This is a genomic window from Streptomyces sp. NPDC053069 (assembly GCF_044546895.1).
Lineage (GTDB): Bacteria > Actinomycetota > Actinomycetes > Streptomycetales > Streptomycetaceae > Streptomyces.
This window is the reverse complement of sequence record NZ_JBITZN010000002.1, coordinates 274175-386311: the sequence shown is the minus strand read 5'-3', so window position 1 is coordinate 386311 and position 112137 is coordinate 274175. Positions and strand designations below refer to the sequence as shown.

Here is a 112137-nt window from a genome sequence, read left to right as displayed (position 1 = left end):
TGGCATCCATGCTGGCGGCGGGGACCGGGTGCCGGGCAGTGTCGGGGGTCCTCGGTGCCCGATGACAGATGTCATGCGGAACGGGTGACGGACAGGGCGAAGGGGGGCGCCCGGCGGACGCCCCCCGTGTACGCCGGACTAACTGGGGTTCGTGTCGATGACCGCGACCCGGTTGGTCTTGCTGATCAGGGCCTGGCGGAGGGCGACGTAGACCTCCTGCGGGGTGACGGGGGTCTTCTTGCCGTTGCCGCGGGTGATGAGGACGCCGTCGAAGGCCTTGCCGTACAGCTGCTTCAGGGCGGCCAGGTCGGGCTTGTCGACCAGCTTGCCGTCCGACGTGGGCACCACCCTGAGGAACTTCCAGAGCGATTTCTCCGGGCTCATCAGCACCACGTGCCCGGCGCCCGCCGACACGGTCACCCGGCCCGACATCGCCGGCTGCGCGAACTCCTTCATCTCCCGGTCGACCTCGGCCTTGGACACCGTCGGCTGCTTGGTGGTCGTCGGGACGGTGACCGCGGTCGCCGTGTCCGTCTCCACCATCGTGCGGTAGGCCTGCTCGACCGCCTTGGTCGACTGGACCGCGTCGATGGCCTTGCCCGCCTTGCCGTAGACGGCGACGGCCGCGCCGGGCTTGAAGTCGATGCCGCCCTCGGTGACCGAGCCGGAACCGCCGCCCGTCTGCTGCAGGGCCGCCTGCAGCTTCTCCTCGTCCACCGGCATCTCCGGGTCGATCACCCGCTTCTGCCCGAAGAGCGAGCCGATGACGTGGACCGGGTTGTAGTCGCTGGTCGCGGCCTTGCTCACGGTGGCCTGGAAGTCGAACTGGAGACCGGCGTTCTCCGGGGTGATGCTGACCGTGTTGCCGCCGACGGAGAGCTTCAGCGGCTTTTTCACCCGGTTGCCGAAGGCGTCGTCGAGCTTCTTGACGGCGTCGTCACGGGTGCCGCCGCCGATGTCCACGCCGAGGACCGTGGTGCCCTTGGGGACGTCGGTGTGGTTCATCAGCAGTCCGGCGCCGTAGGCACCGCCCGCGACGACGACCACGCCGGCGCCCAGCAGCACCAGCTTGCTGCGGCCCTTCTTCTTCGGCTTGGCCTGCGCCTTGGGCGCGGGGGACGGCTCCGGCCGGGCCGGGCCGTCGGGCCGCGCGCCGCCGAACGGGGAGCCGGCGGCGCCGGGGACGACCGGGATGCCGCTGGTGACGGTGTGTCCGGAGACGTTGTCGACCGGGCGGTAGCCGGGCGTGCCCGGCTCGGGGGCCGGCTTCTGCGGGGTGAGGATCGCGGTGTCGTCGCTGAGCCCGCCGGACTGACCGGGACCGGAGAGGCCGCCGGGCTGTCCGCCGGGGCCGGCGTGCGGACCGCTCGGACCACCAGGACCGCCGGGGCCCGCGGGACCTTCGAGGTCGGCCAGGTCGGCGAGGGCGCTGCGGGGGGCCCGGGTGCTCCGGTCGCCGGGGCCACCGTAGCCGCCTCCCGTGCCGGGCGCACCGGCGGAACGGGGACCGTCGTCGAAGGGTTCGCCGCCGGCTCGGCCGCCGGCCGACGGGGCGAGGGGGCCGTCACCGGTGACCGGGCCGCTGGTGGGGCCGGCCGGGCCCTGCGGGCCGCCGGGACCGCCCTGGCCACGCGGGCCGTTGAAGCCGCTGGGACCGCCGGGGCCGTTGGGTCCGCTCGCGCCCGCCGTACCGCCGAAGCCGTCGTGACCGCCCGCACCGCCCGCGCCGGTACCGCCGAAGGTGTCCTGGCCGCCGTTCTCCGAGAAGTAGGGCAGGTCGTCGCGGCGCGGTTCGCCGCCGGACGCGCCGGGGCGGGAGCCGCCGCCCAGCGGGCCCGCGGCCAGTGCCTCGGTCACGTCGAAGGAGCCGGTGCCGCCGCCGTGTCCGGGGGCGACGGGGCCGCCGGTGGCACCGGGCAGGCCCTTGCCGTTCGTGCTGCCGGAGCGGGAGGCGCCCGGGACGCTCATGGAGCCGACCACACCGCCGGGACGGCCACCGCCGGGGCGGGCGCCGGTGGTACCGGTCGCACCGGATGCTCCCGGACCACCCGAACGGGTGCCCGACCCGCCGGAGGCAGTGGTGGAACCGCCGGGCAGCCCGGCCCCGTTCGTGCCGCCTCCGGCCGGACCGCCCTTGCCGGCGCCGGACTTGCGGGGGGCGAACCAGTCGCTGGTCTTCTCCTCGGCCTGGGCCGTGGGCTCGGCGGCGGGCTCGGCGGTGCCGGTGCCGTCGGTGGTGGTCCGCTCGGCAGCGGGCCGCGCGTCGGCGGGCGCCTGGTCCCCGGCGCCGTCGGCATCCGCGACGGGCTTGCGCACGACGACCGGCGGGATGGGCCGGGATCCGGGGATGTTGATGCGGATCCGGGTCGTCAGCGTGGTCTCGGTCTTCTTCTCCTCCGGCCGCGTGCCCGAACGGCCCGCGTCCGCACCGTCACCGGAAGCCATGGGGGTCCCGTACGGCGGCGTGCCGGAGGGGTATGCGGCTCCGCCGCGCCCGTTGGGCCCGGAGGACGGAGTGTCAGTTTCACGACTCAAGGCAGGTTCTCCCAGTTGGCTCCACCGCCCGACACGACCTCACGGTGGAGGTCCCCCCGCTCGAACGAAGCCGGGAGCGGGGGAGGCTCGGCGGCGCGCACCACCATACTGGCCACTTCTGGCGCGTATCCCATGACCGCTGAGGAAACCCCCACCGGACTCGCACGTGCACCGCACGGCGAAGTGGTACGTCACTTGCCAAGTCGGGCGGCACCGCCGCGAGGTTGCCGCCCGGCGCCAACGGTGGCGCAGATCACAGCGAGGGCCATGCCGCCGAGCAGGAAGAGATAGGACCCGCCACCCGCGCTGAACAGGAAGTCGCCTTCGGGGCGCGCGGTGGTGAGCAGGATGACGGCGACGATCCAGCCCACCACCGGTGCGACCGCGCCGCCCCGGCCGCCGGTTGCGTACGCCCCGCCGAGGAACAGCCCGGCCGCGCCCGCGAGGGCGAGCAACAGCCCGCCGGGGAACCAGGCGGCCTGGAGGAGGGTGCCGGCGAAACCGGTGACGGCGCCGAGGAGGCAGAGGCCGACATAGGCGGCGGCCCGTCCGGCGGAGGGCGGCCGCAGCGGCTGGGCGAGCAGCGGGCCCTGTCCCGGGTTGCTCATGACGTCTCCTCCAGGTCGAGTCCGGCGAACAGGTCGGTCTCCCCGGGCTGTGCCGTGCCGTGCACCAGCTCGTAGTACTCGGTCGTGAACAGCGGCTGGGCCAGTTCGTTGGAGAGCGCGAAGCAGGGCTCGGCCACCTCGATCTGGGTGGCGTGGGCGCGCATCGCGGCGGCCTTGGCGGCGGCGTGGGCGGTGCCGTCGACGGCGGTGGTGATCCGCTCGTCGTCGACCACGCCGGGTACGTCGTCCAGGGACGCGCTCTTGTCGAACGGCAGTGCGGACAGCTCGTCCTGGAGGCGGGCGAAGGCGGCCTCGGCGACGGAGCGCGGGACGCGGTTCCAGTAGACCTTGGCGATCCGGTGGCCGCGGTCGGCCGCGAGGTCGACGGCGCGCATGGCGACGCGGTGGGCCTGGATGTGGTCGGGGTGGCCGTACCCGCCGTTGTCGTCGTAGGTGACGAGGACCTGGGGACGGACCTCCAGGATCACCTCGGCGAGGTGTCCGGCGGCCTGGTCCACATCGGCCTGCCAGAAGCATCCGGGGTCTTCGTTGTCGGGAATGCCCATCATGCCGGAGTCCCCGTACCGCCCCGCCCCGCCGAGCAGCCTGGCGTCCGTCACCCCCAGCTCGCGCACGGCGGCGGACAGCTCCCCGCGCCGGTGCGCGCCCAGCGCCGGGCCGGTCAGATGCCGCAGCTCCGGCGGGATGACCTCACCCCGCTCCCCGAGGGTGCAGGTGACCAGGGTCACATGGGCACCCTCGGCCGCGTACCTGGCCATGGTCGCGCCATTGTTGATCGACTCGTCGTCCGGGTGCGCGTGCACCAGCAGCAGACGCCGGGCTGGCAGTTCCGTCATGGGACCACCCTATGAGGCGGCTGCCCTGTGGGGTGCTGCGGCACCAGGACGGCCGTCCCCCGGTTGCCCGACCTGGCGGGGACGCGTCAGAACTTGATGCTGCCGATCATGCTGGCGACGTTCGTCGTCAGCTCGCTGATCGTGGGGGCGACGGTGGAGGAGGCGAGATAGAAGCCGAGCAGGATGCAGACGACCGCGTGGCCGCCCTTCAGCCCTGACTTCTTGATCAACAGGAAGACGATGATCGCCAGCAGCACCACCGCCGAAATCGAGAGTGCCACGGCGGCTCACCTCCAAAGATCGCGAGATCTAGATCAGTTGAGCAAATCCATGCGGACGCCAGCAGGTTCATACCCACACAGCGGTAGTGATCATAACTATCCGTGCTCGCGCATCGCTCGGCGCACAGCCGCACAAGGGGGCGCATGGCCAATATGGTCAGGGTATGACGACCGAGCCTGACTCCTTCCCCCGTCGGTACGCCCGGACCCAGCGGTTCACGCTCGGCGCGCCGCGCGCGTTCACCGTGGCGCCCGACGGTTCACGTGTCGCGTTCCTGCGCTCCGGCTCCGGCACCGACCGGGCCAACTCCCTCTGGGTCATGGATCTTCCGGGTGGTGAGGAACGCCTGGCGGCCGATCCGGGTCTGCTTCTCGGCGGCGCCTTCGAAGAACTCTCGGCCGAGGAGCGGGCGCGTCGGGAGCGCAGCCGGGAGGGAGGTGCGGGCATCGTCGGCTACGCCACCGACACGGCCGTGGAGTTGGCGGCTTTCGCCTTGTCAGGGCGGCTTTTCACGGCCGAGCTGCGGGCCGGCACGACACGTGAACTCCGGGTCCCCGGACCGGTGATCGACCCGCGTCCTGCCCCCGACGGCAGGCACATCGCCTATGTGGCGCAGGGTGCGCTGCGGGTCGTGCGCGCCGAGGGCGAGGGCGACCGGGCGCTCGCCGAGCCGGAGCCCACCAACGGGCCGGGGCAGGTCACCTACGGGCTCGCGGAGTTCGTCGCGGCCGAGGAGATGGGGCGTGCGCGGGGATTCTGGTGGGCGCCGGACGGGCGCCGGCTGCTCGTGGCGCGGGTGGACGACACGCCGGTACGGCGGTGGTGGATCGCGGATCCGGCCCATCCGGAGCGTGAGCCACACCACGTCGCGTACCCGGCCGCCGGCACTCCGAACGCCGATGTGCGGCTGTTCGTGCTCGGGCTCGAAGGCGAGCGCACGGAGGTGGCGTGGGACCGGGCCCGCTACCCGTATCTGGCCCGTGTGCACTGGTCAGCGGCGGGTGCGCCGCTGCTGCTGGTGCAGGCTCGGGACCAGCGCAGCCAGCTGTTCCTGGCGGTGGACCCGGACACCGGGGCGACGCGCATGGTGCACGCGGATGAAGATCCAAGTTGGCTTGAATTGTTCGCCGGAGTGCCCTGCTGGAGCCCCTCCGGGCAGCTTGTCCGGATCGCGGACGAGGGCGGCGCACGGGTGCTGACGGTCGGCGAACGCCCCTTGACCAGCGGCCAGTTGCACCTGCGGGCGGTGCTGGACGTAGGCTCCGACGACGTGCTGGTTTCCGCCTCGGCGGGCACGGAGGCAGAGGCGCCCGAGATCGGCGAAGTCCATGTGTACCGGGTGAACGAGCTGGGCGTGGAGCGCGTGTCTCAGCAGCCCGGCGTGCACTCGGCCGTCCGGGCCGGGGGCGTGACGGTGCTCGTGTCGGCGACGCTGGACAGGCCGGGCGCCCGTGTCCAGGTACTGCGTGACGGAAAACCGGCGGCGACTGTCCGGTCGTACGCCGAAGACCCCGGTTTGTCCCCGCGGGTGACCCTGACCCAGGGGGGCGCACGCCGAATTCCGTGCGCCGTGCTTATGCCACGGGACTACCACGGCGACACGCCCCTGCCCGTCCTGATGGACCCCTACGGCGGCCCGCACGGCCAGCGCGTGGTCGCCGCGCACAACGCCCACCTCACCTCGCAGTGGTTCGCCGACCAGGGTTTCGCGGTGATCGTGGCCGACGGGCGGGGCACTCCGGGGCACTCGCCGGCCTGGGAGAAGGCGGTCCGGGACGAGCTGGCGGCCGTCGTGCTCCAGGACCAGGTGGACGCGCTGCACGCACTCGCCGGGGACTTCCCGCTGGACCTGGACCGGGTGGCGATCCGCGGGTGGTCCTTCGGCGGCTATCTGGCGGCGCTGGCGGTGCTGCGCCGCCCGGACGTCTTCCACGCGGCCGTCGTCGGCGCCCCGGTCACCGATCTGCGCCTGTACGACACCCACTACCAGGAGCGCTACCTCGGCCACCCGGACGAGCAGCCGGAGGTCTACCGCCGCAACTCGGTGATCGACGACGCGGGCCTGGTCGACCCCGCCGGGCCGCACCGCCCGATGATGGTCATCCATGGGCTGGCGGACGACAACGTGGTCGTCGCCCACTCCCTGCGGCTGTCCTCCGCCCTGCTCGCCGCGGGCCGCCCGCACGAGGTCCTGCCGCTGTCCGGGGTGACGCACATGACCCCGCAGGAGACCGTCGGGGAGAACCTGCTGCGGCTGCAGCTGGACTTTCTGCGGCGTGCGCTGCCCCACCCGGGAAAATGACCGCCAACTGCGTTAACACGCAGGCAACTTCACCGAAGCCGTCCCGATATACGGACACGGGAGGCTGATCGCGTACGGCCGTGCGGGTGCCGTGAACGGGCCGGGGTGCGCCATGTCACCCCGGCCCGTTGCCGTGCTCGCCGCCCTCCGCCGGGACGACCTGCCGCTCCTCCGCGAAGTGGCAGGCCGAGGCGTGGGCCGCCGGGCCGGACGTGCCGCGGAAGGCGGCCGGTACCGCGAGGGCCGGTACCTCGCGGGCACAGCGTTCCTGCGCCTTCCAGCAGCGGGTGCGGAAACGGCAGCCGGAGGGGATGTTCGTCGGGGACGGCACATCCCCGGTGAGGATGATCCGCTCACGGTGTTCGCGGGCCTCGGGGTCCGGGACCGGGACCGCGGAGAGCAGCGCCTGGGTGTAGGGGTGCGTGGGGTGGTCGTAGATCTCGGCGTTGCTGCCGATCTCCACGATCCGCCCGAGGTACATCACACCCACCCGGTCGGAGATGTGCCGGACGACGGACAGGTCGTGCGCGATGAAGACATAGGAGAGGTCGAACTCCGACTGGAGGCGGTCCAGGAGGTTGATCACCTGGGCCTGGACCGACACGTCGAGGGCGGACACCGGCTCGTCGGCGACGATCACCTCCGGACGCAGCGCCAACCCCCGTGCGATGCCGATGCGCTGGCGCTGGCCGCCGGAGAACTGATGCGGGTAGCGGTTGACGTACTCGGGGTTGAGGCCGACCACGTCCAGCAGCTCCTGGACCCGGCGGCGACGGTCGCCCCTGGGCGCGGCCTCGGGGTGGATGTCGTACGGCTCCCCGACGATGTCTCCGACCGTCATCCGGGGGTTGAGGGAGGTGTACGGGTCCTGGAAGACCATCTGGATGTTGCGACGGACCGCCTTGAGGGCCTTGCCGGACAGCCGGGTGATGTCCTCGCCCTTGAACCTGATGGAGCCGGCCGTGGGGCGTTCGAGATTGCAGAGCAACTTCGCGACGGTCGACTTGCCGCAGCCCGACTCCCCGACCAGGCCGAGGGTCTCCCCCTTGCCGAGGGTGAAGTCGACGCCGTCGACGGCCTTCACCGCGCCGATCTGCTTCCTGAACAGGATGCCCCGGGTGAGCGGGTAGTGCTTGACCAGTCCGGTCACCTCGAGGATCGGCTCAGTGGGCGCGGTCATGCAGGCACTCCCTCCAGAAGTGGCAGGCGCTGCCGCGTACGCCGGAGACCTCGTACAGCGGGGGTTCGTCGGTGCGGCAGACGTCCCGCGCCATCGGGCAGCGCGGGTGGAAGGAGCAGCCGGGCGGGATGTTCATCAGGTTCGGCGGCAGGCCCTTGATGGCGTACAGCTCCTGTCCCTTCTGGTCCAGGCGGGGGACGGAGTCCAGCAGGCCGCGGGTGTAGGGGTGGGCGGGCGCCTTGTAGATGCCGTGCACCGGCGCCGACTCGACGACCTTCCCGGCGTACATCACGGCGATCCGGTCGGCGACGTCGGCCACGACTCCCAGGTCATGGGTGATGAGGATGAGCCCCATGCGGTACTCGCGCTGCAGCTCGGCGAGCAGGTCCATGACCTGGGCCTGCACGGTGACGTCCAGGGCGGTGGTGGGCTCGTCCGCGATGATGAGCGCCGGTTCCAGGGCCAGCGCCATGGCGATCATGATGCGCTGGCGCATGCCGCCGGAGAACTGGTGGGGATAGTCCCGCACCCGCTGGGCGGCGGCCGGGATGCGCACCCGCTCCATCAGCTCGACGGCCTTGCCGCGCGCGTCCTTCTTCGACATCCCCCGGTGCACGACGAACATCTCGCCGAGCTGGTCCCCCACGGACAGGACCGGGTTGAGGGCCGACAGGGCGTCCTGGAAGATCATCGCCATTCCGGCGCCCCGGATCCTGCGCCGTTCCTCTTCCTTCAGCTTCAGCAGGTCCCGCCCCTGGAACAGGATCTCACCCCCGGTGATCCTGCCCGGCGGCATGTCGAGGATCCCCATGACGGCCTGCGCGGTGACGGACTTGCCCGACCCGGACTCCCCGAGCACGGCCAGCGTCTCCCCCGCGCCGACCTCGTAACTCACCCCGTTGACGGCATGCGCCACCCCGTCCCGCGTCCGGAACTCCACGTACAGATCCCGCACTTCGAGCAGCACGCGCCCTCACCTCAGCTTCGGATCGAGGGCGTCGCGGATGGCGTCGCCGAGCATGATGAAGGCCAGGACCGTGATGGCCAGGGCGGCCGAGGGCCACAGGAGGGCGTGGGGGGCGTTGCGGATGTACGGGGAGGCGTTGGAGATGTCGATGCCCCAGGAGACGCTGGGCGGTTTGAGGCCGACGCCCAGGTAGGACAGGGTCGCCTCCAGGGCGACGTAGGTGCCGAGGGCGATGGTCGCGACGACGATCACGGGGGCCACGGCGTTCGGGGCGATGTGGCGCAGCAGGATGCGGGAGTCGGAGGCGCCGAGCGCGCGGGCGGCCTGGACGTAGTCGTTCTGCTTGGCGGTGATGACCGAGCCGCGCGCGATGCGGCCGATCTGCGGCCAGCCCAGCAGGACCATGAAGCCGATCACCGGCCAGACCGTGTTGCTGGTCACCACCGAGAGGAGGACGAGACCGCCCAGGACCACCGGGATCGCGAAGAAGATGTCGGTGATCCGGGACAGGACCGCGTCCCAGACGCCGCCGAAGTAACCGGCGAGGGCGCCCAGTACCGCCCCGACGACGGCCACCCCGAGGGTCGCCAGCACGCCGACCGTGACGGACGTACGGGCGCCGTACACCGTGCGCGTGTAGACGTTGCAGCCCTGGCCGTCGTAGCCGAAGGGCGCGCCCGGTCCCGGGCCGTCCTGGGCCCTGGAGAGGTCGCACTTCAGGGGGCTCCCCGAGGCGATCGCCGAGGGCCACAGGGAGATGAGGACCAGGAAGACGATGACCAGGGCGGAGACCAGGAACACCGGGTTGCGGCGCAGGTCCCGCCAGGCGTCGGACCACAGGGAGCGGGGTCTGCCGGACGGCCCGGTGCCCTCCGGTCCCCCGGGCGTCCGTTCCAGCGTGGCCGCCTCGCTCGCGCCCAGGTCCATCGCCCCGCCCATGCCGGTCCCGGCGATCGCGCCCTCGGGCTCGTACGGCTGCTCAGGCATAGCGGATCCTCGGGTCGAGTACGGCGTACAGGAGGTCGACAAGGAGGTTGGCCACCAGGAAGACCAGGACGAGGACCGTCACGAAACCGACCACCGTCTGGGTGTTCTGGCGCAGGATGCCCTGGTAGAGCTGGAAGCCGACGCCATGGATGTTGAAGATCCGCTCGGTGGCGATCGCGCCGCCCATCAGCGCGCCGATGTCGGCCCCGATGAAGGTGACCACGGGGATCAGGGAATTGCGCAGCAGATGCCGGACGATCACCCGGCGCCGGGGCAGCCCCTTGGCGATCGCCGTACGGACGTAGTCGGACCGCTTGTTCTCCGCGATGGCGGTGCGGGTCAGCCGGGTGACATAGGCGAGGGAGACGGAGGCGAGGACCAGGCCGGGCAGGATCAGCTCGTCGTAACCGCCGTAGCGGACGGACGGGCTGGTCCACTGCCATCTGATGCCGAGCAGCAGCTGGAGCAGCAGACCGGTGACGAAGGTGGGGACGGAGATCACCACCAGGGTGGCCAGGAGCACCCCGGTGTCGACGGGCCGGCCGCGCCGCATGCCCGTCAGCACGCCCAGCGTCACACCCACGACGACCTCGAAGAGGATCGCGACGATCGTGAGCCGGATGGTGACGGGGAACGCCGCTCCCATCAGCTCGGTGACCTTCTGGCCGTTGAAGGCGGTGCCGAAGTCACCGGTCAGGACGTTGCCCATGTAGGTCGCGTACTGCTGCCACAGCGGCTTGTCCAAGCCGAACTCCCGCTTCAGCTGGGCGGCCGTCGCCGGGTCGCAGGTCCGCTCCCCGCACAGTCCGGCGATGGGGTCGCCCATCACGTTCACCATCAGGAAGATCAGCAGTGTCGACCCGATGAACACCGGGACCATCTGGAGCAGCCGCCTCGCGACATAGCGCCCCACGGGAATCAGCCGACCTTGATCTCGTTGTAGACCGGCACGCTGAAGGGGTTGAGCGCCACATGGGAGAGCCGGGAGGTGTAGCCGGCGCTGCCGTTCTGGTACCAGAGCGGGATGGCCGCCATGTTGTCGCGGACGACCTCCTCGGCCTGCTGGAAGAGCCGGACGGCCGCGGCCCGGTCGGTCTCGGCGTTGGCGCGGTCGACGAGCCGGTCGAAGCGCTTGTCGGACCACTTGCCGTCATTGGAGGAGGCGCCCGTGTAGTACAGCGGCTGCAGGAAGTTCTGGATCAACGGGTAGTCCATCTGCCAGCCGGCCCGGAAGGGGCCGGTCATCTTCTGGTGGGTGGTCTGGTTGCGGTAGTCGGCGAAGGTGCCGATCGGGTTGCCGACGCAGGCCCTGTCGTTGCCGAGGGCGTTGTTGATGGAGTTGCACACGGCGTCCACCCACTGCCGGTGCGAGCCGGTGTCCGCGTTGTAGGTGATCGTCAGCCGGCCGCCGGGGATCCCGCCGCCCTCCTGGATGAGCTTCCTGGCCTGCGCGGGGTCGTAGTCGCAGGCGTGGCCGCACAGTCCGGGCTTGTAGCCGCCGGCCGCGCCGAGGACCGGGGAGGTCCAGTCGGTGGCCGGGGTGCGGGTGTTCCGGAAGATGGTCTCGGTGATCTGCTTGCGGTTGATCGCCATGGACAGGCCCGTGCGGACCTTCCGTGCCCCGGCGGTGTTCCACTTCGGGTCGTAGTAGGGGAAGGCCAGGGTCTGCAGGATGCCGGCCGGGGTGTTGATGTAGCGGCCGTTCAGGTCGGTCCGGACGTTCTTGAGCTGGCCGGCCGGCACGTCGTCGACGAGGTCGAGGTTGCCGGCGAGAACGTCGGTGTAGGCGGTGCCGCTGTCGGTGTACACCAGCAGGGTGACGCCGACGTTCCGGGCCGGGTCGGGGCCGGGGTAGGCGTCCCACCTCTTCAGGTTCATCGCGGAGCCCTTGGTGTACGACTCGACCTGATAGGGCCCGTTGCCGACCGGCTTGCTCACCCAGGCCGCGTGGTCGGTGAAGAAGGCGCGCGGGAGCGGGGCGTAGGCCGCGTAGCCGAGGGTGTCGGGGAAGCTGGAGAACCTCTGGCCGAGGGCGACGGTGAACGTCCTGGGGCCGGTGACCCTGAGCCCGGACAGGGTGTCGGCGGTCTGCGCACCGCTGTCGGGGTGGACCTTGTCGTAGCCCTCGATGTAGCCGAAGAAGTACGCGTTCTTCTGGTTGTTCCTGAGGCTCGCCCCGTAGTTCCAGGCATCCACGAAGGAGCGGGCGGTGACCGGTTCGCCGTTGCTGAACTTCCAGCCCTTCTTGACGGTGACGGTGAAGTGCCGCGAGTCCGGGGTGTCGATGCGCTCGGCGAGCATGTTCTGGGCCTTGCCGGTCCTCGGGTCGTACTTCTTCAGGCCCCGGAAGATCATGTCGAGGACCTTGCCGCCCTGCACCTCGTTGGTGTTGGCGGGCTCCAGCGGGTTCTGCGGGTCGCTCCAGGAGGAGGTCAGCACGCCGGGACCGCCGAATCCGCCGCCACCCCCGCAAGCGGTGGCCATCACCCCCGCGGCGATCGCGCAGCCGGCCCACCTGACGCGGGTGACTCCACGCATCCAGTGCCTCCTCCGCGCTCACCGACCCGACACCGGTCACCATCGGATCCAATACCGGTCAATATCGGCGCACGCAGCTCATATCGCATGCCTGTCGCCGGATTGAGGGGCCTTTAGGGGGACACGTCATCCGAATGCAGACAGCCACCTGGGCGAGCGGGGGCGATCTTGCGCGGGCCGCGCAACAGATCTCCGCGCAACGTTGCCGAAACGTTGGATTGCGACGTGCCGATGTACGCATTTCGACACACCACCGTCCGCATATCGAACTCATCGTCCGATTGGTCCAGTTGGTCCGATGTGAAGCACGGATTGATTACGGCGCGCTACCCGCGTAGCTACGGAATACCCAAGCCCGAGTAAAGAACGTAAAGACGCAACCAAGGCGACCGAGAATTTATTGACCTTGAATGAATTGCGTTGAAAAAGTCCGGCGTAGCCCGTAGGGGAGCGCCCTGCGGAGCCTTGACCACAGGGCACGGAGCATCATGACCCCCCCAACCCCTTCCTCGGCCGCCCCACTCGAGGTGACCAAAGAAGACAGCGCCACATCGGCGAAGCCCGGCAACCCCAAGGGCACCGAGAGCCGCTCTCCGGGACGGCTGGCCTGGATCCGCTTCAAGCGGGACCGTTCGGGCGTCATATCCGCCTTCGTGGTGATCCTCTTCTTCGTCGTGGGCATCGCCGCGCCGCTCATCGCCAAGCTGTACGGCAAGGACCCGTACACCACGTACGGCATGAACATCCCGGGCCTGTTCAACCAGTTCAACTACCCGGTCAAGCCCAACGGCGGCATCAGCTCCGACTTCTGGTTCGGCATCGAGCCGCAGCTCGGACGGGACGTCTTCACCTTCCTTCTGTACGGCATCCGCAACTCGCTGCTGATCGCGACCGCCGCCGCCCTGCTGACGACCCTGCTCGGCGTCGTCATCGGCATCACCGCCGGCTACCTGGGCGGCAAGACGGACTACTTCGTCGGCCGCGTGATCGACATCCTGCTGGCGTTCCCGCAGACCCTGTTCTTCATCGCCTTCTGGCCGGTGGTCATCGCGATCTTCGTCCCGCCGACGGACAACACCCCGGTCTGGCTGACCGTCACCAGCCTCATCCTCGTGATGACGGCCTTCGGCTGGGCCTCCATCGCGCGTCTGCTGCGCGGCGAGGTGCTCGCCCTGCGCGAGCGCGAGTTCGTGGAGGCGGCCAAGGTCACCGGTGCCTCCCCGGCCCGGATCATCTTCAAGGAACTGCTGCCCAACCTGTGGACCCCGATCCTCATCCAGGCAACGCTGCTCCTGCCGACCTACGTCACCACGGAAGCGGCCCTCGCCTTCCTCGGCGTCGGCCTGTCGGACCCCACCCCCGACTGGGGCGTGATGATCCAGAACGGCGCCAAGGTCTACCAGGACGACATCACCTTCATGCTCTTCCCGGGCCTGTCCATGGTGATCTTCGTCGTCGCCTTCAACCTCCTCGGCGACTCGGTCCGCGACGCCCTGGACCCGAAGACCAAGCGCTGAGTTCCGCGCCGGCCGGGCGACGGGGCCCGGCCGGGCGCAAGCACCTCTTTTCCTCCACAACGAACGGGTCAGCCATGTCTCTCTCCCGCAGAAACTTCGTCATCGCCACCTCTGTCGCGGCCGCAGGCTCGACGCTGCTGTCCGCGTGCAGCAGCGGCGGCGGGGGCGGCAACGGCACCCCGACCGACGGCGCCACCTCGTACACCGGCGCCAAGGTCGCCATCGGCACCAAGGCCGACTCGACCGGCCCGGCCCCGGAGATCCCCGGTGCGCAGAAGGGCCACACGATCTACGGCCTGTCGCCGCAGGACTTCTCCCACCTGGACCCGCAGCGCATCTACTACGCGTACAACTCCTCGGCCGCGCTGCTCCTGCACCGCTGCCTGACCGGCTACAAGACCGACGCCCAGGGACACCAGACGCTGGTCGGCGACCTCGCCACCGACACCGGCACGCCCTCCAAGGACTTCAAGACCTGGACCTTCACGCTGAAGGAGGGGCTGAAGTGGGAGGACGGCAGCGAGCTGACCGTCGAGGACGTGCGCCACGGCATCGAGCGCCTGTGGGCCCCGTTCATCACCGAGTCCGCCACCTACGTCCAGCTGGCGCTGACCGGCAAGGGCGCCAAGTGGCGTGACGCCTACGAGGGTCCGTACAAGGGCAAGCACCTCGACTCGATCGTCACCGACAAGGCGAAGCGCACGATCACCTTCCACCTGGCCGAGCCCAAGCCGGACTTCAACTTCACGCTGGGGATGCACTCGTACGCCGCCACCTCGCCCAAGCTGGACACCAAGGAGAAGTACGACAAGCGGCCGGCCGCCTGCGGTCCGTACAAGATCAAGTCCCACACGACCGACAAGTCGATGGTCCTGGTCCGCAACAAGTACTGGGACCCGGCGACCGACTCGATCCGCAACGCCTACCCGGACAGCTTCGAGTTCACCTTCGGCATCCAGATCCTCGACTCCACGGACCGCCTCATCGCGGACCAGGGCAACGACAAGTACGCGGTGTCGATCTACAAGGAAGTCCCGGCCGAGCGCATCCAGAAGGTGCTCACCGACCCGCAGCTGAAGGCCCGCAGCTTCAACGGCCTGCTCACCGGTCTGTACTACTACGCGATCAACACCAAGCGCGTCACCGACCTGAAGGTCCGCCAGGCCCTGAACCACGCCTGGCCGCTGCAGCAGATCCGGCAGATCTACGGCGGCCCCACCGCCGGTGACTTCGCGACCTCGATCATGAGCCCGGACCTCATCGGGTACGAGAAGTACGACCTCTACGGCAAGAACGCCAAGCCGCAGGGCGACCCGGAGAAGTCCAAGGCGCTCCTGAAGGAGGCCGGCAAGCTGGGCATGAAGGTCGTCTACGCCTTCCCGAACGACCCGACCTACATGAAGACCAAGGTCGTCATCGAGAACGCGCTGAAGGCGGCCGGCTTCACGCCGGTCATGAAGCCGATCGACCAGACCACGTACTACGACCAGGTCCAGCAGATCGACAACAGCTACGACGTGATGTGGTTCGGCTGGTCCCCGGACTGGCCGACCGCCTTCACCGTGATCCAGCCGCTGTTCGACGGCGCCGCCATCGGCAACGGCCAGAACAACATCTCGCAGACCAACATCAGCTGGATCAACGAGGGGATCAAGAAGAACGCGGTGATCGCCGACCAGCAGGAGGCGGGCAAGGCCTGGGCCGCGCTGGACAAGCGGATCATGCAGGAGGTCGCGCCGATCATCCCCGAGACCTTCCAGCGTCGTTACTACCTGCACGGCTCGAAGGTCGGCGGCGCCCAGATGGACCCGCAGTTCGCCTCGACCCTGCTGTACAAGACCTTCGTGAAGGCCTGACGTACGACCCCCGGCGGGGCGGCCCCGGTGCCGCCCCGCCCTCTCCACCCCCTACGGCATCCGTCAGGAAAACCCAACTGTCATGCTCCGCTTCCTCATCCGCCGGACCCTCGGCGCCGCTGTGATCCTGTTGATCATCAGCGCCCTGGTGTTCGTCCTGTTCTACGCCGCTCCGCGCGACCCCGCCCGCATCGCGTGCGGCAAGGTCTGCACACCCGAGACCCTGGCCCTGGTGAAGAAGAACCTGGGGATCGACCACTCGCTCCCCGTGCAGTACTGGGACTGGCTCAAGGGCCTGTTCGTGGGGCGTGACTACACCTCGTACGGGCACTGCGACGCGCCGTGCCTCGGCTACTCCTTCCAGAACCGCGAGCCGGTCCTCGCCACCATCGAGGACCGCTTCCCGACCACGGTCTCCCTGGCCCTCGGCAGCTCTGTCGTCTTCCTTCTCTTCGGCGTCGGCACGGGCATGCTGGCCGCGGTGAAGCAGGGCAAGGCCCTGGACAAGATCGCCAGCTCGGCCTCGCTGGTCGCGTCCTCGATGCAGATCTTCGTCGTCGGCGTCTTCGCCACGTACCTCCTCGTGGACCAGTGGAACCTGCTGGACCGGGCCAGCTACACGCCGTTCACCGACAACCCGGGCAAGTGGTTCTCAGGTCTCCTGTTGCCGTGGCTGGTGCTGTCGCTGATCTTCACCGCCAACTACACCCGTATGACGCGCTCCCAGATGGTCGAGTCGCTCAGCGAGGACTACGTCCGCACGGCGCGCGCCAAGGGACTCTCCCGCAAGAAGGTGTTCTTCCGCTTCGCCTGGCGCGGTGCGATGGGCCCCATCATCACCATCTTCGGCCTGGACATGGGCCAGTTGCTCGGTGGTGCGATCATCACCGAGTACACCTTCAGCCTCCAGGGCATCGGTGCCCTCTCGGTGAAGGCGGTCAACACCAACGACCTGCCGGTGCTGCTCGGCGTCATCCTGGTCGCCGCGGCCGCGATCGTCATCTTCAACATCCTCGTCGACGCCGTGTACGCCCTCGTCGACCCGCGCGTGCGCCTCGCCTAAGGAGAGATCATGAGCACCCCCTTCCTCTCCCTGCGCGACCTGCGCGTGCACTTCTCCACCGAGGACGGCGTCGTCAAGGCCGTCGACGGGCTCTCCTTCGACCTGGAGAAGGGCAAGACCCTCGGCATCGTCGGTGAGTCCGGCTCCGGCAAGTCCGTCACCAACATGGCGATCCTGGGCCTGCACGACCCGCGGAACACCACGCTGGACGGCGAGATCCTGCTCGACGGCAAGGAGCTGATCAGCGCCTCCGAGTCCGAGCTGGAGAAGCTGCGCGGCAACAAGATGTCCATGATCTTCCAGGACGCGCTGGCCTCGCTCTCGCCGTACCACACCATCGGCGCGCAGATCGCCGAGACGTACCGCAAGCACACCGGCGCCTCCAAGAAGGAGGCCCGGGACCGGGCGGTCGAGATGCTCCGCCGGGTCGGCATCCCCCAGCCCGACACCCGGGTGGACGACTACCCGCACCAGTTCTCCGGCGGTATGCGCCAGCGCGCGATGATCGCCATGGCCCTGGTCTGCGACCCCGAGCTGCTCATCGCCGACGAGCCGACGACGGCCCTCGACGTGACGGTCCAGGCCCAGATCATGGACCTCCTCAAGGACCTCCAGCAGGAGTTCGGCACCGCCATCATCTTCATCACGCACGACCTGGGCGTGATCGCCGACATCGCGGACGACGTGCTCGTGATGTACGGCGGCCGGTGCGTGGAGCGCGGCACCAAGAAGCAGGTGCTGAGCGCCCCGGACCACCCCTACACCCTCGGCCTGCTCAACTCGATGCCGAGCCTGGACGGCCCGGTCGACGTGCCGCTCACCCCCATCCCCGGCTCTCCGCCCTCGCTGCTCAACCCGCCCTCCGGCTGCCGCTTCCACCCGCGCTGCGCGTTCGCCGAGAAGGTCGCGGACGGTCTGTGCTCGACCGAGCGACCGACGCTGGAGGTGACCGAGGGCCGCGGCTCCGCCTGCCACCTCACCTCCGACCAGAAGCGGGAACTCTTCGCCGACTTCGCCGCAACCCGGCACAACTGACGGACACCAGACGGGACTTCACACCATGAGCAACACGAACCCCCTCCTGGACGTCTCCGGGCTCACCAAGCACTTCCCGATCAAGGGCGGCTTCCCGATCCGCCGTACGGTCGGCGCCGTGCAGGCGGTCGACGGCCTGGACTTCCAGGTGGCCGAGGGCGAGAGCCTGGGCCTCGTCGGCGAGTCGGGCTGCGGCAAGTCGACCACGGGCCGGCTGATCACCCGCCTCCTGGAACCGACCGGCGGCACGATCACCTACCGCGGCCAGGACATCACGCACGCGGACCGCCGGCAGCTCGCCCCGATCCGCTCCGAGATCCAGATGATCTTCCAGGACCCGTACGCCTCGCTCAACCCGCGGCAGACGGTCGGCAAGATCATCTCGGGTCCGATGGAGATCAACGGGATCCAGCCCGAGGGCGGCAGGGAGAAGCGGGTCCGCGAGCTCCTGGAGATCGTCGGTCTCAACCCCGAGCACTACAACCGCTTCCCGCACGAGTTCTCCGGCGGTCAGCGCCAGCGCATCGGCGTGGCCCGCGCACTGGCCCTGGAGCCGAAGCTGATCGTGGCGGACGAGCCGGTCTCGGCCCTCGACGTCTCGATCCAGGCGCAGGTGGTCAACCTGCTCCAGAAGGTCCAGAAGGAACTGGGCATCGCGTTCGTCTTCATCGCCCACGACCTGGCGATCGTCCGCCACTTCTCGCAGCGCGTCGCGGTGATGTACCTCGGCAAGATCGTGGAGATCGCCGACCGCGACGACCTGTACGGCAACCCGCGCCACCCCTACACCCGGGCCCTGCTGTCCGCCGTACCCGAGGCGACGGTGGACGCGGAGCCGCGCGAGCGCATCCGCCTGGCCGGAGACGTCCCGTCCCCGATCAACCCGCCCTCCGGCTGCCGTTTCCGCACCCGCTGCTGGAAGGCGACGGAGAAGTGCGCGACCGAGGCACCGCCCCTGGTCCAGGCGGAGGGCAACAAGCCCGGCCACCTGACGGCGTGCCACTACCCTGAGACGACGGAGACGATCCCGGCTCCGCGTGCCTCCCAGGACCGCCTCTCCAAGGACCCCGAGGCGGCGGCCTGACACACCCCTTTTTCCGTCAGCCGCCCCTTGCGGAACGGACTTCACCGGCCCTTTGACCCGAGCCCATGAACGTCCGCTTCCAGGGAACGAAGGCCCGCGTCTCCCCGGACGCGGGCCTTCGGCCATCCAATGGGCCTGGCTTGTATGGAAGTTGAAAAAGGCTCAGGAAACACCCCGGAAGCTGACGCACCGTTCAGCAACGTGTGACAGACTGCCGCGGTGGTAGATCATGTCTTCACAGATCTCACGCTCGCTTCGTTCTACGACCACCTCAACCCCTGGGGACCGGGTGACGACTTCTACCTCGGTCTGGTGCGCGAGGCCCGCTCGGTGCTGGACATCGGGTGCGGCACCGGGCGGCTGCTGCGGCGGGCCCGGGACGAGGGGCACCGCGGCCGGCTGATGGGCCTCGATCCGGCCCCCGCCATGCTCGTGCAGGCACGGCGGGCCCGGCCGGATGTCGAGTGGGTGCTCGGGGACATGCGCACCCGGCTGTGGAACAGGGAGTTCGACCTCGCCGTCATGACCGGTCACGCCTTCCAGGAGCTGGTCCGGGACGAGGACATCCGCAGCTTGCTGCGCGCGGTCCGGGCGGCCCTCGCCGACGGCGGGCGGTTCGTGTTCGAGACCCGCAATCCGGCCGCCCGCGCCTGGGAGCGGTGGGTCCCGGAGCGGGTGTACGAGATCACCGCCGACGACGGCACACCGGTGCGGGTGTGGCACGAGGTCGAGAACGACGGGCCCGGCGGGGACCGGGTGCGATTCACGGAGACCTACGACGGCGACGGCTGGCCCGCCCCGCGGGTGTGCCACAGCGTCCTGCGTTTCCTGGACGCACACACGCTGGAGGGCTTCCTGGCCGACGCCGGACTGACGGTCGTGGAGCAGTACGGGGACTGGGCGCGGGGACCGCTCACCCCCACCGCTCCGGAGATCATCACCGTGGCACGCCGCGCCTAGGGGGTGTCGCTCCTTCAGTCCGTCGCGTCCTCCTCCAGCGCCAGCAGGGCCGGGTCCATGACGATGTCCTCGTCGCGGGCCTCGGTCGTCGGCTCCTCCGGGAAGTGGCAGGCCGTCAGATGGCCGTCGTGGTTGCCGGAGATCCGGACCAGCGGTGGCTCCTCCGTCGCGCACTTGTCCTGGGCCTTCCAGCAACGGGTGCGGAAACGGCAGCCGGACGGCGGGGAGATGGGGGACGGGACATCGCCGGCCAGGCGGATGCGCTCGCGTCCGCCCGCGTCCTCCGCCGTGAGGTTCACCTCGGGGACGGCGGACAGCAGGGCGTGGGTGTACGGGTGGCGCGGCCGGGTGTAGATGGATTCCCGGTCGCCCACCTCGATGATCTTGCCGAGGTACATCACCGCGACGCGCTGCGAGAAGTGCCGGACGATCGCCAGGTCGTGGGCGATGAAGAGGAACGCGATGCCCAGTTCCTTCTGGACCTTCTGGAGCAGGTTGACCACCTGCGCCTGGATCGAGACGTCGAGGGCCGAGACCGGCTCGTCCGCCACGATCAGCTTCGGCTCCAGGGCCAGTGCGCGGGCCACGCCGATGCGCTGGCGCTGACCGCCGGAGAACTCGTGCGGGAAGCGGTTGTAGTGCTCGGGGTTGAGACCGACGATCTCCAGGAGTTCACGGACCCGCTTCTCCCTGCCGCCCTCGGGCTGGATCCCGTTGATCTCCATCGGACCCGAGATGATCTTGCCGACCGTCTGCCGCGGGTTCAGCGACGAGTACGGGTCCTGGAAGATCATCTGGATCTCGGAGCGGATCGGGGCCAGCTCCTTGCGGGTGGCGTGGCTGATGTCGCGGCCCCGGTAGGTGATCGTGCCGCCGGTCGGTTCCAGGAGGCGGGTGATCAGCCGGCCCGTGGTCGACTTGCCGCAGCCCGACTCGCCGACCAGACCGAAGCTCTCCCCGGCGTGCACGGTGAGGTCGATCCCGTCCACGGCCTGCACCGCGCCGACGGTCCGGCGGATCGGGAAGCCCCCCTTGACGGGGAAGTGCTTGATCAGGCCCGTAACCTGCAACAGCGGCTCGCCGTCCGTGCCCGCGCCGTGCTCACGCGGGGCCGTGAGGACGTTCTCCTCTGTCATGACACTGTCCTCCTCAGCCCAGACGGGGCTTGATCTCCTCGATGAAGACGGTCCGCTTCTGTTCCTCCGTGAGATGGCACGCGGAGGACCGGTCCGGTGCCATCAGCGGACGCTCGCGCACACAGCGGCCCGTGCCCTCGACCCGGTCCTGGAAAGTGCAGCGGGGGTGGAAGCGGCAGCCGGACGGCGGGTTGAGCAGTGAGGGCGGCGAACCGGGGATCGGGGACAGCGCGGCACCGAGGTCGGAGTCCAGACGCGGCATCGAGTTCAGCAGGCCCCAGGTGTAGGGATGGCGCGGGGACCTGAGCACCTCGTCGACCGTGCCCCGCTCCACCGCGCCGCCCGCGTACATCACCATGATGTCGTCGGCCATGTCGGCGATCACGCCCAGGTCGTGGGTGATGAAGACGATGCCGGTGCCGAACTCCTGCTGCAGGTCCTTCAGAAGGTCCAGGATCTGCGCCTGGACCGTCACGTCCAGGGCGGTTGTCGGCTCGTCGGCGATGAGCAGGGCCGGGTCGCAGACCAGGGCCATGGCGATCATCGCGCGCTGGCGCATACCGCCGGAGAACTGGTGCGGGTAGTCCTTCGCCCGCTCCGCGGGGTTCGGGATGCCGACCTTGCCGAGCATCTCCACGGCACGCTCCCAGGCCTGCTTCTTGGAGGCGCCGTTGTGCTTCATGTACGGCTCGGCGATCTGCCGGCCGACCGTGTAGTACGGGGAGAGTGCGGTGAGCGGATCCTGGAAGATCATGGCGACCTTGTTGCCGCGCAGCTTCTCCAGCTCGGACTCCCGGGCCGTGGTCAACTCCTGCCCCTCCAGCAGGATTTCCCCCTCCACCGTGGTGAACATGGGGTTGTGCAGGCCGAGGATGGTCAGGTTGGTCACCGACTTGCCCGAGCCGGACTCGCCGACGATGCCGAGCGTCCTGCCGCGCTCCAGGTCGAAGGAGAGCCCGTCCACGGCCCGTACGACGCCGTCCTCGGTCTTGAAGCTGACGTGCAGGTCCCGCACCGAGAGCAGGGGACCGGTGCCGGCCGGGTTCGGAGCACCGGCCTCCTTGGTCAGAGTGGTCACGACAGTGCTCCTAGGACAGCCGTACGCGCGGGTCGATGAAGGCGTAGGCGGCGTCGACGATGATGTTGAACAGCAGGATCATGCTGGCGGAGAAGAGCATCACGCCGAGCAGCAGCGGCAGGTCGCTGAAGAACACGGACTGGACGGCGAGGTTGCCGAGCCCCGGCAGGCCGAAGGTGTACTCGGTGATGATGGCGCCGCCGAACAGCGAGCCGAGGTCGATGCCGAAGATGGTGACGATCGGGATCAGCGAGCCGCGCCAGGCGTAGCGGAAGAACACGTATCCGCGGGACATGCCCTTGGCCCGGGCGGTGCGGACGTGTTCCTCCTGGAGCTGTTCGATCATCGAGGACCGCGCCATACGGGTGTACTGCGCGGCGAAGATGGTGGAGAGGATCACCCACGGGATGATCAGGCCGGTGAACCAGGAGACCGGGTCCTGGGTGAACTCGTTGTAGGCGGGCTTGTCGAACCAGTGGGTCTGGTAGACGAGGATCGCCAGGGCCAGCGGGCCGAGGAAGTAGATCTGCAGCGAGCTGATCACCATGGCGCCCGCGGTGGCCGTCTTGTCGATCAGCGTGCCGCGCCGCCAGGCGGCGAGCAGCCCGGTGCCGAGCCCGACGATCAGGAAGCACACGGCCGCGCCCAGGGTGAGCGAGACGGTGGTGGGCAGCCGGTCCATCAGGGTGCCCCAGACCTGCTCGTTGGTGTGGTACGAGTAGCCGAAGCAGGGCGCGGGGCAGGGCCCCTGGGCGAACTGGCTGCTGCCCAGGAACAGGTTGTGCAGGAAGATCCCGTACTGCTCGGTGATGGGTTTGTCGAGCCCGAGCACATGGTGGATGTTCGCGATGCTGTCGGGGTTGCAGGTCTTGCCGCACATCATCAGCGCCGGGTCCCGGGGCACCCCGAAGAACAGCACGAACGTGACGATGCTCAGCAGGAACAGAATGACGACTGCACCGATGAACCGGCGCACGAGGAAGCGCAGCATGACAGGGCAGCTCTCAGACGTCGGCGGCCTCCGCGGTACCCGGCGCCTCCGTGGGCGGGAGCGCGCCGGGTACCGGGCGGGGACGGTTACTTGATGAAGAGGCGACGCGGGTCGACGCCGCCGATCACGTCGTCGTAGACGAGGCCGCCGACCTTGGAGCCGGCGATCTGGCTCTGCTTGTAGTACGCGGTCGGGACGACGTTGACGACGTCCTTGACGATGTACTGGTCGAGCTTCTCCCACTCGGCCGCCGACTTGACCGGGTCCGTGATCTTGTTGATCCGGTCGATCTCGCTGTTGATCTTCGGGTCGTTGACCTGCGAGTAGTTCTGCGCGCCGTCGGCGATCACACGGCCGTCGTACAGCGGCGGCAGCACGGTCGAGGCGGACGGCCAGTCGGCGCCCCACGCGGTGTGGAAGATGTCGTAGTTGTTGTTCAGCTTGGAGACCTGGTCGTAGTAGGTCTCGGAGGGGATCTCCTGGCGCTGGACGTCGAAGCCGGCCTTCTTCAGGCCCGCCGCCATGGCCGTGGAGTACTGCTGGCCCTCGGGGGTGTTGATGTAGCCGAAGGTCAGCTTCATGTTGAGCTTGCCGGCCTTCTTCAGCAGCTCACGGGCCTTGGCCGGGTCACCGGCGGGGTTCTTCTTCTTGCCCCAGGGGTCGAAGGAGGGGTCGTAGCCGGAGACGGTCGGGGAGATCAGGCCGCCCGCGACCTCCATGGCGTCGGTGCCGCCGTAGGCGCGCAGGAACGGGGTGATCGGCAGGGCGTAGGCGATGGCCTCGCGGACCGTCTTGTCCTGCATGGCCTTGTGGCTCATGTTGATGTTCATCTGACCCACGTACGGCTGGTAGCCGGAGACCGTACGGGACTTCATCTTCGGGTCCTTGAGGACCTGCGACAGGTTGCCCGCGTCGACCTGGTTGTTGAAGCTGATGCCGGTCCGGTCGGCGCCGCTGTCGGCCAGCAGGGCCTTGGTGGAGGTCTCGTACTGCTGGTTGAACGTGATGTTGAACTGGTCCACGTACTGGTGCCGGATCGGGTCCGTCTTCGGGTCCCAGTTGGGGTTCTTGACCAGCACCATGGACTTGCCGGACTTGAACGACTGGATCTTGTACGGGCCGGAGACCACCGGGGCCTTGTCGTAGCGCTGCTTGGTGTCGCCCTTCTCGGAGACCACCGCGTAGCCGGACATCGCCAGTGCGTAGGGCAGGTCGGGGTGCGGGGTCTTGAAGTGGAAGACGATGGTTTTCTCGTCCGGAGTCTCCAGTACGGAGTCGGGCAGGTGCTTGCCCTTGTACGGCCCGTCCGGCAGCAGCTTGCGGTAGGCGGCGCCGGAGGCGTTGGCGATCCACTGCTGGAGGTAGGTGGGGCCCTGGTTGATGAACGGCGCGAAGAGCCGCTCGACGCTGTGCCGGATGTCCTTGGACGTGATCGGGGTGCCGTCCTGGAACTTGATGCCGTCCTTGAGCGTGTACTTCCAGGTCTTGCCGCCGTCGGTGGTGGTCCCGGAGTCGGTGGCGAGGTCGCCGACCACCTCGTGCTTGCTGCCGTCGTCGCTGGTGGCCTTGTAGCCGGTCAGGCCTCTGTGCAGCAGCTGCGCCACGGACATCTGGTCCGAGACGTAGATCTGGCCCGGGTCGAGGTGTGCGTACGAGTCCCGCTGCAGCACCTCCATGGTGCCGCCCGGCTTGGCGCCGGGTACGGGAGCCGCCGGGCCGGTGGAGTCCGCCGCGCCTCCGAACTTGATCGACGCCTGCTGCCGCTTGGCGTTCTCCTGGTCCTTCTTGCCGTCGGCGCTGCTGTCGCTGCCGCCCTTGCTGCAACCGGTGAGCACGAGAGCTCCGGCCGCGAGCACGGAGAGTGCGCCGTATGCGTGGCGTCCGCCCCTACTCATCACGAAAATTCCCACCCATCTGTGAAAAGTGACGACCCGTGTGATTGACGTGGTGCCAGGTCAGCGCGCGGTCTTGGGATCGAAGGCGTCTCTGACCGAGTCCCCGAGCAGGTTGAACGCGACGACGAAGACGATCATCGAGACGCCGGGGAAGAACATGTAGGTGATGTCGTTCTGCATCACCAGTTCGGTGGACGCCTTGGCGAACATCTGTCCCCAGTCCGGCGTCGGTTCGACGATGCCGACACCCAGGTACGACAGACCGGCCTCGGCGGTCACGAAGTTGGGCAGCAGATACGTCGACTGCACCAGCAGCGGAGTGACGATGTTCGGCAGGATCTCCTTGCGGATGATCCGCCACGGCGAGGCCCCGCTGACCTTGGCGGCCTCGATGAACTCCCGCTCGCGCAGGGCGAGTGCGGTGCCCCGCAGGATCCGGCCGAGGCCCATCCAGCCCAGGAACCACTGGACCAGGATCAGCGCCACCACCCGGACGTAGGTCGGTGTCTCGTCGCGCGGACTGACGAACAGGGAGACCACGACCGGCATGCTCGCGATGAAGAACAGCTGGGCCGGGAAGGCGAGCAGGAAGTCGATGACCCGGCCGATGAAGTAGTCGGTCCTGCCGCCGAGATAGCCGGCCGCGACACCGAGCAGGATGCCGGTCACCACCACGGCGAGAGTGACGGCGACGGAGATCATCAGGGAGGTGCGGATGCCGTAGACCAGCTTGGTGAAGACGTCGTAGCCGTTACCGGGTTCGAGACCGAACCAGAATTCGCCGCTGATACCGCCGTTGGGCTGGACCGGCACGCCGGCGCTGTCGAAGAGCTCCGGGCGCTCGTCCGCGTACACCGTGTACGGGTTCTTGCCGTACAGCTTGGCGATGAGCGGGGCGAGCAGTCCGATCAGGAAGAAGAAGCCCACGACGTAGGCCGAGATCACGCCCGTGCGGTCGCGCTTGAAGCGCATCCACATCAGCTGGCCGGGAGACCGGCCTTCGAGCTTGACGGATTCGCTCTTCGTCTCCGGCCCTGGTTCGCCGTCGACGACGACCGAAGTCCCGCCGCCCTCAATGTCGATAGGACTTGTCACGGTTCGTCCGTTTCAAGGTATGAGTGACTCCACGCGTTCACCAACAGGAGAGGGTTTCCGTCGTCCCTCCGACACCCCTGACGGAGGGACAGAGACCCCCTGGTGCTCGTGAGTCGGCGCACTGTCCCCACAGTGCGCGAGACCCGTTGACCCGAGCGCTTCGCGGCTAACTATCTGCCATGGGTCGACCACCGACCACCGCCCGTAGATCTCAATTCCGTCACGGATCGCCGCGGAAGCTTCCAAAATCTGGACAAACTGTTCGACAGAAGAAGGCACGAAACGGACGTGTTACATGGGTATCGGGCAACGATCTCCGCATGTCGGACATAGGGACCCCGAAAACGGGTTGCAAAAAGCCCGGGTGCCCCCACTCTTGGGGGCACCCGGGCTCAACCGGTCCTTGAACCGGTCCTGGGTCAGCCGTGCTTGGCGCGGCTCGCGGCGCGGGCCCGCTCACGCTGGTCGAGGTTGACCTTGCGGATGCGAACGGCCTCCGGGGTCACCTCGACGCACTCGTCGTCACGGCAGAACTCCAGCGACTGCTCCAGCGACAGCTTGCGCGGCGGCACGATCGACTCGGCCACGTCGGCCGTCGAAGACCGCATGTTGGTGAGCTTCTTCTCCTTGGTGATGTTGACGTCCATGTCGTCGGAACGAGAGTTCTCGCCGACGATCATGCCCTCGTACACCTCGGTGCCCGGCTCCACGAACAGCACGCCGCGCTCCTGCAGGTTCGTCATCGCGAACGCGGTGACGGCACCGGCGCGGTCGGCGACGAGCGAGCCGTTGTTCCGCGTCTGCAGCGGACCGAACCAGGGCTCGTGGCCCTCGTGGATGGAGTGGGCGATACCGGTACCACGCGTCTGCGTCAGGAACTCGGTACGGAAGCCGATGAGACCGCGGGACGGGACGACGAACTCCATGCGCACCCAGCCCGAGCCGTGGTTGGACATGTTGTCCATGCGGCCCTTGCGGACACCCATGAGCTGCGTGACGGCGCCCATGTGCTCCTCGGGCACGTCGATCGTCATGCGCTCGACCGGCTCGTAGACCTTGCCGTCGACCTCCTTGGTGACGACCTGCGGCTTGCCGACCGTCAGCTCGTAGCCCTCCCGGCGCATGGTCTCGACCAGGATGGCGAGCGCCAGCTCACCACGGCCCTGCACCTCCCAGGCGTCCGGACGCTCGGTCTCCAGGACACGGAGGCTGACGTTACCGATCAGCTCGCGGTCCAGGCGGTCCTTGACCTGGCGGGCGGTGACCTTGCGGTCCTTCACGGCCGCCTTCGCGTCCGCGCCCTTGCCGGTGCCGCCACGGCCGACCAGCGGCGAGGTGTTGGTACCGATGACCATGGAGATCGCCGGCTCGTCGACCGTGATCAGCGGCAGCGGGACCGGGTTCTCGGTGTCGGCGAGGGTCTCGCCGATCATGATGTCCGGGATGCCGGCGACGGCGCAGATGTCACCGGGGCCGGCCTTCTCGGCGGGCTTGCGGGTGAGCGCCTCGGTCATCATCAGCTCGGAGATGCGGACGTTGCTGACGGAACCGTCGCGCTTGATCCAGGCGACCGTCTGGCCCTTGCGCAGCTCGCCCTGCTCGACGCGGAGCAGCGCGATACGGCCGAGGAAGTTGTCGGCGTCGAGGTTGGTGACGTGGGCCTGGAGCGGCGCGTCCTCCTCGTACGTCGGCGCCGGGATGTGCTCCAGGATCGTGGAGAAGAACGGCTCCAGGCTGTCGCTGTCGGCCGGGACCGTGCCGTTGTCCGGCTTGGTCAGCGAGGCGATGCCGTCACGGCCGCAGGCGTAGACGATCGGGAACTCGATCTGCTCCTCGTCGGCGTCCAGGTCGAGGAAGAGGTCGTAGGTCTCGTTGACGACCTCGTCGATCCGGGAGTCCGGGCGGTCCGTCTTGTTGATGCACAGGATGACGGGCAGGCGCTGCTGCAGCGCCTTGCGCAGCACGAACCGGGTCTGCGGCAGCGGGCCCTCGGAGGCGTCCACCAGCAGCACGACACCGTCGACCATCGACAGACCGCGCTCGACCTCGCCACCGAAGTCGGCGTGGCCGGGGGTGTCGATGATGTTGATGGTGATCGGGTCCCCGCCGTCCTTCGGGTGGTACTTCACCGCGGTGTTCTTGGCGAGGATCGTGATGCCCTTCTCACGCTCCAGGTCGTTCGAGTCCATCATGCGGTCGTCGACCGAGTCGAGCTGGTGGGCGGCGAACGCGCCGGCCTGCTTCAGCATGCCGTCGACGATGGTGGTCTTGCCGTGGTCGACGTGAGCGACGATGGCGACGTTGCGGATGTCGTGGCGCGTGGCCATAAGCTGCCGTACTCCCGGAGTGGTGAGGATCGCCCTGCGCGTACGTCTGTGTCGCACGGGCCCTGCCGGGCTGGACACGCCACGGCCTCACCCCATGGTACGTGGCCCCGAGTGAGTCGGCCTTCTCAGGGCCACGCGGTGATCTCCGAGCAGGTCATTTGGTGGGGCTGGGGGAGATCTTCGCCCCCTTCTTCAGGAAGCCCATGTCCTCGTAGACCGGCGTCTGGAAACCGAACGCCCCGGCGTTGACCAGGTTCTTGCGCGCACCCACCAGCTGGGGCCGCTGGTACAGGGGGATCGAGCCCGCCGCGGCCCAGATCCTGGAGTCCGCCTTGCGGATCAGGGAGACCTCCTCACCCTCGTCCAGCGTCGCCACGGCCTGGTCGAAGAGCTGGTCGACCTGGTCGGTCCCCACGCGCGTGTAGTTCTGTTCGACGTTCAAGGAGCCGTCCGCCGCAGGTACCGGCTTCGCGTAGACCGGCCGGTCGTCCGTCGCCGGGAACGCGGAGGACGGCCACGAGTACAGCGCGAGGTCGTAGTCGCCGGAGGCGATGTGGTCCTTGAAGTAGCTCTCGTCGGAGACCTTGATGATCACCGTCCGGATCCCGAGCCGCTCCAGCATGGCCGAGATCCGCTCGGCGACCGAGTTCAGCGTCTCGGAGCCGGGGCCGGACGGCAGCACGAAGCGGAGCGCGAGCGCCTTGCCGTCCTTGGCGAGCAGGCCCGCCGGCGCGGCGGCCGGCGCGGCCGTGCCCTTGGGGGCGTAGGCCCCGGGCACTCCCCCGCGCTTGCCCTCCTGTGAGATGTGCCGGTCCCCGCCGTCGTCGCGGCCTCCCGACTTGCCGTCCCCGCTCTTGTCGTCCTCGCCGACGATGTACGCGCCGTCGTCACCGCCGTCGGACGGGGCCTCCGTCTCCTTCTTGGCCTTCCCGTGGTCCTTCTCGGGGCCGGCCGCCTTCTCGCCCTTCTTCTCCGGCTTGACCGGGCCGCCCGGCACCCAGCCGGCCTCGGCGAGCAGCGCCTGCGCCGCCTTGGCGTCCTGGTCGCCGATCGCGTCGCTGCTGTCGGCGTAGGCGGCCTGCCCGGACAGGGCGAGGTGGCTGCCGACCGGGACGGCGGGCAGGCCCAGCGGAGTGAGCACCAGCTTGGCCAGTTCCTTGCGGTCCAGGGCACGGGCGACGGCCCGGCGGACGCGCTCGTCGGCGAGCGGACCCTCGGAGCCGTTGAGGGCGAGCTGGGTGTAGGCGGGCTCCAGCGACTTGCGGACCTCGACGTCGTGCAGCGCCTGCTGCTCGTCCAGGTACTCGGCGATGGCCTTGCGCAGCTTCGTCCCACCCGCACTGGCCTGCTCGGAGCCGAAGCCGTGCGCGAGCGCCCAGGAGCGCAGCTTCGTCAGGGACGTCCTGCCGGAGCCCTGCAGCGGGTTCACGGTGCCGCGGGCGGCGAGCCCGATCCGCTCGGCATCGGCGGGGTCGACGTCGGCGAGATCCACGCTGCCGTCGGCGAGCGCGACGGCCCGCTGGTCGTGGGCCACGGCGTGCAGCACGATCTCGTTCAGCTTGGCGGGCTTGCCCCACCAGCGCGGGTTGCGGGTGAGGACCACGTCCTTCGCCGCGGGGTCGACCTTCTCCAGTGTGAAGGGGCCGGCGGTGACCGCCAGCTTGCGCCGGGCACCTTCGTTGAAGGCGTCCGGGGTGCCCATGACGTCCTTCGGGTACAGCGGGGAGAACAGTGACTTCCAGTCGGCGTAGGGGCGCGAGAAGGTGACCCGGACCTGGAGGTCGTTGGCGCCGCGTTCGATCTTCTCGATGCGGTCGTAGCCGGCGTTGCGGGCGGTCCAGTAGGCGCTGTTCTTCCCGGACAGGGCGCGCCACTGGGCGACGAAGTCGGCGGCGCCGATCTCCCGGCCGTCGCTCCAGACCGCCTGCTGGTTCAGCTTGTACAGCACGACCTGGCGCGGTTCGGTCTCGATGACCTTGGCCGACTCCAGGTAGGCCGGGTTGGCCACCGGCCGGCCTGTGGCGTCGAGGCGGAACATCGACGGCAGCACGGCCTGGGCGATACGGGTGGTGCCCGCGTCGGCGTCGGCCTGGAAGGTGTTCAGAGTCTCCGGGACGGCGTCCACGGCCCACTTCAGGGTGCCGCCGTCGGCGACCAGCTCACGCGCCACCGGGACGATGTCCTGCCCGGCGAGCGGCTTGCTGACCTTCTCGTCGGAACCGCAGCCGGCGAGCAGGGGCACGGCGAGCACGCCGGCGGTCAGAAAGGTGACCGAACGCATGACGCTCCGCTGGGGGTGCCGCGAGCGGGCGCCGACGCCGTCGTGGGACATCTCTGCTACCTCCGGGGAGCCGCGGGCTTTATGCTCACATTTGTCGGTATATGGAGCTGATCACCTTTGGCGGTATATGGAGCTGATCAGATCTATGCGGCCCACTGAAGAGGAAAGGATCCGGCAACCCCGGGCGACACGGCGACGACGCGCGGTAACCCCACCCGTGCGGCGCAACACCACCCGAGATGCATCCGTACGCCTCCGCCAATCGCTGCACATGCCTTCACATCGGCAGGTGCGGCGCGCAACACTCCAAGGCGCATGAACGTTGCCGCCCAGGGTTCGCCGGACCCACGGAAGTGAGGGCAAGTCATGTCCGTGCACGACGACATCACCTCGGTCCAGCGCTCCATCGACGACCTGTACCGGTCGCTGGGACGCCTGGAGCACCAGATCGGCAGTGGCGGCCTCGAGATGCGCCGGGTCCGACTGGACGCCGACCATCTGCGTGAGAGCGTGGCGCTGCTGCGCGAGGCGACCGCCGCGCCGGACGCCCCGCACCGGCCCGACCTCGTCACCATCTCCGACACGCCCTACGACATCAGCCTGTGGACGGACTCGGACGACGAGGGCCTGGGCGCCCGCGACCGCCGCGCCCCCTGACCCCCGACGACCGGAGCCTGCCTTGGCCACTGGTACGGAATCCCAACAGAACAGCGGCGGCGTACGGACCGGTACGCGCGCCGCGATCGCCGCCCCGCATCTGCGGACCGACCGCTGGTGGCTGGCGCCCGCCGTCACCGCGGCCGGTCTGCTGGCCTTCGTCGTCTACTCGACCTGGCGGGCCTTCGCCGACGCGGACTACTACGCGGCGCCCTACGTCTCGCCCTTCTACTCGCCGTGCCTGGCGCAGAGCTGCAAGGTCATGCACGCCGGACCGAACTGGCAGCTGTTCGGCAGCTGGTGGGGCATCTCCCCGGCGATCATCATCCTGATCTTCCCGCTCGGCTTCCGGCTGACCTGCTACTACTACCGCAAGGCGTACTACCGCAGCTTCTGGGCCTCCCCGCCCGCCTGCGCGGTGGCCGAACCGCACCGGACGTACACCGGCGAGACCCGCTTCCCGCTCATCCTGCAGAACCTCCACCGGTACTTCTTCTACGCGGCGATCCTGGTCGCCGGCGTGCTGACCTACGACACCGTGCTGTCCTTCCGGGACACGCACTACCGCTGGGGCCACATGGGGCTCGGCACCCTGGTGTTCCTGGCCAACATCGTGCTGATCTGGGCGTACACCCTGTCCTGCCACTCCTGCCGGCACATCGTCGGCGGCAAGCTCAAGCACTTCTCGAAACACCCGGTGCGCTACCGCGCGTGGCAGTTCGTCGGCAGGCTCAACGCCCGGCACATGCAGCTGGCGTGGGCGTCGCTGCTGAGCGTGGCGCTCGCCGACTTCTACGTCTACCTCGTCGCGTCCGGCGTCTTCGCCGATCCCCGCTTCTTCTAGAGACCAGTGAGGTACTGAGCCGATGTCCGTGGTCGACCGCCAGGAGTGGGACGTCGTCGTGGTCGGTGCCGGCGGCGCCGGACTGCGGGCCGCGATCGAGGCGCGCGAGCGGGGCGCCCGCACGGCGGTGATCTGCAAGTCGCTGTTCGGCAAGGCGCACACGGTGATGGCCGAGGGCGGCATCGCGGCGGCGATGGCCAACGCCAACGAGCACGACAACTGGCAGGTCCACTTCCGCGACACGATGCGCGGCGGCAAGTTCCTGAACCAGTGGCGGATGGCCGAGCTGCACGCGCAGGAGGCCCCGGACCGGGTGTGGGAGCTGGAGACCTGGGGCGCGCTGTTCGACCGTACGAAGGACGGCCGGATCTCGCAGCGCAACTTCGGCGGCCACGAGTACCCGCGCCTCGCCCACGTCGGCGACCGCACGGGCCTGGAGCTGATCCGCACCCTCCAGCAGAAGATCGTCGCTCTGCAGCAGGAGGACTTCAAGGAGACCGGGGACTACGAATCGCGGTTGAAGGTCTTCCAGGAGTGCACGGTCACGAGGGTCCTGAAGACTGTGCCCGACAGCGGCTCCGCCGCGGGCTCACGGGTGAGTGGTGTCTTCGCCTACGACCGCGAGACCGGCCGATTCTTCGTCCTCGAAGCCCCCGCCGTGGTGATCGCGACCGGTGGCATCGGCAAGTCCTTCAAGGTGACGTCGAACTCGTGGGAGTACACGGGTGACGGACACGCGCTCGCGCTCCTCGCCGGGGCGCCGCTGCTGAACATGGAGTTCGTGCAGTTCCACCCGACGGGCATGGTCTGGCCGCCGTCGGTGAAGGGCATCCTCGTCACCGAGTCGGTGCGCGGCGACGGAGGGGTGCTCAGGAACTCCGAGGGCAAGCGGTTCATGTTCGACTACGTCCCGGACGTGTTCAAGGAGAAGTACGCCGAGTCGGAGGAGGAGGCCGACCGGTGGTACGAGGACCCGGACCACAACCGGCGTCCGCCCGAACTGCTCCCCCGCGACGAGGTGGCCCGCGCGATCAACGCCGAGGTGAAGGCGGGCCGGGGTTCGCCGCACGGCGGAGTCTTCCTGGACGTGTCCACCCGGATGCCCGCCGAGGTGATCCGGCGCCGGCTGCCGTCCATGTACCACCAGTTCAAGGAGCTGGCGGACGTCGACATCACGGCGGAGGCGATGGAGGTCGGGCCGACCTGTCACTACGTGATGGGCGGCATCGCGGTCGACTCGGACACGGCGGCGGCGCGGGATGTGCCGGGCCTGTTCGCGGCCGGTGAGGTGGCGGGCGGTATGCACGGCTCCAACCGGCTCGGCGGCAACTCCCTCTCCGACCTGCTGGTCTTCGGACGGCGGGCGGGCTGGCACGCGGCGGAGTACGCGCAGGGGGTGGCACACCGGCGTCGGCCGGTGGACGACGCCCAGGTCAACACGGCCGCGGCGGAAGCCCTGCGCCCGTTCTCCGCGGAGGCGGACCGGGAGGGCGAGGCGGGCCCGCCGGAGAACCCGTACACCCTGCACCAGGAACTCCAGCAGACCATGAACGACCTGGTCGGCATCATCCGCCGCGAGAGCGAGATGGAACAGGCCCTGCGCAAGCTGGCCGAGCTGCGGGTACGGGCCCGCCGGGCCGGCGTGGAGGGCCACCGCCAGTTCAACCCGGGCTGGCACCTGGCCCTCGACCTGCGGAACATGCTGCTGGTCAGCGAGTGCGTGGCACGGGCCGCCCTGGAACGCACCGAGTCGCGCGGCGGGCACACCCGCGAGGACCATCCGGCGATGGACCGCGCCTGGCGCAACGTGAACCTCCTGTGCGCCCTCGCCGACCCCACCGGCGGCCTCGCGGCGACCGACCCCGGTCGCGGTCAGATCCGCCTCACCCGCGAGACGACCGACCCCATCCGCCCGGACCTGCTCGCCCTCTTCGAGAAGGAGGAGCTGGTCAAGTACCTCGCCGAAGAGGAGCTGTACGAGTGAGCAGCTACGAGGCCCGCTTCAAGGTGTGGCGGGGCGACGAACAGGGCGGCGGCCTCCAGGACTTCACGGTCGAGGTCAACGACGGCGAGGTGGTGCTGGACATCGTCCACCGCCTCCAGGCCACCCAGGCGCCCGACCTCGCCGTGCGCTGGAACTGCAAGGCCGGCAAGTGCGGTTCGTGCTCGGCGGAGATCAACGGCCGCCCGCGGCTGATGTGCATGACCCGTATGTCGGTCTTCGACCGCGCGGAGACGATCACGGTGACTCCCCTGCGCGCCTTCCCGGTGATCCGCGATCTGGTGACGGACGTCGGCTTCAACTACCAGAAGGCGAGAGAGGTCCCGGCGTTCGTGCCACCGGCCGGCGTGGGGCCGGGCGAGTACCGGATGATGCAGGAGGACGTGGACCGCTCGCAGGAGTTCCGCAAGTGCATCGAGTGCTTCCTGTGCCAGGACACCTGCCATGTCGTCCGCGACCACGAGGAGAACAAGACCGCCTTCGCGGGCCCGCGCTTCCTGATGCGGATCGCCGAACTCGACATGCACCCGCTGGACGCGGCCGCCGAGACGGGCCTGGACCGCAAACGCACGGCCCAGGACGAACACGGCCTCGGCTACTGCAACATCACCAAGTGCTGCACGGAGGTCTGCCCCGAGGGCATCAGGATCACCGACAACGCACTGATCCCCCTGAAGGAGCGGGCCGTCGACCGCAAGTACGACCCGCTGGTGTGGCTGGGGTCGAAGATCAGGAGGCGGTCTTCGTAGCGCCGCTCCGCGCCGTGCGGCCGGGGCGCTGGGCCAGCATCTGAAGGCCCAGTGCCCCCATGAACAGGAACCAGCCGATGAGGGGGAGCGCATCCAGCCTGCGGGGGATGATCCCGAGGAACATCCAGAGGGACAGTCCGACCGCGCCGATCAGCTGGCCGTACGCCCACAGCTTCGGCCGCAGGACCCGGTGGCGACCGATCGGGATCACCCAGCCGGTCCTGATGCCCGCGACGCCGGACGCCACCATGAACACCACGGCCAGCCCCGCCGCCACCACCAAGAGCATGTGCATGCCGGTCATCGTCCCACCAGGGCCGACGGCCGCGCCAGGCGCTCAGCGGACCCAGTTTTCCCGGTACGCCCGCCAGTCCGCCTCCGTGGCCGCGAAGTCGACGTACAGGGCGACGCCGAAACGGACGCGGTCGGCGTCGGTGCGGGACAGGCCCAGGCGGACGCCGCGTACGGCGGCCGGGACGGTCTCCGCGTGGGCCCAGTGGCCGATGTGGTTCTCGTGGTAGAAGGGCAGGCCCATGAGGAGGTCGGTGGTGTCCGGGGTGACCTCCAGGGCGAGGCTCGTCTGCTGGGCCACATAGCCGCCGTACAGGCTCTGCAGCGGCTGCATGGTGTCGTACGACATGACGGCGATCTGGTCCACACGGCGGGCCACCTGCCCGAAGTAGGACTGCGACCACCACTTGGGGTGTCCGGTGGTCGTCCCCCAGAAGGAGTGGAAGGCGGGGAGCGGGTCGATCTGGTGCGCGGCGACGGAGAGCAGCGCATGGCGGGTGCGGGTGAGGGCGCGGAGATCGTCGAGGAGGGCGAGGTAGTTCTTGTCGCCGGAGTGGAGGGGCTCCAGGTCGAAGTGGGCGCCCTGGAAGCCGGCGGCGAGGACCTGGCGGGTGGAGGCGAGGATCGCGGTGCGGGTGGCGGGGCGGTCCAGACGCAGCCCGTCGGGGCTCTCACTGGCCAGCTTGTCGCCGAGCCAGGCCTGGACGCGGATGCGGGGAGCCGCTTCGCGCAGGGCCGTCGTCAGCCAACGCGCCTTGGCGTACGACGACTTGGGGAGGGTGCCGTCGTGCTCCAGGGGGCCTGCGTGGACGTACAGGTCTCGGATGCCGGTGGTCTTCAGGTGGCGGGCGAGGGCCTGGACATCACGGTCGGTCCTGCGGCCGTCCACCCAGGCGTGGCCCAGCCACAGGGCGTCCTGGTGGCGGGTGGTGGTGCCGGGTTCCGGCGTGCCGGTGTAGTTGATGCGGAGCGCTGTTTCGGCGGTGAGGACGGGGACGAGCAGGAGGGCGAGGACGGCGAGCGTCCAGCGGAGGGCGCGGCGGCGTCCGGGGCGGCGCGCCGCGGCCTCCTGCGGTGCGCCCTCGCCGCCGACGGCGGCGGGTCGTGGTCCTGCGGTGTCCATTTCTGCCCCCTGCCCTTCTCTTCCCCCACCCGTATCCATTCCGCTCGCGAAGGCGCCTACCTGCCCATACGCTCCGAAATGTGACGTCCTCCCTGATCCGGGGCCGGCCCCGGCGCGCCACGGCGCACATATCGGTGCGGGTGGCGCATGCCGTGCTGGGTGCCGTGGTCGGAACCGGGTGGCTGGTGTTGCCGGTGATGACGGCCGGGGCGCAAGATCCGGTTCCCGTCGCGCCCGCCGGCACGGTAGCGAGTGCCGCCGCGCCGCAGCAGGACGAGACGTCCGCCGCCGATCTCGTCCTGCCCCTCGTCGCGGGGGTCGCGGCCCTGGGGCTGGCCGGATACGGCTGTCTGCGCCGCACCCGCCGCGCCCGTACCCGTACGACCCCCGGGATCGTCTCCGTCGCCCCGCCCGCCCCCACCCCGGCCGACTTCGAGCGCCAGGCTCGCGCGGCGCTGGTCCTGGCCGACGACTGCGTACGGACCAGCCGTGAGGAACTCACCTTCGTACAGCGGCAGTTCGGGGAGGCCGAGACCGAACCCTTCGTCCATGCGCTGCGGGCCGCCGAGACCGAGCTGACAGCCGCGTGCGCGATCTGGCGGCGGTACGAGCAGGGGGTGCCGAAGGACGCGGCGGCGCGGCGGCAGGCGCTGGTCGGTGTGGTCGGCCGGTGCGCGGAGGCGGGACGCCGGCTGGACGCGGAGGCCCCCGCGCTGGACGGGCTGCGGGAACTGGCCGGGCCGGGCCTGGCCGGGGCGCTGGAGTCGGCCGAGGGCCGGTTCCGGGAGCTGACGGGGCGCACGGTGACCGCGCAGGACACCCTGGCGGAGCTGCACGAACGGTACGCCGCCTCGGCCGTCGGGCCGGTCACCGGGTATGTCGAACAGGCCAAGGACCGGCTGGTGTTCGCCACCGTCCGGCTCAACGAGGCCCGTCAGGCGGCGGACACGGGAGACGGCGGGCGGGCCGCCGGGCAGCTGCGCGCCGCCGAGGGCGCGGTGGCACAGGCCGAGGTTCTGGTGACCGGGGTGGAGCGGCTCGCGGCGCGGCTGCGGGCGGCGGCGGAGCTGGTGCCGGCCGCGCTGACCGGCGCGGAGGCGGAGCTCGCGGCGGCCCGTGAGGGGGGCGTACGGGAGCCGCTGACCACTGGTGAGCTGCACGCGCGGCTGGCCCACGCGGACGGCGTGCTGGCCGCCGTACGGGAGGAGCGCACGGCGGGCCCGTACGACCCGCTGGACGCCCTGCGCCGGATCGCGCGGGCGGTGGAGCGGCTGGCCACCGGTCACTTGGGCGCACCGGCCGCGGCGGCGCTGCTCGTGGCGCGGGGTTCCGTCGCCGGGGCGGAGGAGTTCGTTGCGGTGCACCGGGGCGCGGTGGGCCCTCAGGCGCGGGTTCTCCTCGCGGAGGCGGCACGGGAGCTGGGCGCGGACCGCGCCGGCCAGGCCGACACCCTCGCCCGCGAGTCCCGGAACCTGGCCGAACGGGACGTACGAGCGCACGGCAATCCGTACCCGGGCGCCGATGGTGGCTCGCCGGGCCTGTCCGGTGCGGTCCTGGGCGGTGTGCTCCTGGCCGAGGACCAGGACGGCGGGCCGGCGGCGAGCTACGGCGGCCCGCAAACAAGGGGACGCCACGGCTTCCTGCCACGGGCGTAGGCAGCGGAAGCACGTCCGCACGGCCGGGCCGCGTCGCTGCGGCCCGGTCAGAAGAGACTCAGCAGGGCCTCCGCCGGGTCGGTGAGGCCGGTTTCGCCGCCGGGCAACGGCAACTCGAACCACACCGTCTTGCCGCGCGGCGTCCTGCGGGAGCCCCACGCCGCGCTCAGCAGTCCGACCAGCTGCAATCCCCGGCCCCCCTCGTCCGTGTCCCGGGCCCGTCGCCGCCGCGGCTGCACCAGCCCGGAGTCCCACACCTCGCAGACCAGTGTGCGGTCCAGCAGCAGCCGCAGCCTGATGTCCCCCTCGCCGTACCGCAGCGCGTTGGTGACCAGCTCGCTGACGAGCAGTTCCGCCGTGTCGACCAACGGCTCCAGATCCCAGCTCACCAGCTGTGCCCGGGCGTACTCCCGCGCCCGCCCCACACTGCGCGGCTCGCGCGGCAGCGTCCAGTCGCCGACGGAGTCGGCCGGCAGCCCCTGCACCCGCGCCATCAGCAGCGCGATGTCGTCCTCGCCGTGGTGGGTGTCGAGGGTGCTCAGGACGTGGTCGCAGACGTCCTCCAGGGGGCGGGAGGGGTCGGTGAGTGCCCCGACGAAGGCCTGCAGCCCCTCGTCCAGGGGGTGGTCGCGGGACTCGACCAGGCCGTCCGTGTAGAGGGCCAGCAGCGCGCCCTCGGGCAGCTCGACCTCGACCTCCTCGAAGGGCTCGCCGCCCACGCCGAGCGGCATGCCGGGCGGCACGTCCAGCATCAGGGCGGCCTCACCGGGCTCGACCAGGACCGGCGGCAGATGGCCGGCGTTGGCGAACGTACAGCGTCTGGTGACGGAGTCGTACACCGCGTACACGCAGGTCGCCAAGTAGACCTCGGAGAGGTCGGCGTCCCTCGGCTGGCGTGCCGTGCGGGTGGCCTGCTGGACGCCTCCGGGGGTGCCGAGTCCCCGGGCGATCTCGTCCAACGCCGAGAGGACCTCGGCCGGTTCGAGGTCCAGCAGGGCCAGGGTCCGTACGGCGGTGCGGAGTTCGCCCATGGCGACCGCCGCCCGCAGGCCCCGCCCCATCACATCGCCCACGACCAACGCCGTGCGGTGCCCCGGCAGTTCGATCACGTCGAACCAGTCGCCGCCCACCTCGGTGGCCGCGTTGCCGGGCAGATAGCGGCAGGCGATGTCCAGCCCGGAGGCCTCGGGGTCGCCCGGCGGCAGCAGCGAGCGCTGCAGTATCAACGCCCGCTCGTGCTCCCGGCGGTACAGGCGCGCGTTGTCGATGCAGACGGCGGCGCGCGCGGCCAGCTCCACCGCCAGTTCCCGGTCACGGTCGCCGAACGGCTCGCTGCCCTTGGTGCGGGCGAACTGGGCGAGGCCGACGACGGTGTCGTGGGCGACCATCGGTACGGCCAGCGTGGACTGCACCAGACCGCCCTCCTCGGCGGGCACCCGCTGCGGCCGGGCCGTGCGCAGGGCGTCCGCGCAGGGAGAGTTGAAGGGGAAGTGGTGGACCGCGCCGACCTCGACGGACTCGCCGGAGCTGGTGAAGGGGACGCCTGCGACGGCGCTCGCGAAGGCGACGCGGCGCAGTTCGGCGCTGCCGTCGGCGAGGCCGGGCGGGGTCTCGTCGCCGGTGAGCAGCCCCTGGTAGAGGTCGACGGTGGCGAGGTCGCAGAAGCCGGGGACGACGACGTCGAGCAGTTCCCTGGCCGTGGTCTCCAGGTCGAGCGAGTTCCCTATGCGGGCGCCGGCCTCGTTGAGGAGGGCGAGGTTGCGCCGGGCCGCGGCGGCCTCACGGGCGGCGGCCCGGCGGGCGGTGATGTCGGTCCCGAGCCAGGCGATGCCGATGGGCCGGCCGCTGCCGCTGTGCACACGGTAGAGGTTGACGGACCAGTGCCGGCGTTCCTCGGAGCCGGGGACGTACCCCGTGACATGCATGTCGGTGATGGACTCACCGGACTGCAGCACCCGGCGCAGCGTGGCCGAAACCCGCTCGGCCTCGCCGCGGGGCAGATAGTCGTGCACGCCCTTGCCCCGGTGGTCGTCGGGTGTCCCGCCGAAGACGGAGGCGAACCGCTCGTTGGCCCGACGGACCCTCAGATCGGTGTCGATCAGCAGGAATCCGAATGGAGACTGACCGAAAATCGCCTGCGAGGCGGCGAGATCGGTCTCGATGCTGCGCAGGGTGCGCACGTCCACGACGATGCAGACGGCGGCCCTGTCGCCCTCGCCGGTCCGGGTGGGCATGACGTAGACCTCGGCGAGGCCGTCCTCGCCGCGCGTGCCGTCCGGCTTGTCCGGCATCCGGAAGGGCACGACCCCGGTCCACTCCCGCCCGTCGAGGATTTCGGCCATCTTGCGCTGGCCGCGCTCGCGCAGGTCGGGGTCGATGAAGGCGTCTATGGGGTCCATGCCGACGGCGCGTGCGGCGGGGATGCCGAAGAGCTGCTCGGCGCGCAGGCTCCACTGCTCGACCAGCCCGCCGGGACCGATGGAGAAGGACGCGACCTTGATGTAGTCGTAGATCGAACCGGGCGGACTGCTCTGCCACATGGCGTCGCCGGGTGCCGCGGCACCCTCCGCGGCCTGGTGCCTCGCGCCGTCCGACGGGTCCTCGGACTCCGTGGCCTTCGCTGGTATCTCGCTCACGCGAACCGTCCCCTCCAGCTCACCGCGTCCGGCACCGGTCACCGGGGGCGGCTGCCCGCAGTATCCAGCACTACGGTGCCGCACAACACGGTGTTCACGATCACAGCTCGGTCCAGATGGTTTTCGGACCGGCCCGTGACAACACTTCCAGTCTTCTAACCAGGGAACACGCCCTCGAATCACGCACCGCAGGACCGGCCGCGCGCCCGGAGCGCACGATGGGCGGACCACCGCCGGCCGCACTCCCCCGTGCCCCCCGGATGCTTCCGGCTCACCCCGGCACCGCCAGTTCGAACCAGACGGTCTTTCCGCTCGCGCCGGGCCGGGTGCCCCAGCGGCGCGAGGAGCCGGCGACCAGTTGCAGCCCGCGCCCGCTCTCGTCCTCGTCGCGGGCGACGCGCTCGCGCGGCGGGTCGGGCAGCGGGTCGGAGACCTCCACCCGCAGGGTGTCGGCCGGTCCGCCGGGGCGCACGAGCCGTACGCCGATGGGGCCGGTGGCATGCCGCAGCGAGTTGGTGACCAGCTCGCTGACCAGCAGGGCGGCGAGGTCGGCGAGGCAGTCGAGGCCCCAGCCGTGCAACTTCCCGCGCACCGCGGCGCGCGCGGTGCGTACGGCGCCCGGTTCCGCGGGAAAGGTCCACTCGGCGCAGTCGCCATCGGTGTCGATCACGCCGATCACTTCCCAGGCCAGCGAGCCCACCCATGTCCGGTTTCATGGGGTTAATGGGCACATACCCGATATCCAGGGGGCAGTACCGTGCGGGAGGGCGCACTGTGGCACGAACGGCGTATCAAGGGGCTCGGTGGAGACCGTCGGTGAGCCGAGGGGCGACTTCGCGAACGGCGGGGACGTCCTGATCCAGCCAGGCCACGTCCCAGACCTCGGACGGGGTGAGCCAGCGCAGCTCGTCATGGTCCTGCAGGGGCCGGGGCGCGGGTGAGCCGGGGAGCAGACGGGCGGTCCACACCTGCAGGACGTACGGCGACCGCAGCGGCCACTGGCCCGGCACGCGCTCGACCGGTTCGGCGTCGATGCCCAGTTCCTCGCGCAGTTCACGCACCAGGGCGTCCTCGGGCCGCTCGCCCGTCTCGACCTTGCCGCCGGGCAGCTCCCAGCGGCCCGCCAGGTCGGCGGGGGCACTGCGGCGCGCGGCGAGCAGCCGCCCGCCGTCGAGCAGGGCCGCTCCCACCACCACGATCCGGTCCGTCATGGGTGTCTTGGGCGTCGTGGGCGTCATGGGGCGGAGCCTACGGGAGGGCGCCGGGCGGTCAGTTCCGGGCGCCGTCCCCGTTCTGGCCGATGCGCTCGACCCAGTAGAGCTGTTTGTGGCCCCGGTCGTCGAGGCTGTCGGCGATCTTCTGCGCCTCGGCGCGGGTCGCGTACCGTCCGACGCGATAGCGATTGCCGTTGTCGTCCTGCCGTATCACGAGCCAGGGCAGCGAGACCGTCCCCTCACTCATGGCCCCCACCGCCCGCGCCGCTCCTTCTCGCACCGCCCCACCACCCGCTTCCCGTCCCGGGCCCCCGCCGAGCCCCGCCTAAGGAAACCGCAATCCGCATATGCCCGAGCGTACGCCCAACCTTTACGCAGCGAACACGCCTTTTCACAAAGAGGTACGCAACCAGCCAGGGGACCGGGGGCGCACGGGAGTGAACGCGCCGTTGTGAGCGCCACTGTCGTGCATCGCGGGCATACCCGAGTGACCCCTGGTCACCTGGGAAAACGGCTGGATTGCAGCGGCCGGTCGGCCCCGGCGGGGGGTGCGCCACCGGGTCATACCGGCGTGGGGGGCGCCCAGGGTGTGCGCTACCTCACTCGCAAAGGCGTGCACGCCGCCCCGGACCCCGGCCGTCACTTCACGGGCAGGTGGTACGCCACCCGGTACCGGTCGGCCGGGATCACCACGTCGGCGGTCTCCACCGGGCGGCCGGAGGCGTAGTACGTGCGCTGGACGACCAGGACCACATGCCCGGGGACGCCGCCGAGGAGGTGCAGTTCCTCGGCGAGGCCGGGGCGGGCGCCGACCTCCTCGGTGACGTTGTCCACGATGACGTCGATGGCGCGCATGCGCTCGACCACCCCCATGCCGCCGAGCGGGCCCTCCTCGGGCAGCATCACGGGGGTACGGCCGGTGACGGCCAGGGGCTCCCAGGAGACGGAGAGCATCATCGGCTCGCCGGCCTCGCGGAACAGGTACTTGGTGCGCATGACCCGGTCGCCGGCCTGGATCGCGAGCCGCTCGGCGATGGCGGCCCCGGCCTCGGCCTGCTCGCTGCTGGACTCCCAGGTGCCGCGCACCGAGGCGTCGGCCTGCTCCTGCCGGAAGGGCGTGGCGCCGCCGGCCGGGCGGTACCCGGAGCGGGCCACCCGGCGGGGCACGGGCCGCTCGCGCACATACGTCCCGGAGCCGGAGCGGCCCTCGACCAGCCCCTCGGCCATCAGCACCTTGCGGGCCTCCAGCGCGACCGTGTCCGAGACGCCGTACTCCTCGCGGATGCGGGCCTGGGAGGGCAGGCGGGTGTGGGGCGGCAGTGAACCGTCGACGATCTTCTTGCGGAGATCACCCGCGACACGCAGGTACGCCGGCTGCTCACCGAAAGTCACTGGCCGCTCCCATCAGGTTGTACAGACAGCAACAGCCTGGCAACCGTGGGTTGTGCCGTGCAAGCAAAGGCCAGAGAATCACTCGATGTGATGACACGGCGGGTGCGAGGGCTTTACCCAGGCACTTTCTCCCCCGTATGGGTGCGCTCACACCTGGAGGGAGCGGGGGCGGGTGCGGACACCGGTACCGTGCTCCCGGGGAGAGCGGCGGCAGTGAAACGGGGGCGGAATGCAGGCGGCAACCCTGGCCGGGGGCCGGGTGGGCGGCGGGGTCGTCCGGGCGGTGAACGGGCTCACCGCGCGGTGGGCGGCGAGCACACGCAACGGCACGGTCTTCTCCGCGCCCGGCGTCTGGCCCCTGCTGGCCTTCCTGGCCGACGGCGCGACGGGGCCGGCGCGGACGGAGCTGAGCGAGGCCCTCGGCCTGCCGGCGGATCAGGCGGCTGGCGCGGCACGGGAATTGACGGGGGCCCTGGGGGCGGTGTCCGGTCTGGACGCGGCGCTCGGTCTGTGGACGCACCACGCGCTCGCCCTGCGCGAGGAGTGGCGCGCCGGACTGCCCGCCGGGACGTACGGGGTGTTCGGGGACGACCTCGTCACCGCGCAGGAACGGCTGGACGCCTGGGCGGCCGAGCGGACCGGAGGACTGGTCGAGCGCATGCCGGTGACGCTGACCCGGGAGGCAGGGCTGGTGCTGGCCTGCGCGCTCGCGCTGCGCACGACCTGGCGGCAGCCCTTCACCGAGCTGCCGCTCAGGCCGGACGCCGGCCCCTGGCAGGGGCGGGCGCTGCGCGGGCTGCACCGGCGGAGCGTACGGCCGGACCGGGTGGGCGTGACAGGCACGCCGGACGGCTTCGTCACCGCGCTGACGGTGCCGGGTGACAACGGCATCGACGTCCATCTGCTGCTCGGCGAGGAGCACATGACGCCGGGGCAGGTGCTCACGGCCGGCGTGGGGATCGTGGAGCGGGCGCTGCCGCTGACCGGGGGTGGCTCGCTGCCGCACGGGCACGTGGGGCCGGGCCTGTACGTGGAGCAGCAGCCGGCCGCCGAGCCGGGGCCGCCGGTGCTGGACGTGCGGACGGTGGTGTACGAGGTGCGCGCCGACCACGATCTGCTCGCCCTGCCGGACCTGTTCGGCCTGACGTCGGCGTCGGACACCCGAGTCGGCCACTTCCCCGGGCTGAGCCCCTCCCCGCTTGCTGTCGCGGAGGCCCGCCAGTCGGCCGTGGCCCAGTTCGGCGCGCTCGGCTTCCGGGCGGCGGCGGTGACGGCGGTCGCCGAGGTGTACGGCAGCACGCCGCCGCAGCAGCGCTACGAGTCCACGGTCGTCCGGGCCGTCTACGACCGGCCGTTCGGCTTCCTCGCCGTCGACCGTGAGTCGCGGCTGGTGCTGGCGGCGGGCTGGGTGACGGATCCGGCGCCGGAACCCGTCGTCAGCTTCCCGGGCGCTGCTCCTCCAGCACTCTGACGCAGCGTGCGAGCAGCCCGGTCAGGGCGTCCCGCTCCGCGTCGGTGAACTCGGCGGCGAGGGCACGCTCGACGCGTACGGCGGACGCGTCGGCGTCGGCGAGTACGGCGCGGCCCTCGTCCGTCAGGCGGGTCTCCAGGACGTTCTTGTGCCACTCGTGCGGGCTGCGGGTGATCAGATCGCGGTCCTGGAGGTTCTTCAGGACCGTGTTCATGGTCGGCGGGGTGACCCCGCACAGCCGGGACAGGGCCGCCGCGGAGATGCCGGGGTTGGCGGAGAGGTGGAGCAGCGCGGCGTACTGGGCGACGGTCAGGCCCGCGGGCTTCAGGACCGCCGTCTTGGTCGCGTTGAGGGCCTGCTCGGCCCGCTTGAGATGGGAGCCGAGGCGCTCGGACGCGGGCATGGAGGTCACCCGGCCACATTAATGCCTGGGTGGTGATTAATACCCTGGCAATGATTAGAGTACTAATGTAGGTTCGCAATCGTCCTACAGTGAGCAGCCGAACCGAGAGGCACTGTCGTGTCCCGTTCGATCCACCGCCGTACCTTCCTGACCGGCGCCGCCGCGGCGACCGTGGCCGTCGCCGCGCCCACCGCGAGCGCGGGCACCGGCCCGCGCATCTCCACCGCCTTCACCCTCCCCGACGAGCGCGCCTACCCCGAGGGCATCGCCCTCGACCCGCGAACGGGCGACGCGTACGTCGGCTCCTTCACGACCGGCGCGATCTACCGCGCCGCCGCCGGGAGCCGTACCGCCGAGGTCTTCCTGCCGGCGGGCGCCGACGGCCGGACCACCGCCAACGGCCTGAAGGCCGACCGGGCGGGCCGGCTGTGGGTCACCGACCACACCACCGGAATCGACGTCTACGACCTCTACGACCGCTCCCTGCTGGCCCGCTTCGAGATACCCGGGGGCGACCCGCGCTTCCTGAACGACCTCGTGATCACCGCGGACGGCACGGCCTACGCCACCGACAGCGTGCGTCCGGTGATCTACCGCGTCACCCCGGCCGACCTGGCCCGCGCCCGCGGCGGCCGGACGCCGCTGACCGCGCACTACGACCTCAGCGGCGCCGTACCCGCGCATTCGCCGGACGCCTACACCCTCAACGGCATCGTCGCCGACCCCGCCGGACGCCTGCTGTTCGCCGTCGACATGACCGGCGGTGGCCTGTACCGGGTCGGCGTGACCGACGGATCGGTGCACCAAGTCGCCTTGCAGGGCGGCGACTTGAAGCACGGCGACGGTCTGGAGCTGGCCCACGGCACCCTGTGGGCCGCCCACAACGCGACCAACACCCTCACCCGCTGGCGCCTCTCCCCCGACGGCACCAGGGCCCGCCTGACCCGCACCCTGACCACCCCCGACCTGCAGACCCCCACCACCCTGGCCCGCGACCACCACGGCCTCCTCGTCGTCCGCTCCCAGTTCGACAAGGGCGGACCGATGGGCCCGGGAACGCCTCGGACGCCGTTCACGGTGGCGCGGGTGACGGGGATGTGATCTCGTGGCCGGGGCCTCACCGAGTCGCTACGGTTGAGCCATGACCGAACTGCCCGACTGGATGCGCCCGCCGCGCGACGAAGGCTGGTTCGCGGAGGACCTGGACCGCCTCCCCGAGGCGCCCCGCCACACCGAGCTGATCGATGGGGCCCTCGTCTTCATGATGTCGCCGCAGAGGTGGTGGCACGGCCACCTCGTCACCATGCTCACCGTCGCTCTCATGGAGCAGGCGCCCGCCGGTGTCCAGGTCGGCCGCGAGATGACCATCAAGCTCGACGAGCGCAACCGCCCGGAGCCGGACCTGCTGGTGACAACCGCGCCCTACGAGCCGGACCGCACCTGGTACGCGCCGGAAGAAGTTCAGCTGGTCATCGAGGTCGTCTCCCCCGAGTCCGCGCACCGCGACCGCACGGTCAAGCTGCGCAAGTACGCGCAGGCCGGCATCCCCCACTACTGGTGCATCGAGGAGGAGAACGGCGCTCCCGTCGTCCACGTCTACGAGCTGGACGAACCGACCGGGGCCTATGCGCCCGCCGGTATCTTCCGGGGCACCCTGACGCGTCCGGTGCCGTTCGAGATGAGCCTGGACCTCGACAAGCTCCTCCCGTCACGGGACACCTGAAGGAGCCCGCGGGGCGGTCACCGCCCCGCGTGTCCGCGTCGCTCGTACACCGTCACCCGCCGTCCACGGACCTGCTCGTCCGCCACCACGGTGAAGTACTTCTCCAGCACGGAGAGCTTCACGCTGTCCCGCTGTGCCGTCACCGGCCTCGCCACCCCCGTGGCATCCGTGACCAGCAGGATCCGCCTCTCGGCCAGCATCGCCGTGCGGATCCGGGCCGGACTGGCCTCCTCACCCTTCAGCGTCCCGGACGCCACGGGGTCCTCCCCCAGCGCGATGTCCCGCAGGCCGGTGAAGGCGTCGGGGGACACCAGCGCGGTGTCGCGTCGGGCCGCCGGTACGAAGAGCGTCGCGTCCCCGGTCTGCTTCAGGCGCCGCACGTCGGCCGCCGCTGCCAGGACGTCGTCCACGCGGCTCGACGGGGACCGCTTGGCCAGCGACTGCGGGAGCAGCGCCACGAACGCCACGACGACCGCCACTGGGACGAGCCACCGGGACGCCCTCGGGAAGCGTGGTGCGGCCGCCCGTACCGCCGCGCCCAGGGCCGCACCGATCAACAGCGCCAGACCCAGCAGGCTGAACAGCACGTACCTGTCCACGAACAGGGGCTTGACCAGGGAGATGCCGATCAGGGCGAGTTGCGGCACCGCGAGCAGGGGCAGTCCGACGGCCGCCACCGACGGTCGCCCTGTCTTCGGCCGGTCCAGCAGGGCTCCGAGGCCGCCGATGGCCAGGAGGACCGCTGGGCCGATCAGCATGTGCCAGGTCAGCGGCGGAATCCACGCAATCTGGTCGGACTGGCTGCGGCTGAAGAGAATCAACGGCAGATCGCCCGCCACGGCGACCACCGCGGCGGCCGTCCAGCGCACCCACACGCCGCGCCCGCACCGGGTCCACAGAAGAGTCCCGGCGTGCGCCGGCAGGATCAGCAACGACAGCCAGTTCAGCAGCCCGCAGGTGAGGACCGTCCCGGCGTACGCCACCCAGCCGATCGCCCCGCCGCGCCCTTCCAGCAGGGTCACCAGCAGCAGCGTCGAGATCCCTGCCCCGGCCGCCACCAGCGCGTACGGGCGGCCCTCCTGGAGATAGAACTGCGCGGAGGGAAGCAACCCGAGCGCCAGCCCTGCTCCCAGGCCCGCCCATGCCCCGGCGAGCCGGTGGCCCAGGGCGGCCACACAGGCCGCCGCCACCGCCATCGCCAGCACGGAGGGCAGCCGCAGGGTGGTGGTGCCGGGTCCGAACCAGGCGAAGAGTGCGTGCATCAGCAGGTAGTAGAGCCCGTGTACGGCGTCGACGTGCCCCAGCATGTGCCAGATGTCGCCCGTGGACCGTCGGGCCACCTGCCAGGTCGCGGCCTCGTCCCGCCACACGCTGTGCTGCCGGGACAGCCCCCACAGGCCGAAGCCGAGGGTCCACAGCATCGCGATCGGCCAGACGGGAAGAGCACGCCGGGCAACGGACAGGGCAGATGTCATGGGGGATCCAGGTCTTACGGGTGGCGGCGGACGGAATGCAGAAGAGAGCGCACCCGCCAAGGAGTGGCGGCCGTCAACAGGACACCGAGCGACAGGGAGACGGCGGCGGTGCCCCAGCCGACGGGGTCCGCGGCAGGGGCAGCCGTCCAGTCCCACCAGGCGCCGTCGCTCAGCCAGATGAGCGGGAAGACCGAGGCGACCGGCAACACCCACGCCAGATTCCAGCCGATCACCCGGGCGGACACCCGGGCGAGACCGAACCAGATCAGCATCGAGCGAACGAAGGAGACTCCGGTGTGCGCCCCTGCGGCCAGCCCCTGGACGGCGAACGAGCACAGGCTTGCGACGACGGTGAGGGCCAGCACGTAGGCACCGAGCAGCCGGAAGTAGCGTGGCCCGGCGGCACGCTCGTACGCATGCATGCTGCTGGTGCCGGCCGCCGCCAGAAAGACGCCCGACAGCAGGGGCAGATCACGCCTGAACGGGATACCGGTGGCGGCTCCGCCGTCCAGCGAGGGCAGGGGTATCTCGAAACCGCCCAGGAAGGCCGAGAGCAGCGCCACCAGGACGACCCCGGCCAGGATCGGCCAGAGGCGGTGAAGGCGCGCGAAGCGGAGGAGCGCGGTGACCTGCATCAGGGGCTGCAACCACTCGTGCGGAGAACGGTGAACTGCTGGGCGGTCCACTTCCGTTGGGCGGATTCGGGCATGCGGACAGCAGCGGCGGCATCGGCCTGCGCCTGCGAGACACCGCTCATGGACAGACCCGCGTCGGCGACACCGGGGTCTTCCGCCATCGCCCTGTATTCGAGCCACAGGGTGACCCGGTCCTTGGCCAGCTGCCAGGCGTCGCGCCGCTCAGCAGGCGGTCGGCACTTCGGGAACGAGGTGTAGAAGACGCTGTTCGACATGGCGATGGCCGCGGTGCGCACATGCCCTTCCGTCACATCGAATCCGCCGTCACCCATCGACGTGGGCATCAGCCCGTACTCACTCATCCGGCGCGGCATCTTGATCCACGGCTGCGGAATGCGCGACACATGGCCGGCCATGCTCACGAGGTCGGCGAGGTACTTGCGGTGCTCGGGCCACACACAGACCTGGGAGGGGACTCCGGCGACCTTCCCGCAGAGCGGCCGAACGGCCGTGGCGGGCCGCTCGGCCCGAACCTCACCGGCCGCCGGGACGGCGACCAGGGCGAAGGCCGCACCGGCCGCGGGGACGACGACGGAGAGGCGCTGGACGACGGAGGGGGGCCACCGCGGAAGACGGCCGGTGGCCGCGTGCGGCCGGGGAAGCGTCACCGCGAGGACCGTCAGTGCGGCAGCGAACGCGAAGTGCACGGCGATGGGCTGCAGACGCAGCATCTGGTCCGGCGTACCGGACAGGACGAACAGGCCGAGGTTCTGACCGACACCCATCATGACGACGAAGCCGCCCAGGGCGCAGACCACCGGCGTGAACGCGGGGGACGGCGACCAGCGGCCGGCCAGGTGGCCGGCGGCGGCAAAGAGGATCAGTGTGTTGGCGCCCATCAGGATGTAGGAGGGCCACAGGAAGCCAGGGCCCGCGTCGGGCAGCGACACCGCGGCGGCGACCAGGCAGCCGACGGCGTAGGCGGTGAAGCCGAGGGTGAGCGTGGCTGCCAGCCGTGCGCTCTCGATCTGCCACCCCGGGCGCGCGGCCGCCAGCAGCGACTCCGGCATCTGCGCGCGGGAAGCCCGTCCGGCCTGCCAGGCGGCGATCGCGGCCAGGACCGGCCCCAGGAAGAGGGTCACCATCTGCGCGGCCGCGCTGGCCTCGGGCCATACGCCCACCCAGTACCGGGTGCGTCCGAAGAGCACCGCCAGGTCGACGGCGATGAGCACGGGCAGAGCGGTGAGCACCGGGGAGCGGCGCAACTCCATACGGAAAATGCTCAGCATGCTACGTCCGCTTCACTGTCTCGATTCCCCAGCCTGGTCATGTATCCGCGCTCCAGAGGACTGTCCCCGGGGGCGGCCGGATCGGCTTCGTCGGCCAGTTGCGCCGGTGTGCCGCGGTAGATCGCCTTGCCGTCCTGCAGTACGACGACGGTGTCGCAGGCGGCACTGACGTCTTCGACCAGGTGTGTGCTCAGTACGACGGCGGCGCCCTGTCCCGACAGATCGCGGATCAGGCTGCGGAATTCCAGTCGCTGCGCGGGGTCGAGACCCACCGTCGGCTCGTCGAGCAGGATGAGTTTCGGCGAACCCACGATCGCGCCGGCGATGCCCGCCCTGCGCAGCATGCCCCCGGACAGGGACTTCATCTTGTGCCGGGCCCGGTCCGTGAGGCCGACCGCGCTCAGGGCGAGATCCGTGGCCCGGCCCGCGTCCTTCTCTGGCACCTCGCGCAACCAGGCGCAGTAACGCACGAAGTCACCGACGGAAAAGGCGGGGTAATAACCGAAGTCCTGCGGCAGATAGCCGATGTCGCGCCGCGCGGTGCGGGCTTCCTTCTCTCCGGTGATACGGGCACCGAAAAGCTCAAGAGACCCCGAGAGCGGAGGTGTCACTGCGCTGAGGGTACGGAACAGGGTCGTCTTGCCCGCGCCGTTCGGCCCCAACAGGCCTGTGATGCCGGGCATGACGGTCAGATCGAGTTCCTCGATGACCAGTCTGTCTCCGTACCCTTGTGAAAGGGCAGTCAGCGTTGCGATAGCCCTGTCAGGCATCAAGTTCTCCAAACGCCTTGTGGGGCAGGACGAATCCTGCCCCACAAGTTGAGACGGGCGACGACTAGACAGTGACGCGCGTCTTGTTGATCTTGAAGGTGCACTCGTAGGAGCTTATCTTGCCGACGTAGCCCCACTTGGCGTGGGCGAACTTCTGCTCGTCCAGCTCGTTGTTGCAGTCGTACGTCACGAGATACGTGTCGGCCGGAGCGTACGCGTGGTCGCAGTAGGCGTGGCCGGAGGTGTGGTACCAGTACCCACGGCATCCGTACGTCCAGTGGCTCTCCGCGGAGGCGCTCGCCGACGGGCCGGCCATCGAGAAGGCTGCCGTGGCCAGAGCCGCTACGACCGCCGCCTTCCCGATGGTCTTCGTCAGGCTCCCCTTTGCGATCCCCGTCTTCATTTTTCCCCTCATGGTCAGACACACACGCCCGTCCCGCTGCCGGGACAGGCACAAACATCGAGACCTTAGGGACCCCCCACCCGACGAGCAAGATCATTTTCAGCCGTAGAGATACCGCCAGTTGGCTGAATCTCGCCCCTGCCGGTCCCGCCCCGGACCGGGTCGCGATCCGGCATCGGTCCGGACACCGTTCAAGATCCGCCCAATGACTCGGTCAGCGCCTGGACGCTTGTCGTCGCCCACTCGCATACGGCGAGCCGCTCCTCTTCGCGGCGCGTTGAAGACCCGGCACGACGCAAGCTGGAACTCCTCAAGGCAACCGAGCGCCAGCAACGAGCGCTCCTGAGGTGCCGACGGTATGGGACGCCGACCGCAAACCCCTGCAGTACGAATCCCGGCCGTGCAACTGCCAAAAGTACGTAGGTCCGGAGCCACTGAGCACGGTGTTCGCACCAGAGATCACCGACCTCCGCTGAGAGCGGCTCTCCGGGCGCACCACGGCAGAGAACAGCACCACGGCAAAGAAGGGTCCGACTCCAACGAGCCGGACCCTTCTTGTCTTCCTCTGGAGTACGCCTACACGTTGAAGCGGAACTCCACCACGTCCCCGTCCTGCATCACATACTCCTTGCCCTCCATCCGGGCCTTGCCCTTGGCGCGGGCGTCGGCGACCGAGCCTGCTTCGACGAGGTCCTCGAAGGAGATGACCTCGGCCTTGATGAAGCCCTTCTGGAAGTCGGTGTGGATCACGCCGGCCGCCTCGGGGGCCGTGGCGCCCTTCTTGATCGTCCAGGCGCGGGACTCCTTGGGGCCGGCCGTCAGGTAGGTCTGCAGGCCGAGGGTGTTGAAGCCGACGCGGGCCAGGGTGGCGAGGCCGGGCTCGTGCTGGCCGACGGACTCCAGCAGCTCCAGGGCCTCCTCCTCGTCCAGCTCGGCGAGGTCCGCCTCCAGCTTGGCGTTGAGGAAGATCGCCTCGGCGGGGGCGACGAGGGCGCGCTGCTCGTTCTTGAACTCCTCGTCGACCAGTTCGTCCTCGTCGACGTTGAAGACGTAGAGGAAGGGCTTGGTGGTGAGCAGGTGCAGGTCGTGGAGGAGCTCGTTGCGCTCGGTGCCCTGCACGATGCCGTGCGCGAAGAGCGTGTCGCCCTTCTCCAGGATCTCCTTGGCCTCCTCGACCGCCTTGACCTTGGGGGCGACGTCCTTCTTGATCCGCGACTCCTTCTGGAGACGCGGAAGGACCTTCTCGATCGTCTGGAGGTCGGCGAGGATCAGCTCGGTGTTGATCGTCTCGATGTCGTCCTTCGGCGAGACCTTGCCGTCGACATGGACGACGTTCTCGTCCTTGAAGGCGCGGATGACCTGGCAGATCGCGTCCGACTCGCGGATGTTCGCGAGGAACTTGTTGCCGAGGCCCTCGCCCTCGGAGGCGCCGCGCACGATGCCCGCGATGTCGACGAAGTCGACCGTGGCCGGGAGGATGCGCTCGGAGGAGAAGATCGAGGCCAGTTTGGCCAGGCGGGCGTCGGGGACGCCGACCACGCCGACGTTCGGCTCGATCGTGGCGAACGGGTAGTTGGCCGCCAGCACGTCGTTCTTGGTCAGGGCATTGAACAGGGTCGACTTGCCGACATTGGGCAGGCCGACGATTCCGATCGTGAGCGACACGTTGCGACTTCCCGTAGATGAGTGGGCCAGGGGGCTGTCAGGGGCCAGAGACCGACACTGGCCGATCCCCCAGTTTACGGGTTCCGCGCCCACCGGCTCGCGGGAGCTTCGAACGTCCGGCCGAGCACTTCCCACCGGCGTGTCGGATGGGTGATTCGGCACATAAACAGACCTAAGTTGGTCCAGTGGAGCAACGCAGAACGCGACCCCCGAACGACGGAGCGCGACGCGGCTCGCGGAAGCCCGCGCACCTGCCCCCGCAGGCCCGGCGCAGGCCCGGCGGGGGCAGGCCCGGCCCGGGGGCGCGGCGGCCGGGGCGGCAGCGCACCACCCGGCCGGCGTCGCCGGGTCCGCTGCTTCCCGGTCCCCGGCTCACCGGGCTCGGCAGCGGACTGTTCTGTGCCGTGCTGATGTTCCTGCTCGGCTGCCTGGACTCGCTGCTGTTCGGCGGGGCCCTCACGGTGTACGGCGTGCTGTTCCTGCCGGTGTGCGTCCTGACCGCGCTGTGGGTGCGGGCCGGGGACGTACTGACCGCTCCGGTGGTCGTACCGATCGCGTTCGCCGTGGGGCTGCTGCCCGTCGCCGACGGCAGCGGGGGGCTGCTCGGCCGGCTGATGGGGCTGTTCACCGGGCTCGCCACCCAGGCCGGCTGGCTCTACGGCGGGACGCTCGTCGCCGGAGTGATCGTGCTGGTACGCCGGGTGCGGTGGGTGCGGTGGCGTAGGCGCCGGACGATCTGAGCGGCGGGCACCGGCTCTCCCACCGGATCCGGCGGCCCGCGGGCCGCTGGGGGCTACGCGTGCTGGGCCGCTCGCATCGCCGCTCCCACGATGCCCGCGTTGTTCTGCAGCTGGGCCGGGACGATCTCGGCTCTGATGCCCTCGATGAAGTGCAGGAACTTGTCGGCCTTGCGGCTGACCCCGCCGCCGATGATGAACAGCTCCGGCGAGAACAGCATCTCGACGTGTGCCAGGTACTTCCGGACGCGGCGCGCCCACTGCTCCCAGCTCAGGCCGTGGTCGTCCTTGGCCTTGCTGGAGGCCTTCTTCTCCGCGTCGTGGCCGTTCAGCTCCAGGTGGCCCAGCTCCGTGTTCGGGACGAGGATGCCGTCCGCGAAGACGGCGCTGCCGATGCCGGTGCCGAAGGTGAGCAGGACGACCGTGCCCTTGCGGTCGCGGCCGGCGCCGAACTGCATCTCGGCGACGCCCGCCGCGTCCGCGTCGTTGACGACGGTCACCGGCAGGCCGCCCAGTCTGCTGCTGAACAGGGCGCGCGCGTCGGTGTCGATCCAGCTTGTGTCGACGTTGGCCGCCGTACGGACCGTGGCACCGCCGGTGACCACTCCGGGGAAGGTCAGGCCGACCGGGCCGGTCCAGCCGAAGTGGTCGACGACCTGCTTTACCCCGTCGGCCACGCCGTCGGGCGTCGCCGGGTGCGGGGTGAGCACCTTGCAGCGCTCCTGGGCCAGGTCGCCCCTGTCCAGGTCCACGGGGGCGCCCTTGATCCCGGAGCCGCCGATGTCCACACCGAAGATCTGCATGGCTCCACGTTACGACGGACGACTGACAGTCACGCCCCAGGAGTGCCGGCGCTCACCTTCCAGGACCGACGGTCACGCCTCAGGAATGCCGGCGCTCACGCCTCGGGAGTGCCGGACCCGCCGCGCTCGGCGACCAGGGCGGCCGCCTCCTCGCGCAGGTCGCGGCGGAGTTCCTTGGGCAGCGAGAAGGTGATGGACTCCTCGGCGGCCTTGATGATCTCCACGTCGCCGTAACCGCGCTCGGCGAGCCACTCCAGGACCTGCTCGACCAGCACCTCGGGGACGGAGGCGCCGGAGGTGACACCGACGGTGGTGACGCCCTCCAGCCAGGCCTCGTCGATCTCGTCGGCGAAGTCCACCAGGTAGGCCTCGCGGGCACCGGCGAGCTTGGCGACCTCGACCAGCCGCTTGGAGTTGGAGGAGTTGCGCGAGCCGACCACGATGACCAGCTCGGCCTCGGCACCCATCTGCTTCACGGCGAGCTGACGGTTCTGCGTGGCGTAGCAGATGTCGTCGCTGGGCGGGGAGACCAGGCCCGGGAACTTCGTCTTCAGGGCGTCGACGGTCTCCATGGTCTCGTCCACGGAGAGGGTGGTCTGGGACAGCCACACGACCTTGGACGGGTCGCGGACCTCGACCTTGGCGACGTCCCCGGGGCCGTCGACGAGCTGGATGTGCTCGGGGGCCTCGCCGGAGGTGCCGATGACCTCCTCGTGGCCCTCGTGGCCGATCAGGAGGATGTCGTAGTCCTCCTTGGCGTAGCGGACGGCTTCCTTGTGGACCTTGGTGACCAGGGGGCAGGTGGCGTCGATGGTGGCGAGGCGGCCCTGCTCGGCCTCCTCATGCACGACCGGGGCGACGCCGTGCGCCGAGAACATGACGATGTTGCCCGGTGGCACTTCCTCCGTCCGCTCGACGAAGACGGCGCCCTTCTTCTCCAGGGTCTGCACGACGTACTTGTTGTGGACGATCTCGTGCCGGACGTAGATCGGGGCCCCGTACTGTTCGAGGGCCTTCTCGACGGCGATCACGGCGCGGTCCACACCGGCGCAGTAGCCCCGGGGGGCGGCGAGCAGGACACGGCGGCCAGACGAAGCGGTCATGCGACCCATCGTAAGGGTGCGTTCGGCGGCGCTTCGGCAGGGCTGCGCGCTGGACCGGCCGCGGCTGCGGCGCGCATGCGGGTGCGGCGACTGCGGCTGTGCTGCCACAGCGGCTGCCTGCGGACGGCGCTCCGCTGTCAGCCCCGGCCGATACGCTCGACCGCATGGCTGTGAACACGACCCCTGAGGCTCCCCTGCCGGTAGGCGAGGTCTCCCGGCTGATCGGGGGCTGGATCGACCGGCTCGGTGCGGTGTGGGTCGAGGGGCAGATCACGCAGTTGTCGCGGCGGCCCGGCGCCGGGGTCGTGTTCCTGACGCTGCGCGACCCGTCGTACGACATCTCCGTGAGCGTGACCTGCTACCGGCAGGTGTTCGACACCGTCGCGGACGTCGTCGGCGAGGGCGCCCGTGTCGTCGTACTCGCCAAGCCCGAGTGGTACGCCCCGCGCGGCCAGCTCTCCCTGCGTGCCGCCGAGATCAGACCCGTCGGCGTCGGCGAGCTGCTGGCCCGGCTGGAGCGGCTGAAGAAGGCGCTCGCGGCCGAGGGCTTGTTCGCGCCGGAGCGCAAGAAGCCGCTGCCGTTCCTGCCGCAGCTGATCGGGCTGGTCTGCGGCCGTGCCTCCGCCGCGGAGCGGGACGTGCTGGAGAATGCACGGCACCGCTGGCCCGCCGTCCGTTTCGAGGTGCGCAATGTCCCGGTGCAGGGCGTGCACGCCGTTCCGCAGGTCGTGCAGGCGGTGAAGGAGCTGGACGCGATCGAGGACGTGGACGTGATCGTCGTCGCGCGCGGCGGCGGCAGCGTGGAGGACCTGCTGCCGTTCTCCGACGAGCAGCTGGTGCGGGCCGTGGCCGAGTGCCGTACGCCCGTCGTCTCCGCCATCGGGCACGAGCCCGACAACCCGCTGCTGGACTTCGTCGCCGATCTGCGTGCCTCCACCCCGACCGATGCGGCCAAGAAGGTCGTACCGGACGTGGGCGAGGAGTTCGAGCGGGTGCGGATGCTGCGGGACCGGGCCCGGCGGTGCATGAACGCGTTTCTGGAGCGGGAGGAGCACGGTCTGGCCCACGCGCTGGCCCGTCCCTCGATGGAGGATCCGCACCGGATGATCGACGAGCGCGCCGGCCAGGTGGCCTCCCTGGTCGAGCGGAGCCGGCGGACCCTCGGCCATCTCCTGGACCGCGCGGACTCGGAGCTGACGCACACGCACGCGCGCGTGGTGGCCCTCTCCCCCGCGGCCACGCTCAAGCGCGGCTATGCGGTCCTGCAGAGGTCCGACGGGCACGTGGTGCGCGGCCCCGACGAGGTGACGGAGGGCGAGGCGCTGCGTGCGCGCGTCGCCGACGGTGAATTCACGGTGAAGGTGGGCGAATGACCAGCAAGGTGGACGAGGCGCTGTCGTACGAGCAGGCGCGGGACGAGTTGATCGAGGTCGTGCGGCGCCTGGAGGCGGGCGGTACGGCTCTGGAGGAGTCCCTGGCTCTGTGGGAGCGCGGCGAGGAGCTGGCGAAGGTGTGCCGGCGCTGGCTGGAGGGTGCGCGGGCCCGGCTGGACGCGGCGCTCGCCGAGGAGCAAGAGGGGGAGGCAGCGGGGCAGGGAGCGGAGACCGAGTAGGCGCGTTCGAGGGGAGGGTCGCTGCATGGAGGCCGTGAGGCGGGTCACCACACCCCTGTCATTGTTGAAGGTTGAACTTCACTGGCGTAGGGTCGGTGTCATCAGCCGATCCGGACCACGGTCCGGTACGTCGGCACAAGACGCACCCCTAGGAAAAGCACCATGTCTCTCGTTCTTGACCCCGCCGCCCAGGACCTACTGTTCCGCGAGGCCCGCACCGCGAACACCTTCACCGACGAACCGGTGACCGACGAGCAGGTCCAGGCGATCTACGACCTGGTCAAGTACGGCCCCACCGCCTTCAACCAGAGCCCGCTGCGCATCACCCTGGTCCGCTCCCCCGAGGCCCGTGAGCGCCTGGTGACGCACATGGCCGAGGGCAACCAGCCGAAGACGGCCGCCGCCCCGCTGGTCGCGATCCTCTCCGCGGACAACGAGTTCCACGAGGAGCTGCCGGCCCTCTTCCCGCACTTCCCGCAGGCCAAGGACGTGTTCTTCAGCGAGCGTCCGGTCCGTGAGAGCGCCGCCGCGCTGAACGCCGCGCTGCAGGCCGCCTACTTCCTGATCGGCGTCCGCGCCGCGGGCCTCGCCGCCGGCCCGATGACCGGCCTCGACTTCGAGGGCGTCCGCAAGGAGTTCCTCGACGACGACCACACCCCGCTGATGGTGGTCAACATCGGCAGGCCGGGCCCGGACGCCTGGTTCCCGCGCTCGCCGCGCCTGGCGTACGACGACGTCGTCACGACCGTCTGAGACGCCCGCACGACGCCCCGAACGGCCCCGCACGACCCCGTGCGGCGCCCGCACGGCCCCCTCACGCACGAGGCCCCCGGTAACACCGCCGGGGGCCTCGTGCGCATGTCAGGTGTGGCTCACTGCATCTTCAGTGCCGCGGCCACCTTCGTCAGCTCCGGGAAGGACGCCGTGCCGGCCACCACCGTCGTGGATCCGGGCGTGCCGGTCAGGACGAGGGCGTCGTAGCGGCCGCCGGTGTAGCGGGTCCAGGTCCGGCCGCCGATCGTCTCGGTCTGCTTCGTCGCCGACGCGCCCTGACTGGCCTCGTCGATGAACTCGGACGCCTTCTGCGTGGACTGCTCGATCTGGACGTACTGACCGTCCGGGGTCTGGTAGCCGAGGTGCCAGCGGTCGGAGTTCTCGCCCTGGAAGCGTACGGAGGTCGCTTTCCAGGTGCTCGGCAGGCCCTCGGGGGCGGCCACGGGGTAGCTCGCCGCGCGACGGGCCGTGAGCAGCTCGACCCGGTAGTCGACCCGCTTGAGGTCGGGAGCGTGATCGTCGTGCGGGATGGCGAGGAAATAGACGACCAACGCCGCGATGCCGATCAGGACCAGGGAGAGAACCATGTCCCGGGCCGTCTTCTGCTTACCGTTCGAACCTGCCACGCCCTCTATCGTCGCAGGTGCCCCATCCGCTCATCCGTGGGGCCCCCTGCTCATTTTGTCTGTCCGGCGATAGAGTCAGGGTCCAATACCCTCATCCGGCCGTCGTCGTATCAGAAAGGTGCGCTCCGATGACCGAAAATCATCACCTGCCGTCCGAGCTCGATGTTCCCTCCGAGGCTCCCGACCGCAACCTCGCCCTGGAACTCGTCCGGGTGACCGAAGCCGCTGCGATGGCCGCGGGCCGCTGGGTGGGGCGCGGCGACAAGAACGGCGCCGACGGTGCTGCGGTGCGCGCCATGCGCACCCTCGTCTCCACCGTCTCGATGAACGGCGTCGTCGTCATCGGCGAGGGCGAGAAGGACGAGGCCCCGATGCTCTTCAACGGGGAGCACGTGGGCGACGGTACCGGTCCCGAGGTCGACATCGCGGTCGACCCGATCGACGGCACCACGCTGACGGCCAAGGGCATGCCGAACGCGATCGCCGTCCTCGCCGCCGCCGAGCGGGGCGCCATGTTCGACCCGTCCGCGGTGTTCTACATGGACAAGCTGGTCACCGGCCCGGAGGCGGCGGACTTCGTCGACATCAACGCGCCCGTCGGCGTGAACATCCGCCGTATCGCCAAGGCCAAGCGGTCCTCGCCGGAGGACGTCACCGTCGTCATCCTGGACCGGCCGCGGCACGAGGGTCTGATCAGGGAGGTCCGGGAGGCCGGCGCGCGCATCAAGCTGATCTCCGACGGCGATGTCGCCGGCTCGGTGTACGCACTGCGCGAAGGCACGGGCGTCGACCTGCTGCTCGGTATCGGCGGTACGCCCGAGGGCATCATCTCGGCCTGCGCGGTGAAGTGCCTGGGCGGCACCATCCAGGGCAAGCTGTGGCCCAAGGACGACGAGGAGCGGGCGCGCGCCATCGAGGCCGGGCACGACCTGGACCGCGTGCTGACGACCGACGACCTGGTGTCGGGCGAGAACGTGTTCTTCGTCGCGACCGGTATCACCGACGGTGAGCTGCTGCGGGGTGTTCAGTACCGGTCGGAGACCGCGCTCACCGAGTCGATCGTGATGCGGTCGAAGTCCGGGACGGTGCGGAGGATCTATTCCGAGCACCGGCTGAGCAAGCTGCGGGCGTACAGCGCGATTGACTTCGACCGGGCGAAGTAGTTCCGGGGCGAGTGCGCCCATTCGGAGGGGGCGCGGGGAGCGTGGGCGGCTGCGGGTGATCCGTGGCTGCTCGCGCCGACGCGGCGAAGCCGCATCATCACACACAGCCCCGCGCCCCTTGAGGCAGGGACACGCCCTCTGTGCGGAGAGGGCGGCCCTTCTCCACTCATCCGGCTATGCGGTTGGCGGTCGTCGCTCGGGTCGCCTTCTTCAGTTCCATCTCCCGCCTGCGGCGCCTCGCGAGGACCACCCGGCGTTCGGCTGCCGTGAGGCCGCCCCAGACGCCGTACGGTTCGGGCTGGAGGAGGGCGTGTTCGCGGCACTCGACCATCACCGGGCAGCGCGCACAGACGCGCTTGGCCGCCTCCTCGCGGGAGAGCCGGGCGGCGGTCGGCTCCTTCGACGGGGCGAAGAACAGGCCGGCCTCGTCGCGCTGGCACACCGCCTCGGTGTGCCAGGGAGCGTCTTGGTCCCTGTCTCGCGCTGGCACCCGCTGGGCCGGAACGGCAGCGACCTGCAGGGACGAATGCGGCGGTTGCAGCACGGTCTACTCCTGACGACGGCTTCGCGAGCGAGAGACGATGCAGCAAGGCCTACCCGCTGTGCGCGCGCCTATGCACAGCGTTCCCAACAGCAGGCGCACGGCGGCTCGTTCGCGCCCCCACCGCGAGGGCGCAGGAGGGCCGGACCCTTCCGATCACCGGCGGATTCGCGACTGTCAATGGCCCAGGTGTCTGCGCAGCTTCCGGTCGACCTTGTCCTGGACGCGATCCAGCTTCCGGTCGATCTTGTCGTGTACCCGGTCCAGGATGTCCGCCACACGCTTGCCACGCTTGGGCCGCGCCTCGACATTGCCGAGCACCGCCCAGCCGTCGACGTAGACGACCGGCGCTTCGGAGTCGACCGAGTCCAGCGTGTCCACCTCGAAGTTGCCGAGGACGCCGCCTCCGGTGCCGCGCAGCGACACGTTCTCCGGGACACGGATCTGGACGTCACCGAAGACCGAGACAGCCTTGATCACGACCTGCTGGTACTCGAAGATCGCCTCACTGAGGTCGATCTCGACGCTGCCGAAGACCGAGTACGCGTGGATCCGGCGGCCGGCGCGCCAGCGGCCCCGGCGCACCGCGCTGCTGAAGACGGCGACCACGTTGGCGTCGGCCTCGTGCGGGATCGCGTCCGGGGCCGGGCGGGGCGGGACCGGCGTGCAGGCGGAGGCGGACGGCTGCTGGTGGGCGGCCGGCAGGTCCCGTATGAAGGCCTCCAGCTCGCCCACGGTCTTGGCGGCGAGGACGCCCTCGACCCGCTCGGCGTGCTCGTCAGGGGTCAGCCGCCCCTCGGCCAGGGCCTCACGGAGGATCTCGGCGATGCGATCACGGTCGGCGTCCGAGGCACGCAGTTCGGCGACAGGTGCTTCGGTGTGCTTCTGAAGGTCCACGACAGCAGCGTACCGAAACGCGATAGATCGCGACTAGAGGTGGGGAAAACCCCGGGCGTGTCGAACTGAGCCTCACCTCACAGGTTCGCTGTCGGCGGCAGGTTCTACGCTGGTGAAGCCCGCCAGCGTCGGCGGGCAGCCGTCTGCCGAGTGAGGAATGGGCTGAGATGCCTGAGTTCGCGTACACCGATCTGCTCCCCCAGGGAGAGGACACCACCCCCTACCGGCTGGTGACGTCCGAGGGCGTCTCCACCGTCGAGGGCCCGGACGGGCGGACGTTCCTCAAGGTGGAGCCGGAGGCGCTGCGCAAGCTGGCCGAGGAGGCCATCCACGACATCCAGCACTACCTTCGCCCCGCCCACCTCGCCCAGCTGCGCCGCATCATCGACGACCCCGAGGCGTCCGGCAACGACAAGTTCGTCGCGCTCGACCTGCTGAAGAACGCGAACATCGCGGCGGCCGGCGTGCTCCCCATGTGCCAGGACACCGGCACGGCGATCGTCATGGGCAAGCGGGGCCAGAACGTACTGACGGAAGGCCGCGACGAGGAGGCGCTGAGCCGCGGCATCTACGACGCCTACACCAGGCTGAACCTGCGCTACTCCCAGATGGCCCCGCTCACCATGTGGGAGGAGAAGAACACCGGCTCCAACCTGCCGGCCCAGATCGAGCTGTACGCCACCGACGGCGGCGCCTACAAGTTCCTGTTCATGGCGAAGGGCGGCGGCAGCGCCAACAAGTCCTTCCTCTACCAGGAGACCAAGGCCGTCCTGAACGAGGCCTCCATGATGAAGTTCCTGGAGGAGAAGATCCGTTCGCTCGGTACGGCCGCCTGCCCGCCGTACCACCTGGCGATCGTCGTCGGCGGCACGAGCGCCGAGTACGCGCTGAAGACCGCGAAGTACGCCTCCGCGCACTACCTGGACGAGATCCCCGCCGAGGGCTCGGAGCTCGGCCACGGCTTCCGCGACAAGGACCTGGAGCAGAAGGTCTTCGAGCTGACCCAGAAGATCGGTATCGGCGCGCAGTTCGGCGGCAAGTACTTCTGCCACGACGTCCGTGTCGTCCGCCTGCCCCGGCACGGCGCCTCCTGCCCGGTCGCCATCGCCGTCTCCTGCTCGGCCGACCGCCAGGCCGTCGCGAAGATCACCGCCGAGGGCGTCTTCCTGGAGCAGCTGGAGACCGACCCCGCGCGGTTCCTCCCGGACACCACGGACGAGCACCTCGACGAGTCCTCGGACGTCGTCAGGATCGACCTCAACCAGCCGATGGACACGATCCTCGCCGAGCTGACGAAGTACCCCGTCAAGACCCGCCTCTCGCTGACCGGCCCGCTCGTCGTGGCCCGTGACATCGCGCACGCCAAGATCAAGGAGCGGCTGGACGCGGGCGAGGAGATGCCGCAGTACCTGAAGGACCACCCGGTGTACTACGCGGGCCCGGCGAAGACCCCCGAGGGGTACGCCTCCGGTTCCTTCGGCCCGACGACGGCCGGCCGTATGGACTCCTACGTCGAGCAGTTCCAGGCGGCGGGCGGCTCCAAGGTGATGCTGGCGAAGGGCAACCGCTCGAAGCAGGTCACGGACGCGTGCAACGCCCACGGCGGCTTCTACCTCGGCTCCATCGGCGGCCCGGCCGCGCGCCTCGCCCAGGACTGCATCAAGAAGGTCGAGGTGCTGGAGTACGAGGAGCTGGGCATGGAGGCCGTCTGGAAGATCGAGGTCGAGGACTTCCCGGCGTTCATCGTCGTGGACGACAAGGGCAACGACTTCTTCCAGGATCCCGCGCCCGCGCCGACGTTCACCTCCATCCCCGTGCGGGGCCCCGGGCTCGCGTAAAGGTACGGCGACACCCGGGCGGCCCAGGGCACGGAACATTCGGGCCGCCCGGACCGCTGTACCCGGCATGAGCGATTACCGCATCGAGCACGACTCCATGGGCGAGGTCCGCGTCCCCGCCACCGCCAAGTGGCGCGCCCAGACCCAGCGCGCCGTCGAGAACTTCCCCGTCTCGGGGCAGCGTCTCGAACGCGCCCACATCGAGGCGCTGGCCCGGATCAAGGGCGCCGCCGCCAAGGTGAACGCGCAGCTCGGTGTGCTCGACAAGGACATCGCCGAGGCCGTCCAGGAAGCCGCGGCCGAAGTCGCGGCGGGACAGTGGGACGAGCACTTCCCCATCGACGTCTTCCAGACCGGCTCCGGCACCTCCTCCAACATGAACACCAACGAGGTCATCGCCACGCTCGCCAGTGAGCGGCTGGGCCGGGACGTGCACCCCAACGACCACGTCAACGCCTCCCAGTCCTCCAACGACGTGTTCCCGTCCTCCATCCACATCGCCGCCACCGCCGCCGTCACCCACGATCTGATCCCCGCCCTCGACCACCTCGCCGCCTCCCTCTCCCGCAAGTCCGAGGAGTTCGCCGACGTCGTCAAGTCCGGGCGGACTCACCTCATGGACGCCACGCCCGTGACCCTCGGCCAGGAGTTCGGCGGATACGCCGCCCAGATCCGCCACGGCGTCGAGCGGCTGCGCGCCTCCCTCCCCCGCCTCGCCGAACTCCCCCTCGGCGGCACCGCCGTGGGCACCGGCATCAACACGCCGCCCGGCTTCTCCGCCGCCGTCATCGAGGAGGTCGCCCGGGCCACCGGGCTGCCGCTGACCGAGGCGCGCGACCACTTCGAGGCACAGGGCGCCCGGGACGGGATCGTCGAGACCAGCGGGCAGCTCAGGACCATCGCGGTCGGACTGACGAAGATCGCCAATGATCTGCGGTGGATGGCTTCCGGGCCCCGCACCGGACTCGCCGAGATCCGGCTGCCCGACCTCCAGCCGGGATCGTCCATCATGCCGGGCAAGGTCAACCCGGTGATCCCCGAAGCCGTACTCATGGTGGCCGCCCAGGTGATCGGCAACGACGCCACCATCGCCACCGCCGGCGCCTCCGGGAACTTCGAGCTCAACGTCATGCTCCCGGTCATCGCCAAGAACGTACTCGAATCCGTCCGGCTGCTCGCCAACGTCTCGCGGCTGCTGGCCGACCGGACCGTCGACGGCATCACCGCCGACCGGGAGCGGACCCGCGAGTACGCCGAGTCGTCCCCGTCCGTGGTGACGCCGCTCAACAAGTACATCGGCTACGAGGAGGCCGCGAAGGTCGCCAAGAAGTCCCTCGCCGAGCGGAAGACGATCCGGGAGGTCGTGCTGGAGGGCGGCTACGTCGAGCGCGGTGACCTGACACTGGAACAACTCGACGAGGCGCTGGACGTCCTGCGGATGACCCGCCCGTGACCCCGTGACCCGACCGAACCTTTCCGGCCACCGCCGGCCGCCGGCGCCGCCGGCACCCGTCCCGGAACCGTGACGTGCACCGCAGCGTCGTATGCCTGCGGCACCTAATATCTGTCCATGACGGACGACGGAGCGATGACACACCTGGACGCGGACGCGGGACGTGCGAGCCACTGGAACCCGGGGGATCAGATCCTGTGGCGCTACCGGGAGAACGCCGGCCGGCACTTCCACATCGCCCGGCCCGTCACCGTCGTCCGTGACGACGCCGAACTGCTCGCCGTGTGGCTGGCCCCCGGCACCGAGTGTGTGAAGCCGGTCCTCGCCGACGGCACGCCCGTGCACCTGGAGCCGCTTCCGTCCCGCTACACCAAGCCGCGCACGGTACAGCGGGACCGCTGGTTCGGCACGGGCGTGCTGAAGCTGGCCCAGCCCGGCCGGCCCTGGTCGGTGTGGCTGTTCTGGGAGCCGGGCTGGCGGTTCAAGAACTGGTACGTCAACCTTGAGCAGCCACTGGTCCGTTGGGCGGGCGGGGTGGACTCCGAGGACTACTTCCTGGACATCTCCGTCCACCCCGACCGCAGCTGGCACTGGCGCGACGAGGACGAGTTCGCGCAGGCCCAGCGGGACGGGCTGATGGACGCGGCCACCGCCGAACGGGTCCGGACGGCCGGGCGGGACGCGGTCGAGGTGATCGAGGCCTGGGGGCCGCCGTTGTCCGACGACTGGCCGCACTGGCGCCCGGATCCGTCCTGGGCGGTACCTTCTCTCCCCGAGGACTGGGACCGTACGCCCGCGCACGTGTCCTCATGAGACCCTTGATGCGCCCCCGGTCCAGAAACGTAGGATCGTCCTCCGCAAGGGCGCACACAAGCAACTCCCGGCGCATCCGCCGGGCTTGACCGATCGTCACCGAGGGGCGGCAGGACGTGAGCGAGGGGTACGACGGCGTGACCACCGCGAACGGTGGCGGCACAAGAACCACCTCTGAGCACGCGGGAATTCCGTTCCTGGGGCACGTATTGCGGGTATCGGGACTTCTGCGGGAGCAACTGCGCGCCCGGCGCGCAGTGCCGTACGGATGGATGCGACACGCGTGACGGAGCAGCCCACCTCCTTCGAGCGCCCCCAGGGCGCCGACTCCGCGGAGGGCCGCGGGGCGCTCCGGCATGCCCCGAAGCAGGTCGGCGGGCCCGCCGCCTTACCGGTCCAGGCCCGGACCGACGGCACGCCCTCCGGCCCGGGGACGACCACGCCCTGCGGCAAGGGGAACAAGGGGAAGGAGCCCCCAGTCAACGGCCCCGAGCACTCCCAGCCCGCCACCACCGAGCCCGGCGCACACCGCCCGCGCCCCGCGCCGGAGGGCATTCCGCCGCAGCCCGGCACCGAGCAGGAGCGGGCGCCGGGCGCTCAGGAACGCCGTACCGGGCAGGGGCTGCCGCCCGGGCGGCCGATGCCCATGCGGCGCGACGGCGACCGGCTCAGGTTCGTCGGCGCGGCCACCCGGCGGATCGCCCGCGGTCTCGACCTGGACGAGATCGTGATGGGCCTGTGCCGGGCGACGGTGCCGACGTTCTCGGACGCGATCCTGGTCTATCTGCGCGACCCGCTGCCGGTCGGCGACGAGCGGCCCACCGGTCCGGTGGTGCTGCGGCTGCGCCGTACGGACCGGATTCCGGAGGAGCGGGACACCGACGGCGGGCTGCTGCCGCCCGCCTTCGACCCGGAGCCGGAGCCGAGCGGGCTGGCCGAGCTGTCCGCGCTCACCACCGAGCTGTGCGAGGTGCGCCCCGGCGGCGCGCTGAACGAGGTGCTGCGCGGGGTGCGCCCGGTGTTCGCCGACGCGCCCGCCGCCCGGGCCGCGCTGCCCGAGCTGCTCGGCGAGGGCGGCGATGCGGTCGTACCGTCCGGGCAGCACGCGATCCTCGCGCCGCTGCGCGGCAGGCGCCGGGTGATCGGCGCGGCGCTGTTCCTGCGCCGCCCGGAGCGCCCGGCGTTCGAGGCCGACGATCTGCTGGTGGCCGCGCAGCTGGCCACGCACAGCGCGCTCGGCATCGACAAGGCGGTGCTGTACGGCCGTGAGGCGTACATCGCCGACGAGCTGCAGCGCACCATGCTGCCCGAGACCCTGCCCCGGCCGACGGGTGTGCGGCTGGCCTCGCGCTATCTGCCGGCCGCCGAGACCGCCCGGGTGGGCGGCGACTGGTACGACGCGATCCCGCTGCCCGGCAGCCGGGTCGCGCTGGTCGTCGGCGATGTCATGGGGCACTCGATGACCTCGGCGGCGATCATGGGCCAGCTGCGCACGACCGCACAGACCCTGGCCGGACTCGATCTGCCGCCGCAGGAGGTGCTGCACCACCTGGACGAGCAGGCGCAGCGGCTGGGCACCGACCGCATGGCGACCTGCCTGTACGCCGTCTACGACCCGGTCACGCACCGCATCACCATCGCCAACGCCGGTCATCCGCCGCCCGTGCTGCTGCACCTGGGCGGGCGGGCCGAGGTGCTGCGGGTGCCGCCGGGCGCGCCCATCGGCGTCGGAGGGGTGGACTTCGAGGCCGTGGAGCTGGACGCGCCCGCCGGGGCCACGCTGCTCCTGTACACCGACGGACTGGTGGAGTCCCGGCTGCGGGACGTGTGGACCGGCATAGAACAGCTGCGCGAACGGCTCGCCGCGACCGCCCAGTTGACCGGCCCGGACCATCCGCCGCCGCTGGAAGCCCTGTGCGACGAGGTGCTGGACATGCTCGGGCCGGGCGACCGGGACGACGACATCGCGCTGCTCGCGGCCCGCTTCGACGGGATCGCGCCGAGCGATGTCGCGTACTGGCGGCTGGAGCCGGAGGAGACCGCGCCGGGGCAGGCCCGCCGGCTGGCCCGGCGCGCGCTCGCCCGCTGGGACCTGGAGGACCTGACGGACTCGGTGGAGCTGCTGGTCAGCGAGGTCGTGACGAACGCCGTGCGGTACGCGTCGCGGCCCGTGACGCTGCGGCTGCTGCGCACGGACGTGTTGCGCTGCGAGGTCGGCGACGACGTGCCGCAGCTGCCGCGGTTGCGCCAGGCCCGGGCCACGGACGAGGGCGGGCGCGGTCTGTACCTGGTGAACAAGCTGGCCCGGCGCTGGGGTGCGACCCGGCTGAGCACCGGCAAGGTGGTCTGGTTCGAGCTGAACCGGGGCTGAGGGTCCCGGAGATGAGGGAGGGGCGCCCGGCGGATGCCGGGCGCCCCTCCCTCACGTTCTTCTACTGTTTGCCGGGGTCGAGCGGGTCCTCGGGCGTGACGGGGTCCGTCGGCGACTGGGTCGTCGGCGGCTCGGTCGTGGGCTGGGTGGGCGGCGGGGTCGTCGGCGGCTCGGTCGGCTTGTGCGAGTGCTTGGGGTGGTGCGGCGAGTGCGACGGCTTGGGCGCCTTGCTGGTCGGCGTGTGCGACGGCGTGCTGGACGGCGTCTGGGAGTGGGACGGCGGCACGGTCGGCTGGATCGCCGCGCCCTGGGTGGTGTTCAGGTCGAACTTGGTGACGCCGTCCATCGCCTCGAAGGTGTAGGCGGCCCAGATCTTCGCCGGAATGCTGCCGCCGTTGATACGGGCGGGGCGGCCCAGGGTGTCGAGCAGGCCGGTCGCGCCGGTCAGCGGCACCTGCGCGTGGGTCTTGGAGTCCTCGCCGAACAGGCCGACCGAGGTGACGAGGCCGGGCGTGTAGCCGGTGAACCAGGCCGACTTGTTCTTGTCGGACGTACCGGTCTTGCCGGCGACCTGCTGGCCGTCGCGCGCCGGGTTGGCCGCCACCGACGTACTGGCCGTACCGTCGTCGACCACGCCGGTGAGCACGGAGGTGACCGTGTCGGCGGCCTCTTCGGGGATCACCTGGTCGCCGATCGGGTCCGGGAGGCTGACGGTGCGGTCCTTGTGGTCGGCCGATTTGATGATCGCCGGGGTGACCTTCTTGCCGTGGTTGTCGAGGGTGGCGTAGATGCCGGCCATCTCCAGCGGGCTCGCGCCCATGGAGCCCAGCGTCTGCGCGGGAACCGGCTCCATGCCCTGGGTGTCCATGCCGAGCTTGCCGGCGACCTCCATCACCTTGTCCATGCCCACGTCGATGCCCATCTGCGCGAAGACGGAGTTGACGGACTGGTTCATGGCCTTCTGGACGGTGATGGGGCCGTAGTCGGCGTGGTCCTCGTTCGGCGGGCCGAAGCCGACCTTGCGGCCGTGGTCCACGACCTGGCGGCCGCTGGTGCCGTCGTAGATCGTGCTCGCCGTGATGGGCTGGCCGTCCTGCGTCGTGGCCCCCTCGGCCAGTGCGGCGGCCAGGATCACCGGTTTGAAGGTGGAGGCGGGCTGGTAGTCGGTGCGGGTCGCGTTGTTGCGGTAGTGCTTGAAGTAGTCCGCGCCGCCGTACATGGCGAGGACCCTGCCCGTCTTCGGGTCGACGGACACGGCACCGGGCTGGACGTTGCCGTCGACGGGGCGCTTCTTGGCGTTCAGCCGGCCGGTCAGCTGGTCCTTGACGGCCTGCTCCAGCTGGTGCTGCTTCTTCTTGTCGATGTTGAGCGTGATGGTCCAGCCGCCCTTTTTCACCAGCGCCTCGGCGTCACCGATGGTGGCGGCCTGGCCCTGGGCGACCAGCCGCTTCTCCAGCGCCGCGTTGGCCGCGTCCACCAGGTAGCCGGTCTGTCCCTTCATGCCGGGTGCCGCCTTGGGTGCCTTCGGTTCCGGGAACGTGAGGGCCTGGCGCTTGCCCGCGTCCAGCCAGTGCTGCTTGACCATGTTGTCCAGGACGTAGTTCCAGCGGGCCTTCGCCAGCTTCTTGCCGGTGTCGCTCGCGAGCGCCCAGTCGTACTGGTTCGGCGCCTGCAGCAGCGCGGCGAGGTAGGCGCCCTCCTGCACCTTCAGGTCCTTGGCGTCCTTGTGGTAGTACGCCTGCGCCGCGGCCTGGATGCCGTAGGCGCCGCGGCCGTAGTAGCTGGTGTTGATGTACCCCGCGAGGATGTAGTCCTTGGACTTCTGGCGGTCCAGCTTCAGCGAGATGACCAGTTCCTTCAGCTTGCGCGAGACGGTCTGGTTCTGGTCCAGGTAGTAGTTCTTGACGTACTGCTGGGTGATCGTCGAACCGCCCTGCGTGCCGCGTCCCATGACGGTGTTGAGCACACCGCGGGCGGTGCCCTTCAGGTCGACGCCGGAGTCGTGGTAGAAGCTCTTGTTCTCGGCCGCGACGAAGGTGCGCTGGACGTCCTTGGGGACCTCGGAGAGGTCGACGCTCTCCCGGTTGAGCTGGCCGGTGCGGGCGAGCATCGTGCCGTCGCTGTACTTGTAGATGTTGCTCTGCAACTGGGCGTCGGCGTTGCCCTTCGGGATGTCCACGTACATGTACAGCCCGATGAAGGCCGCGATCACCAGCAGACAGAGCCCGAAGAACGTGCCGAGCACCCTCTTCCAGGTGAACAGCCGGCGTATTCGGCCCTTGGGCGGCTTGCCGTCGGCCGGGGCGGCCGCCATGGGCGCGGAGGGGCGGCGCTTGGGCGCCGCGCGGCGGCCGCCGCGCTGTCGCGCTCGTCTCTCTTCCGCTCGTCCCATGGGTCCCTACGCTCGCTTCCGTCTCGGGGTCAGCTCCGAAAGCTAACACTCACCTATATGACAAAGGGCGTCCGATCCGTTCTTTTACGGACGTGAGAATCAGCACCTGCCCCGAGGGAACCGACGGTCCTGGCGGCCCCAGGGTTGCTTCGACCGCGAAAAGTGATATCACTTAGCTAGAAGCAAGCTAGACCTGCCGGTGCAGGCCTCATGAGAAACGGGGACCACCATGTCCGCACACGACCCGGCCGCCACCGCCGACGTACCCGAGATGCCCGCGCCCCACGTGCGGGAGTTCGCGGCCCACAGCATCGGCGGCGGGCTCGCCCTGCTGTTCGGCCTGCTCGGGCTCGGCGCCGCCTTCGCCCTGATCGGCGGCGGCTCGGCGGCCCACGGCTCCGCCCTTCGGGGCGGGCTGATCGTCGGCGGTGTCCTCGTCTTCCTCTCCGCCGTCATCGCGCTGCGCGGCCTCAACACGGTCGCGCCCGGAGAGGCCCGGGTCGTCCAGCTCTTCGGGCGGTACCGGGGCACCATCCGGCAGGACGGCCTGCGCTGGGTCAACCCCTTCACCTCGCGGACCCGGATCTCCACCCGGGTGCGCAACCACGAGACGGCCGTGCTGAAGGTAAACGACGCCTACGGCAACCCGATCGAGCTGGCCGCGGTCGTGGTCTGGAAGGTCCAGGACACCGCGCAGGCCACCTTCGAGGTGGACGACTTCGCCGAGTTCGTGGCCACGCAGACCGAGACGGCCGTACGGCACATCGCGATCGAGTACCCCTACGACGCCCACGACGAGGACGGTCTGTCGCTGCGCGGCAACGCCGAGGAGATCACCGAGAAGCTGGCCGTGGAGCTGCAAGTGCGCGTGGAGGCGGCCGGAGTCGAGATCATCGAGTCCCGCTTCACGCATCTCGCGTACGCTCCCGAGATCGCCTCGGCGATGCTCCAGCGGCAGCAGGCGGGCGCGGTCGTGGCCGCACGGCGTCAGATCGTCGACGGGGCGGTCGGCATGGTCGAGGCGGCGCTCGGCCGGATAGCCGAGGCGGACATCGTGGAACTGGACGAGGAGCGGAAGGCGGCGATGGTGTCCAACCTGATGGTTGTGCTGTGCGGGGACCGGGCCCCGCAACCGGTCCTCAACACCGGGACCCTCTACCAGTGACGGACCCTTCGGAAGCTCCGAAGCGACGGCCGCAGCAGCGCAAGCAGGTGCTGCTGCGGCTGGACCCGTCGGTCTACGAGGCGCTGGCCCGCTGGGCCGGGGACGAGCTGCGGTCGGCCAATGCGCAGATCGAGTTCCTCCTCAGGAAGGCACTGGCGGAGGCGGGACGGCTGCCGAAGGACACCGGCCCGCTGCCGCGCAGGGGCAGGCCCCCTGTGTCGTAACCGTGACAATGGGCCCTCACCTGCAGCACCGTACTGCCCGCCATGGCTTGTGCACGCGACGTATACATGCGGCGTATACACCCTGTGTAGAGTGCCCTGCATGTCCATCGGTCACACGCTCCTAGGGCTCCTGGAGTCCGGCCCGCGTCACGGTTACGACCTCAAGCGGGCCTTCGACGAGAAGTTCGGTCACGACCGGCCGCTCCACTACGGCCAGGTCTACTCCACGATGTCCCGGCTGCTGAAGCACGGCCTCGTGGAAGTCGACGGGATCGAGGCGGGCGACGGCCCCGAGCGCAAGCGGTACGCCATCACCGACGCCGGCATCACCGACGTCGACCGGTGGCTCGGCACCCCGGAGAAGCCCGAGGAGTATCTGCAGTCGACCCTGTACACCAAGGTCGTCCTCGCCCTGCTCACCCACCGCGACGCCTCCCTCATCCTCGACACCCAGCGTGCCGAGCACCTGCGCAGCATGCGGATCCTGACCGACCGCAAGCGCAAGGGCGACCTCGCGGACCAGCTGATCTGCGACCACGCGCTGTTCCATCTGGAGGCCGACCTGCGCTGGCTGGAACTGACCGCGGCCCGTCTGGACAAGCTCCGTGAGGCGGTGGCCCGATGACCCCTCCCCCCGGCTCCCTGCTCGCCGCCGACAACCTGCGCAAGGCCTACGGCCCGACGGTCGCGCTCGACGGCGCCGAGTTCTCCATCCACCCCGGCGAGGTCGTCGCCGTCATGGGCCCCTCCGGTTCCGGCAAGTCGACACTGCTGCACTGCCTCGCCGGGATCGTGCCGCCCGACTCCGGGTCCATCACCTACGACGGCCGGGAACTGACCGGCATGAGCGACACCGAACGCAGCGCGCTGCGGCGCAGCGAGTTCGGGTTCGTCTTCCAGTTCGGCCAGCTCGTCCCGGAGCTGACCTGCGTGGAGAACGTGGCGCTGCCGCTGCGGCTGAACGGCACCTCCCGCAAGGAGGCCGAGCGGGCCGCGCTCACCTGGATGGAACGGCTGGAGGTGGACGACCTCAAGGGCAAGCGGCCCGGCGAGGTCTCCGGCGGCCAGGGGCAGCGCGTCGCGGTGGCGCGGGCGCTGGTCACCGGGCCCCGGGTGCTGTTCGCCGACGAGCCGACCGGCGCCCTCGACTCCCTCAACGGCGAGCGCGTGATGGAGCTGCTGACCGACGCGGCCCGCTCCACCAACGCGGCCGTCGTCCTGGTCACGCACGAGGCGCGGGTGGCCGCCTACTCCGACCGCGAGATCGTCGTACGCGACGGCAAGTCCCGGGACATGGAGCGCGCCATATGAAGCTGCGGCAGTGGTCGCGCGATCTCGGCATGGGGATGCGGTTCGCGTTCGCCGGCGGGCGCGAGGGCTGGATCCGGATACTGCTGACGGCGGTCGGCGTCGGCCTCGGCGTGGCGCTGCTGCTGCTGACCACCGCGATTCCGAACGCGCTGGCGGTACGGGACCAACGCAACGACGCCCGCATGGACTACACCTACGGCCCGTACCGGCCGAAGGCCGCGAACACCCTGGTGATCTCCGACACCGACACGACCTACCGCGGCAGCGACGTCCGCGGCCGGCTGGTGGAACCGGAGGGGCCGCGGGCACCGCTCGCACCGGGCCTGGCGAAGTACCCGGCGCCGGGCGAGATGGTCGTCTCGCCCGCGCTGAAGGACCTCCTCGGCTCCGACTCCGGCAAGCTGCTGCGCGAGCGGCTGCCGTTCCGGATCGTCGGCACGATCGGTGAGTCCGGGCTCATCGGCTCGCACGATCTCGCCTACTACGCCGGGGCCAAGGACCTGGCCCCGCGCATCAACGGCTGGCGGACGGCCCGTATCACCCGCTTCGGACCACCGCAGGAGACACCGCCCGACAAGGCGGACCCGATCCTGCTGCTGCTGATGCTGGTCGTCTTCGTGGTGCTGCTGACGCCGGTCGCCGTGTTCATCGCCACGGCCGTACGGTTCGGTGGCGAGCGGCGCGACCGCAGGCTGGCCGCGCTGCGGCTGGTCGGCTCCGACAGCCGGATGACCCGGCGGATCGCGGCGGGCGAGGCGCTCGCCGGCTCCCTGGTCGGACTGGTCTTCGGCACCGTCTTCTTCCTGCTCGGCCGGCAGCTCGCGGGCTCGGTCGAGATCGTGGGCATCAGCGTGTTCCCCAGCTATCTCGACCCCTCCCCGGCACTGGCCGCCCTGGTCGCGGTCGCCGTGCCGGCGGCGGCGGTGCTGGTCACGCTGTTCGCGCTGCGCGGGGTGGTCATCGAGCCGCTGGGCGTGGTCCGTACGGCCAGGCCCAGGCGCCGCCGGCTGTGGTGGCGGCTGCTGCTGCCGCTGGGCGGACTGGCGTGCCTCGCGCCGATGATCGGACAGGGCCGCCAGGGCGACTTCAACCGCTACCTGGTGATCGGCGGCGTCCTGCTGCTGCTCCTCGGCCTGACCGCGCTGCTGCCCTGGGCCGTCGAGGCGGCGGTGGCCCGGCTCGGACGCGGTGGGGTGGCCTGGCAACTGGCCGTACGACGGCTGCAGTTGAGCAGCGGTTCGGCGGCCCGCATGGTGAACGGCATCGCGGTCGCGGTGGCCGGGGCGATCGCGCTGCAGATGCTGTTCGCGGGCGTCCAGGGCGACTTCACCAAGTCCACCGGGCAGGACACCGACCGGGTGCAGATGCAGGTCAACCTTTCGCGGGGCCTCCCCTTCCTCCCGGCCGTCGAGAAGTTCGCCACAACCAAGGGCGTGCGGAAGGCGACCGCGCTGGGCAGCACCGAGCTCGGCGACCGGCGCTTCCGCTCCGACGAGGGGCCGGAGAACTCCGTCGGCCTCACCGTCGGCACCTGCACCGCGCTGCGCGAGGTGGCCGACCTGCCGAGCTGCCACGACGGGGACGTCTTCGCGGCGACCGGCGGGGATCGGGACGCCGACCTGGTGAAGCTCGTCCGTCCGGGCCGCACCCTCCACGCCAACACGAGCGACGGCCTGCACGACGGCCACGACATCGTGTGGACCGTGCCGAGCGGACTGAAGCAGGCCCGCGCGATCACCAGCCCGAACGGGATCAAGGAGAGCGGTGTGCTGATGACACCGGCCGCCGTACCCGGCCGGTTGAGCAGCGCGCTGACCGGAGCCATGTACCTCTCGCTCGACGAGTCGGTGCCGGACGTGCACGACTACGTCCGCAACACGGCGGCGCGGCTCGACCCGTTGGCGGACGCGATGGTGTACTCGAGCATCGACCGGTCGGCTCAGTTCACCTCCATCCGCACCGGAACCTTCGCCGGCGCCATCTGTGTGCTCGCGCTGATCGGTGTGAGCCTGCTGGTCTCCCAGCTGGAGCAGCTGCGCGAGCGCAGGAAGCTGCTGTCGGCGCTGGTCGCCTTCGGCACCCGGCGGCGCACCCTGGGCATGTCGGTGCTCTGGCAGACGGCGATCCCGATCGCCCTGGGCCTGCTGCTCGCCATGGCCATGGGGCTGACGCTGGGCGCGGTGCTGCTGAACATGGTGGGCACAACCGTGAGCGTGGACTGGCCGAGCGTGCTGTCGATGACCGGCGCGGGTGCGGCGGTGGTCCTCACGGTCACGCTGCTGAGCCTGCCGCCGCTGGTGCGGTTGATGCGGCCGGAGGGGTTGCGGACGGAGTAGCCGGTGAGCGCTTCGGGGAGGGCGGTTCCGGGGGCACACGCGGCTGCGGGCCGGTGGGGCCGGTCGCGCCCATGCGGCGGTAGCCGCATGTCAGACACAGCCCCACGCCCCTCAGGAGCGCTCAGTCCAGTACCCGAACCGGCAGCGCGCCCAGGGCCTCCCGCAGCGCCGCGGCCAGCTCCTCGTACTCCGCGGAGCGCGCCGCCCCCGCCCGCATCGCGAAAGCGACCCGGCGGCTCGGGGCCGGCTCGGCGAAGTAACCGGTGAGGAGCCGGCTGCTCCGCGTGGTCTCCAGCTTCAGGGCCGTACGCGGCAGCAGCGTGCAGCCGAGGCCGCCCGCGACCAGCTGGACCAGCGTCGAGAGCCCGGCGGCCGTGGTCGTCACCGGCGCATCCTCCCGTCCCGCCTCCCGGCAGATGTCCAGGGCCTGGTCGCGCAGGCAGTGGCCCTCGTCCAGGAGCAGCAGGTTCAGCTCCTTCAGGGCCTCGCGCGGGATGCCCTCGCGACCGCCGAGCCAGTGGTCGAGCGGGGTGACGAGCACGAAGTCCTCGTCGAACAGGGGGAGTTCGACGACACCGGGCACGCCGAGCGGGACCGCCAGCAACAGCAGGTCGAGACGGCCGGAGCCCAGGCCGTCGATCAGGCTGGCCGTCTGCTCCTCATGCACCTGGAGGTCGAGGTGCGGGTAGCGGTCGTGGACCAGCCGCAGCACGGTCGGCAGGAGGTACGGCGCGACCGTGGGGATCACCCCGAGGCGCAGGACTCCGGTGAAGGGCGCCCGGACCGCCTCGGCCTCCTCCAGCAGCGCCCCCACGGCGTCCAGCACCGCCTTCGCCCGTACGGCGAGGCGCTCACCGGCGGGCGAGAGCAGCACCTTGCGCGTCGTACGCTCAAGGAGGGTCACCCCGAGGGTCTCCTCCAGTGCCGAGACCGCGCCCGACAGTGCGGGCTGGCTCATCCCGATGGCGGCCGCCGCGTCCCTGAAGTGCAGATACTCGGCGACGGCGGCGAAGGCACGCAGCTGTGCGAGGCTCGGCTGCCTCCGCTTTCCGCTACCCACCGTCACTGATAACCACCTCCGATCAACCTGACCAAGTGTAGCTATTTCCCTAATCAATGCGCGCCGTGCCAACATCAACAACGTCCAACCCAATGAGAAAAGCCCCCAAAAGGGGTGATTCTTCGCTGCAAGGAGAGCGTGTGCTCACTGTCGGTGACAAGTTCCCCGAGTTCGAACTGACCGCCTGCGTCTCGCTGGAGAAGGGCAAGGAGTTCGAGCAGATCCACCACAAGTCCTACGAGGGCAAGTGGTTGGTGGTATTTGCGTGGCCCAAGGATTTCACATTCGTGTGCCCGACCGAGATCGCCGCGTTCGGGAAGCTGAACGACGAGTTCGCCGACCGCGACGCCCAGATCCTCGGCTTCTCCGGTGACTCCGAGTTCGTCCACCACGCCTGGCGCAAGGACCACCCGGACCTGACGGACCTGCCGTTCCCGATGATGGCCGACTCCAAGCACGAGCTGATGCGCGAGCTGGGCATCGAGGGCGAGGACGGCTTCGCGCAGCGCGCCGTCTTCATCGTCGACCCGAACCGCGAGATCCAGTTCACGATGGTCACCGCCGGTTCCGTGGGCCGTAACCCCAAGGAGGTCCTGCGGGTCCTGGACGCCCTGCAGACCGACGAGCTGTGCCCGTGCAACTGGAACAAGGGCGAGAACACCCTGGACCCGGTCGCGCTGCTGGCTGGTGAGTGACCCATGTCGCTCGACTCGCTGAAGTCCCGCGTCCCGGACTACGCCAAGGACCTCAAGCTCAACCTGGGCTCGGTCATCGGCAACTCCGAGCTGCCGGCGCAGCAGCTGTGGGGCACGGTGCTGGCGACCGCCATCGCCTCCCGTTCCCCGATCGTGCTGCGTGAGCTGGAGCCGGAGGCGAAGGCGAACCTGACGCCGGAGGCGTACACGGCCGCCAAGTCGGCCGCCGCGATCATGGCGATGAACAACGTCTTCTACCGGACGCGTCACCTGCTGTCGGACCACGAGTACGGCACCCTGCGCGCCGGTCTGCGGATGAACGTCATCGGCAACCCGGGCGTGGAGAAGGTCGACTTCGAGCTGTGGTCGTTCGCGGTCTCCGCGATCAACGGCTGTGGCCTGTGCCTGGACTCGCACGAGCAGGTGCTGCGCAAGGCCGGCGTGGAGCGCGAGGTCGTCCAGGAGGCGTTCAAGATCGCCTCGGTGATCCAGGCGGTCGGCGTCACGCTGGACGCAGAGGCCGTGCTGGCCGAGTAAGCGGTCCCGTGAAGGCCCCGCTCACCCTTGGTGGGCGGGGTCTTCCGCGTTCCGGCCCACGGCCTCGTCCTCGGCCGGGGCGGCGGACTTCTGCTGCTGCAGCTCCTCCGAGTACTGCCGCAGATACCCCACCACCGTGTTCGTCACCGCCACCAGCGGTACGGCCACCACCGCGCCGCCGATGCCGGCCACCATGCCGCCGGCCGCGACCGTGAGGACGACCGCCAGCGGGTGGACGCGGACCGCGCGGCCGAGGATGAACGGCTGCAGGACGTGGCCCTCGATCTGCTGCACCGCGAGGACGACGATCAGCGTCATGACGGCCGTGAAGACGCCCTGGGTCACCAGCGCCACGATCACCGCGAGCGCGCCGGAGGCGACCGCGCCGACCAGCGGGATGAAGGAGAACAGGAAGATGAAGACGGCCAGCGGGACGGCCATCGGCACGTCCAGGAAGTAGATGCCGATACCGATGAAGATGGCGTCGATCAGCGCGACCAGCACCGTGCCGCGGACATAGGCGGTCAGGGTGCTCCAGGCGCGCGGGCCGGCGCCTGCCACGCCCGGGCGGGCCGCGGCGGGCACCAGCCTCAGGAACCACTCCCAGATGCGCTTGCCGTCGTAGAGCAGGAACAGCGTCGAGAAGAACACCAGCAGGATGCTGGTGAGGGTCTCGATGATGACCTGAACGCCCTCCAGGCCCGCCGACGTTATCTGGTCGGCGTTGGCGCCGATCGCCTCGCGGAGGTTCTTCGCGATCTGGTTGATCTGCTTGTCGGTGACGTGGAAGGGGCTCTTCAGCAGCCAGTCGCGCAGATCGTCGATGCCGGACTGGATCTGGGTGGAGAGCGTGTCGATGTTCTCCATGACCTGCCAGGTCACGAACCAGCCCATCAGCCCGATGACGACGAACCCGCTGATCGCGGTGAGCGCGGTGGCCGGGCCGCGGGGCACTCCGCGGCGGGTGAGCCGGGCGACCGTCGGCTGCAGCAGCGCGGTCACCAGCAGGGCGATGACGAAGGCGAACACCACCAGCTGGACGGCGCTGATGACACGCATCAGGACCCAGACGGTGCCGGCCAGGACCAGCAGCCGCCAGCCGGCCTCGGCCGCCACCCGGACGCCCCAGGGCACGGCCTCGGCAGGATCGGGGCGGGGGCCGCCGGCCGGGGGTGCGGGCCGACGGGCAGGGGGCGGGGTCTCGACGGCGGCCGGGGCGGCAGGTTCGGACGCGGCGAGCGGATCGCTGTCCTGCTCCACCTCCGCGCGGCGCTCGTCCAGGCGCTCGCTCATCTCGGTGAGACCGGCGCCCAGCCGGCCGAGCCATCCTGGCACTCGCGACATGATCCGTCCTCTTCCCCCGCGTCCCCGCGTGCTCGCCACCTCTCCTCCCCCTGGAGGTATGCCGGGTACGACCGTACAGGGCGAAAGCCCCTCACCTGAGGACGGGGAGGGGCTGCGCGAGGTTGAGCGGGGCCGGCCGGGTCAGTACCAGTGGTTGGCCGACCAGAACGACCAGGCCTGGCAGGGGCTGCCGTACCGGCTGTTCATGTAGTTGAGGCCCCACTTGATCTGCGTGGCCGGGTTGGTCCGCCAGTCGGCACCGGCCGAGGCGTACTTGCCGGCGGGCAGGGCCTGGAAGAGACCGTAGGCACCGGAGGAGGCGTTGACCGCCTGGTAGTTCCAGCTGGACTCGTGGTCCACGATGTTGCTGAAGCACTGGAACTGGTCGCCGGCCACCATCTGACGCGCCATCGCCTGGATCTGCGCGACGCTGTAGCTGCTCTGGACCGGGAAGCTGGAGGAGTCGCGCGCGGCGGAGCGGCTGGCCGCTTCCTTCTTGGCCTCGGCGCGCTCCTTGGCCTCCTTGGCCGCCTGCTCGGCCGCCTGCTTCTTCGCGATCGCGGTCTCGGCAGCTGCCTTGCGGGCCGCCGCCTCGGCGTCCTTCTTGGCGCTCGCGTCCGCGGCGATGGCCTGGGCGTCGGCCTGCTGCGTCAGGGACGCGGACTGCACCTGGGCCTGCTGGCCCGCGGGTATGTCCGCGAGGAGCGTGGTGTCGGCTGCCGTCGCCTCGGCGTCGTTGTTGTTCTGCTGCGCGACGCTGCCCGAGGCAACTCCGACGACGCTTCCGACGGCGGTGACCGCGGTGGCCGAGGCCACTGCGAATCCCCGGACCGAAATCCGGCTCACACGGTTTCCTTCCAGCATCGCCCGCTTCGGTGACCCTGGCGGACGCAATCGTGCCCCTGACACTGGCCTCCCAACTGCGGGGTCACGGGAGGCACGGGCCCGGTGGGCAACTCCCCGTGAGGGAGCGCCGCGTGGTGCTCGGGCGGCATACGACGAACTCTATGGAGTTGGTGGTGCTTCTGGGGCGCCGTACCGCTGGGGGTACAGCTGTGTCGTATGCGGGGCCTGACAGGACTGAGACTCTGCCGTAACCGGACGCCGGGTGGCAATTCTGCGTTGAGTGTGAAAGCTCACATCCCGTTTGGCCCCCGGGATTTTCGGAAAGCTCCACACGCCGAGGCGCCGCCCGGCTAGGCTCTTGGCCCTTTGCCGGACGGCGCCAACTTCCGTACGAGGTGGGTCAGATGTGACCGTCCTCCAGCATTTCGGTCACAAGCGCAGCAATCTGGGACCTCTCGGACCGGGTCAGCGTGACATGCGCGAAGAGCGGGTGCCCCTTCAGCTTCTCCACGACCGCGACCACACCGTCGTAGCGACCGACACGCAGATTGTCCCGCTGTGCCACGTCATGGGTGAGAACCACCCGTGAGTTCGCGCCGATTCGGGACAGAACGGTGAGAAGGACGTTCCGTTCGAGCGACTGCGCCTCGTCCACGATCACGAACGCGTCGTGCAGCGATCGGCCGCGGATGTGGGTGAGCGGGAGCACCTCCAGCATCCCGCGCGCGGTGACCTCCTCGATGACCTCGCGGCTGGTGACCGCGGACAGCGTGTCGAAGACGGCCTGCGCCCACGGGCTCATCTTCTCCGCCTCGCTGCCCGGCAGATAGCCCAGCTCCTGCCCGCCGACCGCGTACAGCGGCCGGAAGACCATCACCTTCTGGTGCTGGCGGCGCTCCAGGACCGCCTCCAGGCCCGCGCACAGCGCCAGCGCCGATTTGCCGGTGCCGGCCCGGCCGCCCATCGAGACGATACCCACGTCCGGGTCGAGGAGCAGATCGAGCGCGATGCGCTGCTCGGCGCTGCGGCCCTTGATGCCGAACGCCTCCCGGTCCCCGCGCACCAGGCGGACGTTGCCCTCGGCGGTGATGCGGCCGAGGGCCCTGCCGCGCTCGGACTGGATGGTCAGGCCGGTGTGCACGGGGAGGTCGGAGGCCTCCGGGACATACACATGGCCTTCCTCGAAGAGGATGTCCACCTGTTCGCCGGGCAGCGTCAGTTCGGACATTCCGGTCCAGCCGGAGTTCTCCGTGATGGCGAGTTCGGCCCGGTACTCCTCGGCGAGCAGTCCCACGGAGGACGCCTTGATCCTCAGCGGCAGGTCCTTCGACACGACCGTGACGTCGTACCCCTCGGCCTGCAGATTGCGGGCCACCGCGAGGATGCGGGAGTCGTTGTCCCCCAGGCGGTAGCCGGTGGGCAGCACGCTGGGGTCCGAGTGGTTGAGCTCGACACGGACGGTCCCGCCCAGCTCCCCGATCGGGATGGGGGCGTCGAGGCGACCGTTCTTCACCCGGTAGTCGTCCAGCAGGCGCAGGGCCTGGCGGGCGAAGTAGCCGAGCTCCGGATGGTGCCGCTTGGCCTCCAGCTCCGTGACCACCACGATGGGGAGCACGACCTCGTGCTCGTCGAAGCGGGTCAGGGCGTTCGGGTCGGCCAGCAGGACGCTGGTGTCGAGAACATAGGTGCGCCGGTCTGGCTTGTGGCGCTTTGTGCTGGTCACCACGGAAGGACGTACCCCCTCGGATGAGGTCGGGGAGCGACGAGGCTGAGCTGGACCGGTGTCTGGCCCCCGCGTACGGCGGGCCGCGAACCGGCCCTCCGCGGCTGCTTCCGTGCAGTGACCGCACGATCGGGCTGGTGCAAAGGGCCTCCCGGGCGGACGGCCCCGAGCCGCCCGCTGAGATCCGACACCCGTGGTTCGGGTGTCGACCTGCTTGGCTTATGCCCTCGAACATGCACCGCCATGCAAAAGTGGCCAACGGCGTGCCGGTGAACTCCTCGTTACATCCGCCCGAATCGGGGTAAGGCGAACGCCCCGCCGGCGCGGCGGCCGACGGGGCGTTCGGTGTGACTCAGCCGCCGTAACGGCGGTGACGTGCGGCGTAGTCGCGCAGTGCGCGCAGGAAGTCGACCTTGCGGAAGGCGGGCCAGAAGACCTCGCAGAAGTAGTACTCGGAGTGCGCGGTCTGCCACAGCATGAATCCGGACAGCCGCTGTTCGCCGCTGGTGCGGATGACGAGGTCCGGATCGGGCTGGTCGCCGGTGTAGAGGTGACGGCCGATCATGTCGATGTCGACGGACTCGGCGAGGTCCTCCATCGTCACACCCTTGTCCTGGGCGTCGAGGAGCATGGAGCGCACGGCGTCGGCGATCTCCTGCCGCCCGCCGTACCCGATGGCGACATTGACGAGTATGCCGTCGATGGGGGCGGTGGCCTCCTCGGCCTCCTTCAGGGTGCGCTGCATCCCGGCCGGCAGCAGGTCCGTCGTGCCGACGTGGTGGACGCGCCAGCGGCCGTCGGCCGCGAGGGTGCGGACGACATCCTCGATGATGCCGAGCAGCGGGACCAGTTCCTCCTGGGGCCGGTCGAAGTTGTCCGTGGACAGCAGCCACAGGGTGACCACCTCGACGTCGGTCTCGGTGCACCAGCCGAGGAATTCCTCGATCTTCTCGGCGCCGGCCCGGTGGCCGTGGACGGTGGTGGAGCCGGACGCCTTCGCCCAGCGGCGGTTGCCGTCCATGATGACGCCGATGTGCTTGGGCACCTGGTCGTGGTCCAGGTGGCCCTCCACCCGGCGTGCGTAGAGCCTGACGAGCAGGCTGCGCAGGTTGTCGCGCAGGTTCACGTGGCCCTCCGGGGGTTTGGCGTGGGGGTCGGTGCGTACGGTTGCCCGAGCCGTTGAGCCTACCCCCGCTGGGGGCTCGGTTCTGGCTCGGGGTTTGGGGATTGGGCATCGGGGTGGGTGCGGTTTCGCCGTCGAGTGCGGCTGCGTGGTGGTCGAACGCGCCCTCGCGGCGGAGGCCGCATGTCGGCACAGTCCCGCGCCCCTGAGGGGGACGCTCGTCGCGTGCCCGGAGGTTCCCGGAGTTCCCGGCGAGAGGCCCGCCGTCCGCCGGGGACGAAAAACGGGCCGGTCCGTGGGGGGGAGACGGACCGGCCCGAGGGGGGGTTTCCACCATAACCCTTCGTAAGGGATGGTGGGTGCATCGGCGGCGCACAACTACTCTCCGAAGTCGCCCGGCGACGCCCCGCTGGTCGCGGAATGGCGGATTCAGAGAGGTCCCCTGGCCGGTTCACCACGGAATCCCAGGGAAGACCGGTCGGATACGAAATGATTCAGAGAGATTCCGGAAGGTTTGCGCCATCTTGAGGGCGGATCGACGGGCTGCCCCCAGGGTCCCCCCGACGGGCTACCCGGTCGGCGAATCCTGACTTGACGGTTCCGCTACGGCAAGCGGGAGGATCCCCGGTTTCACGGCACCGCGCAGCCCCCTCCACTGCGCGGTGCCGCCCGCGCAGCTTTGCTTGCGCGAATAACCTTGGTCTGAACTTACGTGACCGGTGGGGCGGATGTGAACCAGAGCCGATAACAATGTGGAAACTGCCTCAGCGCGCCGGCTTGCGGAGGTCGAAGAGATGCCGGGAGCTGTGCGCCACGAAGGGGCCCTCCTGCTCGATCCGCTCGTGCAGTGCACGCAGTTGAGGCTCGTAGGCCTGCACCGTGAAGCCCGGGACCATCCACACCACCTTGCGCAGGAAATGGACGACGGCGGCGATGTCGTGGAACTCCATCCGCAGCCGCTCCGCCCGCAGCCCCGCCACCTCCAGTCCGGCCGCCTCGGCATCGGCCCGCTCCCGCTCGGGGTCCCGGGCGGTCCGCACCTCCTGCGGCTGCGGCCCGAGGAAGTGCTCGACCAGCTCGAAGACGCTGGCCGGTCCGACATGCTGGGCGAAGTACAGGCCGCCGGGCCGCAGCACCCGGGCGATCTCGTCCCAGTGCGGGCGCACCGGATGCCGGCTGAGCACCAGGTCGAACGCCTCGTCGGCGAACGGCAGCGGCGCGTCCTGAGAGGCGGCGACGACCACCACGCCGCGCGGCCGCAGCAGGGCGGTGGCCCTGGTCACGTTCGGCGGCCAGCCCTCCGTCGCGGCGACAAGCACCGGCCGGGCCGGGGCTGCGGTGGCGAGGGCGAAGTCCAGCACCTCACCGCCACCGGTCTGGATGTCGAGCACGGCCTCGGCCCCGGCCAGCCGCTCCCCCGCCGACACGGCGTATCCCCATGAGGGCCGCTCCTCGCTCGCCCGCCCCTCGAACCAGGAGAAGTCCCACCCCTCGGTCGGCACGGCAGCACCCTCGGCGACGAGGTCTTCGAAGGAACGCTGCACTGCCATGCCCTCCATGATCGCAGGATGCCGCCGACGCGGCCTGCCGATTTCCGCCCGATGACACCGACCGACCGGGGAGCTGCCGGGGCGCGGGGATCGAGGTCATGGGGTCGCCTCCGGGCGCGCGGCGGGGTGCAGGACCAGCAGGATGTGCTCGTCCTCCCCGTGCCGGACGGTGCCCGCCCGCTCGAAGCCGTGTCTCTCCAGCAGACGAACGGACGCGGCGTTGCCGCGGAACGGATCGGCGTACAGGGGCCGTACGCGCTCCAGCTCCAGGAAGAGACCGAGCGCGCGGGTGCCGACGCCACGCCCCCAGTACGGCCGCCCCAGCCAGTACCCGACGTACCGCCGCCCGTCCTCCTGCGTCCAGGAGACGACGTTCCCGGCGACCTCCCCGCCCACGGTGACCGTCCGCACGAGACAGTCGGGATCGCCCAGCACGCGCTCCCGCCAGTGCCGCAGGAAGGCGTCCCGGGGCCGGGGCGTGAACCTCGACCGCCGGACCGCATCCGGGTCGTGCTCATGGGTGAGGAAGACGAACAGGTCGTCGTCCGTGACACCGCGCAGGCTCACTTCGCCGTGCTCATCGCGCTCGTCCGTCATGCCAGGCAGTGTGGCAGCGGCCACTGACAATGCCTCGCGACCTGCGATTACGGCACCAACGGCCGGACCGCCTCCGCGGCGAAACGCACGAATCCCTCCGGGTCGGGCTCGTCCCCGGTCGGCTGCAGCACGACGGTGTCGGCACCGGCCTCGGCGAGCCGTCGTACGGCCGCGGCCACGGCGCCCGCATCCCCTGCCACGCCCACGTCCGTGGCCGACTCCAGCCCATCGGCGGCGAGTTCGGTCCGCAGGCGGGCCTCGGCGTCGGGACCTGTGGTGGCCAGCAGATGGACGACGACCTTGTGCGGCTCGCCGCGCCCCGCCTCCCGCTGCCCCTCCTCGATGAGCCGCCGGGCCTGTCGTACGCCGTCCGGGGAGGTGGCGGCGGTGAGGAGCGTACCGTCGGCCTTGGCGCCGGAGAGGCGGAGCGTACGTGGCCCGGTGCCGCCGGCGAAGACCGGCACGGCACGCTCCGGCGGCCAGTCGAGGGCGACGTCGTCGAGGGAGACGTACCGCCCCTGCACGGTGAGCCGTTTCCCCGTCAACAGGGCGCGCAGGGCGTCGAGATGCTCGCCGAGGAGGGTGAGCGGCGAGGCGGCCCGTGCCCCGACCTGCCCCATCCAGTCCTGCACGCCGTGCCCGACGGCGACGGTCGCGCGGCCGGGGAACATCCGGTGCAGGGACGCGGTCTCCATCGCGGTCACGGCGACGTTCCTGAGGGGCACGGGCAGCAGCCCGACACCCACGCGCACGCGCTCCGTCCACGCGAGCGCCGCGGCGGCCGTCGAGATCCCGCCCTCCAGGAAGCAGTCCTCCCACAACCACAGTTCTTCGAGCCCCACGTCGTCCGCGGCACGGGCGACGGCCCGCAGACGCTCGGGCGGTAGCTGGGGGCGGAACACGACACCGAGTCCAGTCATTGGGCTCTTCCTAGTGGGGAGGAAGGGAGATGACAACCGGATTTTCCGGGAGGAGAGTTGGCGGCGTCGAGGGGCGAGGAGCCGAGGAGCCGAGTGTCACTGAGGGGAGCCATGGGACGTCGCTGGCGGGACGGCGCGGGAAAGCTGATCGTGCCGGGGAGCGAGGGAGGGGGCGACCCGGTGACCCTTCCCTTGGAGATCGCGGCCTCGTACCGGGCGCGGACAAGAGGGCTCCTGGGCCGGGACTCGATCGCCGGGGCGATGCTGCTGTCACCGGCCGGCGGAGTGCACACGTTCGGGATGCGCATCCCCATCGACGTCGCCTACCTGGACCGCCAGCTGACCGTCCTGGCCGTCCGCACCATGCAGCCCGGCCGTCTGGGCCGCCCCCGCCTGCGGGCACGGCACGTACTGGAGGCGGAGGCGGGGGCCATGGCGGGGTGGGGACTGCAGAGGGGAGTGCGAGTGACGGTGGAGGCGGGGTAGGGGCTCCGCTTCTCGTCGTCTCGGCGGATCCCTGAGTCAGCCGCCCGAACGCGGGAAGGACACCTCGACCCGTCGGTTCTTCCTCCGGCCCTCCTCCGTGGAGTTGTCGGCGATCGGGTACTGCTCGCCGTAGCCGCGGACCTCGAAGGTGATGTCCGGGTCGTTCAGGTCCTGGTCAAGGACGGCCTGTACGGCGTTGGCGCGCTGCCTGGACAGGATGTCGCCGTGGGCGGACGAGCCGAGGTTGTCGGTGAAGCCGAAGACGCGGACCCGGGTCGCGTTCTGTTTCTTGATCTCTTCGGCGATGGTGGCGATACGGGCCTTCGCCTCGTCGCCGAGCCTGGCGCTGTCCCTGCTGAAGAGGACTTCGGCCTGAAGCGCGAAGGTGACATCGGCGTTGGTGTCCTCGCGGCGCTCGTCCCCGCTCTGGTCTTCGACGACCGACTTGATGTCCAGCACCTTGGGCGCGGCGAGGGTGGCGCCCTCGGGGAGCTTCAGGTCGGGGTCGGTGGCGTCGATTTTGACGGGCGCGGCGGCGGAGGGGGCGGTGCCGGGGGGCTGACTCGGGTCCGTGTCGCCGGCGTGGGCGGGGGTGGCGGTGAGGAGGAGGGTGGCGGTGAGGGCGAGGGTGGCGGGGAGGCGGGGGGTGGTCACTTGGCTTCACCCGGAGATCTTGATGGTGGCGCTGGAGAAGGTGGGCAGTTGGAGGGTCAGCTCATTGGTGTCGTCGGGTGGTGAAGGGAACTGCATGAAGACCGGCAGCGACTGGCCTCCCTTGAGCGTGCCCAGGCCGGTTGTGGTGAGCGGGCGGCCGTCTGTGTCGCGCAGTACGTAGTAGCGCTTCTTCCCTTTCGAGTCCACGAGGGTTGCTCCGCCCAGGGACGGGCCGTTCTTGGTGATCTCGGTTTCATTGCCGCTGAGGGCGGCCGGGATGAGTAGATCCTTTGCGCCATCGTTCTTCAGGGTGCCGTTCACCGTGACGAAGCCACCGGAGTCCCGTTGCGCGGAGCCGATCTGGAGAAGCAGGCCGTCCGAACCCTTCAGTTCGGCCAGCGGCTGTTCCGACTGCCCCTCCTGGGTGCTCGGGCCGGAGCGAGAGGTGCCGGAAGCGGACGCTGAACTCTTCGGCTCCTTGTCGTCGCTGCCACCTCCACCGCAACCGGCCACACCCACGGCCAGACCAGCCGCAACGGTCAATGCGACCATCCCCCTGCAGGCCTTCGCAGTGAACCGAATGCTCATCGCTCCGCTTCCTTCGTCATTGTTCGTTCACCGGTGAGTTGGCCAGGTGGACGTCGAAGAGGTCTTCGGGCTTCGGGAGCCCTGTGGTGTCGTCCGGTTTGAGATGCCAGACCTTGCCGTCCTTGCAGGCGAGATCGGGCAGCTCGGCACCAACGGCGGCGAGCTTGAACCAACAGCGGCGTTGGACCTCGGCTGTCGCGTGAGCCGTTGACTGGTATTTCTCGCTACCGGGTACGACGGAGCGACCAACGGTCTTGTTCGTCGTCACGTCGACCTGGTATTTGAGCAGGGCCGGCACAAAGCAGTGCCCCAGCGAGGCATCGTTCTCTGTCGCGAGTTGGCCGGCCCGTCGGCACGGGTGGTCGGGGTTGTCGAGCATCACCTTCCCGTCGAAGATGTCCGGCCACCGTGTCGGATCACGCAGCGCCTTGACCCACTGATCCGTCAGTTGGCCCCGCTCGTCCTGAGCCGCCGCCAGCGCCGCCGCGTCCGCCGCCGTCTGAGCCCCGCTCCGGTTCACGGCCGCCTGTCCGACGGCAAGGTAGGCCAGCGCAAGAAAGAGCAGGCCTGCCACCACCGTGAGGTAGATGGGGAAGGCCTGCCCCGCGTCGCGATATGGAGGAATCAGCCGCCGGTGACCTCGCTGATCTTGTTCCTGATCGCATCGAAGATCGTCTGCCCGATACTCGTCCCCGTGATCGCCAACACGATCGCCACCACCACCGCAATGATGCCGAGGTACTCCACCGCGGTCTGCCCCCTGTCGCTGCGAGCAACACGGGCCTGCAGGTATGCGACGGTGGTGTTGAACCAGTTGCTCATGGTGGTCCCCTCCGGGTTCGCCTCCGATCCGGAAAACGTATGCCGGGCGCCGGGCCCCGTCGGAGGGTCCCAGGGCCCAACCCCGGACCCATTCACGGCCCTTGCCGCTTCCCCGCGCCTCCACCTCAGGCCACCCCCAACCACTTCGCGGCCGCCTGAGACCGGGTGGTGGTCTGGAGTTTGGCGAAGATGCGGTTGATGTGGTTCTTGACCGTCTTCTCGGAGATGAAGCAGGCGGCGGCGATCTGCTGGTTGGTCATGCCGGACGCGATGAGGTCCATGATCTCCGCCTCCCTCGTACTCAGCCGGGAACGTGAACGGGCCGAGTCTTCCATAGAGGATTGCAGTTGCGAAAGGGTTTGGGCGGGGGTTTTCCCTAAATCGGCCGGTACTTGGAGTTCCGCGTGTGCAGGTGCACTCGATCGCAGGTCGGTCAGCAACGCCTTTGCCGCCCCCGGTGTCACATGCGGCCGCCCCTCGCCGACATCCCGCACCGCCCGCACCAACTGCTCCGTCGTGAACTCGCCGTGCACCAGGTATCCCCCCGCCCCCAGCCGCAGCGCCTCCCGCACGGTCTCCGGCTCGTGGCTGTAGGTGAGCATCATGACCGGCGCCAGCCGCACCAGGTGCGGCAATGCCGAGATTCCGTCGACTCCGGGCATGCGGACGTCGAGGAGGATCACGTCGGGACGGTGTCGCAGGGCGGCCTCGTAGGCCTCGCGGCCGTCCGCGGCCTCCGCCACCACCGTGGTGTCCTCGCGGCCCGAGAGCAGGGCCGTCAGACCCGCCCGGACCACGGGGTTGTCGTCGGCCACCAACAGCCGCAGCGGGGGAGGCGGCGGCGCGCAGGGCTCCGGCCAGGGGTGACTGTGCTGCATGGTCTGCCTCCTCTCAGGGGCTTTCGGGGGTTGGGCCGGGATGGTGCGGGGCCGGCAGGGGGAGTTCCACGCGGACCTCCGTGCCCCGTTCGTGGCCGCCTCGGCCGATACGGATCCGGGCGCCCGCCTGTGCGGCGCGTTCCACCATGCCGAGCAGACCGAAGTGGCCACGGTCACGGAGTCGTTCGAGCGTCGTGCCGGGCGGCAGGCCCCGGCCGTCGTCGTGGACCGTGAGGCGCAGCACGTTGCCGTACACCGCCGCGTGGACGTCGACGCGGGTCGCGCCCGCGTGCCGGTGGGCGTTCTCCAGCGCTTCCATGGCGATGGAGAAGAGGTTGCGGGCCACGGGCGCGGGCAACGGGGGAAGCGCCGGTGGCGTGGGGTCCGCATGCGGGGCCGGCGGCCAGGAGCAGGTGACGCGGAGGCCGGTGCGCTGCGCGAAGTCACGGGCCGACGCCCACAGTTCCGACCACGGGGTTGTCTCCCCCGGTGCGTCCGGGCGCTCTCGTCTCAGGTCCGTCAGGAGTTCCCTCGACTCGGCCGCCGCCCTGCGCGCCGAGCGGGACACCAGTTCCGCCTGTTGCCGGATGCGGTCGGGGTCGGGAGCGTCCGCCGAGGCCGTCGCCGCCAGGCCGTCCGCCGCGAGGGCCACGCCGTAGAGGGTCTTGGCCACGGAGTCGTGCATCTCGCGGGCCAGTCGGGCGCGTTCCGCGCTCACCGCCTCCGCCGCCGCCAGGCGGGCCCGGACCGTCGTCAGGGCCTGGGTCGCCGCACCGAAGCGGAGCATCAGGTTGCGCAACGTCGAGCCCATGGCCCCGGCGATGATGCACAGGCCGGGCAGGAGCAACGCCTCGGCGACCGGCGCGTGGCGGTCGGCCTTCAGGGTGGCGTGGACCAGCAGCAGGATCAGGGACTGGAGCGAGGCGAAGAACGCAGCGCCGCGCCAGCTGTAGACCAGGCCTGCCAGGAGCGGGGTGCAGACGCTGACGTAGGCCAGGGTGGTGTCCGGGCCGGCCGAGATCAGAAGGAACGAGCCGAAGACGGTGTCGGCGGCCAGGAGGCTCGGGTGGCGCAGGAGGAGCGGGCCGAAGCGTTCCCAGTCGCGGAAGAGGACGTAGGACACCATGAAGGTGGCGACCACGGCCGCGCCGACCAGGCGTACGCCCAGGCCGGGGGCCGCGTTGAGCAGGGCGGCGGGCGCGGCCAGGGCGATCATGGCCAGGCGGAACCCGAAGACCTGCCGGCACATCGCCTGCAACGCGCTGACCTGGATCTTCTCCGAGGGTTCGGCAGTGGCGGAGGGGGTGGCGTGCTGCGTCGTACCGGCGGTCGAGCTCCGGCGCCGGGGGAACCGGCCCGCCCTCCCCTTCAGCCGGCTCAGGCGGCCCTCGAAGAGCGAACTCCCTCCACGCCCCGTCCACCCCGTCACCGTCATGTCCGCCTCACTTCCCCGTGAGGGAGCCGAAGTCCACTCCGGAGCCGAGGATCAGGCCCGCGCCCAGCAGGAGCATGGTGGCCGGGACCATGAACGTGGTGATCATCAGCGTGGCCTTGGGCACCCCGCGGGCGGCCTTGCGGCGGGCGTTCTGCGCGTCGGTGCGGCGCATGTCCTTGGCCAGGGAGACCAACGTGTCCACGATGGGCGCGCCCAGCTCCTCCCCCTGCTGCAGTGCCGTCACGAACATCGCCACCTGTTCCGAGTCGTTCCGCCGCCGCAGTTCCGCGAAGGCCTGGCGGCGGCTCATGCCCAGGTCCATCTGGCGGAGGGTGATGCGCAGTTCGTCCGCCCAGGGGCCCTCGTAGCGGGAGGCCACCCGGTCCAGTGCCTGGCGGAAGCCGAGCCCCGCGCTGACCACCACCGCCAGCACGTCCAGGAAGTCCGGCAGGGTGCGCTCGATGACGTCCTTGCGGACCCGGATCGCCGACCAGATGCCCACCTCCGTCCAGAACGCCCCGAAGAGCAGGAGGAGCAGGGCCACGAACCACTGGCCGCGGAGCAGGAAGACGAGGAAGCCCACGCCGCCCAGTGCGCCGTACACCGCGCGGCGGGCCGCGTAGCGGTCGATGGTCAGGCCTCCGGGGTTGCCCGCGAGGTCGATCCTGCGGCGGTACTTGGCGACCAGGCGCGGGCCCATCAGGCGCAGCACGGCGGGGGCGTAGCGCATGCCCATCCGGTCGATGACCGAGCCCACCGCGCCGGTGCGGGTGGCGCCGACCTCAAGGGCCACGGCCAGGTCGCCGGGGAGTTTCGCGTCCGCGCGGTACATGCGGACGCCCGCGAAGGCGCCCCAGACGCCGAGGCCCATCAGCAGGGCGAGCAGGAATGCGAGCATCGGGTCACCTCCCTCACACATCGATCCGGCTCAGGCGGCGGATGAGGACGAAGCCGACCGCGTACATCGCGAAGGCGATGAGCACGCAGGCCTGGCCGACCGGTGAGCCGGTCATGCGGGCCAGCGCGCCGTCCTTCACAGCGTTCATCAGAAACAGCGCGCCGACGCCCAGGACGGGGACGGCGTACGACGTCATCGTCACCTGACTCAGCTGGGTGCGGATCTCGCGCCGGGTCTCCTTGCGTTCCTCCAGGGTCTCGGTGAGGTTCCGCAGCGCGGACACGACCTGGCCGCCGGCGCGGTTCGACAGGACCAGGGTGGTGACCAGGACGACCAGCTCGCGGGACGGCAGGCGGTCGGCGAGTTCACCGAGCGCGTCGTCGAGGGAGTGGCCGATGGCCAGCTGGTCGGCCACCTTGCCCAGTTCCTGGCCGGCCGGGGCCTCCAGTTCCTCCGCCGCCATGCCGATCGCGGTGCGCAGGGCGAGGCCGGCCTGGGTGGCGTTGGCCAGGATGCGGGCCAGTTCGGGGAGTTGGTTGATGAACCGTTCGATGCGTTTCTGCCGCTGCCAGTTGAGGAACTGGACCGCCGCCCCGATGCCGAGCAGGCCGGCCAGGGGTCCGAAGAACGGCGCCAGGGTGGCCTGGCCGATCAGCCAGAGCGCGGCGACCGTGCCGAGCATGTAGACGAAGAACTCGCCGGGGGTGACGTCCAGGCCGGTCGCCGCCAGGCGCAGCTCCAGCCGGCGGCCGAGGCGGGTACGGCGCAGCCGCCGGTCGAGGTCGCGGAAGCGGCGCCGGCGGCCGGTCGCCGGGACCGGGCCGGTGTGGGTGAGCCGGTCCACGAGGGCGGCGCGCCGGGCCCGGCCCGAGGCGCAGGCGTGCACGCCGGCCACCGCCAGGACGCAGGCCAGCAGCGTCACGCCGGTGGTGAGCTGGACGAGGGTGTGCAGTTCCATGGGTGGCCTACCTGGCTTCTCGGGTGGCGAGCTGGTCCGCGGAGTGGGCGACTCCGAAGGCCTGCGGGACGGGCTGGCTCGCCATGTAGAGGCGGTCGGCGGTACGGCGGGGCAGCGGGAAGTACTGGAAGGCGCCGTACACGCGGCCGTCGGGGGTCATGGGCCGGGCGTCGAACCGGGCCACGGTCGCCAGCCGGTACGGCTCCCCGCCATGGCTGTCGAGGAGCGCGATCTCGGTGATCCGGCGGGCGCCGTCGGCGAACCGGGTGAGCTGGACGATGACGTCGACGGCGCTGTTGATCTGGTCGTGCAGCGCTACGAAGGGGACCTCGACGTCGGACATGGAGGCGAGGGTCTGGAGCCGGGTGAGCGCGTCCTCGGCGCTGTTGGCGTGCACCGTCGCGAGCGATCCGTCGTGGCCGGTCGACATCGCCTGGAGCATGTCGAGGGACTCGCCGCCGCGGACCTCACCGACCACGATCCGGTCCGGGCGCATCCGCAGGGAGTTGCGGACCAGGTCGCGGATGGTGACCTGGCCCTTTCCCTCGACGTTCGGCGGCCGGGACTCCAGGCGGACCACGTGCGTCTGCTGGAGCTGGAGTTCGGCGGAGTCCTCGATGGTGATGATGCGCTCGTGCGGCGGGATGAGTCCGGACAGGGCGTTGAGCAGGGTTGTCTTCCCGGTGCCCGTGGCGCCCGACACGATGATGTTGAACTTCGCCTGCACCAGCCCCGCCAGCAGATACACCATGTGCTCGTCCAGCGAGCCGAAGGAGATCAGCTCCTGCAGGGTGAAGGAGCGCGGGAAGCGGCGGATGGTGAGGATCGGGCCGGTCAGCGACAGCGGCGGGATGATGACGTTGACGCGCTCGCCGGAGGGCAGGCGGGCGTCCACCATCGGGTTCGACTCGTCGACCCTGCGGTTCACCGTGGAGACGATCCGCTCGATGGTCTGCATCAGCTGGTCGGTGGAGACGAACCGGAGCGGCAGCTGCTCGACGCGGCCGCCTCGCTCGACGAAGATCGCGTCGGGGCCGTTCACCATGATCTCGGTGATGGACGCGTCTTCGAGGAGGGGCTCCAGGATGCCGAGGCCCAGTGCCTCGTCCACCACCCGGCGGATCAGCTGAGAGCGCTCGACCGTCGACAGCACCGGGCCCTCACGGCTGATGATGTGCCCGAGCACCCGCTCCAGCCGGGCCCGGCGCTCGGCGGCGGCCAGCGAACTCATCTCCGCGAGGTCGATCTCCTCCAGCAGCTTGGCCCGGTAGGAGGCGACCAGATGCCCGTCCTCGCCCCGGCTGCCGTGCTCCTCCGGGGTGCTGATGCGTGCCCTCAGGCTCATGGGGTCGCTTCTCCTCGGTCAGTGGTCGCGGGGCATGGTGGCGGTCTTGGTGGCCTCCCCGAAGTTCCAGAAGATCTTGGGGATGCCGACCCTGGCGGTGACGGTGACCGAGGCCTCCCCTCCCCCGGTCTCGTCGCAGCTCACCTTGAGGGCGCCACTGACGGCTTCGGAGCACGCCTGCGGCACGTCCTGCCGCAACGACGCCGCCCGCGCCCCCGCCCGCGCCGCCGTACTGGCCTGCTCGGCGGCGTAGGCGATCGCCCCGATCTGGATGCCCGCCATGGCCACGATCAGGAGGACCGGGATGAACCCGAGGTACTCGACGGCGACTTGGCCCCGGTCGCTTCTGCGGCGACGCATCTCAGTCCTTCACCTCCTCGACGGCACCGGCGTGGCCGGTCACGTGGGCCGGGAAGTCGATGAGGCCGGGAAAGAGGACGGGCACCTTGAGCCGCACGTCCACGGTCACATAGCCGGTCTGGTCGCACCCGCTCACCTTGGCTCCCCCTTGCCACGCCTTCGACACCTGCTTCAGGGCCGCCTGTTCACACACCGCCTGCCGCTCCCCCCGCGGCGCCGCGGTCCCTGCCCGCACCCCCTCGTCCGCGGCGTTCCCGGCCAGCGTGAAGGTGTATCCCACGAGCACGGCCTGCCACACGAGCACCAGCGTCAGGACGATCAGCGGCGTCATCCCGAGGAACTCGATGCTGACCTGCCCCCGGTCCCGGTCCCCGCCCGGCCTTCTGCTTCTCATCGGAGCGCTCACTCCTTCCGCCGCCGGAATCCGACCGAGGCCCGCCCGCTTCCGCGGTGCGCCCCCTCGGCGGCCTTCACCAGCCCCAGCTCGCCCGCGAGCGCCCACAGTGCCTGCTTGACCGTGCTCCTGCTGTCCAGCTCGTGCAGCCGCCCCGCGTCCACCACCCCCTGCAGCTCCTTGAAGTTGGCGGGGACGGCGGTACGGGCCAGAGCGGTCCCGGTGATGCGCTGGACCAGCGCCGGCTGGATCTCCGTGCTGCGTGAGTGCCGGTTGACGACCACCGTGGTCTCCTCGGCCTTGCGGATCTGCAGCCGGTCCCACATCCGTACGGTCCGTTTGGCCGCGCGTACGGAGACCACGTCCGGGGTGGTCACCAGCAGCGCGGTGTCGGCCATCTCCACCGCCGCCGCACCCGCACCGCTCAACTGGGCTCCGCAGTCCACCACGACCACCTCGTAGCGGGAACGCAGCGCGCTGATGATCTGGCGGGCGGCGCGGTCGGTGACCTCCTCGCCGCGTTCGCCCTCGGCGGGGGCGAGGAGCAGGGCGAGCCCGGTGTCGTGGCGGAAGACGGCGTCGGCGAGGACGCGGGGCGAGATGTCGGTGATGGCGGCGAGGTCGACCACGGACCGGCGGAACTGGATGTCCAGGTAGGAGGCGATGTCCCCGGTCTGCAGGTCCAGGTCGACGAGGACCGTCGCCCGCCCGGAGGCCTGCGCGGCGAGGGCCAGCTGGATGGCCGTGAGTGTCGCTCCCACGCCGCCTTTGGCGCCGCTGACCGTGACGGCCGTACCGCCGGCTCCGCCGAAGACGTCCACGCTGTGGCCGAGGTGGCGGCGTACCCCCGTCGACCACTGGGCGACGACGTGGACACGGCTGGCGAGTTCCTCGTACGACAGCGGGAGCGCGACCAGGCCGCGGGCGCCGGAGTCCATCGCGGCGGAGAACAGGCCGGGGCTGGTGTCGGTGGTGACGAGGATGACGCCGACCGCGGGGAAGCGGAGCGCGACCTCGCGGATCAGCTCCAGGGCCGGGACCGGGCCGATCCGCTCATGGACGACCACGACCTCGGGCAGTTCGTCCACGGACTCGGCGGCGAGCCGGGCGAGGGTGTCCACCAGTTGGGTGGAGTCGGTCACCGGTGGCTGTGGTTCGGCGTCGGGGAGCTGGCTGAGCAGGGTGGTGAGGGAGCGGACGGCATCCGGGTCCGCGCCGGCCGGGAGGATCCTGGTGGGCATGCGGGCGGCCTCTCACTTGTCCGTCGCGAGTTCGTAGGTGCGGTCCTTGTCCGGGACGCTGGTCTCGCTGCCGGGGGCCACCAGCGCGAGCCGGACACGCTGGGCGAAGGACTCGGCGTAGGTGAGGCGCTGGGCGTCGAGGGTGGACAGCGCGAAGGTGATGGGGACGGCCTCGGTGGGCTGCTGCTGGTTCTTGCTGCTGTCGGGGTCGAGGGCGGTGATCCGGCCGACGTCGAGGACGCGCGCGTTGGTCACGACGATCTTCGACTGGTCGGGGTCGGCGTCCTTCTTCCCCTGGAACGTGGCGTAGACGTTGACCCGCGCCCCCGGGGTGATCTTCCCGGCCACGCCGGTCGCCGCGTCGATCATGATGGCCACCTCCTGCTGTCCGGGCTGGAGGGCGGGCTGGTCGACGATCATGTCGGTCTGGAGCAGTGAGCCGGCGCGCAGGGTGGTGACGGCGATCTTGCCCTGGATCTGCCGCAGATCCGTCACCGCGTTGCCGGACAGCCAGCGCTTGGGCATCCTGGTCTGCTCGAACTGACCGGCGTCCAGGGCGGTGTACGGCTTCACGTCGGACCGGACCCGATAGGCCGTGACCTCGGGCCCGACCTTGGAATTCACGTCGTGGACGACGGAGAGCACGCCGGCGAACGCGCCGAGAGCGCACAGGACCGAAAGGATCAGGAGTATCACGCCGCGGCGCTGACGGGAGTTCATGAACCGTGCAACCTCATTGGGGGAATCGGCCGAGCGGGGTATGGACGTGCTGGGCTGGTCAGGCGGGCGTGCGCTGTTCCAGGGCGCGGGGTGCGGCGGGTTCACGGGCGGGCGGGTTGGCGGAGCAGAAGACGCAGCGGTCGCCGATCACGGCCAGGCCGCACCAGTGGCAGCCGGCTTGTCGTACCGATGTGACGAGTTGATACAGAACGGACAGATCGGCGAGGTAGCTGCAGAACTCGGTGATCCGGGCCGTCCCCCACCAGGCGGCGGACTCGGCGGGCAGCGGAGCCTCGCGCAGCCCGTGCACGCTCCACTGCCCGGCCAGCCCGGCCACCCAGTCGCCCTGCGTCTGCTGTCCCTTGGCGACGAGCATCCAGGTGTTGAAATCGGGCCCCTTGAGGGTGACGCCGGGCCCGACCTTGACGAGCTGCGGCTCCGGATGGGCGAGCACGGCGAACTGACTGCCCGGCATCCAGGACTTGGCGTGCGCCTTCAGGCCGACCGGGACGCGGTCCAGCTTGGCGACGGAGCCGAGGACGGCCCCGGCGTGGATGTAGTGGGTGAGCAGCCGCCCGGCGGAGGCGAGCACACCCGGGCTCAGATCGCAGGAGGCGAGCTGGCGCAACTGGCGGGCGAGCACGGCGACGCCCAGCGGCGGCAGTTCGGGCCGGAAGAGGGCGATGCGGTCGCTCTCCAGCAGCGAGCGCAGGGTGTGCAGGCGCCGTACGACGGGCTCCGGAGTGGCGGCCGAGCAGACGACGACGACATAGCCGTACTGCTCGGTCAGGGTGTGCAGTTCGGTGAGCGCCTGCTCCAGCGGCCGCTGGTCGATGCCGCTGAGCACGACGGCGGGCATGGTCCGTTCGTCCTGCGCCGGCAGCGCCATGTCGGCACTGGTCACGGCAATGGCAGTTGGCACGCGCAGCTCCCCGCTCTTCACACCCGCCGGCCCACGGGGGTAACTCCCGTGCGCCAGGACGACTTCACTGCGTGACTATGTGAGCACTGTATCCACGGCCGTATGGCCGGAGAACAGCGTTGGTGAAGCTCGCGTGGAACTCTCCGGTCACAACTCCCGCCAAATCCGGACAGCTTGAGCGGGCGCCCGGAAACAGTTTTGGCCTGAACCTCTTGACACCCGGATTGGTCTGGACCAACTTGTAGCCCAACGGTGGCCACCGCTTCTCTCCCCTCCCTCCCCACGGCTGCCTCGCGCGCCGAATTCTTCGACTCCCCCACCGGAGGCCCCCTGTGGACCATGCACCAGGCATACCCAGACCCCGCGGACGCCGAATCACCCTCTGGTCCGCGGCCACCGCGCTGGCCCTCTCCGTAGCAGGCCTCGCCACCGCCCCGGCCTCCGCGGCGGACGTCAACAACGTCAGGAACGCGGGCTTCGAGTCGGGCCTGACCAACTGGACCTGTACGGCCGGGAGCGGTACGACGGTCTCCTCCCCGGTACACACCGGGTCGGCCGCGCTGAAGGCGACGCCGGCCGGCCAGGACGACGCCCAGTGCACCCAGACGGTCGCGGTCAAGCCCGGCTCGACGTACACGCTGAGCGCATGGGTGCAGGGCGGCTACTCCTACCTGGGCGTGACGGGCACGGGCACGACGGACGTGTCCACGTGGACGCCGGACACATCCGCCTGGAAGCAGCTGTCCACGACCTTCACCACCGGCGCGTCGACGACATCGGTCACGGTCTACACCCACGGCTGGTACGGCCAGGCGTCCTACTACGCCGACGACGTCTCGGTCCACGGCCCCGACGGCGGCGGAGGCGGCGACCCGGCCCCGACGGTCCCGGCGGCTCCGGCCGGTCTTTCGGTCTCGTCCACGACCTCCTCGTCGGTGTCGTTGTCCTGGGCCGGTGTTTCGGGCGCGACGGGCTACAACGTCTACCGGGACGGCGCGAAGGCGACAGCGGTGACGGGAACGTCGGCGACGCTGACGGGCCTGACGCCCTCGACCTCCTACTCCTTCCAGGTGACGGCGACGAACGCGGCGGGCGAGTCGGCGAAGTCGGCGTCGGTGACGGCCACGACGGCCTCCGGCGGCAGTGGCGGTGGCGGCTCCGTGCCCAGGCACGCGGTGACCGGCTACTGGCAGAACTTCAACAACGGCGCGAAGGTCCAGAAGCTGTCGGACGTCCCGTCGTCGTACGACATCATCGCGGTGGCCTTCGCGGACGCGACCTCGACGCCGGGTGCCGTGACCTTCAACCTGGACACGTCCGGCCTGGGCGGCTACACGGTCGACCAGTTCAAGGCGGACATCAAGGCCAAGCAGGCGGCCGGCAAGAAGGTCATCGTCTCGATCGGCGGCCAGAACGGCACGGTCTCGGTGAGCGACTCGGCATCGGCGACGAACTTCGCGAACTCGGTCCACTCGCTGATGCAGACGTACGGCTTCGACGGCGTGGACATCGACCTGGAGAACGGCCTCAACGCGACCTACATGACCCAGGCACTGCGCGCGCTGGCGTCGAAGGCGGGCTCGTCCCTGGTCATCACGATGGCACCGCAGACGATCGACATGCAGTCGACATCGAACGCGTACTTCCAGACGGCCCTGAACATCAAGGACATCCTCACGGTCGTCAACATGCAGTACTACAACAGCGGTTCGATGCTGGGCTGCGACGGCAAGGTCTACAGCCAGGGCTCGGTCGACTTCCTCACCGCCCTGGCCTGCATCCAGCTGCAGGGCGGCCTCGCCCCGTCCCAGGTGGGCCTGGGTCTCCCGGCCTCCACGAGCGCGGCAGGCAGCGGATATGTGTCCCCGACGGTGGTGGACAACGCCCTGGACTGCCTGACGGCCGGCACCCACTGCGGCACCTTCAAGCCGTCCAGGACCTACCCCGACCTGCGCGGCGCGATGACCTGGTCGACCAACTGGGACGCGTCGGCCGGGAACGCGTGGTCGAGTGCGGTGGGGGCACATGTGCACGCGCTGCCGTGACGTGAGTTCCGCTCGGCGACGGCGCCCGGACCTCTGCGGTCCGGGCGTTGCCGTTACGCACGGGACGACGTCCGGCCGCGAACGACGAGTACCGGCAGGTGGGCTAGATTCGTGGCCGTCTTCGCACGTCCGCACCCACTGAGGAACTGCCCGTGTCCCCCATGCCGCCCCCGAACGCCTCGTACACCCCGGCGCAGATACGACGCAATCGCCTGATCCTCCTCGGTCTGGTCCTTGCCGTCGCGGGCATGGTGGTGTTCTGGGCTCTGGGCCCGTACGACACGAAGGACCAGTCCGCGACGCTCAAGGCCGGTGACTGCTTCCAGAACATCGGGACGGACAAGGATGCGAAGGCCAAGAAGCTCGACTGCACCGACCCGCACGCCGACTACAAGGTCCTGAAGATGAACGAGGACGCCGTCGTCGACACCCTGGCATGCTCCGACGTCCCGGGCACGACCGGCTCGCTCACCCAGTCGGGCGCCGGGAAATGGTTCGTCGTCTGCTTCAAGGAGAACGACGAGAAGGGCAAGAAATAGCGGGGCGGAGGCGCCGCCCGCGCGACCGGACCGATCCCGTTGCCTGATCGACTGTGCGGAGCGGGTGCGTAGGATCGCCGGCATGGCATTGCGACCGGTTCAGGTGAACATCAAGGCTCTTGACGCCCTGGCGGTCGGCCGGTTCTGGGCGGAGGCGCTCGGCTGGAGTGCCTACAGCCCCGGTGTGACCACCTACGTCGGACCCGCGGGCGGCCCCGTCTGGCCGGACCCGGTCGCTGTCTGCATCGACGTCGTTCCCGTCCCGGAACCCAAGACCACGACGAAGAACCGGGTGCACCTCGATCTCGCGACCACCTCCGCGGCCCATCAGGCGGAGCTGGTCGCGCGCCTCGTGGCTCTCGGTGCGACGCCCGCCCAGGTGGGCCAGGGCGACGTGCCGTGGACGGTCCTCGCCGACCCGGAGGGCAACGAGTTCTGCGTGCTGGAGCCTCGGGAGATCTACCGCGACACCGGGCCGATCGCCGCAGTGGTGGTCGACTGCGTGGATCCGCGGGCCATGGCCCGGTTCTGGGGTGAGGCGATGGACTGGGCCGTGCACGAGGTGACCGACGACCATGCGGCGTTGCGCTCCGCCAAGGGCGTAGGCCCGTATCTGGAATTCCTCCGCACACCCGACGTGAAGACTGTGCCGGACCGCGTCCATCTTGACCTGCTGCCGTACCCCGGTGACGACAGAGCAGCGGAGGTGGCCCGGCTGCGGGCTCTCGGCGCCACCGACCTCGACGTCGGCCAGGGCGACGTGCCATGGACGTGTCTGACCGACCCGGAGGGCCACGAGTTCTGCGTCTGCGCCCTCCCCTGACCGGGGAACGGGTACGTGGACACCTCGGAGCAGGCGTACTCAGGCGTTCTCGGGGCCGGACGTGGCGGCCCACTCGACGAACTGGACGATCACGCCGTTGGGGTCGGTGACCTGGAAGAGGCGTTCGCCCCAGGGCTCCTCGCGCAGCGGCATGGTGATCTCGACACCCTCGGCGCGCAGCCGCTTCTCCTCGTTCTCGATCCCGGTGCCGGTGAACGCGACGATCAGGCCGGAAGCGTGCTGGTCACGCTGGTCGGCCGGCAGAACCTCGATGCCGCGCGCGAGCAGGACGATGTCCACCGCCGCGTCGTCGCGTGACAGGGAGGCGAATCCCTCGGCGGCGGCCTGCTCGACGTAGCCGAGGTGGGTGGTGAAGAACCGCTGGGACGCAGCGACGTCGTCGACGGTGAGCGAGACGGTGGACGCGGTGATCTGCAAGAGACGTTCCCCTCATCGATGCGCGGAGCCTGTCGCCGCTGGTGGGCGAGGCGGTCGGACGTGATCGTCGGTGGGGCGGTGCGGGTCAGTAGCCGGCGCGGCGCGGCAGGCTGCGGACGGGCGGGGTGATGCGCCGGGCGCGGGCGGCTGCCATGCGGGCGAGCTGCTGCCCGTCCCGGCGACGCGGCGCGGGGATCGGCGCCGCGGGGGCGGAGGCGGGGGCGACGACCGCGGTGTGAAGCTCACGCATGGGCACTCCTCTTCATTCCTTCGACATAAAGTTGCGACGGACGTAAAGTTAGCCGAACCAGAGCGCGGGTGTCAACATAAAAATGCTACGAGGGTAAGATTCGCCTCATGGCTACCGACATCACATCGCCCGCGCAGCCCGCCGGCCTGCGGGAATCCAAAAAGCAGGAGACCCGGCAGCTCATCTCCGACCACGCCACCCGCCTGTTCATCGCCCAGGGCTTCGAGCAGACCACCATCGCCGAGATCGCCGCCGCCGCACGGGTCGCCAAGAAGACGGTGACCAACTACTTCGCACGCAAGGAGGATCTGGCCCTGGACCACCAGGACGCGTTCATCGCCTCCCTGGCGCAGACGGTGACCGCACGGCGGTCCGGCGAGTCCGCGCTGGCGGCGCTGCGTCGCGCCTTCATGGACGCCGCTGCGGCCGCGGATCCGGTCTCCGGGTTCTCCGGCCCTGCCTTCGCCCGCATGATCGCCGACAGCCCCACCCTCACCGCCTGCCTGCGCGGCCTGCACGACCAGCGTGAAAGCGCCTTGGCCCAAGCGCTCGCCGCGGCCACCGGCGCACCGCCAAACGACATCACCGTCCGGACCGCCGCAGGACTGCTCGGCACGGTCCACCGCATCCTGTTCCAGCGCATCCAGGACCTCACCCTGACCGGACACCCCAACGACGAGATCGCCGAAACCGTCACCGCGGAGGCGGCCAGCGCCTTCGGCATGCTCGAAGCGGCCCTCGGTCACTACGCCGTCGCATAGCAGCGTCAGACATGCGGGGTGTCCGGGGCGGCGGCCTCCAGATCGGCGATGCTGCCCGACATGATCGTCCGCACATGGTCGGTGATGTGCTCCGCGGGCCAGTCCCACCAGGCCACCGCAAGCAGCCGAGCGACGTCCTCTTCGCTGTACCGGGTACGGATGAGCCGTGCCGGGTTACCGCCGACGATCCCGTAATCGGGTACGTCCGTGGTGACCACGGCGCCGGAGCCGATGATCGCGCCGTGTCCGATCCGCACGCCGGGCATCACGGTCGTACCGTGGCCGAACCAGACATCGTGGCCGACGACGGTGTCCCCTCGGCTGGGCAGGTCGGTGAGCAGGTCGAAGTGTTCCGACCAGGAGCCGCCCATGGTCGGGAAGGGAAAGGTCGAGGGGCCGTCCATGCGGTGGTTGGCGCCGTTCATGATGAACCGCACTCCCGTACCCAGCGCGCAGAACTTGCCGATGATCAGCTTCTCCGGCCCGTAGTGGTAGAGCACATTGCGCGTCTCGAACGCGGTCGGGTCGTCCGGGTCGTCGTAATAGGAATACTCCCCGACCTCGATCAGCGGGGACTTCAGCAGCGGCCTGAGCAGTACCACCCGCGGCTGCTCGGGCATCGGATGGAGGACGGTCGGGTCGGCAGGTACAGGCATGGGAAGCGATTCCTCATCGGTTGCGGTCGCGTCCGGTTCATGATCGCCGCAGCTCGCCGCCCCTGGACACCCGTTTACCACCTGCCTCGCCGCGCGCCTGCCACCCGTCGGCGCCTTCACCGGTGCACGGGATGATCCGTGAGCGGCCGGCCGGTACGCCGTCCGTGCCCGACGGCGCCGCGACCGGTGCCTCGGCCGGCGTGACCGGCCGGCCGCGCAGGACGTGGCGGAGCAGGGCGAGGCCGGCCAGGAGGGCGACCAGACCGCACACTCCGTTCCAGCCGAAGGCGGAGTACGCGCGCACGCCCAGCCACGATCCTGCGCTGCCACCGAGGAACGCGCAGGTCATGTACGCCGTGTTCAGGCGTGCGCGGGCCTCGGGGCGCAGCGCGTCGGTGACCTACACCGCCGCCGATCCGGTACGCGCCGTCCTCACCCACATCGCCCGCGACGCGCTCGACCTCCGCCGCACTGGGGCGGGTACGTGCCTGCGCCGGACCGCACTGCGCCGCCTGGTTCCTCGACACCTCCCGGCCGGGGAACCGCCGTTGGTGCTCGATGGGAGCGTGCGGCAACCAGGCCAAGAAGAGCGCCTGGCGCACCAAGCACGCGGCCGGGATGACGGGCTGACGGAATACCGGCGTCTCGGCGGCCTGGTGATACGTCATGCGGCGGGCTGGGCGCTGACGCCTCGGATCACGCGCGCCGGGCGCGTGCCCGCGCCCCGGCCGCGCTCCCTGACGCCGCCTCAGCCGGCGGAGTCCTGCTCGAAGTACGCGTCGAGTACCGCGTCCAGCTGCTCGTCCCACTCCTTGAAGCGGGTTCTGGCCGTCGCCTCGATCTCGATCGGGTACCAGCGGCGGTCCGGGGTGTGGACCGTGATCGTGAAGCGCTTGCCGAAGCGGGGGTACTCCGTCTCGACCGCGGCGATCTCGTCCCAGCGGAACTCGCAGGACTCCTCGTCCAGGCGGAGGCGGACGCCCTTGCGGTCGGCCACGATCTTCGCGCGGCGGTCGGACGCCTCGAAGACCGGACCACCGGCCGTGGTCTCGTCGGCCGCCTGGGCGTCCTCGCCGTCCCCGGCCTTCTCACCGTCCCCGGCGTCCTCGGCGTCCCCGGCCTTCTCCAGCTGAGCCGGCGCTTCCCGGTCCTGCGGCTCCGGCTCCGCCGACGACTGGGCCGGCTCGGCGTCCACAGGCTCATCGGACCTGGCCGGGGCCGGGGCCGTGATTCCGGGGATGAACGCCGGGTCGAAACCGGCGCCCGTGACGGGCTCTGCCTTCAACGGCTCGCCCTTGGACGGCTTGCTGCTCGCTCCTATGCGCTGCTCCACGGCGGCAGTATGGACGACTTCCCTGTGCCGGAACCAGTCAGCCCGCTCATCCCCGGGTTCACTCACGTCACACTCACACAAACACACTCACCGTCGCCGCCACCGCGAACCCCACCACCGACAGCACCGATTCCAGGACCGTCCATGTGCGCAGCGTGTCCCGTTCGCTGATGCCGAAGTACTTGGCCACCATCCAGAAGCCACCGTCGTTGACGTGCGAGGCGAAGATCGAGCCTGCGGAAATGGCCATGATGACCAGGGCCGCGAAAGCCTGGGAGTGGTGGCCCGCCGAGAGCAGGGGCGCCACGATGCCCGCCGTCGTCACGATCGCGACCGTCGCCGACCCCTGGGCCACCCGCAGCACCAGGGAGATCAGATACGCCAGCACGATCACCGGCAGACCCACGCCGTGGAAGGTGTCCGACAGCGCCTGCGCCACCCCGCTCGCCTTCAGTACGGCGCCGAAGACCCCGCCCGCGCCGACCACCAGCAGGATGTTGCCGACCGGCTTGAGCGAGGAAGTCGACACCGTCTCCAGGGACTTGCGGGACCAGCCCCGGCGGATGCCCAGGAGGTGGTAGGCGAGGAGGAGGGCCAGGGTCAGGGCCACGAACGGGTTGCCGAAGAACTCCACGACCGAGCGGGCCGGGGACGGGTCCAGGGCGATCGAGGAGAAGGTGGCCGCGAGGATGAGGATCAGGGGTGTGCCGATGATGGCCAGGACCGTGGCCGGCGGTACCGGCTTCTCGCCCGCCTCCACGCCCTGGGCACGCTGCTCGGCCACGACCGCCCGCTTCGCCTCCTGAGCCGCCTCGGCCATGTCCTGCGGTACGGCGACGAAGATCCGTTCTCCGATCCAGGCGGAGAACGCCCAGGCGGCCAGTACGGCCGGGATGCCGCACACGATGCCCATGAGGATGATCCAGCCGAGCTGGACGTGCAGCAGGCCCGCGGCGGCGACCGGGCCGGGGTGCGGCGGCAGGAAGGCGTGGGTCATGGACAGGCCGGCGAGCAACGGGAGGCAGTAGAGGAGGATCGACCTGCCGCCGCGTTTCGCCGCCGCGTAGACGAGCGGCGCCAGGACGAAGATGCCCACGTCGAAGAAGACCGGGATGCCGAAGATCAGGCCGGTCAGGCCCATGGCGAGGGGGGCGCGCCGCTCGCCGAACAGACCGAGGAGGCGGGAGGCCAGCACTTCGGCTCCGCCGCTGACCTCCAGGATCGCGCCGAGCATCGTGCCGAGGCCGATGATGATCGCGACATGGCCGAGGATGCCGCCCATGCCGGACTCGATGGTCGAGACGGCGTCGGAACGCTGGACGGTGCCGAAGAGTTCGGTGACCGAGAGGCCGGCCGACAGGCCCACGGCTGTCGAGACGGCGAGGAGCGCCACGAAGGGCTGGAGCCGGACCTTGATGATCAGGAAGAGGAGGAGGGTTATGCCCAGGGCGGCGACGGTGAGGAGGCCGGGGGTGCCGTCGAGGAGGAGCAGCAGGCCTCCGGTGTGGGGTGGTGGCGCAGCGGGAGCGGTGGGGGCGGTTGTGGCGGGCAGGGTGAGCGGGAAGGACATACGGGGGTCCTCTTCGTAAATGCATCGTGCTTTCCGGCAGGGGGCATCGCGGTGCGGCGGACCGGGGTCGGGGGCCGCCGTACCGTCGACGGACGTGCGGGAGGTGAGGGATCGTCAGCGGCTCAGCCGAGTACGGCGAGAGCGTCGATCTCGATGAGGAGGCCGGCCGGGAGACCGACGTAGACCGTCGTCCGGGCGGCGGGCGGCTGGGTGAGGCCCTGCTCCTCGAAGTAGGTGTTGTAGATGTCGTTCATCTCGGCGAAGTGGTCCACGTCCGTCAGGTAGACGCGGATCATCATCACGTCGTCCCAGCTCGCGCCGCCCTCTTCGAGGATCGCCCTGACGTTGGCGAGGGTCTGGAGGGTCTGCTCGCGCAAGGAGGGACCAGCCGGCGTCGGGGGCTTGCCGTCCTCGGCGGGCAGGAAGCCGACCTGGCCTGCGACCTGGAGGATGTTCCCCTTCCGCACGCCGTGGGAGAACTTGGCGGGCGGGGTGGTGTGGGTCTTCGGGGTGAGGGCGATCTTGTCCGTCATACAGGGTCCTTGTCGGTCATGGGGCGTCCTTTTCGGTCATGAGGGGTCCTTCGTGGGGTCCGACACGGGCGTTCTTCCGGAGTACTCGCCGCTGATCGCGTCCGCGGTACGGCGGACCTGCGGGAGCAGGGTGAGGAGTTCCTCGGCGGTGACGACCACGTTCGGCGCGGACACCGACATGGCGGCGACCACCCGGCCGTCGGCGCCGCGGATCGGGGCGGCGACACAGTTGATGGACTCCTCGTGGCCACCGAGGTCGGTGGCCCAGCCCTGCTCGCGCACCGTGGCCAGTTCCTTGAGGAAGGCAGCGGCGTTCGGGGTCGAACGGGCCGTGTAGAGGGGGTAGTCGAGCTTGTCCGCGAGGGCGCGGCGCTCGGGCTCGGGGAGGTCGGCGAGGAGGAGTTTCGCGACGGCCGCGACCGTGATGGCGACGGGCTTGCCGATCCGCGAGTACATGCGGACGGGGTAGCGGCTGTCCACCTTGTCGATGTAGAGGACCTCGCCCTCCTCGTAGACGGCGAGGTGCACGGTGTGACCGCAGTTCTCGTTCAGCCGTACGAGGTGGGGGTGGGCGATCTCGCGGATGTCGAGGTTCTCCATCGCCTCCTGGGCGAGGGCGAAGAGGCGGGCGCCGAGGCGGTAGCGCTGGTCGGACTGACGGTAGACCAGGCCGTGCTCGTGCAGGGTGCGCAGGAGGCGCAGGGCCGTGGATTTGTGCACGCCGAGGCGGTCGGCGACCTGGCCGAGGTCGGCGGGGCCCTCTGCGAGCAGGGGCAGGATGCTCAGGGCGCGGTCGACGGTCTGGCTCATGGGGTGTTCGCCTCCTCCTCGTGCCACTCGGCCTGCGTCCAGCCGGGGGCGAGTCGAAGTCTCCCCCATGCGGTGTCGTCCAGGGCGCTCAGGCGGTCGGCGTGGTCGCGGGCGGGCGGGGTGGCCAGGTCGGCGGGGGTGGTGAGGGTCGCGGCGGCGAAGAGGTGGCCGAGCCGGAGGCGGGTGGCGAGGGGGAGGTTGCGGAGGGTGCCGTGCAGGAAACCCGCGGCGAAGGCGTCTCCGGCGCCGGTGGTCGCCACGACGTCCACGGTCGGGGCGGGTTCGAAGGTGGCCCGCGGTGGGGTGGCGGTCGTGCGGGTGGGTTGTGCGGCGACCGGCGCGGCACCCCTGACGTCCGCGCCCGAACGACCCGGCTGCTCGCCACACGCCTCCGCCCCCACGCCCCGGTCGCCCCCGGGCCGGTCACGTTCGAATGCCGTCGCCCCTCTCCGACCCTGCTTCACCACCAGCACCCCCGGCTCCGGCAGTGCTCTTCTGATCGCTTCGGGGCCGCCCGTGACGCCCCAGGCATGCTCCGCCTCGTCCTCGCCGACGAAGACGATGTCGGCGCGCCGGGCCAGGTCGAGCAGGACCAGCGGTGCCTCGGGGGTGGGCCACAGGGCCGGGCGGTGGTTGACGTCGAAGGAGAGGAGGGGGCGGCCCGGGTGGTGTGCGGTCAGGGTGTGCATCAGGGCGCGGCAGTCCTCCGACAGCGCAGCCGTGATGCCGGACAGGTGCAGGACTCGGCCGGCCCGCACCACCGCCAGGTCCACGTCGGCCACGGACATCGCGGACGCCGCCGAACCCGCCCGGTAGTAGGCGACCTCGTGGGCGCCCGTGCCCCGGTCGCCGGCCGTGCGGAAGTACACGCCGGTGGGGCGGGCCGGGTCGCGTTCCACGGAGGAGACGTCGACGCCGTACCCGGCGATGCGCTCCACCAGATGGTCACCGAAGCCGTCCGCGCCCACCCGGCCGACCCAGCGGGCGGTGTGGCCGGCGGCGGCCAGCACGCAGGCCACGTTGGACTCGGCACCGCCGATCGCGCGGTCGAAGGAGGGCACGTCCGCGAGGCGGCCCGGCCGGCCGGGCAGGAAGGTGACCATGGACTCGCCGAGCGCCACGACGTCCACGGTCTCCACAAGACCCGCGTGGTCGTGTGGAACGGGCGAGACGTAAGTAGCGTCGTTGATGATGACTCCTGTCCGATGACCGGGTAGCGGCTCCGTTGACCCGGTGTCGGCGAGATGCTAGACACCAGTTAGCAACACATGCAATGACCGTTGCAGAGAATGCAACGACTCAGAGAGGGGCTCCATGAGCACCGAAGCGCTCGCCCGGCTGGCCGAGGAACGCGTCGACCACCGCTTCAAGGGCCTCCCGCCGGACGCCGCCGGACACACCGTCGGCGAGCTGGCCGCCCAGCGCCGCAACCTCTTCACGGGCGGCTTCCCCACCCCCGTCCTCGTCCTGTCCGCCGAGCGGCTCGCGCACAACCTGGCGCTCATGCAGACGTACACCGCCCGGCACGGCCTCGCCTTCGCCCCGCACGGCAAGACCTCCATGGCCCCGCAGCTCTTCCACCGCCAGATCGAGCACGGCGCCTGGGGCATCACCCTCGCGATGCCCCATCAGGTCCGCGTCGCCCGGGAGTTCGGCATCCAGCGGGTCTTTCTCGCCAATGAGCTGGTGGACGCCCCGGCGCTGCGCTGGATCGCCGCGGAACTCGCCGCCGACCCCGGCTTCCGGTTCGTCTGCTACGTCGACTCGGTGCGCGGCGTCGAGCTGATGGACACCGCCCTGCGCGGCAGCGGCGCCACCCGCCCCGTGGACGTCGTGGTCGAGCTGGGTGCGGGCGACGGGGCCCGGACCGGGGTGCGCACGGAGGCGGAGGCGCAGGCCGTCGCCGCCGCGGTGGCCCGGACCGAGACGCTGCGGCTCGTGGGCGTGGCGGGATACGAGGGCGAGGTTCCGCGCGCGGACCCGGAGCGCGTGCGGTCGTATCTGCGGCGGCTGGTGGCGCTCGCCGTCGAGCTCGACAAGGGCGGACGGTTCGGGAAGGCCGAGGAGATCATCGTCAGCGCGGGCGGCAGCGCCTGGTTCGACGCGGTGTCCGAGGTCTTCGCCGAGCTCCCCGAGCTGTCGGCGCCCGTGCTGAAGCTGCTGCGCTCGGGGGCGTACGTCTCGCACGACGACGGGCACTACCGCAGGCTCACCCCGTTCACCCGGGTGCCCGAGGAGGGCGCGCTGGAGCCCGCCTTCCGGCTGTGGGCGCAGGTCGTCTCCCGGCCCGCCCCCGAGCAGGCCTTCGCCAACGCGGGCAAGCGCGACGCCGCCCACGACCTGGACCTGCCCACCGCGCAGGTGGTACGCCGGAACGGTGTCGAGCGACCGGCCACCGGCATCACCGTGACCGGCCTGTCCGACCAGCACGCCTGGCTGCGCACGGAACCGGGCGCGGACGTCGAGGTCGGCGACTGGATCGGCCTGGGCCTGTCCCACCCGTGCACGTCGTTCGACAAGTGGCAGCTGATCCCGGTGGCCGAGGCGGACGGGACGGTCGTCGACTACGTCCGCACCTTCTTCTAGGAACCGGCCAAAGGGAGGCGTGACATGGAGGACCTGGTCATCCGGGACGCCGACGTCGTGGACGGCAGCGGCGACGCGTCGTACCGGGCCGATGTGGTGATCGACGGCGGCCGGATCGTGTCGATCGTCAAGGAGGCCGCCGCGGCCGGCTGCCAGCGCCCGCGCGCCGTGCGGGAGCTGGACGCGGAGGGCCTGGTCCTCTCCCCCGGCTTCATCGACATGCACGCCCACTCCGACCTCGCCCTGCTGCGCGACCCCGACCACAGCGCGAAGGCGGCGCAGGGGGTCACGCTGGAGGTCATCGGCCAGGACGGGCTGTCGTACGCGCCGGTGGACGACCGCACCCTGGAGGAGGTGCGCCGGGTGATCACCGGGTGGAACGGGTACGGCGACGACATCGGCTTCGACTGGCGGTCGGTCGGCGAGTACCTGGACCGGCTCGACCAGGGCATCGCCGTCAACGCGGCCTACCTCGTCCCCCAGGGCACCGTCCGCGCCCTCGTCGTCGGCTGGGAGGACCGCGCGGCCACCCCCGAAGAGCTGGACCGGATGCGGCAGTTGGTCGCGCAGGGGATGGAGCAGGGCGCGGTCGGGCTGTCGTCCGGGCTCACGTACACGCCCGGCATGTACGCCTCCGACGCCGAACTGACCGGATTGTGCCGGGTGGTGGCGTCGTACGGCGGCTACTACTGCCCGCACCACCGCTCCTACGGCGCCGGCGCGCTGGAGGCGTACGCCGAGATGATCGCCCTCGCGCGGGAGGCCGGCTGTCCGCTGCACCTGGCCCACGCCACGATGAACTTCGGTGTGAACGAGGGCCGGGCGCCGGAGCTGCTGGCCCTGCTGGACCGAGCACTGGACGCGGGCGCGGACATCACCCTCGACACCTATCCCTACACGCCCGGCTGCACCACCCTGGCCGCGCTGCTGCCGAGCTGGGCGAGCGAGGGCGGCCCGGAGGAGGTCCTGGCGCGCCTCACCGACCCGGCGACGGCCGCACGGATCCGGCACGACCTGGAGGTGACCGGCTCGGACGGCTGCCACGGCGTACCCGTGGACTGGGAGACGATCGAGATCTCCGGAGTCACCCACGGGGTCACCGATCCCGCGCTCGGCACCCTCGTGGGCCGTACCGTCCGGGAGGCTGCGGCGCTGCACGGCGAGCCCCCCTGGGAGACGGCCCGCCGCCTGCTGATCGAGGACCGGCTCGGTACGGCCGTCCTCCAGCACGTCGGCCACGAGGAGAACGTCCGCGCGATCATGCGGCACCGCACGCACACGGGCGGCTCCGACGGCATCCTGCGGGGTGACAAGCCTCATCCGCGCGCCTACGGCACCTTCCCGCGCTATCTCGGCCACTACGTGCGGGAGTTGGGGATCCTCTCGCTGGAGGAGTGCGTCGCCCACCTCACGTCCCGGCCCGCGGCCCGGCTGCGGCTGCCGGACCGGGGGCTGGTGCGCGAGGGATACCGGGCCGATCTGGTGCTGTTCGACCCGGAGACGGTGGCGTCCGGCGCGACCTTCGCCGAGCCCCGCACGCTTCCCACGGGGATCCCGCACGTCCTCGTCGACGGCCGGTTCGTCATCGAGGACGGGAAGCGGACGGACGTGCTCGCGGGCCGGTCCGTCCGCCGCACCCCGGTGTGAGGGCCCTTACGGCTTGGGCAGGGTGCAGCCGGCCGCGCTGAGGTCGAGCTTGTTGCCGGTGGTGAAGCAGGCCGGGATGGTGTACGTCTCCTCGGCGTAGTTGATGCCCTGTCGGACGGTGACGTTGCCGCTCTCGTCGACCTCGCAGGGGTTGTTCTCGGTGCAGCGCTCGCCGTCCTCGTTGCCGGTGTTGTTGACCGCGACGACCTTGCCGGTGGCGGTGTCGATCACCGGGGAGCCCGAGGTGCCGCCGATGGTGTTGCAGGAGGAGGTGTAACGGACCGAGTCCTTCCAGGTCCAGTCGCCCTCCTTCAGCCGGTACACGAACCCGTCGATGCTGCAGCTGTAGGTGCGCTTCCAGTAGCCGGAGACCACCTTGATGGCGGTGCCGGCGGTCGGGTGCGTGTCCTGGAGGGTGAGCGGGGAGATGCCGTAGGAGTTCTTGATCGCCGCGTACGTGGTGGTGGTGCGGTAGATCGTGACGTCCGTGTCCGTCATGGTCGAGTAGACGACCTGGTTGGCACGGAGGGTGGCGACCTTGCTGCCGCTTGCGTTGAGCAGGCCGAAGCTGCGACTGGAGGACTGACCGGTGATGACCTCGCCGGGCTCGGGGAAGCCGGTCTCCAGGCAGTGGCCGTTGGTGAGCACGAGCGCCGGGTCGGTGTCCGCGGAGTTGGGGAAGCGGATGACGGAGCCGGAGCAGTTGCTGAGCGCGACGGTGCCGGCGAAGTTGACGGTCACCTTGGGCTTGACGACGGTGTGCGGTGCGGCGACCGCGGGGGCGGCGCCCAGTCCGATCAGGGCCACGGAGGAGAGTGCGGCAAGGAGAGGCTTGTTCATGTGGGGGTCCCCTCTGACGACTTGGGCGACCGGATGTCTTCCGGCCGCCCTTCATTTGTCATGCGCATTCTCAATGCCCG

107 protein-coding genes and 1 pseudogene (1 of these 108 running past the window's edge) are annotated in these 112137 nt (G+C 70.3%); 39 read left to right on the top strand and 69 right to left on the bottom strand.

Annotation, left to right across the window (positions count from 1 at the left end):
• The 5 genes from ACIGXP_RS05405 to ACIGXP_RS05385 form a co-directional block, all read right to left on the bottom strand.
• Position 1, bottom strand: a 1-nt sliver of a protein-coding gene (locus ACIGXP_RS05405; RefSeq protein ID WP_399764255.1) for an ABC transporter ATP-binding protein. Its footprint begins 929 nt before the window's first position; just 1 of its 930 coding nucleotides falls inside the window; its start codon straddles the left edge of the window (only 1 of its three bases is visible, at position 1); the stop codon falls past the left edge of the window.
• A 137-nt stretch (positions 2-138) separates the two neighbouring features.
• Complete coding sequence (locus ACIGXP_RS05400) at positions 139-2535, bottom strand: hypothetical protein (RefSeq protein ID WP_399764252.1); 2397 nt, start codon at positions 2533-2535, stop codon at positions 139-141.
• Between the two features lie 191 nt (positions 2536-2726).
• A complete protein-coding gene (locus ACIGXP_RS05395; RefSeq protein ID WP_363216004.1) occupies positions 2727-3143 on the bottom strand; it encodes a DUF6113 family protein in 417 nt (138 codons plus the stop codon).
• Positions 3140-4000 (bottom strand): N-acetyl-1-D-myo-inositol-2-amino-2-deoxy-alpha-D-glucopyranoside deacetylase, encoded by an 861-nt coding sequence (gene mshB, locus ACIGXP_RS05390; protein ID WP_399764247.1) that lies wholly within the window; start codon positions 3998-4000, stop codon positions 3140-3142. Before mshB ends, ACIGXP_RS05395 begins: the two co-directional genes overlap by 4 nt.
• An 86-nt stretch (positions 4001-4086) precedes the next feature.
• Positions 4087-4281, bottom strand: a complete 195-nt coding sequence (locus tag ACIGXP_RS05385; protein ID WP_030649813.1) for a hypothetical protein — start codon at positions 4279-4281, stop codon at positions 4087-4089.
• Between the two features lie 164 nt (positions 4282-4445).
• Between ACIGXP_RS05385 and ACIGXP_RS05380 the strand changes: the two genes are divergently transcribed.
• Positions 4446-6584, top strand: coding sequence for a prolyl oligopeptidase family serine peptidase (locus ACIGXP_RS05380; protein WP_399764244.1), 2139 nt, complete (start codon positions 4446-4448; stop codon positions 6582-6584).
• A 115-nt stretch (positions 6585-6699) separates the two neighbouring features.
• Here ACIGXP_RS05380 and ACIGXP_RS05375 read toward each other — a convergent pair whose 3' ends face one another.
• Genes ACIGXP_RS05375 through ACIGXP_RS05355 form a run of 5 tightly spaced genes read right to left on the bottom strand, consistent with a single transcriptional unit; the run spans position 6700 to position 12256 of the window.
• Positions 6700-7764, bottom strand: coding sequence for a dipeptide ABC transporter ATP-binding protein (locus tag ACIGXP_RS05375; RefSeq protein ID WP_363216001.1), 1065 nt, complete (start codon positions 7762-7764; stop codon positions 6700-6702).
• On the bottom strand, positions 7748-8731 hold the full coding sequence (locus tag ACIGXP_RS05370; protein ID WP_363216000.1) for an ABC transporter ATP-binding protein: 984 nt from the start codon (positions 8729-8731) through the stop codon (positions 7748-7750). Before ACIGXP_RS05370 ends, ACIGXP_RS05375 begins: the two co-directional genes overlap by 17 nt.
• A gap of 6 nt (positions 8732-8737) precedes the next feature.
• Positions 8738-9718, bottom strand: a complete 981-nt coding sequence (locus ACIGXP_RS05365) for an ABC transporter permease (protein ID WP_399764239.1) — start codon at positions 9716-9718, stop codon at positions 8738-8740.
• Complete coding sequence (locus tag ACIGXP_RS05360; protein ID WP_363215998.1) at positions 9711-10631, bottom strand: ABC transporter permease; 921 nt, start codon at positions 10629-10631, stop codon at positions 9711-9713. The genes ACIGXP_RS05365 and ACIGXP_RS05360 overlap by 8 nt, the downstream gene beginning before the upstream one ends.
• A 5-nt stretch (positions 10632-10636) precedes the next feature.
• Positions 10637-12256 (bottom strand): ABC transporter substrate-binding protein, encoded by a 1620-nt coding sequence (locus ACIGXP_RS05355; protein ID WP_399764234.1) that lies wholly within the window; start codon positions 12254-12256, stop codon positions 10637-10639.
• A 488-nt stretch (positions 12257-12744) separates the two neighbouring features.
• On the opposite strand from ACIGXP_RS05355, the gene ACIGXP_RS05350 reads away from it, so the two are divergent.
• The 6 genes from ACIGXP_RS05350 (at position 12745) to ACIGXP_RS05325 (ending at position 19771) form a co-directional block, all read left to right on the top strand.
• Positions 12745-13773: an ABC transporter permease gene (locus tag ACIGXP_RS05350; RefSeq protein WP_399764231.1), complete on the top strand. Its 1029-nt coding sequence runs from the start codon at positions 12745-12747 to the stop codon at positions 13771-13773.
• A gap of 74 nt (positions 13774-13847) precedes the next feature.
• Positions 13848-15629, top strand: coding sequence for an ABC transporter substrate-binding protein (locus tag ACIGXP_RS05345; protein WP_399764228.1), 1782 nt, complete (start codon positions 13848-13850; stop codon positions 15627-15629).
• An 82-nt stretch (positions 15630-15711) separates the two neighbouring features.
• Entirely contained in the window at positions 15712-16692 is a 981-nt protein-coding gene (locus ACIGXP_RS05340) for an ABC transporter permease (protein WP_399764226.1), read from the top strand.
• Positions 16693-16701: 9 nt separating this feature from the next.
• Positions 16702-17727, top strand: a complete 1026-nt coding sequence (locus tag ACIGXP_RS05335) for an ABC transporter ATP-binding protein (protein WP_363215992.1) — start codon at positions 16702-16704, stop codon at positions 17725-17727.
• A 25-nt stretch (positions 17728-17752) separates the two neighbouring features.
• On the top strand, positions 17753-18811 hold the full coding sequence (locus tag ACIGXP_RS05330) for an ABC transporter ATP-binding protein (RefSeq protein WP_399764223.1): 1059 nt from the start codon (positions 17753-17755) through the stop codon (positions 18809-18811).
• A gap of 219 nt (positions 18812-19030) precedes the next feature.
• Positions 19031-19771 carry a class I SAM-dependent methyltransferase gene (locus ACIGXP_RS05325; RefSeq protein WP_399764220.1) on the top strand — a complete coding sequence of 247 codons (741 nt, stop codon included), beginning with the start codon at positions 19031-19033 and terminating at the stop codon, positions 19769-19771.
• Between the two features lie 14 nt (positions 19772-19785).
• Here the strand turns inward: ACIGXP_RS05325 and ACIGXP_RS05320 are convergent, their stop codons facing one another.
• From ACIGXP_RS05320 to ACIGXP_RS05290, 7 genes are all read right to left on the bottom strand, one after another.
• Complete coding sequence (locus ACIGXP_RS05320) at positions 19786-20907, bottom strand: ABC transporter ATP-binding protein (RefSeq protein ID WP_399764217.1); 1122 nt, start codon at positions 20905-20907, stop codon at positions 19786-19788.
• Between the two features lie 13 nt (positions 20908-20920).
• Positions 20921-21985: an ABC transporter ATP-binding protein gene (locus tag ACIGXP_RS05315; RefSeq protein ID WP_399764215.1), complete on the bottom strand. Its 1065-nt coding sequence runs from the start codon at positions 21983-21985 to the stop codon at positions 20921-20923.
• Between the two features lie 10 nt (positions 21986-21995).
• Entirely contained in the window at positions 21996-22976 is a 981-nt protein-coding gene (locus tag ACIGXP_RS05310) for an ABC transporter permease (protein WP_399764212.1), read from the bottom strand.
• Positions 22977-23062: 86 nt separating this feature from the next.
• Complete coding sequence (locus tag ACIGXP_RS05305) at positions 23063-24871, bottom strand: ABC transporter substrate-binding protein (RefSeq protein WP_363217380.1); 1809 nt, start codon at positions 24869-24871, stop codon at positions 23063-23065.
• Between the two features lie 60 nt (positions 24872-24931).
• Entirely contained in the window at positions 24932-25966 is a 1035-nt protein-coding gene (locus tag ACIGXP_RS05300) for an ABC transporter permease (RefSeq protein WP_363217379.1), read from the bottom strand.
• Between the two features lie 419 nt (positions 25967-26385).
• Positions 26386-28293 (bottom strand): translational GTPase TypA, encoded by a 1908-nt coding sequence (typA, locus tag ACIGXP_RS05295; protein ID WP_399764207.1) that lies wholly within the window; start codon positions 28291-28293, stop codon positions 26386-26388.
• Positions 28294-28447: 154 nt separating this feature from the next.
• Positions 28448-30625 carry an ABC transporter family substrate-binding protein gene (locus tag ACIGXP_RS05290; RefSeq protein ID WP_399764204.1) on the bottom strand — a complete coding sequence of 726 codons (2178 nt, stop codon included), beginning with the start codon at positions 30623-30625 and terminating at the stop codon, positions 28448-28450.
• 315 nt (positions 30626-30940) lie between these two features.
• Here ACIGXP_RS05290 and ACIGXP_RS05285 point away from each other — a divergent pair, with 315 nt between their 5' ends.
• Genes ACIGXP_RS05285 through ACIGXP_RS05270 form a run of 4 tightly spaced genes read left to right on the top strand, consistent with a single transcriptional unit; the run spans position 30941 to position 34826 of the window.
• Entirely contained in the window at positions 30941-31231 is a 291-nt protein-coding gene (locus ACIGXP_RS05285) for a hypothetical protein (protein ID WP_363217376.1), read from the top strand.
• A 22-nt stretch (positions 31232-31253) separates the two neighbouring features.
• On the top strand, positions 31254-32075 hold the full coding sequence (locus tag ACIGXP_RS05280) for a hypothetical protein (RefSeq protein WP_363217375.1): 822 nt from the start codon (positions 31254-31256) through the stop codon (positions 32073-32075).
• Positions 32076-32097: 22 nt separating this feature from the next.
• The gene (locus ACIGXP_RS05275; RefSeq protein ID WP_399764200.1) at positions 32098-34059 is read left to right on the top strand and encodes a fumarate reductase/succinate dehydrogenase flavoprotein subunit; all 1962 of its coding nucleotides are present in this window, start codon (positions 32098-32100) and stop codon (positions 34057-34059) included.
• Positions 34056-34826: a succinate dehydrogenase/fumarate reductase iron-sulfur subunit gene (locus ACIGXP_RS05270; protein ID WP_363217372.1), complete on the top strand. Its 771-nt coding sequence runs from the start codon at positions 34056-34058 to the stop codon at positions 34824-34826. Before ACIGXP_RS05275 ends, ACIGXP_RS05270 begins: the two co-directional genes overlap by 4 nt.
• Here ACIGXP_RS05270 and ACIGXP_RS05265 read toward each other — a convergent pair.
• Together ACIGXP_RS05265 and ACIGXP_RS05260 are read right to left on the bottom strand one after the other, a co-directional pair.
• Positions 34807-35121: a hypothetical protein gene (locus tag ACIGXP_RS05265; protein ID WP_363217371.1), complete on the bottom strand. Its 315-nt coding sequence runs from the start codon at positions 35119-35121 to the stop codon at positions 34807-34809. The genes ACIGXP_RS05270 and ACIGXP_RS05265 overlap by 20 nt on opposite strands.
• Positions 35122-35163: 42 nt before the next feature.
• Positions 35164-36240 (bottom strand): hypothetical protein, encoded by a 1077-nt coding sequence (locus ACIGXP_RS05260; RefSeq protein WP_399764197.1) that lies wholly within the window; start codon positions 36238-36240, stop codon positions 35164-35166.
• A gap of 80 nt (positions 36241-36320) precedes the next feature.
• On the opposite strand from ACIGXP_RS05260, the gene ACIGXP_RS05255 reads away from it, so the two are divergent.
• Positions 36321-37895 (top strand): hypothetical protein, encoded by a 1575-nt coding sequence (locus ACIGXP_RS05255; RefSeq protein WP_399764194.1) that lies wholly within the window; start codon positions 36321-36323, stop codon positions 37893-37895.
• A 47-nt stretch (positions 37896-37942) separates the two neighbouring features.
• Here the strand turns inward: ACIGXP_RS05255 and ACIGXP_RS05250 are convergent, their stop codons facing one another.
• From ACIGXP_RS05250 to ACIGXP_RS05230, 5 genes are all read right to left on the bottom strand, one after another.
• Positions 37943-40531, bottom strand: a complete 2589-nt coding sequence (locus ACIGXP_RS05250; RefSeq protein ID WP_399764191.1) for a SpoIIE family protein phosphatase — start codon at positions 40529-40531, stop codon at positions 37943-37945.
• A 271-nt stretch (positions 40532-40802) separates the two neighbouring features.
• Complete coding sequence (locus ACIGXP_RS05245; protein WP_363217367.1) at positions 40803-41231, bottom strand: ATP-binding protein; 429 nt, start codon at positions 41229-41231, stop codon at positions 40803-40805.
• Between the two features lie 91 nt (positions 41232-41322).
• On the bottom strand, positions 41323-41742 hold the full coding sequence (locus tag ACIGXP_RS05240) for a (deoxy)nucleoside triphosphate pyrophosphohydrolase (protein ID WP_399764851.1): 420 nt from the start codon (positions 41740-41742) through the stop codon (positions 41323-41325).
• A gap of 58 nt (positions 41743-41800) precedes the next feature.
• Entirely contained in the window at positions 41801-41992 is a 192-nt protein-coding gene (locus ACIGXP_RS05235; protein ID WP_208899008.1) for an SPOR domain-containing protein, read from the bottom strand.
• Between the two features lie 392 nt (positions 41993-42384).
• A complete protein-coding gene (locus tag ACIGXP_RS05230; protein WP_363217366.1) occupies positions 42385-43137 on the bottom strand; it encodes a GntR family transcriptional regulator in 753 nt (250 codons plus the stop codon).
• Between the two features lie 229 nt (positions 43138-43366).
• Here ACIGXP_RS05230 and ACIGXP_RS05225 point away from each other — a divergent pair, with 229 nt between their 5' ends.
• Entirely contained in the window at positions 43367-44608 is a 1242-nt protein-coding gene (locus ACIGXP_RS05225) for a serpin family protein (RefSeq protein ID WP_399764185.1), read from the top strand.
• Here ACIGXP_RS05225 and ACIGXP_RS05220 read toward each other — a convergent pair.
• Entirely contained in the window at positions 44574-45011 is a 438-nt protein-coding gene (locus ACIGXP_RS05220; RefSeq protein ID WP_363217385.1) for a MarR family transcriptional regulator, read from the bottom strand. The two genes, ACIGXP_RS05225 and ACIGXP_RS05220, sit on opposite strands and share 35 nt — an antisense overlap.
• A gap of 117 nt (positions 45012-45128) precedes the next feature.
• Here ACIGXP_RS05220 and ACIGXP_RS05215 point away from each other — a divergent pair, with 117 nt between their 5' ends.
• Together ACIGXP_RS05215 and ACIGXP_RS05210 are read left to right on the top strand one after the other, a co-directional pair.
• Complete coding sequence (locus ACIGXP_RS05215) at positions 45129-46112, top strand: SMP-30/gluconolactonase/LRE family protein (RefSeq protein ID WP_399764183.1); 984 nt, start codon at positions 45129-45131, stop codon at positions 46110-46112.
• 40 nt (positions 46113-46152) lie between these two features.
• A complete protein-coding gene (locus ACIGXP_RS05210; RefSeq protein WP_399764180.1) occupies positions 46153-46734 on the top strand; it encodes a Uma2 family endonuclease in 582 nt (193 codons plus the stop codon).
• Positions 46735-46751: 17 nt separating this feature from the next.
• Here the strand turns inward: ACIGXP_RS05210 and ACIGXP_RS05205 are convergent, their stop codons facing one another.
• From ACIGXP_RS05205 to ychF, 6 genes are all read right to left on the bottom strand, one after another.
• Entirely contained in the window at positions 46752-48209 is a 1458-nt protein-coding gene (locus ACIGXP_RS05205) for a hypothetical protein (RefSeq protein ID WP_399764177.1), read from the bottom strand.
• Between the two features lie 14 nt (positions 48210-48223).
• Positions 48224-48844, bottom strand: a complete 621-nt coding sequence (locus ACIGXP_RS05200) for a hypothetical protein (protein ID WP_399764174.1) — start codon at positions 48842-48844, stop codon at positions 48224-48226.
• Positions 48844-50133 carry an ABC transporter permease gene (locus ACIGXP_RS05195; protein WP_399764172.1) on the bottom strand — a complete coding sequence of 430 codons (1290 nt, stop codon included), beginning with the start codon at positions 50131-50133 and terminating at the stop codon, positions 48844-48846. The genes ACIGXP_RS05200 and ACIGXP_RS05195 overlap by 1 nt, the downstream gene beginning before the upstream one ends.
• Complete coding sequence (locus ACIGXP_RS05190) at positions 50127-50915, bottom strand: ATP-binding cassette domain-containing protein (RefSeq protein ID WP_399764169.1); 789 nt, start codon at positions 50913-50915, stop codon at positions 50127-50129. Before ACIGXP_RS05190 ends, ACIGXP_RS05195 begins: the two co-directional genes overlap by 7 nt.
• A 52-nt stretch (positions 50916-50967) precedes the next feature.
• Positions 50968-51306, bottom strand: coding sequence for a hypothetical protein (locus ACIGXP_RS05185; RefSeq protein WP_363217358.1), 339 nt, complete (start codon positions 51304-51306; stop codon positions 50968-50970).
• A 576-nt stretch (positions 51307-51882) separates the two neighbouring features.
• Positions 51883-52971: a redox-regulated ATPase YchF gene (gene ychF, locus ACIGXP_RS05180; protein WP_399764166.1), complete on the bottom strand. Its 1089-nt coding sequence runs from the start codon at positions 52969-52971 to the stop codon at positions 51883-51885.
• A gap of 185 nt (positions 52972-53156) precedes the next feature.
• Between ychF and ACIGXP_RS05175 the strand changes: the two genes are divergently transcribed.
• Positions 53157-53711, top strand: a complete 555-nt coding sequence (locus ACIGXP_RS05175; RefSeq protein ID WP_363217356.1) for a DUF6542 domain-containing protein — start codon at positions 53157-53159, stop codon at positions 53709-53711.
• A 53-nt stretch (positions 53712-53764) separates the two neighbouring features.
• Here the strand turns inward: ACIGXP_RS05175 and ppgK are convergent, their stop codons facing one another.
• Both ppgK and ACIGXP_RS05165 read right to left on the bottom strand, forming a co-directional pair.
• Positions 53765-54511, bottom strand: a complete 747-nt coding sequence (ppgK, locus tag ACIGXP_RS05170; RefSeq protein ID WP_399764161.1) for a polyphosphate--glucose phosphotransferase — start codon at positions 54509-54511, stop codon at positions 53765-53767.
• Between the two features lie 95 nt (positions 54512-54606).
• Positions 54607-55614, bottom strand: coding sequence for a 4-hydroxy-3-methylbut-2-enyl diphosphate reductase (locus ACIGXP_RS05165; RefSeq protein ID WP_363217354.1), 1008 nt, complete (start codon positions 55612-55614; stop codon positions 54607-54609).
• 164 nt (positions 55615-55778) lie between these two features.
• On the opposite strand from ACIGXP_RS05165, the gene xseA reads away from it, so the two are divergent.
• From xseA to ACIGXP_RS05150, 3 genes are all read left to right on the top strand, one after another.
• Complete coding sequence (xseA, locus tag ACIGXP_RS05160; protein ID WP_363217353.1) at positions 55779-56987, top strand: exodeoxyribonuclease VII large subunit; 1209 nt, start codon at positions 55779-55781, stop codon at positions 56985-56987.
• A complete protein-coding gene (locus ACIGXP_RS05155; protein WP_399764157.1) occupies positions 56984-57226 on the top strand; it encodes an exodeoxyribonuclease VII small subunit in 243 nt (80 codons plus the stop codon). Before xseA ends, ACIGXP_RS05155 begins: the two co-directional genes overlap by 4 nt.
• A 162-nt stretch (positions 57227-57388) precedes the next feature.
• Positions 57389-57979 (top strand): malonic semialdehyde reductase, encoded by a 591-nt coding sequence (locus tag ACIGXP_RS05150; RefSeq protein ID WP_363217351.1) that lies wholly within the window; start codon positions 57389-57391, stop codon positions 57977-57979.
• A gap of 119 nt (positions 57980-58098) precedes the next feature.
• Here ACIGXP_RS05150 and ACIGXP_RS05145 read toward each other — a convergent pair whose 3' ends face one another.
• The gene (locus ACIGXP_RS05145; protein WP_363217350.1) at positions 58099-58626 is read right to left on the bottom strand and encodes a DUF4245 domain-containing protein; all 528 of its coding nucleotides are present in this window, start codon (positions 58624-58626) and stop codon (positions 58099-58101) included.
• A gap of 128 nt (positions 58627-58754) precedes the next feature.
• Here ACIGXP_RS05145 and glpX point away from each other — a divergent pair, with 128 nt between their 5' ends.
• The gene (glpX, locus tag ACIGXP_RS05140; protein WP_363217349.1) at positions 58755-59789 is read left to right on the top strand and encodes a class II fructose-bisphosphatase; all 1035 of its coding nucleotides are present in this window, start codon (positions 58755-58757) and stop codon (positions 59787-59789) included.
• A gap of 166 nt (positions 59790-59955) precedes the next feature.
• Here glpX and ACIGXP_RS05135 read toward each other — a convergent pair whose 3' ends face one another.
• On the bottom strand, positions 59956-60333 hold the full coding sequence (locus tag ACIGXP_RS05135; protein ID WP_363217348.1) for a WhiB family transcriptional regulator: 378 nt from the start codon (positions 60331-60333) through the stop codon (positions 59956-59958).
• Between the two features lie 174 nt (positions 60334-60507).
• Entirely contained in the window at positions 60508-61227 is a 720-nt protein-coding gene (locus ACIGXP_RS05130; protein ID WP_399764151.1) for a DUF1707 domain-containing protein, read from the bottom strand.
• Positions 61228-61394: 167 nt separating this feature from the next.
• Between ACIGXP_RS05130 and ACIGXP_RS05125 the strand changes: the two genes are divergently transcribed.
• The 4 genes from ACIGXP_RS05125 to ACIGXP_RS05110 all read left to right on the top strand — a co-directional run bounded on the left by ACIGXP_RS05125 (position 61395) and on the right by ACIGXP_RS05110 (position 67702).
• Entirely contained in the window at positions 61395-63065 is a 1671-nt protein-coding gene (locus ACIGXP_RS05125) for a fumarate hydratase (RefSeq protein WP_399764148.1), read from the top strand.
• Positions 63066-63132: 67 nt separating this feature from the next.
• The gene (locus ACIGXP_RS05120; RefSeq protein WP_399764145.1) at positions 63133-64518 is read left to right on the top strand and encodes a class II fumarate hydratase; all 1386 of its coding nucleotides are present in this window, start codon (positions 63133-63135) and stop codon (positions 64516-64518) included.
• 117 nt (positions 64519-64635) lie between these two features.
• Positions 64636-65331: a DUF402 domain-containing protein gene (locus tag ACIGXP_RS05115; protein ID WP_399764143.1), complete on the top strand. Its 696-nt coding sequence runs from the start codon at positions 64636-64638 to the stop codon at positions 65329-65331.
• Positions 65332-65599: 268 nt separating this feature from the next.
• Complete coding sequence (locus ACIGXP_RS05110; RefSeq protein WP_399764140.1) at positions 65600-67702, top strand: SpoIIE family protein phosphatase; 2103 nt, start codon at positions 65600-65602, stop codon at positions 67700-67702.
• 61 nt (positions 67703-67763) lie between these two features.
• Here the strand turns inward: ACIGXP_RS05110 and ACIGXP_RS05105 are convergent, their stop codons facing one another.
• Positions 67764-70094, bottom strand: a complete 2331-nt coding sequence (locus ACIGXP_RS05105; RefSeq protein ID WP_399764138.1) for a transglycosylase domain-containing protein — start codon at positions 70092-70094, stop codon at positions 67764-67766.
• 229 nt (positions 70095-70323) lie between these two features.
• Here ACIGXP_RS05105 and ACIGXP_RS05100 point away from each other — a divergent pair, with 229 nt between their 5' ends.
• From ACIGXP_RS05100 to ACIGXP_RS05080, 5 genes are all read left to right on the top strand, one after another.
• Positions 70324-71259, top strand: a complete 936-nt coding sequence (locus tag ACIGXP_RS05100) for an SPFH domain-containing protein (RefSeq protein ID WP_363217429.1) — start codon at positions 70324-70326, stop codon at positions 71257-71259.
• The gene (locus ACIGXP_RS05095; RefSeq protein WP_399764135.1) at positions 71205-71483 is read left to right on the top strand and encodes a hypothetical protein; all 279 of its coding nucleotides are present in this window, start codon (positions 71205-71207) and stop codon (positions 71481-71483) included. Before ACIGXP_RS05100 ends, ACIGXP_RS05095 begins: the two co-directional genes overlap by 55 nt.
• 100 nt (positions 71484-71583) lie before the next feature.
• Positions 71584-72108, top strand: coding sequence for a PadR family transcriptional regulator (locus ACIGXP_RS05090; RefSeq protein ID WP_363217431.1), 525 nt, complete (start codon positions 71584-71586; stop codon positions 72106-72108).
• Positions 72105-72794: an ABC transporter ATP-binding protein gene (locus tag ACIGXP_RS05085; RefSeq protein ID WP_363217432.1), complete on the top strand. Its 690-nt coding sequence runs from the start codon at positions 72105-72107 to the stop codon at positions 72792-72794. Before ACIGXP_RS05090 ends, ACIGXP_RS05085 begins: the two co-directional genes overlap by 4 nt.
• Positions 72791-75130, top strand: coding sequence for an ABC transporter permease (locus tag ACIGXP_RS05080; protein ID WP_399764131.1), 2340 nt, complete (start codon positions 72791-72793; stop codon positions 75128-75130). The genes ACIGXP_RS05085 and ACIGXP_RS05080 overlap by 4 nt, the downstream gene beginning before the upstream one ends.
• 121 nt (positions 75131-75251) lie before the next feature.
• On the opposite strand, the gene ACIGXP_RS05075 is transcribed toward ACIGXP_RS05080, so the two are convergent.
• The gene (locus ACIGXP_RS05075) at positions 75252-76196 is read right to left on the bottom strand and encodes a LysR substrate-binding domain-containing protein (RefSeq protein ID WP_399764128.1); all 945 of its coding nucleotides are present in this window, start codon (positions 76194-76196) and stop codon (positions 75252-75254) included.
• A gap of 134 nt (positions 76197-76330) precedes the next feature.
• On the opposite strand from ACIGXP_RS05075, the gene ACIGXP_RS05070 reads away from it, so the two are divergent.
• Together ACIGXP_RS05070 and ACIGXP_RS05065 are read left to right on the top strand one after the other, a co-directional pair.
• The gene (locus tag ACIGXP_RS05070; RefSeq protein ID WP_363217435.1) at positions 76331-76885 is read left to right on the top strand and encodes a peroxiredoxin; all 555 of its coding nucleotides are present in this window, start codon (positions 76331-76333) and stop codon (positions 76883-76885) included.
• A 3-nt stretch (positions 76886-76888) separates the two neighbouring features.
• On the top strand, positions 76889-77422 hold the full coding sequence (locus tag ACIGXP_RS05065; RefSeq protein ID WP_363217436.1) for an alkyl hydroperoxide reductase: 534 nt from the start codon (positions 76889-76891) through the stop codon (positions 77420-77422).
• A gap of 21 nt (positions 77423-77443) precedes the next feature.
• Here ACIGXP_RS05065 and ACIGXP_RS05060 read toward each other — a convergent pair whose 3' ends face one another.
• The 7 genes and pseudogenes from ACIGXP_RS05060 to ACIGXP_RS05030 all read right to left on the bottom strand — a co-directional run.
• Positions 77444-78766 carry an AI-2E family transporter gene (locus ACIGXP_RS05060; RefSeq protein ID WP_399764125.1) on the bottom strand — a complete coding sequence of 441 codons (1323 nt, stop codon included), beginning with the start codon at positions 78764-78766 and terminating at the stop codon, positions 77444-77446.
• A gap of 141 nt (positions 78767-78907) precedes the next feature.
• Positions 78908-79612 carry a transglycosylase SLT domain-containing protein gene (locus ACIGXP_RS05055; RefSeq protein ID WP_363217438.1) on the bottom strand — a complete coding sequence of 235 codons (705 nt, stop codon included), beginning with the start codon at positions 79610-79612 and terminating at the stop codon, positions 78908-78910.
• Positions 79613-80012: 400 nt separating this feature from the next.
• Entirely contained in the window at positions 80013-81338 is a 1326-nt protein-coding gene (locus ACIGXP_RS05050) for a PhoH family protein (RefSeq protein ID WP_363217439.1), read from the bottom strand.
• Between the two features lie 349 nt (positions 81339-81687).
• A complete protein-coding gene (locus ACIGXP_RS05045) occupies positions 81688-82461 on the bottom strand; it encodes an isoprenyl transferase (protein WP_363217440.1) in 774 nt (257 codons plus the stop codon).
• Positions 82462-83222: 761 nt separating this feature from the next.
• Positions 83223-84008 carry a class I SAM-dependent methyltransferase gene (locus tag ACIGXP_RS05040; RefSeq protein WP_399764121.1) on the bottom strand — a complete coding sequence of 262 codons (786 nt, stop codon included), beginning with the start codon at positions 84006-84008 and terminating at the stop codon, positions 83223-83225.
• Positions 84009-84104: 96 nt separating this feature from the next.
• Entirely contained in the window at positions 84105-84605 is a 501-nt protein-coding gene (locus tag ACIGXP_RS05035; RefSeq protein ID WP_399764119.1) for a GNAT family N-acetyltransferase, read from the bottom strand.
• Between the two features lie 305 nt (positions 84606-84910).
• Positions 84911-85525 (bottom strand): annotated as a pseudogene (locus tag ACIGXP_RS05030) (LLM class flavin-dependent oxidoreductase); the annotation flags it as partial.
• A gap of 111 nt (positions 85526-85636) precedes the next feature.
• On the opposite strand from ACIGXP_RS05030, the gene ACIGXP_RS05025 reads away from it, so the two are divergent.
• Positions 85637-86011 (top strand): DUF192 domain-containing protein, encoded by a 375-nt coding sequence (locus ACIGXP_RS05025; protein WP_363217444.1) that lies wholly within the window; start codon positions 85637-85639, stop codon positions 86009-86011.
• Positions 86012-86047: 36 nt separating this feature from the next.
• On the opposite strand, the gene ACIGXP_RS05020 is transcribed toward ACIGXP_RS05025, so the two are convergent.
• The 14 genes from ACIGXP_RS05020 to ACIGXP_RS04955 all read right to left on the bottom strand — a co-directional run bounded on the left by ACIGXP_RS05020 (position 86048) and on the right by ACIGXP_RS04955 (position 97247).
• Positions 86048-86665 (bottom strand): OmpA family protein, encoded by a 618-nt coding sequence (locus ACIGXP_RS05020; RefSeq protein ID WP_399764115.1) that lies wholly within the window; start codon positions 86663-86665, stop codon positions 86048-86050.
• A gap of 6 nt (positions 86666-86671) precedes the next feature.
• Positions 86672-87253, bottom strand: coding sequence for a hypothetical protein (locus ACIGXP_RS05015; RefSeq protein ID WP_363217446.1), 582 nt, complete (start codon positions 87251-87253; stop codon positions 86672-86674).
• A gap of 16 nt (positions 87254-87269) precedes the next feature.
• A complete protein-coding gene (locus ACIGXP_RS05010; RefSeq protein WP_399764848.1) occupies positions 87270-87881 on the bottom strand; it encodes a pilus assembly protein TadG-related protein in 612 nt (203 codons plus the stop codon).
• Positions 87878-88075 (bottom strand): hypothetical protein, encoded by a 198-nt coding sequence (locus ACIGXP_RS05005; RefSeq protein ID WP_363217471.1) that lies wholly within the window; start codon positions 88073-88075, stop codon positions 87878-87880. The genes ACIGXP_RS05010 and ACIGXP_RS05005 overlap by 4 nt, the downstream gene beginning before the upstream one ends.
• Before the next feature lie 125 nt (positions 88076-88200).
• Positions 88201-88953, bottom strand: a complete 753-nt coding sequence (locus ACIGXP_RS05000) for a response regulator (protein WP_399764112.1) — start codon at positions 88951-88953, stop codon at positions 88201-88203.
• A gap of 13 nt (positions 88954-88966) precedes the next feature.
• Positions 88967-90388, bottom strand: a complete 1422-nt coding sequence (locus ACIGXP_RS04995) for a sensor histidine kinase (protein ID WP_399764110.1) — start codon at positions 90386-90388, stop codon at positions 88967-88969.
• Positions 90389-90395: 7 nt separating this feature from the next.
• Positions 90396-91286, bottom strand: a complete 891-nt coding sequence (locus ACIGXP_RS04990; RefSeq protein ID WP_399764107.1) for a DUF5936 domain-containing protein — start codon at positions 91284-91286, stop codon at positions 90396-90398.
• 13 nt (positions 91287-91299) lie between these two features.
• Positions 91300-92244, bottom strand: coding sequence for a type II secretion system F family protein (locus tag ACIGXP_RS04985; RefSeq protein WP_363217449.1), 945 nt, complete (start codon positions 92242-92244; stop codon positions 91300-91302).
• Positions 92245-92251: 7 nt separating this feature from the next.
• The gene (locus ACIGXP_RS04980; protein WP_399764103.1) at positions 92252-93589 is read right to left on the bottom strand and encodes a CpaF family protein; all 1338 of its coding nucleotides are present in this window, start codon (positions 93587-93589) and stop codon (positions 92252-92254) included.
• Positions 93590-93607: 18 nt separating this feature from the next.
• A complete protein-coding gene (locus tag ACIGXP_RS04975) occupies positions 93608-93949 on the bottom strand; it encodes a TadE/TadG family type IV pilus assembly protein (protein ID WP_399764100.1) in 342 nt (113 codons plus the stop codon).
• Position 93950: 1 nt separating this feature from the next.
• The gene (locus ACIGXP_RS04970; protein WP_363217452.1) at positions 93951-94343 is read right to left on the bottom strand and encodes a TadE family protein; all 393 of its coding nucleotides are present in this window, start codon (positions 94341-94343) and stop codon (positions 93951-93953) included.
• An 8-nt stretch (positions 94344-94351) separates the two neighbouring features.
• Positions 94352-95584, bottom strand: coding sequence for a CpaE family protein (locus ACIGXP_RS04965; protein WP_399764097.1), 1233 nt, complete (start codon positions 95582-95584; stop codon positions 94352-94354).
• 12 nt (positions 95585-95596) lie between these two features.
• Positions 95597-96304: a Flp pilus assembly protein CpaB gene (gene cpaB / locus ACIGXP_RS04960; protein ID WP_363217454.1), complete on the bottom strand. Its 708-nt coding sequence runs from the start codon at positions 96302-96304 to the stop codon at positions 95597-95599.
• Between the two features lie 58 nt (positions 96305-96362).
• The gene (locus tag ACIGXP_RS04955; protein WP_399764093.1) at positions 96363-97247 is read right to left on the bottom strand and encodes a hypothetical protein; all 885 of its coding nucleotides are present in this window, start codon (positions 97245-97247) and stop codon (positions 96363-96365) included.
• Positions 97248-97558: 311 nt separating this feature from the next.
• On the opposite strand from ACIGXP_RS04955, the gene ACIGXP_RS04950 reads away from it, so the two are divergent.
• The 3 genes from ACIGXP_RS04950 to ACIGXP_RS04940 all read left to right on the top strand — a co-directional run bounded on the left by ACIGXP_RS04950 (position 97559) and on the right by ACIGXP_RS04940 (position 100633).
• Positions 97559-99271 carry a chitinase gene (locus ACIGXP_RS04950; RefSeq protein WP_399764090.1) on the top strand — a complete coding sequence of 571 codons (1713 nt, stop codon included), beginning with the start codon at positions 97559-97561 and terminating at the stop codon, positions 99269-99271.
• Between the two features lie 152 nt (positions 99272-99423).
• Entirely contained in the window at positions 99424-99810 is a 387-nt protein-coding gene (locus ACIGXP_RS04945; RefSeq protein WP_399764087.1) for a hypothetical protein, read from the top strand.
• Between the two features lie 82 nt (positions 99811-99892).
• Complete coding sequence (locus ACIGXP_RS04940; protein ID WP_399764085.1) at positions 99893-100633, top strand: VOC family protein; 741 nt, start codon at positions 99893-99895, stop codon at positions 100631-100633.
• Positions 100634-100672: 39 nt separating this feature from the next.
• On the opposite strand, the gene ACIGXP_RS04935 is transcribed toward ACIGXP_RS04940, so the two are convergent.
• Positions 100673-101071, bottom strand: a complete 399-nt coding sequence (locus ACIGXP_RS04935) for a VOC family protein (RefSeq protein ID WP_399764082.1) — start codon at positions 101069-101071, stop codon at positions 100673-100675.
• An 85-nt stretch (positions 101072-101156) separates the two neighbouring features.
• Entirely contained in the window at positions 101157-101321 is a 165-nt protein-coding gene (locus tag ACIGXP_RS04930; protein WP_399764079.1) for a hypothetical protein, read from the bottom strand.
• Positions 101322-101428: 107 nt separating this feature from the next.
• Between ACIGXP_RS04930 and ACIGXP_RS04925 the strand changes: the two genes are divergently transcribed.
• On the top strand, positions 101429-102082 hold the full coding sequence (locus ACIGXP_RS04925; RefSeq protein WP_399764077.1) for a TetR/AcrR family transcriptional regulator: 654 nt from the start codon (positions 101429-101431) through the stop codon (positions 102080-102082).
• A gap of 5 nt (positions 102083-102087) precedes the next feature.
• Here ACIGXP_RS04925 and ACIGXP_RS04920 read toward each other — a convergent pair whose 3' ends face one another.
• Complete coding sequence (locus ACIGXP_RS04920; RefSeq protein ID WP_399764075.1) at positions 102088-102738, bottom strand: CatB-related O-acetyltransferase; 651 nt, start codon at positions 102736-102738, stop codon at positions 102088-102090.
• 37 nt (positions 102739-102775) lie between these two features.
• Positions 102776-103087, bottom strand: coding sequence for a hypothetical protein (locus tag ACIGXP_RS04915; RefSeq protein WP_399764073.1), 312 nt, complete (start codon positions 103085-103087; stop codon positions 102776-102778).
• A 65-nt stretch (positions 103088-103152) separates the two neighbouring features.
• Between ACIGXP_RS04915 and ACIGXP_RS04910 the strand changes: the two genes are divergently transcribed.
• On the top strand, positions 103153-103368 hold the full coding sequence (locus ACIGXP_RS04910) for a CGNR zinc finger domain-containing protein (RefSeq protein ID WP_399764846.1): 216 nt from the start codon (positions 103153-103155) through the stop codon (positions 103366-103368).
• A gap of 118 nt (positions 103369-103486) precedes the next feature.
• On the opposite strand, the gene ACIGXP_RS04905 is transcribed toward ACIGXP_RS04910, so the two are convergent.
• From ACIGXP_RS04905 to ACIGXP_RS04885, 5 genes are all read right to left on the bottom strand, one after another.
• The gene (locus tag ACIGXP_RS04905) at positions 103487-104071 is read right to left on the bottom strand and encodes a hypothetical protein (RefSeq protein WP_399764071.1); all 585 of its coding nucleotides are present in this window, start codon (positions 104069-104071) and stop codon (positions 103487-103489) included.
• Positions 104072-104144: 73 nt separating this feature from the next.
• A complete protein-coding gene (locus ACIGXP_RS04900) occupies positions 104145-105641 on the bottom strand; it encodes a GntP family permease (RefSeq protein ID WP_399764068.1) in 1497 nt (498 codons plus the stop codon).
• Between the two features lie 122 nt (positions 105642-105763).
• On the bottom strand, positions 105764-106174 hold the full coding sequence (locus ACIGXP_RS04895; protein ID WP_363217464.1) for a RidA family protein: 411 nt from the start codon (positions 106172-106174) through the stop codon (positions 105764-105766).
• A 36-nt stretch (positions 106175-106210) separates the two neighbouring features.
• On the bottom strand, positions 106211-106984 hold the full coding sequence (locus ACIGXP_RS04890; protein ID WP_399764065.1) for an IclR family transcriptional regulator: 774 nt from the start codon (positions 106982-106984) through the stop codon (positions 106211-106213).
• Complete coding sequence (locus tag ACIGXP_RS04885; protein ID WP_399764843.1) at positions 106981-108114, bottom strand: sugar kinase; 1134 nt, start codon at positions 108112-108114, stop codon at positions 106981-106983. Before ACIGXP_RS04885 ends, ACIGXP_RS04890 begins: the two co-directional genes overlap by 4 nt.
• Positions 108115-108298: 184 nt before the next feature.
• On the opposite strand from ACIGXP_RS04885, the gene ACIGXP_RS04880 reads away from it, so the two are divergent.
• Positions 108299-109570 (top strand): amino acid deaminase, encoded by a 1272-nt coding sequence (locus tag ACIGXP_RS04880; protein ID WP_399764062.1) that lies wholly within the window; start codon positions 108299-108301, stop codon positions 109568-109570.
• Positions 109571-109594: 24 nt separating this feature from the next.
• Positions 109595-111217 carry an amidohydrolase family protein gene (locus ACIGXP_RS04875; protein ID WP_399764059.1) on the top strand — a complete coding sequence of 541 codons (1623 nt, stop codon included), beginning with the start codon at positions 109595-109597 and terminating at the stop codon, positions 111215-111217.
• 6 nt (positions 111218-111223) lie between these two features.
• Here ACIGXP_RS04875 and ACIGXP_RS04870 read toward each other — a convergent pair whose 3' ends face one another.
• The gene (locus ACIGXP_RS04870) at positions 111224-112057 is read right to left on the bottom strand and encodes a serine protease (RefSeq protein ID WP_363217468.1); all 834 of its coding nucleotides are present in this window, start codon (positions 112055-112057) and stop codon (positions 111224-111226) included.
• Positions 112058-112137 lie beyond the last annotated feature (80 nt).

What these genes read in the sequence shown, in the direction of transcription:
- ACIGXP_RS05395 (WP_363216004.1), bottom strand. Translation starts at nt 3,143, where the DNA reads ATGAGCAACCCGGGACAGGGCCCGCTGCTCGCCCAGCCGCTGCGGCCG.
- mshB (WP_399764247.1), bottom strand. Translation starts at nt 4,000, where the DNA reads ATGACGGAACTGCCAGCCCGGCGTCTGCTGCTGGTGCACGCGCACCCG.
- ACIGXP_RS05380 (WP_399764244.1), top strand. Translation starts at nt 4,446, where the DNA reads ATGACGACCGAGCCTGACTCCTTCCCCCGTCGGTACGCCCGGACCCAG.
- ACIGXP_RS05375 (WP_363216001.1), bottom strand. Translation starts at nt 7,764, where the DNA reads ATGACCGCGCCCACTGAGCCGATCCTCGAGGTGACCGGACTGGTCAAG.
- ACIGXP_RS05365 (WP_399764239.1), bottom strand. Translation starts at nt 9,718, where the DNA reads ATGCCTGAGCAGCCGTACGAGCCCGAGGGCGCGATCGCCGGGACCGGC.
- ACIGXP_RS05355 (WP_399764234.1), bottom strand. Translation starts at nt 12,256, where the DNA reads ATGCGTGGAGTCACCCGCGTCAGGTGGGCCGGCTGCGCGATCGCCGCG.
- ACIGXP_RS05350 (WP_399764231.1), top strand. Translation starts at nt 12,745, where the DNA reads ATGACCCCCCCAACCCCTTCCTCGGCCGCCCCACTCGAGGTGACCAAA.
- ACIGXP_RS05345 (WP_399764228.1), top strand. Translation starts at nt 13,848, where the DNA reads ATGTCTCTCTCCCGCAGAAACTTCGTCATCGCCACCTCTGTCGCGGCC.
- ACIGXP_RS05340 (WP_399764226.1), top strand. Translation starts at nt 15,712, where the DNA reads ATGCTCCGCTTCCTCATCCGCCGGACCCTCGGCGCCGCTGTGATCCTG.
- ACIGXP_RS05335 (WP_363215992.1), top strand. Translation starts at nt 16,702, where the DNA reads ATGAGCACCCCCTTCCTCTCCCTGCGCGACCTGCGCGTGCACTTCTCC.
- ACIGXP_RS05330 (WP_399764223.1), top strand. Translation starts at nt 17,753, where the DNA reads ATGAGCAACACGAACCCCCTCCTGGACGTCTCCGGGCTCACCAAGCAC.
- ACIGXP_RS05320 (WP_399764217.1), bottom strand. Translation starts at nt 20,907, where the DNA reads ATGACAGAGGAGAACGTCCTCACGGCCCCGCGTGAGCACGGCGCGGGC.
- ACIGXP_RS05310 (WP_399764212.1), bottom strand. Translation starts at nt 22,976, where the DNA reads ATGCTGCGCTTCCTCGTGCGCCGGTTCATCGGTGCAGTCGTCATTCTG.
- ACIGXP_RS05305 (WP_363217380.1), bottom strand. Translation starts at nt 24,871, where the DNA reads ATGAGTAGGGGCGGACGCCACGCATACGGCGCACTCTCCGTGCTCGCG.
- typA (WP_399764207.1), bottom strand. Translation starts at nt 28,293, where the DNA reads ATGGCCACGCGCCACGACATCCGCAACGTCGCCATCGTCGCTCACGTC.
- ACIGXP_RS05290 (WP_399764204.1), bottom strand. Translation starts at nt 30,625, where the DNA reads ATGTCCCACGACGGCGTCGGCGCCCGCTCGCGGCACCCCCAGCGGAGC.
- ACIGXP_RS05285 (WP_363217376.1), top strand. Translation starts at nt 30,941, where the DNA reads ATGTCCGTGCACGACGACATCACCTCGGTCCAGCGCTCCATCGACGAC.
- ACIGXP_RS05275 (WP_399764200.1), top strand. Translation starts at nt 32,098, where the DNA reads ATGTCCGTGGTCGACCGCCAGGAGTGGGACGTCGTCGTGGTCGGTGCC.
- ACIGXP_RS05265 (WP_363217371.1), bottom strand. Translation starts at nt 35,121, where the DNA reads ATGCACATGCTCTTGGTGGTGGCGGCGGGGCTGGCCGTGGTGTTCATG.
- ACIGXP_RS05260 (WP_399764197.1), bottom strand. Translation starts at nt 36,240, where the DNA reads ATGGACACCGCAGGACCACGACCCGCCGCCGTCGGCGGCGAGGGCGCA.
- ACIGXP_RS05240 (WP_399764851.1), bottom strand. Translation starts at nt 41,742, where the DNA reads ATGACGGACCGGATCGTGGTGGTGGGAGCGGCCCTGCTCGACGGCGGG.
- ACIGXP_RS05235 (WP_208899008.1), bottom strand. Translation starts at nt 41,992, where the DNA reads ATGAGTGAGGGGACGGTCTCGCTGCCCTGGCTCGTGATACGGCAGGAC.
- ACIGXP_RS05225 (WP_399764185.1), top strand. Translation starts at nt 43,367, where the DNA reads ATGCAGGCGGCAACCCTGGCCGGGGGCCGGGTGGGCGGCGGGGTCGTC.
- ACIGXP_RS05220 (WP_363217385.1), bottom strand. Translation starts at nt 45,011, where the DNA reads ATGCCCGCGTCCGAGCGCCTCGGCTCCCATCTCAAGCGGGCCGAGCAG.
- ACIGXP_RS05210 (WP_399764180.1), top strand. Translation starts at nt 46,153, where the DNA reads ATGACCGAACTGCCCGACTGGATGCGCCCGCCGCGCGACGAAGGCTGG.
- ACIGXP_RS05205 (WP_399764177.1), bottom strand. Translation starts at nt 48,209, where the DNA reads ATGACATCTGCCCTGTCCGTTGCCCGGCGTGCTCTTCCCGTCTGGCCG.
- ACIGXP_RS05200 (WP_399764174.1), bottom strand. Translation starts at nt 48,844, where the DNA reads ATGCAGGTCACCGCGCTCCTCCGCTTCGCGCGCCTTCACCGCCTCTGG.
- ACIGXP_RS05195 (WP_399764172.1), bottom strand. Translation starts at nt 50,133, where the DNA reads ATGCTGAGCATTTTCCGTATGGAGTTGCGCCGCTCCCCGGTGCTCACC.
- ACIGXP_RS05185 (WP_363217358.1), bottom strand. Translation starts at nt 51,306, where the DNA reads ATGAAGACGGGGATCGCAAAGGGGAGCCTGACGAAGACCATCGGGAAG.
- ppgK (WP_399764161.1), bottom strand. Translation starts at nt 54,511, where the DNA reads ATGCAGATCTTCGGTGTGGACATCGGCGGCTCCGGGATCAAGGGCGCC.
- ACIGXP_RS05165 (WP_363217354.1), bottom strand. Translation starts at nt 55,614, where the DNA reads ATGACCGCTTCGTCTGGCCGCCGTGTCCTGCTCGCCGCCCCCCGGGGC.
- xseA (WP_363217353.1), top strand. Translation starts at nt 55,779, where the DNA reads ATGGCTGTGAACACGACCCCTGAGGCTCCCCTGCCGGTAGGCGAGGTC.
- ACIGXP_RS05155 (WP_399764157.1), top strand. Translation starts at nt 56,984, where the DNA reads ATGACCAGCAAGGTGGACGAGGCGCTGTCGTACGAGCAGGCGCGGGAC.
- ACIGXP_RS05150 (WP_363217351.1), top strand. Translation starts at nt 57,389, where the DNA reads ATGTCTCTCGTTCTTGACCCCGCCGCCCAGGACCTACTGTTCCGCGAG.
- glpX (WP_363217349.1), top strand. Translation starts at nt 58,755, where the DNA reads ATGACCGAAAATCATCACCTGCCGTCCGAGCTCGATGTTCCCTCCGAG.
- ACIGXP_RS05125 (WP_399764148.1), top strand. Translation starts at nt 61,395, where the DNA reads ATGCCTGAGTTCGCGTACACCGATCTGCTCCCCCAGGGAGAGGACACC.
- ACIGXP_RS05120 (WP_399764145.1), top strand. Translation starts at nt 63,133, where the DNA reads ATGAGCGATTACCGCATCGAGCACGACTCCATGGGCGAGGTCCGCGTC.
- ACIGXP_RS05115 (WP_399764143.1), top strand. Translation starts at nt 64,636, where the DNA reads ATGACGGACGACGGAGCGATGACACACCTGGACGCGGACGCGGGACGT.
- ACIGXP_RS05110 (WP_399764140.1), top strand. Translation starts at nt 65,600, where the DNA reads ATGGATGCGACACGCGTGACGGAGCAGCCCACCTCCTTCGAGCGCCCC.
- ACIGXP_RS05105 (WP_399764138.1), bottom strand. Translation starts at nt 70,094, where the DNA reads ATGGGACGAGCGGAAGAGAGACGAGCGCGACAGCGCGGCGGCCGCCGC.
- ACIGXP_RS05100 (WP_363217429.1), top strand. Translation starts at nt 70,324, where the DNA reads ATGTCCGCACACGACCCGGCCGCCACCGCCGACGTACCCGAGATGCCC.
- ACIGXP_RS05090 (WP_363217431.1), top strand. Translation starts at nt 71,584, where the DNA reads ATGTCCATCGGTCACACGCTCCTAGGGCTCCTGGAGTCCGGCCCGCGT.
- ACIGXP_RS05085 (WP_363217432.1), top strand. Translation starts at nt 72,105, where the DNA reads ATGACCCCTCCCCCCGGCTCCCTGCTCGCCGCCGACAACCTGCGCAAG.
- ACIGXP_RS05080 (WP_399764131.1), top strand. Translation starts at nt 72,791, where the DNA reads ATGAAGCTGCGGCAGTGGTCGCGCGATCTCGGCATGGGGATGCGGTTC.
- ACIGXP_RS05065 (WP_363217436.1), top strand. Translation starts at nt 76,889, where the DNA reads ATGTCGCTCGACTCGCTGAAGTCCCGCGTCCCGGACTACGCCAAGGAC.
- ACIGXP_RS05060 (WP_399764125.1), bottom strand. Translation starts at nt 78,766, where the DNA reads ATGTCGCGAGTGCCAGGATGGCTCGGCCGGCTGGGCGCCGGTCTCACC.
- ACIGXP_RS05040 (WP_399764121.1), bottom strand. Translation starts at nt 84,008, where the DNA reads ATGGCAGTGCAGCGTTCCTTCGAAGACCTCGTCGCCGAGGGTGCTGCC.
- ACIGXP_RS05035 (WP_399764119.1), bottom strand. Translation starts at nt 84,605, where the DNA reads ATGACGGACGAGCGCGATGAGCACGGCGAAGTGAGCCTGCGCGGTGTC.
- ACIGXP_RS05025 (WP_363217444.1), top strand. Translation starts at nt 85,637, where the DNA reads ATGGGACGTCGCTGGCGGGACGGCGCGGGAAAGCTGATCGTGCCGGGG.
- ACIGXP_RS05015 (WP_363217446.1), bottom strand. Translation starts at nt 87,253, where the DNA reads ATGAGCATTCGGTTCACTGCGAAGGCCTGCAGGGGGATGGTCGCATTG.
- ACIGXP_RS05005 (WP_363217471.1), bottom strand. Translation starts at nt 88,075, where the DNA reads ATGAGCAACTGGTTCAACACCACCGTCGCATACCTGCAGGCCCGTGTT.
- ACIGXP_RS05000 (WP_399764112.1), bottom strand. Translation starts at nt 88,953, where the DNA reads ATGCAGCACAGTCACCCCTGGCCGGAGCCCTGCGCGCCGCCGCCTCCC.
- ACIGXP_RS04995 (WP_399764110.1), bottom strand. Translation starts at nt 90,388, where the DNA reads ATGACGGTGACGGGGTGGACGGGGCGTGGAGGGAGTTCGCTCTTCGAG.
- ACIGXP_RS04990 (WP_399764107.1), bottom strand. Translation starts at nt 91,286, where the DNA reads ATGCTCGCATTCCTGCTCGCCCTGCTGATGGGCCTCGGCGTCTGGGGC.
- ACIGXP_RS04985 (WP_363217449.1), bottom strand. Translation starts at nt 92,244, where the DNA reads ATGGAACTGCACACCCTCGTCCAGCTCACCACCGGCGTGACGCTGCTG.
- ACIGXP_RS04980 (WP_399764103.1), bottom strand. Translation starts at nt 93,589, where the DNA reads ATGAGCCTGAGGGCACGCATCAGCACCCCGGAGGAGCACGGCAGCCGG.
- ACIGXP_RS04975 (WP_399764100.1), bottom strand. Translation starts at nt 93,949, where the DNA reads ATGCGTCGCCGCAGAAGCGACCGGGGCCAAGTCGCCGTCGAGTACCTC.
- ACIGXP_RS04970 (WP_363217452.1), bottom strand. Translation starts at nt 94,343, where the DNA reads ATGAGAAGCAGAAGGCCGGGCGGGGACCGGGACCGGGGGCAGGTCAGC.
- ACIGXP_RS04965 (WP_399764097.1), bottom strand. Translation starts at nt 95,584, where the DNA reads ATGCCCACCAGGATCCTCCCGGCCGGCGCGGACCCGGATGCCGTCCGC.
- cpaB (WP_363217454.1), bottom strand. Translation starts at nt 96,304, where the DNA reads ATGAACTCCCGTCAGCGCCGCGGCGTGATACTCCTGATCCTTTCGGTC.
- ACIGXP_RS04940 (WP_399764085.1), top strand. Translation starts at nt 99,893, where the DNA reads ATGGCATTGCGACCGGTTCAGGTGAACATCAAGGCTCTTGACGCCCTG.
- ACIGXP_RS04930 (WP_399764079.1), bottom strand. Translation starts at nt 101,321, where the DNA reads ATGCGTGAGCTTCACACCGCGGTCGTCGCCCCCGCCTCCGCCCCCGCG.
- ACIGXP_RS04925 (WP_399764077.1), top strand. Translation starts at nt 101,429, where the DNA reads ATGGCTACCGACATCACATCGCCCGCGCAGCCCGCCGGCCTGCGGGAA.
- ACIGXP_RS04920 (WP_399764075.1), bottom strand. Translation starts at nt 102,738, where the DNA reads ATGCCTGTACCTGCCGACCCGACCGTCCTCCATCCGATGCCCGAGCAG.
- ACIGXP_RS04915 (WP_399764073.1), bottom strand. Translation starts at nt 103,087, where the DNA reads ATGACCTGCGCGTTCCTCGGTGGCAGCGCAGGATCGTGGCTGGGCGTG.
- ACIGXP_RS04900 (WP_399764068.1), bottom strand. Translation starts at nt 105,641, where the DNA reads ATGTCCTTCCCGCTCACCCTGCCCGCCACAACCGCCCCCACCGCTCCC.
- ACIGXP_RS04895 (WP_363217464.1), bottom strand. Translation starts at nt 106,174, where the DNA reads ATGACGGACAAGATCGCCCTCACCCCGAAGACCCACACCACCCCGCCC.
- ACIGXP_RS04890 (WP_399764065.1), bottom strand. Translation starts at nt 106,984, where the DNA reads ATGAGCCAGACCGTCGACCGCGCCCTGAGCATCCTGCCCCTGCTCGCA.
- ACIGXP_RS04880 (WP_399764062.1), top strand. Translation starts at nt 108,299, where the DNA reads ATGAGCACCGAAGCGCTCGCCCGGCTGGCCGAGGAACGCGTCGACCAC.
- ACIGXP_RS04875 (WP_399764059.1), top strand. Translation starts at nt 109,595, where the DNA reads ATGGAGGACCTGGTCATCCGGGACGCCGACGTCGTGGACGGCAGCGGC.
- ACIGXP_RS04870 (WP_363217468.1), bottom strand. Translation starts at nt 112,057, where the DNA reads ATGAACAAGCCTCTCCTTGCCGCACTCTCCTCCGTGGCCCTGATCGGA.